Source organism: Metaclostridioides mangenotii, assembly GCF_017873185.1.
In the GTDB taxonomy this organism is placed as follows: domain Bacteria; phylum Bacillota; class Clostridia; order Peptostreptococcales; family Peptostreptococcaceae; genus Metaclostridioides; species Metaclostridioides mangenotii.
This window is the reverse complement of sequence record NZ_JAGGJX010000008.1, coordinates 1-115,343: the sequence shown is the minus strand read 5'-3', so window position 1 is coordinate 115,343 and position 115,343 is coordinate 1. Positions and strand designations below refer to the sequence as shown.

Annotated in this window: 118 protein-coding genes, 1 pseudogene and 1 riboswitch (1 of these 120 running past the window's edge); of the genes and pseudogenes, 102 read left to right on the top strand and 17 right to left on the bottom strand. The window is 31.5% G+C overall.

Translation table 11 applies throughout. The features are described from left to right. The 3 genes from J2Z43_RS13925 to J2Z43_RS13915 all read right to left on the bottom strand — a co-directional run. On the bottom strand, nt 1-839 hold the 5' portion of the coding sequence (locus tag J2Z43_RS13925; RefSeq protein ID WP_209457714.1) for a pirin family protein. Its footprint begins 4 nt before the window's first position; the window shows 839 of its 843 coding nt (coding positions 1-839); the start codon lies at nt 837-839; its stop codon lies off the left edge, out of view. A gap of 115 nt (nt 840-954) precedes the next feature. Next, nucleotides 955-1,554, bottom strand: a complete 600-nt coding sequence (locus tag J2Z43_RS13920; protein WP_209457713.1) for a nitroreductase family protein — start codon at nt 1,552-1,554, stop codon at nt 955-957. Nucleotides 1,555-1,619: 65 nt separating this feature from the next. Continuing rightward, entirely contained in the window at nt 1,620-2,063 is a 444-nt protein-coding gene (locus tag J2Z43_RS13915; RefSeq protein WP_209457712.1) for a MarR family winged helix-turn-helix transcriptional regulator, read from the bottom strand. A gap of 157 nt (nt 2,064-2,220) precedes the next feature. On the opposite strand from J2Z43_RS13915, the gene J2Z43_RS13910 reads away from it, so the two are divergent. From J2Z43_RS13910 to J2Z43_RS13855, 11 genes and pseudogenes are all read left to right on the top strand, one after another. Continuing rightward, nucleotides 2,221-2,946 (top strand): L-2-amino-thiazoline-4-carboxylic acid hydrolase, encoded by a 726-nt coding sequence (locus tag J2Z43_RS13910; protein ID WP_209457711.1) that lies wholly within the window; start codon nt 2,221-2,223, stop codon nt 2,944-2,946. Between the two features lie 2,338 nt (nt 2,947-5,284). Next, complete coding sequence (locus tag J2Z43_RS13905) at nt 5,285-5,548, top strand: hypothetical protein (RefSeq protein WP_209457710.1); 264 nt, start codon at nt 5,285-5,287, stop codon at nt 5,546-5,548. Next, nucleotides 5,548-5,802, top strand: a complete 255-nt coding sequence (locus J2Z43_RS13900; protein ID WP_209457709.1) for a hypothetical protein — start codon at nt 5,548-5,550, stop codon at nt 5,800-5,802. The genes J2Z43_RS13905 and J2Z43_RS13900 overlap by 1 nt, the downstream gene beginning before the upstream one ends. Next, nucleotides 5,802-5,966, top strand: a complete 165-nt coding sequence (locus J2Z43_RS13895) for a hypothetical protein (protein WP_209457708.1) — start codon at nt 5,802-5,804, stop codon at nt 5,964-5,966. The genes J2Z43_RS13900 and J2Z43_RS13895 overlap by 1 nt, the downstream gene beginning before the upstream one ends. A gap of 76 nt (nt 5,967-6,042) precedes the next feature. Beyond that, nucleotides 6,043-6,598, top strand: a pseudogene (mobL, locus tag J2Z43_RS15090) (relaxase MobL). A 5-nt stretch (nt 6,599-6,603) separates the two neighbouring features. After that, nucleotides 6,604-6,879 (top strand): relaxase MobL, encoded by a 276-nt coding sequence (gene mobL / locus J2Z43_RS15085; RefSeq protein ID WP_268828410.1) that lies wholly within the window; start codon nt 6,604-6,606, stop codon nt 6,877-6,879. Nucleotides 6,880-7,797: 918 nt separating this feature from the next. Next, a complete protein-coding gene (locus J2Z43_RS13875; protein ID WP_209457706.1) occupies nt 7,798-7,962 on the top strand; it encodes a hypothetical protein in 165 nt (54 codons plus the stop codon). Nucleotides 7,963-7,965: 3 nt separating this feature from the next. Continuing rightward, a complete protein-coding gene (locus tag J2Z43_RS13870; protein WP_327786976.1) occupies nt 7,966-8,235 on the top strand; it encodes a BCCT family transporter in 270 nt (89 codons plus the stop codon). Nucleotides 8,236-8,672: 437 nt separating this feature from the next. Then, nucleotides 8,673-10,244 carry a BCCT family transporter gene (locus tag J2Z43_RS13865; protein WP_209457704.1) on the top strand — a complete coding sequence of 524 codons (1,572 nt, stop codon included), beginning with the start codon at nt 8,673-8,675 and terminating at the stop codon, nt 10,242-10,244. Nucleotides 10,245-10,286: 42 nt separating this feature from the next. Further along, entirely contained in the window at nt 10,287-11,285 is a 999-nt protein-coding gene (locus J2Z43_RS13860; RefSeq protein WP_209457703.1) for an ornithine cyclodeaminase family protein, read from the top strand. A gap of 162 nt (nt 11,286-11,447) precedes the next feature. Then, nucleotides 11,448-12,122, top strand: coding sequence for a TetR/AcrR family transcriptional regulator (locus J2Z43_RS13855; protein WP_209457702.1), 675 nt, complete (start codon nt 11,448-11,450; stop codon nt 12,120-12,122). Between the two features lie 1,275 nt (nt 12,123-13,397). Here J2Z43_RS13855 and J2Z43_RS13850 read toward each other — a convergent pair. Together J2Z43_RS13850 and J2Z43_RS13845 are read right to left on the bottom strand one after the other, a co-directional pair. Further along, nucleotides 13,398-13,589, bottom strand: coding sequence for a hypothetical protein (locus J2Z43_RS13850; RefSeq protein WP_209457701.1), 192 nt, complete (start codon nt 13,587-13,589; stop codon nt 13,398-13,400). Nucleotides 13,590-13,661: 72 nt separating this feature from the next. After that, nucleotides 13,662-13,880: a hypothetical protein gene (locus tag J2Z43_RS13845; protein ID WP_209457700.1), complete on the bottom strand. Its 219-nt coding sequence runs from the start codon at nt 13,878-13,880 to the stop codon at nt 13,662-13,664. Between the two features lie 363 nt (nt 13,881-14,243). On the opposite strand from J2Z43_RS13845, the gene J2Z43_RS13840 reads away from it, so the two are divergent. The 3 genes from J2Z43_RS13840 (at nt 14,244) to J2Z43_RS13830 (ending at nt 15,668) form a co-directional block, all read left to right on the top strand. After that, the gene (locus J2Z43_RS13840) at nt 14,244-14,849 is read left to right on the top strand and encodes a DUF2599 domain-containing protein (protein ID WP_209457699.1); all 606 of its coding nucleotides are present in this window, start codon (nt 14,244-14,246) and stop codon (nt 14,847-14,849) included. Nucleotides 14,850-14,857: 8 nt separating this feature from the next. Then, on the top strand, nt 14,858-15,151 hold the full coding sequence (locus J2Z43_RS13835; protein ID WP_209457698.1) for a hypothetical protein: 294 nt from the start codon (nt 14,858-14,860) through the stop codon (nt 15,149-15,151). An 82-nt stretch (nt 15,152-15,233) separates the two neighbouring features. After that, entirely contained in the window at nt 15,234-15,668 is a 435-nt protein-coding gene (locus J2Z43_RS13830; protein ID WP_209457697.1) for a thioredoxin family protein, read from the top strand. A gap of 63 nt (nt 15,669-15,731) precedes the next feature. On the opposite strand, the gene J2Z43_RS13825 is transcribed toward J2Z43_RS13830, so the two are convergent. The 3 genes from J2Z43_RS13825 to J2Z43_RS13815 all read right to left on the bottom strand — a co-directional run bounded on the left by J2Z43_RS13825 (nt 15,732) and on the right by J2Z43_RS13815 (nt 17,340). Continuing rightward, a complete protein-coding gene (locus J2Z43_RS13825) occupies nt 15,732-16,235 on the bottom strand; it encodes a zeta toxin family protein (protein WP_209457696.1) in 504 nt (167 codons plus the stop codon). A 161-nt stretch (nt 16,236-16,396) separates the two neighbouring features. Next, entirely contained in the window at nt 16,397-16,588 is a 192-nt protein-coding gene (locus J2Z43_RS13820; RefSeq protein WP_209457695.1) for a hypothetical protein, read from the bottom strand. A 32-nt stretch (nt 16,589-16,620) separates the two neighbouring features. Beyond that, nucleotides 16,621-17,340 carry a recombinase family protein gene (locus tag J2Z43_RS13815; protein ID WP_234926413.1) on the bottom strand — a complete coding sequence of 240 codons (720 nt, stop codon included), beginning with the start codon at nt 17,338-17,340 and terminating at the stop codon, nt 16,621-16,623. A gap of 115 nt (nt 17,341-17,455) precedes the next feature. Between J2Z43_RS13815 and J2Z43_RS13810 the strand changes: the two genes are divergently transcribed. Next, nucleotides 17,456-17,872, top strand: coding sequence for a carcinine hydrolase/isopenicillin-N N-acyltransferase family protein (locus tag J2Z43_RS13810; RefSeq protein WP_234926412.1), 417 nt, complete (start codon nt 17,456-17,458; stop codon nt 17,870-17,872). Nucleotides 17,873-18,093: 221 nt separating this feature from the next. On the opposite strand, the gene J2Z43_RS13805 is transcribed toward J2Z43_RS13810, so the two are convergent. From J2Z43_RS13805 to J2Z43_RS13790, 4 genes are all read right to left on the bottom strand, one after another. After that, a complete protein-coding gene (locus J2Z43_RS13805; RefSeq protein ID WP_209457694.1) occupies nt 18,094-18,969 on the bottom strand; it encodes an S-4TM family putative pore-forming effector in 876 nt (291 codons plus the stop codon). Next, nucleotides 18,962-19,969, bottom strand: a complete 1,008-nt coding sequence (locus J2Z43_RS13800; protein WP_209457693.1) for a nucleotidyltransferase family protein — start codon at nt 19,967-19,969, stop codon at nt 18,962-18,964. Before J2Z43_RS13800 ends, J2Z43_RS13805 begins: the two co-directional genes overlap by 8 nt. A 710-nt stretch (nt 19,970-20,679) precedes the next feature. Further along, nucleotides 20,680-21,351, bottom strand: coding sequence for a hypothetical protein (locus tag J2Z43_RS13795; RefSeq protein ID WP_209457692.1), 672 nt, complete (start codon nt 21,349-21,351; stop codon nt 20,680-20,682). Nucleotides 21,352-21,900: 549 nt separating this feature from the next. Next, nucleotides 21,901-23,304: a metallophosphoesterase gene (locus J2Z43_RS13790; protein WP_209457691.1), complete on the bottom strand. Its 1,404-nt coding sequence runs from the start codon at nt 23,302-23,304 to the stop codon at nt 21,901-21,903. A 334-nt stretch (nt 23,305-23,638) separates the two neighbouring features. Between J2Z43_RS13790 and J2Z43_RS13785 the strand changes: the two genes are divergently transcribed. The 3 genes from J2Z43_RS13785 to rsmA all read left to right on the top strand — a co-directional run bounded on the left by J2Z43_RS13785 (nt 23,639) and on the right by rsmA (nt 27,334). After that, complete coding sequence (locus tag J2Z43_RS13785; RefSeq protein WP_209457690.1) at nt 23,639-25,675, top strand: thioredoxin domain-containing protein; 2,037 nt, start codon at nt 23,639-23,641, stop codon at nt 25,673-25,675. Between the two features lie 221 nt (nt 25,676-25,896). Continuing rightward, on the top strand, nt 25,897-26,433 hold the full coding sequence (gene rnmV, locus J2Z43_RS13780) for a ribonuclease M5 (protein WP_209457689.1): 537 nt from the start codon (nt 25,897-25,899) through the stop codon (nt 26,431-26,433). 31 nt (nt 26,434-26,464) lie between these two features. Continuing rightward, nucleotides 26,465-27,334 (top strand): 16S rRNA (adenine(1518)-N(6)/adenine(1519)-N(6))-dimethyltransferase RsmA, encoded by an 870-nt coding sequence (rsmA, locus tag J2Z43_RS13775; RefSeq protein ID WP_209457688.1) that lies wholly within the window; start codon nt 26,465-26,467, stop codon nt 27,332-27,334. Between the two features lie 174 nt (nt 27,335-27,508). Here rsmA and J2Z43_RS13770 read toward each other — a convergent pair whose 3' ends face one another. After that, entirely contained in the window at nt 27,509-28,147 is a 639-nt protein-coding gene (locus J2Z43_RS13770; RefSeq protein ID WP_209457687.1) for a CatA-like O-acetyltransferase, read from the bottom strand. A 324-nt stretch (nt 28,148-28,471) separates the two neighbouring features. Between J2Z43_RS13770 and J2Z43_RS13765 the strand changes: the two genes are divergently transcribed. From J2Z43_RS13765 to J2Z43_RS13740, 6 genes are all read left to right on the top strand, one after another. Further along, nucleotides 28,472-29,989: a hypothetical protein gene (locus J2Z43_RS13765; RefSeq protein ID WP_209457686.1), complete on the top strand. Its 1,518-nt coding sequence runs from the start codon at nt 28,472-28,474 to the stop codon at nt 29,987-29,989. Between the two features lie 162 nt (nt 29,990-30,151). Next, nucleotides 30,152-31,267: a M20/M25/M40 family metallo-hydrolase gene (locus tag J2Z43_RS13760; protein ID WP_209457685.1), complete on the top strand. Its 1,116-nt coding sequence runs from the start codon at nt 30,152-30,154 to the stop codon at nt 31,265-31,267. A gap of 285 nt (nt 31,268-31,552) precedes the next feature. Next, the gene (locus J2Z43_RS13755; protein WP_209457684.1) at nt 31,553-32,341 is read left to right on the top strand and encodes a hypothetical protein; all 789 of its coding nucleotides are present in this window, start codon (nt 31,553-31,555) and stop codon (nt 32,339-32,341) included. A gap of 286 nt (nt 32,342-32,627) precedes the next feature. Beyond that, complete coding sequence (locus J2Z43_RS13750) at nt 32,628-33,503, top strand: methionyl aminopeptidase (RefSeq protein WP_209457683.1); 876 nt, start codon at nt 32,628-32,630, stop codon at nt 33,501-33,503. A 622-nt stretch (nt 33,504-34,125) separates the two neighbouring features. Next, the gene (locus tag J2Z43_RS13745; protein ID WP_209457682.1) at nt 34,126-34,581 is read left to right on the top strand and encodes a MarR family winged helix-turn-helix transcriptional regulator; all 456 of its coding nucleotides are present in this window, start codon (nt 34,126-34,128) and stop codon (nt 34,579-34,581) included. A 96-nt stretch (nt 34,582-34,677) separates the two neighbouring features. Continuing rightward, a complete protein-coding gene (locus J2Z43_RS13740; protein ID WP_327786975.1) occupies nt 34,678-37,338 on the top strand; it encodes a cation-translocating P-type ATPase in 2,661 nt (886 codons plus the stop codon). 93 nt (nt 37,339-37,431) lie between these two features. Here the strand turns inward: J2Z43_RS13740 and murC are convergent, their stop codons facing one another. Beyond that, the gene (gene murC, locus J2Z43_RS13735) at nt 37,432-38,781 is read right to left on the bottom strand and encodes a UDP-N-acetylmuramate--L-alanine ligase (RefSeq protein WP_209457680.1); all 1,350 of its coding nucleotides are present in this window, start codon (nt 38,779-38,781) and stop codon (nt 37,432-37,434) included. A 254-nt stretch (nt 38,782-39,035) separates the two neighbouring features. Here murC and purR point away from each other — a divergent pair, with 254 nt between their 5' ends. The 53 genes from purR (at nt 39,036) to J2Z43_RS13470 (ending at nt 89,036) form a co-directional block, all read left to right on the top strand. Continuing rightward, entirely contained in the window at nt 39,036-39,968 is a 933-nt protein-coding gene (gene purR / locus J2Z43_RS13730) for a pur operon repressor (RefSeq protein ID WP_209457679.1), read from the top strand. Between the two features lie 139 nt (nt 39,969-40,107). Next, nucleotides 40,108-40,386, top strand: coding sequence for a septation regulator SpoVG (gene spoVG, locus J2Z43_RS13725; protein WP_209457678.1), 279 nt, complete (start codon nt 40,108-40,110; stop codon nt 40,384-40,386). Between the two features lie 276 nt (nt 40,387-40,662). Next, a complete protein-coding gene (glmU, locus tag J2Z43_RS13720) occupies nt 40,663-42,039 on the top strand; it encodes a bifunctional UDP-N-acetylglucosamine diphosphorylase/glucosamine-1-phosphate N-acetyltransferase GlmU (protein WP_209457677.1) in 1,377 nt (458 codons plus the stop codon). Nucleotides 42,040-42,077: 38 nt separating this feature from the next. Next, nucleotides 42,078-43,028, top strand: coding sequence for a ribose-phosphate diphosphokinase (locus J2Z43_RS13715; RefSeq protein ID WP_209457676.1), 951 nt, complete (start codon nt 42,078-42,080; stop codon nt 43,026-43,028). A gap of 429 nt (nt 43,029-43,457) precedes the next feature. Next, nucleotides 43,458-44,537: a type IV pilus twitching motility protein PilT gene (locus J2Z43_RS13710; protein WP_330617508.1), complete on the top strand. Its 1,080-nt coding sequence runs from the start codon at nt 43,458-43,460 to the stop codon at nt 44,535-44,537. A 35-nt stretch (nt 44,538-44,572) separates the two neighbouring features. Beyond that, nucleotides 44,573-45,001, top strand: coding sequence for a prepilin peptidase (locus J2Z43_RS13705; RefSeq protein ID WP_209457675.1), 429 nt, complete (start codon nt 44,573-44,575; stop codon nt 44,999-45,001). Between the two features lie 248 nt (nt 45,002-45,249). Continuing rightward, on the top strand, nt 45,250-45,771 hold the full coding sequence (locus J2Z43_RS13700; protein ID WP_209457674.1) for a prepilin peptidase: 522 nt from the start codon (nt 45,250-45,252) through the stop codon (nt 45,769-45,771). An 11-nt stretch (nt 45,772-45,782) separates the two neighbouring features. Next, nucleotides 45,783-46,343 (top strand): aminoacyl-tRNA hydrolase, encoded by a 561-nt coding sequence (pth, locus tag J2Z43_RS13695; protein ID WP_209457673.1) that lies wholly within the window; start codon nt 45,783-45,785, stop codon nt 46,341-46,343. 16 nt (nt 46,344-46,359) lie between these two features. Further along, nucleotides 46,360-49,758, top strand: a complete 3,399-nt coding sequence (mfd, locus tag J2Z43_RS13690; RefSeq protein ID WP_209457672.1) for a transcription-repair coupling factor — start codon at nt 46,360-46,362, stop codon at nt 49,756-49,758. A gap of 15 nt (nt 49,759-49,773) precedes the next feature. Continuing rightward, nucleotides 49,774-50,766, top strand: a complete 993-nt coding sequence (locus J2Z43_RS13685; protein ID WP_209457671.1) for a peptidylprolyl isomerase — start codon at nt 49,774-49,776, stop codon at nt 50,764-50,766. Nucleotides 50,767-50,924: 158 nt separating this feature from the next. Then, complete coding sequence (locus J2Z43_RS13680; protein ID WP_027700941.1) at nt 50,925-51,464, top strand: stage V sporulation T C-terminal domain-containing protein; 540 nt, start codon at nt 50,925-50,927, stop codon at nt 51,462-51,464. A gap of 117 nt (nt 51,465-51,581) precedes the next feature. Continuing rightward, nucleotides 51,582-53,195 (top strand): putative polysaccharide biosynthesis protein, encoded by a 1,614-nt coding sequence (locus J2Z43_RS13675; RefSeq protein ID WP_209457670.1) that lies wholly within the window; start codon nt 51,582-51,584, stop codon nt 53,193-53,195. A gap of 113 nt (nt 53,196-53,308) precedes the next feature. Next, entirely contained in the window at nt 53,309-54,766 is a 1,458-nt protein-coding gene (yabN, locus tag J2Z43_RS13670) for a bifunctional methyltransferase/pyrophosphohydrolase YabN (protein ID WP_209457669.1), read from the top strand. Nucleotides 54,767-54,859: 93 nt separating this feature from the next. Beyond that, nucleotides 54,860-55,138, top strand: coding sequence for an HU family DNA-binding protein (locus tag J2Z43_RS13665; protein WP_024621161.1), 279 nt, complete (start codon nt 54,860-54,862; stop codon nt 55,136-55,138). Between the two features lie 75 nt (nt 55,139-55,213). Continuing rightward, complete coding sequence (locus J2Z43_RS13660) at nt 55,214-55,456, top strand: RNA-binding S4 domain-containing protein (RefSeq protein ID WP_027700944.1); 243 nt, start codon at nt 55,214-55,216, stop codon at nt 55,454-55,456. A 62-nt stretch (nt 55,457-55,518) separates the two neighbouring features. Continuing rightward, on the top strand, nt 55,519-55,773 hold the full coding sequence (locus J2Z43_RS13655) for a YabP/YqfC family sporulation protein (protein WP_209457668.1): 255 nt from the start codon (nt 55,519-55,521) through the stop codon (nt 55,771-55,773). After that, the gene (gene yabQ / locus J2Z43_RS13650; RefSeq protein ID WP_209457667.1) at nt 55,774-56,415 is read left to right on the top strand and encodes a spore cortex biosynthesis protein YabQ; all 642 of its coding nucleotides are present in this window, start codon (nt 55,774-55,776) and stop codon (nt 56,413-56,415) included. A 60-nt stretch (nt 56,416-56,475) separates the two neighbouring features. After that, nucleotides 56,476-56,760 (top strand): FtsB family cell division protein, encoded by a 285-nt coding sequence (locus J2Z43_RS13645; protein WP_209457666.1) that lies wholly within the window; start codon nt 56,476-56,478, stop codon nt 56,758-56,760. 124 nt (nt 56,761-56,884) lie between these two features. Next, entirely contained in the window at nt 56,885-57,802 is a 918-nt protein-coding gene (locus J2Z43_RS13640) for a Ppx/GppA phosphatase family protein (protein ID WP_209457665.1), read from the top strand. A 92-nt stretch (nt 57,803-57,894) separates the two neighbouring features. After that, nucleotides 57,895-60,267, top strand: a complete 2,373-nt coding sequence (spoIIE, locus tag J2Z43_RS13635; RefSeq protein ID WP_209457664.1) for a stage II sporulation protein E — start codon at nt 57,895-57,897, stop codon at nt 60,265-60,267. A 554-nt stretch (nt 60,268-60,821) separates the two neighbouring features. Then, entirely contained in the window at nt 60,822-62,540 is a 1,719-nt protein-coding gene (gene pepF, locus J2Z43_RS13630; protein WP_408631526.1) for an oligoendopeptidase F, read from the top strand. A gap of 162 nt (nt 62,541-62,702) precedes the next feature. Further along, the gene (gene galU, locus J2Z43_RS13625; RefSeq protein WP_209457736.1) at nt 62,703-63,617 is read left to right on the top strand and encodes a UTP--glucose-1-phosphate uridylyltransferase GalU; all 915 of its coding nucleotides are present in this window, start codon (nt 62,703-62,705) and stop codon (nt 63,615-63,617) included. A 400-nt stretch (nt 63,618-64,017) separates the two neighbouring features. Then, on the top strand, nt 64,018-65,637 hold the full coding sequence (gene rho, locus J2Z43_RS13620; RefSeq protein WP_209457735.1) for a transcription termination factor Rho: 1,620 nt from the start codon (nt 64,018-64,020) through the stop codon (nt 65,635-65,637). Between the two features lie 196 nt (nt 65,638-65,833). Further along, entirely contained in the window at nt 65,834-66,034 is a 201-nt protein-coding gene (gene rpmE, locus J2Z43_RS13615; protein ID WP_027700952.1) for a 50S ribosomal protein L31, read from the top strand. A 114-nt stretch (nt 66,035-66,148) separates the two neighbouring features. Further along, entirely contained in the window at nt 66,149-67,069 is a 921-nt protein-coding gene (locus J2Z43_RS13610) for a DUF1385 domain-containing protein (protein WP_209457662.1), read from the top strand. Beyond that, nucleotides 67,066-68,028 carry a N5-glutamine methyltransferase family protein gene (locus J2Z43_RS13605; RefSeq protein ID WP_209457661.1) on the top strand — a complete coding sequence of 321 codons (963 nt, stop codon included), beginning with the start codon at nt 67,066-67,068 and terminating at the stop codon, nt 68,026-68,028. Before J2Z43_RS13610 ends, J2Z43_RS13605 begins: the two co-directional genes overlap by 4 nt. A 43-nt stretch (nt 68,029-68,071) precedes the next feature. Then, nucleotides 68,072-69,136, top strand: a complete 1,065-nt coding sequence (prfA, locus tag J2Z43_RS13600; RefSeq protein ID WP_027700955.1) for a peptide chain release factor 1 — start codon at nt 68,072-68,074, stop codon at nt 69,134-69,136. Nucleotides 69,137-69,255: 119 nt separating this feature from the next. Next, nucleotides 69,256-69,936 (top strand): ZIP family metal transporter, encoded by a 681-nt coding sequence (locus tag J2Z43_RS13595; protein ID WP_209457660.1) that lies wholly within the window; start codon nt 69,256-69,258, stop codon nt 69,934-69,936. 31 nt (nt 69,937-69,967) lie between these two features. After that, entirely contained in the window at nt 69,968-71,029 is a 1,062-nt protein-coding gene (locus J2Z43_RS13590) for an L-threonylcarbamoyladenylate synthase (RefSeq protein ID WP_209457659.1), read from the top strand. Between the two features lie 2 nt (nt 71,030-71,031). Then, entirely contained in the window at nt 71,032-71,481 is a 450-nt protein-coding gene (locus J2Z43_RS13585) for a low molecular weight protein arginine phosphatase (protein ID WP_209457658.1), read from the top strand. A gap of 17 nt (nt 71,482-71,498) precedes the next feature. Beyond that, the gene (gene rpiB / locus J2Z43_RS13580; RefSeq protein WP_209457657.1) at nt 71,499-71,954 is read left to right on the top strand and encodes a ribose 5-phosphate isomerase B; all 456 of its coding nucleotides are present in this window, start codon (nt 71,499-71,501) and stop codon (nt 71,952-71,954) included. 11 nt (nt 71,955-71,965) lie between these two features. Next, nucleotides 71,966-72,595 (top strand): uracil phosphoribosyltransferase, encoded by a 630-nt coding sequence (upp, locus tag J2Z43_RS13575; RefSeq protein WP_027700960.1) that lies wholly within the window; start codon nt 71,966-71,968, stop codon nt 72,593-72,595. A gap of 567 nt (nt 72,596-73,162) precedes the next feature. Next, nucleotides 73,163-73,978 (top strand): selenium-dependent molybdenum cofactor biosynthesis protein YqeB, encoded by an 816-nt coding sequence (gene yqeB, locus J2Z43_RS13570; protein WP_209457656.1) that lies wholly within the window; start codon nt 73,163-73,165, stop codon nt 73,976-73,978. A gap of 222 nt (nt 73,979-74,200) precedes the next feature. Beyond that, nucleotides 74,201-74,641, top strand: coding sequence for a deoxycytidylate deaminase (locus tag J2Z43_RS13565; RefSeq protein WP_209457655.1), 441 nt, complete (start codon nt 74,201-74,203; stop codon nt 74,639-74,641). Nucleotides 74,642-74,829: 188 nt separating this feature from the next. Further along, nucleotides 74,830-75,054, top strand: a complete 225-nt coding sequence (locus J2Z43_RS13560; RefSeq protein WP_209457654.1) for an AtpZ/AtpI family protein — start codon at nt 74,830-74,832, stop codon at nt 75,052-75,054. 4 nt (nt 75,055-75,058) lie between these two features. After that, nucleotides 75,059-75,457 (top strand): ATP synthase subunit I, encoded by a 399-nt coding sequence (locus tag J2Z43_RS13555; RefSeq protein ID WP_209457653.1) that lies wholly within the window; start codon nt 75,059-75,061, stop codon nt 75,455-75,457. Continuing rightward, on the top strand, nt 75,454-76,164 hold the full coding sequence (locus J2Z43_RS13550; RefSeq protein WP_209457652.1) for a F0F1 ATP synthase subunit A: 711 nt from the start codon (nt 75,454-75,456) through the stop codon (nt 76,162-76,164). The genes J2Z43_RS13555 and J2Z43_RS13550 overlap by 4 nt, the downstream gene beginning before the upstream one ends. 72 nt (nt 76,165-76,236) lie before the next feature. Further along, a complete protein-coding gene (gene atpE, locus J2Z43_RS13545) occupies nt 76,237-76,482 on the top strand; it encodes an ATP synthase F0 subunit C (protein ID WP_209457734.1) in 246 nt (81 codons plus the stop codon). A 95-nt stretch (nt 76,483-76,577) separates the two neighbouring features. Continuing rightward, nucleotides 76,578-77,078, top strand: coding sequence for a F0F1 ATP synthase subunit B (gene atpF, locus J2Z43_RS13540; protein ID WP_209457651.1), 501 nt, complete (start codon nt 76,578-76,580; stop codon nt 77,076-77,078). Then, nucleotides 77,075-77,617: a F0F1 ATP synthase subunit delta gene (locus J2Z43_RS13535; protein WP_209457650.1), complete on the top strand. Its 543-nt coding sequence runs from the start codon at nt 77,075-77,077 to the stop codon at nt 77,615-77,617. The genes atpF and J2Z43_RS13535 overlap by 4 nt, the downstream gene beginning before the upstream one ends. Before the next feature lie 16 nt (nt 77,618-77,633). Then, nucleotides 77,634-79,136, top strand: a complete 1,503-nt coding sequence (atpA, locus tag J2Z43_RS13530; RefSeq protein WP_209457649.1) for a F0F1 ATP synthase subunit alpha — start codon at nt 77,634-77,636, stop codon at nt 79,134-79,136. 27 nt (nt 79,137-79,163) lie between these two features. Then, nucleotides 79,164-80,030, top strand: coding sequence for an ATP synthase F1 subunit gamma (gene atpG, locus J2Z43_RS13525; protein WP_209457648.1), 867 nt, complete (start codon nt 79,164-79,166; stop codon nt 80,028-80,030). A gap of 12 nt (nt 80,031-80,042) precedes the next feature. Continuing rightward, nucleotides 80,043-81,440, top strand: coding sequence for a F0F1 ATP synthase subunit beta (gene atpD / locus J2Z43_RS13520; RefSeq protein ID WP_209457647.1), 1,398 nt, complete (start codon nt 80,043-80,045; stop codon nt 81,438-81,440). A 2-nt stretch (nt 81,441-81,442) separates the two neighbouring features. Beyond that, nucleotides 81,443-81,703 carry an ATP synthase F1 subunit epsilon gene (gene atpC, locus J2Z43_RS13515; protein ID WP_209457646.1) on the top strand — a complete coding sequence of 87 codons (261 nt, stop codon included), beginning with the start codon at nt 81,443-81,445 and terminating at the stop codon, nt 81,701-81,703. 333 nt (nt 81,704-82,036) lie between these two features. Beyond that, complete coding sequence (locus tag J2Z43_RS13510) at nt 82,037-83,449, top strand: peptide MFS transporter (protein WP_209457645.1); 1,413 nt, start codon at nt 82,037-82,039, stop codon at nt 83,447-83,449. Between the two features lie 286 nt (nt 83,450-83,735). Further along, a complete protein-coding gene (acpS, locus tag J2Z43_RS13505) occupies nt 83,736-84,116 on the top strand; it encodes a holo-ACP synthase (protein WP_209457644.1) in 381 nt (126 codons plus the stop codon). 12 nt (nt 84,117-84,128) lie between these two features. After that, nucleotides 84,129-84,587: a CBS domain-containing protein gene (locus J2Z43_RS13500; protein ID WP_209457643.1), complete on the top strand. Its 459-nt coding sequence runs from the start codon at nt 84,129-84,131 to the stop codon at nt 84,585-84,587. 20 nt (nt 84,588-84,607) lie between these two features. Beyond that, complete coding sequence (gerS, locus tag J2Z43_RS13495) at nt 84,608-85,198, top strand: germination lipoprotein GerS (RefSeq protein ID WP_209457642.1); 591 nt, start codon at nt 84,608-84,610, stop codon at nt 85,196-85,198. A 13-nt stretch (nt 85,199-85,211) separates the two neighbouring features. After that, a complete protein-coding gene (alr, locus tag J2Z43_RS13490) occupies nt 85,212-86,369 on the top strand; it encodes an alanine racemase (RefSeq protein WP_209457641.1) in 1,158 nt (385 codons plus the stop codon). Nucleotides 86,370-86,400: 31 nt separating this feature from the next. Continuing rightward, complete coding sequence (locus J2Z43_RS13485; protein WP_024621195.1) at nt 86,401-86,688, top strand: hypothetical protein; 288 nt, start codon at nt 86,401-86,403, stop codon at nt 86,686-86,688. Continuing rightward, on the top strand, nt 86,657-87,043 hold the full coding sequence (locus tag J2Z43_RS13480; RefSeq protein WP_029791588.1) for a type II toxin-antitoxin system PemK/MazF family toxin: 387 nt from the start codon (nt 86,657-86,659) through the stop codon (nt 87,041-87,043). Before J2Z43_RS13485 ends, J2Z43_RS13480 begins: the two co-directional genes overlap by 32 nt. A 234-nt stretch (nt 87,044-87,277) precedes the next feature. Beyond that, a complete protein-coding gene (locus tag J2Z43_RS13475) occupies nt 87,278-88,105 on the top strand; it encodes a transketolase (RefSeq protein WP_027700978.1) in 828 nt (275 codons plus the stop codon). Continuing rightward, on the top strand, nt 88,098-89,036 hold the full coding sequence (locus J2Z43_RS13470) for a transketolase family protein (RefSeq protein ID WP_209457640.1): 939 nt from the start codon (nt 88,098-88,100) through the stop codon (nt 89,034-89,036). The genes J2Z43_RS13475 and J2Z43_RS13470 overlap by 8 nt, the downstream gene beginning before the upstream one ends. A gap of 287 nt (nt 89,037-89,323) precedes the next feature. On the opposite strand, the gene J2Z43_RS13465 is transcribed toward J2Z43_RS13470, so the two are convergent. After that, nucleotides 89,324-89,560: a hypothetical protein gene (locus tag J2Z43_RS13465; protein WP_209457639.1), complete on the bottom strand. Its 237-nt coding sequence runs from the start codon at nt 89,558-89,560 to the stop codon at nt 89,324-89,326. Between the two features lie 577 nt (nt 89,561-90,137). On the opposite strand from J2Z43_RS13465, the gene J2Z43_RS13460 reads away from it, so the two are divergent. Then, complete coding sequence (locus J2Z43_RS13460) at nt 90,138-91,256, top strand: YkvI family membrane protein (RefSeq protein ID WP_209457638.1); 1,119 nt, start codon at nt 90,138-90,140, stop codon at nt 91,254-91,256. A 252-nt stretch (nt 91,257-91,508) separates the two neighbouring features. Beyond that, nucleotides 91,509-91,934: a hypothetical protein gene (locus J2Z43_RS13455; RefSeq protein ID WP_327786974.1), complete on the top strand. Its 426-nt coding sequence runs from the start codon at nt 91,509-91,511 to the stop codon at nt 91,932-91,934. A 137-nt stretch (nt 91,935-92,071) separates the two neighbouring features. Here J2Z43_RS13455 and J2Z43_RS13450 read toward each other — a convergent pair whose 3' ends face one another. Continuing rightward, nucleotides 92,072-92,632, bottom strand: coding sequence for a 5-formyltetrahydrofolate cyclo-ligase (locus J2Z43_RS13450; RefSeq protein ID WP_209457636.1), 561 nt, complete (start codon nt 92,630-92,632; stop codon nt 92,072-92,074). A gap of 159 nt (nt 92,633-92,791) precedes the next feature. On the opposite strand from J2Z43_RS13450, the gene J2Z43_RS13445 reads away from it, so the two are divergent. Continuing rightward, a complete protein-coding gene (locus J2Z43_RS13445; RefSeq protein WP_209457635.1) occupies nt 92,792-93,940 on the top strand; it encodes a S41 family peptidase in 1,149 nt (382 codons plus the stop codon). Nucleotides 93,941-94,348: 408 nt separating this feature from the next. On the opposite strand, the gene J2Z43_RS13440 is transcribed toward J2Z43_RS13445, so the two are convergent. Then, nucleotides 94,349-94,540, bottom strand: a complete 192-nt coding sequence (locus tag J2Z43_RS13440) for a hypothetical protein (RefSeq protein ID WP_027700986.1) — start codon at nt 94,538-94,540, stop codon at nt 94,349-94,351. A gap of 258 nt (nt 94,541-94,798) precedes the next feature. Between J2Z43_RS13440 and cobT the strand changes: the two genes are divergently transcribed. From cobT to J2Z43_RS13330, 22 genes are all read left to right on the top strand, one after another. Further along, complete coding sequence (cobT, locus tag J2Z43_RS13435) at nt 94,799-95,845, top strand: nicotinate-nucleotide--dimethylbenzimidazole phosphoribosyltransferase (RefSeq protein ID WP_209457634.1); 1,047 nt, start codon at nt 94,799-94,801, stop codon at nt 95,843-95,845. Between the two features lie 3 nt (nt 95,846-95,848). Then, nucleotides 95,849-96,409, top strand: a complete 561-nt coding sequence (gene cobU, locus J2Z43_RS13430; RefSeq protein ID WP_209457633.1) for a bifunctional adenosylcobinamide kinase/adenosylcobinamide-phosphate guanylyltransferase — start codon at nt 95,849-95,851, stop codon at nt 96,407-96,409. Nucleotides 96,410-96,411: 2 nt separating this feature from the next. Then, on the top strand, nt 96,412-97,179 hold the full coding sequence (gene cobS, locus J2Z43_RS13425; RefSeq protein ID WP_209457632.1) for an adenosylcobinamide-GDP ribazoletransferase: 768 nt from the start codon (nt 96,412-96,414) through the stop codon (nt 97,177-97,179). Between the two features lie 18 nt (nt 97,180-97,197). Beyond that, on the top strand, nt 97,198-97,812 hold the full coding sequence (locus J2Z43_RS13420) for a histidine phosphatase family protein (RefSeq protein ID WP_209457631.1): 615 nt from the start codon (nt 97,198-97,200) through the stop codon (nt 97,810-97,812). After that, nucleotides 97,813-97,988: riboswitch (cobalamin riboswitch) on the top strand. A gap of 105 nt (nt 97,989-98,093) precedes the next feature. Further along, on the top strand, nt 98,094-99,608 hold the full coding sequence (locus J2Z43_RS13415; protein ID WP_209457630.1) for a cobyric acid synthase: 1,515 nt from the start codon (nt 98,094-98,096) through the stop codon (nt 99,606-99,608). Between the two features lie 48 nt (nt 99,609-99,656). Next, entirely contained in the window at nt 99,657-101,033 is a 1,377-nt protein-coding gene (locus J2Z43_RS13410) for a cobyrinate a,c-diamide synthase (protein ID WP_209457629.1), read from the top strand. A gap of 1 nt (nt 101,034) precedes the next feature. Beyond that, nucleotides 101,035-101,982: an adenosylcobinamide-phosphate synthase CbiB gene (cbiB, locus tag J2Z43_RS13405; RefSeq protein ID WP_209457628.1), complete on the top strand. Its 948-nt coding sequence runs from the start codon at nt 101,035-101,037 to the stop codon at nt 101,980-101,982. 14 nt (nt 101,983-101,996) lie between these two features. Next, complete coding sequence (locus J2Z43_RS13400; protein ID WP_209457627.1) at nt 101,997-103,064, top strand: pyridoxal phosphate-dependent aminotransferase; 1,068 nt, start codon at nt 101,997-101,999, stop codon at nt 103,062-103,064. Between the two features lies 1 nt (nt 103,065). Further along, the gene (locus J2Z43_RS13395) at nt 103,066-103,962 is read left to right on the top strand and encodes a GHMP family kinase ATP-binding protein (protein WP_209457626.1); all 897 of its coding nucleotides are present in this window, start codon (nt 103,066-103,068) and stop codon (nt 103,960-103,962) included. Then, nucleotides 103,949-104,581 (top strand): cobalt-precorrin-8 methylmutase, encoded by a 633-nt coding sequence (locus J2Z43_RS13390; RefSeq protein ID WP_209457625.1) that lies wholly within the window; start codon nt 103,949-103,951, stop codon nt 104,579-104,581. Before J2Z43_RS13395 ends, J2Z43_RS13390 begins: the two co-directional genes overlap by 14 nt. An 8-nt stretch (nt 104,582-104,589) precedes the next feature. After that, nucleotides 104,590-105,747, top strand: coding sequence for a cobalt-precorrin-5B (C(1))-methyltransferase CbiD (gene cbiD, locus J2Z43_RS13385; protein WP_209457624.1), 1,158 nt, complete (start codon nt 104,590-104,592; stop codon nt 105,745-105,747). Continuing rightward, nucleotides 105,744-106,364 carry a cobalt-precorrin-7 (C(5))-methyltransferase gene (locus J2Z43_RS13380; protein WP_209457623.1) on the top strand — a complete coding sequence of 207 codons (621 nt, stop codon included), beginning with the start codon at nt 105,744-105,746 and terminating at the stop codon, nt 106,362-106,364. The genes cbiD and J2Z43_RS13380 overlap by 4 nt, the downstream gene beginning before the upstream one ends. Next, nucleotides 106,354-106,956, top strand: coding sequence for a decarboxylating cobalt-precorrin-6B (C(15))-methyltransferase (locus J2Z43_RS13375; protein ID WP_209457622.1), 603 nt, complete (start codon nt 106,354-106,356; stop codon nt 106,954-106,956). The genes J2Z43_RS13380 and J2Z43_RS13375 overlap by 11 nt, the downstream gene beginning before the upstream one ends. 4 nt (nt 106,957-106,960) lie before the next feature. Further along, entirely contained in the window at nt 106,961-107,713 is a 753-nt protein-coding gene (locus J2Z43_RS13370) for a cobalt-precorrin-4 methyltransferase (RefSeq protein ID WP_209457621.1), read from the top strand. Continuing rightward, nucleotides 107,697-108,938 (top strand): cobalt-precorrin 5A hydrolase, encoded by a 1,242-nt coding sequence (gene cbiG / locus J2Z43_RS13365; protein WP_209457620.1) that lies wholly within the window; start codon nt 107,697-107,699, stop codon nt 108,936-108,938. The genes J2Z43_RS13370 and cbiG overlap by 17 nt, the downstream gene beginning before the upstream one ends. Continuing rightward, the gene (gene cobJ / locus J2Z43_RS13360; RefSeq protein WP_209457619.1) at nt 108,935-109,660 is read left to right on the top strand and encodes a precorrin-3B C(17)-methyltransferase; all 726 of its coding nucleotides are present in this window, start codon (nt 108,935-108,937) and stop codon (nt 109,658-109,660) included. The genes cbiG and cobJ overlap by 4 nt, the downstream gene beginning before the upstream one ends. After that, nucleotides 109,657-110,406, top strand: coding sequence for a precorrin-6A reductase (gene cobK, locus J2Z43_RS13355; protein ID WP_209457618.1), 750 nt, complete (start codon nt 109,657-109,659; stop codon nt 110,404-110,406). Before cobJ ends, cobK begins: the two co-directional genes overlap by 4 nt. Nucleotides 110,407-110,474: 68 nt before the next feature. After that, on the top strand, nt 110,475-111,245 hold the full coding sequence (locus tag J2Z43_RS13350; RefSeq protein WP_209457617.1) for a sirohydrochlorin cobaltochelatase: 771 nt from the start codon (nt 110,475-110,477) through the stop codon (nt 111,243-111,245). Nucleotides 111,246-111,335: 90 nt separating this feature from the next. Next, a complete protein-coding gene (locus tag J2Z43_RS13345) occupies nt 111,336-112,058 on the top strand; it encodes a cobalt-factor II C(20)-methyltransferase (protein WP_209457616.1) in 723 nt (240 codons plus the stop codon). A gap of 21 nt (nt 112,059-112,079) precedes the next feature. Further along, a complete protein-coding gene (gene hemC / locus J2Z43_RS13340; protein ID WP_209457615.1) occupies nt 112,080-112,985 on the top strand; it encodes a hydroxymethylbilane synthase in 906 nt (301 codons plus the stop codon). After that, nucleotides 112,975-114,492 carry a uroporphyrinogen-III C-methyltransferase gene (gene cobA, locus J2Z43_RS13335; protein ID WP_209457614.1) on the top strand — a complete coding sequence of 506 codons (1,518 nt, stop codon included), beginning with the start codon at nt 112,975-112,977 and terminating at the stop codon, nt 114,490-114,492. Before hemC ends, cobA begins: the two co-directional genes overlap by 11 nt. Nucleotides 114,493-114,564: 72 nt before the next feature. Continuing rightward, nucleotides 114,565-115,155 carry a precorrin-2 dehydrogenase/sirohydrochlorin ferrochelatase family protein gene (locus J2Z43_RS13330; protein WP_209457613.1) on the top strand — a complete coding sequence of 197 codons (591 nt, stop codon included), beginning with the start codon at nt 114,565-114,567 and terminating at the stop codon, nt 115,153-115,155. Nucleotides 115,156-115,343 lie beyond the last annotated feature (188 nt).

The window sequence follows — 115,343 nt, the reverse complement described above, 5'->3', positions numbered from 1 at the left end:
ATTTTTGGATTATGTTTTATAAAAGTACCTTCATCAAGTTCTCTAAAAGTCTCTTGAAGTTGATCTCTAGTATTCATAACTACTGGCCCAGCCCAAGCTACAGGTTCATGTAGTGGTTTACCAGCAAACAATATAAATCTAATTCCATTTTCAGAAGCTTTTATACTGAATTCATCGCCTTTATTGAAAAGTACTGCAGATTTACTTTCAACTTTTTTCCCTGCTACAGATCCTTCACCAGTCATCACGTAGATGAACATATTATCTTCTTCGTTTAGATCTATATTGAATTCTTCATTTGGTTTTACATCTATATCTAATAAAGTAACTTTTATAAATTTAGGGTCTACACCTTTTATTTTGTTCATATAATTACCTGCAATTACTTTAACTGTACTTTTTTCATCTTCAAAAGTTTTTATCATATCTTTTGAAATATCGAAGTACTGAGGGTCGGTCATTTTGTCTTCTTTAGGTAGGTTCACCCAAAGTTGCAGACCTAACATTTTATCGGAAGCTTTAGGCATCTCTTGGTGCATAATACCGCTTCCTGCAGTCATCCATTGGCACTCGCCATCTCTTATAACACCTTTGTTTCCTAAGCTGTCTTGATGCTCCATTTCTCCATTTACTAAGTATGTCACTGTTTCAATACCTCTATGTGGATGGAATGGGAACCCTTTGATATAATCATTTGGATCTGTTGAATCAAAAGCATCTAACATAAGGAATGGATCGAACTCATCTACTGTATCATGTCCAAGTACTCTTACTAAATTAACGCCAGCACCGTCTACTGTACGTTGTCCTTTTACTACTTTAAGTATTTCTCTTTTCATAACTTAAACCACCTATCTATATTAATTTTAATTTACTCATTGTAAACTTCATAATTTATTTAATGTTTATTGTTCTATCAATCTTTTTCTTACTAAATTTATCGAAAATTTAAACCTATTTAAAAACCTGCATTCTTTCAGCTGTAGATCCGAATTCTTTTTCTCCTGGTTCTGCTGTTGGAACACCAAATGGCATTTGAGCAATCAACTTCCACTCTTTATTTATTCTCCAAGTTTCCTTTACTTCATCGTCTATTATTGTATTGTAATGTTGTAGAGAAGCTCCAAATCCAGCATCTTCTAACATTGTCCAAACTGCGAGTTGGTGCATTCCTGAAGTGTGGTTTGACCAATCTCCAAACTTATCTGCGTATGATCCAGCACCAGCTTTAGCCGCCTCTAACGGAGCAAAGTCTTCGAAAAATAAAACCGATCCGTATCCATTAGCAAATGAATCAATCTTCACATCTGTAGGGCCAAACTTATCTGCTGGTACTAACTTTCTAAGCGTTTCTCTTACAATTTCCCATAGTTTCAAATGTTCTTTGCCAAGCAGTAGAACGATTCTGCTAGTTCTAGAGTTAAATGCCGATGGTGTATGCAGTATTGCAAAATTCATTATTTCTTGTATTTCTTCATCCGAGATAGGACTTTCATTTGTTATTCCGTAATAACTTCTTCTATGTTTTAATGCCTCTTTAAAATTTCTTTCCATTTTTAGTTCCTCCTCTATAATTTAGTACTAACTAGTAATATATTTGTTTTATTAAAGCGTATATTCTATACGCCTAATTTCTTTAATATGTCTATTAAAATATGTTTTTCTTCAAAAGAAATATCTTTTAAAAACTCATTTAAATCCAGTAAGTGCTCTGGGAATATTTCTTCGATTTTGTCCTTACCCTTGTCCGTTAAGTGTATTATATTAGATCTGCTATCATTTGGATCAGTGCACTTTTCAACCATTCCCTCCTTAACTAAATTATTTATTACTACAGTCATGTTTCCACCAGTCGCTAAAATCTTTTCGATAATTTCGCCAATTCTTAGGTCGCCTTTGTGATACAAAACTTCTAAAACTGCAAATTGCATAGTTGATAACCCATGATTTCTAAAGATAGTATTTGATCTTCTGTTTAACTTGTTTGCGCTTCTAGTAACCGCTATTAATGTCTTTAAATTTAAGTCGTTTTTTTCTCCATAAGAATTATTATTTGTTTTCATGATTTAATTATATTACTAATTAGTAATAAATGCAAGCCTTTTAAAAAATATATATTTTTATATGTCAAAATACTAAATTAATGACTTGCCAGATTAGTTTTAGTATAATCAAATCAAGACTTACAAATAAAATATTACTAACAAGGGGGAGTTTATCTTGAAAACTAGAGAAGAATTGGCAAATGATTTCTATATAGACGATCATGCGGTTTTATTTGGTCTTCTAGCAAAGCATTCTGAAAGGGTAAGTGGAGAAAAAGGAATTAAGGTAGCTGGAGAATCAGTGGTTACTTTTGGAAGAGAAAGAGGTATGCGTTGCGCAATGCGCTGTCTGAAGGATGGCGAGGAACTAACTGTAGAAAATTACACAGTTTATGGTGAATGGGTAGATAGCAAAGGATGGTCAAAAACAGAGTTAGAAAGTATTTCACCATCGTTTAAAACTAAAATGACCTCTTGTGGCTGGAGTGATAGCTGGAAAAAATATGGTCTAGAGAAGTATAGTAAATTATACTGTTCAAATATTGATGTAAGTTTAGCGTATGGATTTAATCCAGAAAATAAATTTAGTTTGGATACATCTATTTCATTTGGAGATTCTCTTTGTACTTTTAATTGGGTTGATTTCTACTTTAAAAGCGAAGAAGATTTAAATAAGATGTTTGAAAAAAGAAAGGATGTACTAGAAAGAGTTGTTAAAGATTTCTTATATCAGTGTGGGCATGTTTTAAACGCTTATAAGAGAGTAGCATTTTATAATTTAGGAGTAGTAGCTGCAAGTGAAATTATAGATAATGCTATGAATGAATACAAAGATATCTTTGGTGAAGAGAAGAAAAATGCAATAATAAATGAATCTGAACAGGATTTTTTAGCAATATGAAATACTATTTAGTGACTTTCCGGAATTTGAATATATAAAGAATATAATAGAGTATCTGAAATTTTAAAGTATTTTAATATAATATAGATAAATAGAAATTTGAAGGAGTAGAAAATATGAAAAATGAAAATATAAGTTATCTAGGCTAAGGATTATGCTTTGGCGTTACTTTCGGTCTACTATTTAAAAATTTAGCTATTTGTTTGTCCTTTGGTTTACTTATTGGAGTAGTACTCGATAGTAATAAAAACAAAAATAAATAAAATTCCTATAGGAGTATATCTAAAAATAAGAATTTGTACTGTGATATTAAATTGAGCTGAAATCTAAATAAAATTATTTAAATTAATATCCAAGCAGTACAAGAAAAAAGACCTTTTTATCTACAATTTATCTGTATTAAAACAACAAGTCTTAAAATTGGCATTTAGAAAATAGTTAACTTATTTTGATTTTTATTATATAAATATCCTTACTTAAAAATCTTTCTCTTACAGTTTTCCTTGTTATTTTTATTTCTTTACATTGTTCTGTTGAACTTTTTCCTCTAACTTTTTTATTTATATATTCTATGTGATCCATTTATACTAACCTATCAAATTTTTCTCTTTTCATAAAAAATATTCATCCTATAAAACAATAAATATTAAAGTATTTATTGTTTTATAGGATGAATATTTTCTTTTTATACAACTGGCACGAGGGAGCTGAAATCGACGCTATTATTTCCTTATGCTCTCAAAATAGCTTGTAAAAAAACAGAACTATTTTTATTCATAAAGAAATAATTATGTACGATAATATACAACTGTATACTCAGTCGTTTCAAGTTTTCGCACCCCTTCTATTATATATAATCACCCACAAACTTTCTAAATTACGGCTCTATCCTAATGCTATAATCTGTTCATGGTTCCCGATACATTAGTCTTTTATTTAAAATCTGCTCAACATTTATTAAATTTTCTTCCATAAAGGAATTAATGACCTTTGTATTTAGATCAATAATACCTAATGTTTTTTTATATGGTTTATATTTTATAAGTAAATTTAATGATGCTAAACGCTTTATGTATCCTTTTTAATATTAGTCTTGCCAAACCCTTTTCTTTAGATTGTGTATCCAACTCTGGCACAATAATTGGGGATAGATTTCTTATTTTAATTCATTATTAAACTCTTTCTGATGATAGTTAGAATATTATCTTCCATATGATCGAATTTAGACTTTATATAGTTTTCATCTAAACAAAGCGATCTTTAATTGTTTCTTAGTGATTTATAAATCTAAGTTGTTATTTAAATGCAATAGATATTAAAGGAAAATCGTATTAAAACTTCTATCTATATAAATCTTGTTTTTTTAATGCAAGAGCATAAGGGGTTTCTGCCCCCCGATAAGCGTGGGTGCTAGGCAAAGCCTAGCGAAATCCAGGGTACTCGAAAAATATAGATAACCATAAAAAAACCATGCCAATAACCATTGTTTGACCATTGATTTTTACTATTATTTTTTCACATATAATCCTCTTTTCTATATTTTAATATTTTAATCTTATTAAGCTAATTGATAACAATTCGTTAATTTCTAATAGTAAATTAAACATATAAAAGAGATGCATATTATGTTACTTATACAAGTAATTCAAAAAAATACAATGAAAAAAGGTTCTGAAATATATAAAAAACATTTCTTCTAAAATCAAATATCTTTATTTACAGTTTTATTTAATTGTCTAAAACATTTCTTCTCACTAGTGATATTTTCGCTGATTGCATCGTAATTTTAGTATAATATCTACTGTAATTAAAGTAGTGTTTTTACAAACTTATTTTCATTTCATATAAAGTCTTCTGCTTACACTTGCCTCTATTTCTAATCGCATATGTTTTTCATATTGATATATGAAAATGAATATTATCTATGTAATAGTACATTAAACAAGTCCTTATTTAACTATTTTTTTTATTATTCTTCAAATAAATAGTTCATTTCATTACACGTAACTTCTCTTATTACCTATTATACAGAGCCATAGTTTCAGTATTTAAAATCCTTATTCCTTCAATTCAAATTGTTTTATTAAAAAAACATCTTGCAATAATACACTATAATTTTTTATAAAAATAATAGTAAAAATATGTGTGTTAACGGTGTGTTATGGCATGTGTTTTTTATGTGTTTTTTGATTTTTATTGTACCCAGGATTTCGCTAGGCTTTGCCTAGCTCCCACGCTTGTCGGGGGACAGAAATCCCTTATGCTCTTGCATTTAAAAAAGGACTTTGAAGTTAAAGTTTAGGTTTTAAAATTTTTATTAGTGAGGTTTATTTAAAATATGGAAATTAAGATCAGAAATTTATCAGCAACGACAGTAAATGAATTAAATTTAATCTCTAAAAAAAAAGGAATAACAAGACAACAACTTTTAAAAAATTATATAGATAAACTGGCTTTGTCTTATGAAGTAATAGAGGTAGAAAGTAAATATGAAACTTTAGTAAAAAAGGTGTTAGGTGTTATCGATCTTAATACAAAAACAATTAATTCATTTATGGAGGAAAATATAATTGATTTAAACAATAGTAAGGAGGAATATTAGTGAGTGAAAACAAAATAAGAAAGCATTATTATATGAGTGATGAAAGTATTAATTATACAAATCGTTTACAAATAGATCATGATGATAAAAACGCTTCAATAACATTAAGAAGAATAAAGGATCATAAAGATAAAATACATTTAAATCAAAAAGATACAATTAATTTGCTTAGTGAAGAAATACATGCAAGTACAATAAATTATCTAGAAGAAGAACTTAAAAAAATAAGGATTGCATTAAATGGAATAGACTAATGATAGAGATTATAAATGGAATATTAATATTAAAAAATATAGGTGGGGATGAAGAACTGGCTGTTACAAATGAGTTGGAATCAGATGTACTTATAAAAGCTAAAAAAGTGGTTAAGGAAAGGATTTTTGATTATAAATATAAAAATGATAGAGCGTTATATTAATGAGCAGTCCTTTTATAATTAATAAAACTAAATTTGTATATTCATCTTCTAAAAATTTTAAACATATGTTGATTACATAGATAGAGAAGAAGCAAAAAGAGATAAAGCATATAATCAATACTCTTTATATAACGATTATATGGAAAATGAAATGAAAAGCACTGGTTTATTTAGTACTGATAAGAGCAACTTAAATGAAGAAAAAAATAAAAGATTTATTTTCAATAGCAAAGAAAAACGAAAGCATCTTATGGCAAGATGTTTTTTCTTTTAATAATAAGAAGCTAGAGGAACAAGGTTTATATAATTCTGAGACACAAGAACTAGATGAAGAATTAATAAGGGAAGCTACATGCAATGCAATGAATTGTTTATTAGAAGAAGAAAAATTAAAAGATAGTGCTATATGGACGGCATCAATACACTATAATACTGATAATATTCATGTACATATTGCTATGTGTGTGCCACATCCAACAAAAGAAAGAGGTAAACGTAAACCAAAAACATTAGATAAAATGAAAAGCAAATTCACTAATACATTGCTTGATTACGATAAGAACTATAAAAAAATTAATCATAAAAAGATACTAGGCAAACAAAAAAAACACTCAATAATGATGTTCAATTAAAGTTATTGTATAAAAAAGCAATTGAAAATCTTCCTAAAGATAAAAAACAATGGGCATATGAATATAATACAATGAAAGAGAGTAGAGTTTATTTAGATAAAATTACGGAGCATTATCTAAAGAACTATAAGAAGGAAGAATACGAAGAATTGATAAAACTATTAGATGAACAACAAGAAAATTTACTATATACGTACGGAGAAGGAAAACACAATTATTATAAAAACTATAAGGAAAATAAAATAAAAGATCTCTATAAAAGAATGGGGAATCTACAATAAAAGAGATAAAAGGTTTATTATATTCAAATGAAAATATAAAAAAATCAACGATAAAAATAAATAATAAGGATATAAACAAACTAAAAAGAGTACTCGGAAATGAAGTAAATAATTATAAAAACCAACGTGAGTTTAACAAATTACAAAACGAAATTGAATATATAAGATAACTATTTGAAGTTTGCAGATTCAAATATTAAATAGATATATTGCACTTATAATGAATAGCAGTTGAAGGTTGCAGACTTCATGGATTTGCTTTAAATAAGTTGTCAATTCCTAGTAGGATTATTTTAAGCTATGATTAGAAATAGAAAAATATAATAAGGCCTAAGAAATTTCTTAGGCCTATTTTGTATTATAAATAAGTTATTATATAATACCTTTTCCTGTTATACACCTACATTTTAAAGACATAAATTTATGTTAAAACAGGTTCACTTTTTTCTTTTAATTCTTCTAGCTTTTTAAGAATGGATTTCTTTTCTTCTTCTAATGCTTTATCTGTAATGTCTACAAAACGCTATCTTATTTTTATATATCGAATCAAAACTCGATATTGGATCATCTATAGGGGTATTAATTTACTGAAAGAATTTTAATAAAAAACAAATTGACAAAAAGTAAACATATGATTATTATATAGACATAGGATTATAATGATAAAAAGTTCACATTCCTTTAGGAGTGATTAAATGAAAAAAGTAATAATATGAAATCCAATGTTGAGTTGGTACGTTTTGGTATCCTCATAGGTTTTTAATCTTATTTATTATGGCTTCTTTAATAAAAGGTAGTGCTACTTACAAAGCGATTATTGTAGGGTAAAGCAGTAGGAATGCTTTTGAGGTAAATGCTTTTAATTGGGGATATTCGGCATGTGGATCAACAGGTTTAAAGAAAGACATTGGCTTTTCGTTGAAGGCAACAGTGTATCTTGGAGTGGTTTTCGCTGCAGGTATCTTGGCTTTAGGATGTGGACTATTTGTATTTGATTTCTATATCAATAGTCTAGGTGTGTTTATCTATAATTTTTTTGCTATGGCATTTTTAAGGGCGGACGCTGCCTGGTTAGGTAACTAGACAATTTTCTATCATATTTCTTTTCTTGAATATGGGCTTTCCATGGTGGTATTAGCATTAAGCTTGTCTAAAGGACGTACATTAGGAGAAGTGGTGATTGGAATTGGTGTAATCTATCCACTGATTGCCGGTATCTGGTTCTCAATTTTTGGTGGAACTGCAAACAGATTTGAGATGCAAAACCCTAGAATATTATCAACTGTTATGAACTCAGTTTGGTTACCGAGTGTTTTATTGCCTTGCTGCAAGAATTATCTCTCTCATATATCATGATTCCTTTAGCCTTGATATTAATTATTTATTTCTTGTCACGAGAGGATATAGAGCAGCATACAGTATGTCTGTTAAGTCACAAATATGTATGTGCCATAAGCATGGATTCGAGCCCTATTGGCTATTTTATTAAGGTACTTCCGCTACAGTTTTAGTGTTGATTGGAGGAAATGATGTAATGAGTGCTATGCAGAGCTTTATAGTGATATGTGGATTACCGCTTATAGTATTTTATATTATATTGATTTCAGGTGCAATTAAGGCGGCTAAGTCATTATATCAAATAAGCAATTGAGAGTTAAAGAAGAGATACCAGGAGTAATTGTTAAGGAAGAAATTAGCAGACCCTATTAACAAATTATAATCAGTTGATTAAAATTAAACATATGGTTATTTTATGAAAGTGTTAACAAATTCATACATTTAAGGAGGTAAAAATGGATAAGAATAGGATGGGAAAAGGAAACATTGAGTGGTTGCGATTTGGAATTTTGGCAGGATTTTTAATTCTATTCGCAATATCCGCCTTGGTTAATAGTGAAGCCACATATGCAGTCATTTCAGGTGGTTTTAATATTATAACTAATTACTTAGGTGGGTTTATACAGCTGATGATGTTAATTTTCTGGTTGATAGCATTATTTGTTGCTATATCAAAATTCGGAAATATTAGAATCGGTGGCAAAGATGCTAAAAAAGAAATGAGTACCTTTAGCTGGTATGCAATCCTCATTACAACCATGCTTGCAGGAGGAGGTGTTTTTTATGCAGCAGCAGAACCCTTCTATCATTTTGTGAATGTACCCCCACATTTTGAAGGTGTTGAAGCAGGGACATTTACAGCAGCCGGCTATGCTTTAGCTCAAGGTGCTTTTAACTGGGGGTATTTGGTCTGGGGGGCAACAGCTTTCTGTATACCACTATTGGCTTATGTAATTTATGAAAAGGGGCTCCCAAATAGACCTAGTTCTATGCTTTATCTAGTTGGCGGTGAAAAAGCATCAAATGGTGTTGCAGGTAAAGCCTTTGATATTTTTGCTTTAATTGGTGTTGCTGCAGGAACAATTGGTCCAACAGGCTTTCTTGGTCTTCAGATAGCATTTGCTTTAAATGCTGTGTGGGGCATTCCTAACACAGTTATGACCCAAGTAGTTGTAATTCTGATTGCAGCAGTAATGTTTATATTTGGTGCAGCTACGGGGCTTAAAAAAGGTATGGATTTTCTTTCTAAAGCGACGATTTATTTAGGAGCGATATTTGCTATATCTATTTTGCTACTTGGTACTGGAATGTTCGTAGTTGACAGTTATGTAAGCAGTCTTGGATTATTTATTCAGAATTTCTTCGTTATGTCCTTATCTAGACTAGATGTAACATGGATGGGTGGATGGACAGTCTTCTATCAGATTTGGTTCATTGCTTATGGACCGTCAATGGCAGTGTTGACCTTAAGTATGTCAAAAGGACGTTCATTACGTCAGATCTTACTTGGTATTACATTTGTATGCCCGCTTATTACAGGCATTTGGTTTGCTATTTTTGGTGGGTCTGCAATTGGCTTTGAAATGATAAACGCAGGGGTTCTAACGGAAGCGCTTGGTTCTGCAGGATTACCCAGCGTGCTGATAAGCTTGATACAGCATCTTCCGGGTTCGTTCTTCATGATGCCGCTTGCTCTAATCTTGATTGTATTATTTCTAATAACAACAGGAGCAGGAGCTGCGTACAGTATGGCGGTCCAGACTACACATATGGAAGTGCCTTATCCGTGGATTCGTGGGTTATTTGCAGCTCTTCTAGGCATTGTAGCAGCTGTTTTGGTAATAATTGGAGGAAATGATGCAATGAGCGCTATGCAGAATTTTATTGTAATCTGCGGGGTTCCTTTAATCTTCTTCTATGTTGTACTAATACCGAGCGTACTTAAAGCCGGGAAACTATTGTATCAGAATAAATCATTAAGAATTGATGATGAATCATTTAAATCGGATAATGAAATCCAGTTATGATATATCAAGAGTGAAATAAATTAATTATACTAGGAGGAAAAAATGGGCAAGATGTTATTTATTACTGAGGAACAAGTTCAAGATGCATTAGATATCGGTCTGACTCTTGAAACGATAAGAGAAGCATACAAGGCTTCTGCAGAAGGGAAAAGATATGCACCGGGCAGGGTTGTTGGACCAATAAGAGGAGAGGAAAACTGTGGTCAATGGCTAGTGGCAAATTGTTTAGATGTTCCCTTTTTTGGATCTAAATTTTCTGCAGTATTTAAGGACAATATTTCTAAGGGACTGCCAAGTGTAATTTCTAAAATTAGTCTTTATTCTGCTGGAACGGGGGAACAAGTTGCTTTAATCAATGCAGATTATCTAACTGCAATTAAGACTGGCGGCAGTGCTGGTGTTGCCACAGATTTGATGGCTAGAAAAGACGCTCATTGTTTGGGTGTAATCGGTACGGGTGTACAAGCCTATACACAGGTTCTCGCCATACAGGAAGTTAGGGAGCTGACAGAGTTAAGAATTTATGACCCAATACCTGATAGGGTGGATAAATTTGCAGAGAGAATCGCAAAGGTCGCAAAGGTTCAAAATAAACCATATAGGATCATAAAATGCAAGTCAGTTAGTGAATTAGTATTTAATTCAGATATTATTTGCACGTGCACACCTTCTCTTACTCCAGTATTTAATGGTTCTGAATTAAAACCCGGTACCCATATCAATGCGATAGGCTCTTTTACACCATTCATGCAGGAAATTGATGAAGAAACAGTTGTAAAAGCAGCACGAATCATTACAGAACATGTGGACGGGCTCTGGGAAGCTGCAGGGGATATCTTAATACCTGTAGAAAAGGGAGTGGTTTCTAAAGATAAAGTCGTTGGATCTGTCGGTGATTGCCTTGTAGGCAATGTTATAGCTCGTGAAAATGATGAAGAAATCACTTTATATGAAAGTGTTGGATCTTGTGTACTGGATGTATCTATGGCTATAGCTACATATGAAGTTTATAAGTTATTTACTTGTAGAAAATTTTTATAAGGACTTTTTTTTTCTCTCTTTCTTTTTCATAAACTTAGATATTCACCTTCAAGGTTAAATGAAAGCCTTGAAGGTGTTTTAAAATTATAAAAGTTTATTATTGTTGAATAAACAAATTAGTGATACGATATTGTTATACAATTATAAAAAGGAAGATTAGTTATGAAAACGAATATTACATTAAAAAAGAAAAGAGTTATGTTATATTTTATCGAGTCAGCAGCTAATATTATGTCAAATGAAGGTGTGGATCATCTGACAATACGTAATGTTTCAGAAGGAGCAGGTTATAACAGTGCCACATTATATAACTACTTTGATAACTTGGATGAGTTGAAAGAATGGGCATCTATATACTGCATAACAGAATACTTCAGTGAATGCTGTGACATTCTTGCGCGTAGAATTGATAGTCTTGATAATCTGATGGAAATTTGGCTGACATACTGCCGGTATGCATTTCAAAACCCCCAATTATATTCATATATATTCTTTTCATCTCAATCGAGTAATATACAAAGAAAATTAAAGACATTTTCAGAAGTATTTCCAGATTGGCTGCATCATGATCTTCGTAATGAACGCATTGCGGAGTTTGTCAATGCTCCAAATACAGAAATTCGTTGCCTTTATCTTGTAGAATTATGTATTCAAGATGGATATTTTAAAGAAGAAGATAAGGTAGATATAAATAATATTGCGGGCATTTTAACAGCAGGTTTCCTCCAGGAATTATATGCTAAAGGAGAATTGGTTAATCAAGAAATGATTGAAGTTTCTTTAGAGAAATTTAAGAAGTATTTTGGCGAATTTATTGCAATTAAAAGAAGTCGATAAAAATCAAGGGATAAATATCAATGCTTGACAAGGATCGCAGTAAGTACAATCAATGCATAATTTGGCTGCGAATATTTTTTTGCGGCTTGTTGGGTAATAAAAAAGCAATGCCAGCCGTTCTCCCGAATATCTGCTCTTTTAATAATTAGTGAAGAAACCAGCAGTGTTTATTGAAACATAACATTGACATCAACCATTATGTTTGCTTTAATTATCTTGCAAATTAGCTGTTATTCAAGTACGCGCATTAATGTTCAATACTAGCATTAAGGTTTACTACTTACTTAAAGGAGAGTATGAAATGGGTTTCCCCCTAAGGGGGAACATTTATTAACTTACTCATCTTTCCATTTCATTATCCAAATTCCTAGCCTTCCTTTTTCCTTTATTTCTGTTTATAGCTTGTTCTTTTCGAGTCTTTAATAAATCAGCTCCTAAAGTATTTTCTAACCAGGAAACATTATTTTTATTTTTATAAAAAACTAAGTTACCATTTTCAAACCAGGTGTCCCAGTTATGCTATTTAAATGCCCAGTTGTGTATTTTTAGTTTAAGTCTCTGCAACAATACCTGCTAATCCTAATAAATGGAGTAATTGGCTGGATACGCAGATATAACCTTTAAAAAAGTTCGAATTGATCATTATCAAGGTGGAAAGAAATATAAAACAACATATAGAGTTGATAAAATTTATCACAATAAATATTTAGATGTAAAGTATAAATAAATTTAGAAAGGAAATTTATTATGAATAATGAAAAACATTTAATTATTGCAATTTATATCTGTGCGGGTTCATTTTTGTTAAATGAGTTTATAAAGTTTTATATGAGTCAAGAAAATATATTTTTAATACAATACATACCGTTATTATTAATAATAGTATCTTTTATTATATATTTGATATCTATGAAAAAAGAATAAGAATAGATTTCTAGAGAACACAACCTAGCAAATAGAACAATTTGCTAGGTTTTTTTATTGAATAACGTAAGCAATGCCCTGTTTAAGCTAATTAAATCTGTTTATTGACATTTTCTTATAGTTACGTAAAAAAGGGCTTGTTAGAGGGTGACTACTTAGACATTAAACATTTTTAAATACAGAAGGGTAAGGATAGTAGAAATACTGCTATTTACAGACGAAAATAAATTTTAATTAGTTTCTAAAATACATTTAAAGAGGTATAGTAAAAATGCCCTTATAGTCCATATAAATGGATTGTAGGGGCATTAATTTTATTCTAAATATCAAAGTTCCTAATAGTAAATTTAGCTATTTTTTATAGAAGTAATTCAGCGTATTAATAACTACAGTAGTAATTACAAGAAAAAAATATCCTTTGACGAAAATATCTAAAACCGGTTGTAATGAAACATTTTTTCCAACAGTGGAAACTAAAATCAAAAGAATTATTGCTAATATATACACAATTGGGTTTATAACTTTTAATATATTTTTTTTCATAAATATCATCCCCTATATACTAATTTTATCTATGTTAGACTTTAAAATTTGTAAAAGTTTACTATATTAATGTCATAATTTATTATAGCATACCCTATTTCTTATCCTTTCTAAATATATATTAGGATCATTTACACCAATATAATACATATTAATTTGATATCCCAGATCTTTTATCTTTTTTAATGAATTTAGAATACCTTTACCTGTTAGTGTTGTCTCCTGGCAAAATGATTCTTCTTCTTTAATTAATCTATTTCTTTCTTTTATAGCCATACGTCCAGACTTCATCTGATTTTCAGCACTTTTCCAATCATCAGTAAATGTTCTTAAAATATTATCTGCGTTGATATATGGAAGTTCTTTTATTCCTTCTAAAAATTATACCAAGTAATAAGTAGTTGAAATATTATTCCTGGTAGACATAAATATTTTTATAATCGTATAGGTAGATAATTTAATTAACATTATTGTCAAATTAAAACTCCTTATCCCACTTATGTAGTTTAAATGACCAGTTTTGACATTTTATAGATTTATAGAAATAAATATAATAATATCAATATATGAGGAATATATTGGATTAAAATATATCTTTCTACGAAAATTAGATCAAGTGGTTAAGTATTCTATTTTATTTTAGGAGGGGTAATAATGAACAGTAAAATAAGAAAGTTTATAGCTACAGTTGCAATTGCAGTTACAGTGGCAACACCTATGACTACAGTTGTTAATGCAGAAATAACTGATGTACAAGAAAATCAAATAAGCATAGAACAAGAGGATAAGATATCAAAGGAAAAAATGGATGAATATAGAGAAACATATATTTTGATGTATGGTTCAGATGAGGGATTTAGTGAAGAAAATATTCAAAATAATGTTGGATTCTTAAAGGAATTGCAGGACGGCCAAGACGGTTCTATGTCAGAAATTCAAGCAAGACAAATAGTAAAGAAGTATTTCAATTATATTAAATGGATCAATAGAAGTGGAGAAATCTCGCTAAGTATTTCTCCAACAAAAGAATTTATTGATACTGCTTTGAAAAAAGATGTCTATTCAGCAGCAGTAACAGAAAGTTGGGGGATAATAAAAAGAAACTACTCTAAAGATAAAAGATGGAAGAATACTGAATCTTTGCGATTACAATATATTTGTCATACACAAAATGCCAAATGGAAGACTCCTTGGAATATCGAACCACATAGAACATCAACAAATTATGGAGTAGTTGTAGCTAAACGCTGCAATCCTTAATAGAAAATATGTTAGGTGGAGGAACTATATCAGAGTTAAATTTTAATATTTATTCATACTTAGCTTTATTAATATCAATTATTAATATGTACTTTTATATTTCAAAAGATTTAAATAAAGTATATTATTACATTAATTCATTTGTTGCAATAATTATTACCATGGTCAATTATTCACAATCAATTGTCTTTGTAGATGATTTAGGTTTGGATGGAGATCCTGTATCAATGATAGTAATTATTACACAAATTGTATTATTAGTAATTGCTAATGTTTGGAATAGTAAAAAAAATAAAAAGTAATCGCAATAAGGCCTAAGGATTATCTTAGGCCTTAATAATTTAATTAATAATAATAATATATAATTCCTTTTATGGAGGTCATATGAAATCTAATAGTAAACTTATTTATATAATTTGCACCATTGCTATTATTGCTTTAATTCCAATTACATCAAAGGGTTTATTTACTTCTCAAGTAGATTTAATACCTATTAGAAACTTATCTTTTTTTGAAAGTGCAAAAGATGAGGTAGTTTACTTTGGAAGAAAAACATGTCCTTATTGTAATAAAGTTTATCCAGTATTATTAGAAGAAATGAAGAAAGAGAATAAAAATGTATACTATTTTAATACTGATGAGTGGAGAGATAATAAAGAATTCAATAAGATATTAAAGAAATATGAGGTAGAAAGTATACCATATGCCGTTCGATTAAAAGATAACAATATTAGTAATACACTATTATTTGAAGAAAAAGATTTTGAGAACAAACACGTTTTATCTGATAAAATAAACAAATTTATAAAGTATAAATAAAAAATGGGACATCATTTGATATCCTATTTTTTATATCTAAGTTGTTAAATTTTATCAACTTAATCATCTTTCTATTTCATTATCCAAATTCCTAGTCTTCATTTTTCTTTTATTTCTGTTTATGGCTTGTTCTTTTTGAGTCTTTAATAAATCAGCTCCTAAAGTTTTTTCTAACCATGAAACATTATTTTTATTTTTATAAAAAACTAAGTCACCTTTTTCAAACCAGGCTATTTTAGTAAAGTTTCTTGTGTTATCATAGATAGTTATATTGTCACATATCTTAAAGGCTTCTTTTAAGTTCTCCAATGAACTTTCATACCTACGCCTTACTACTTCTTCATCAATGCCATGACCGCCTTTACTGACCCTATTCTTTATTCTTTCTAAAGATATATTAGGATCATCTACACCAACATAATACATATTAATTTGATATCCCAGATCTTTTATCTTTTTTAATGAATTTAGAATACCTTTACCTGTTAGTGTTGTCTCCTGGCAAAATGATTCTTCTTCTTTAATTAATCTATTTCTTTCTTTTATAGCCATACGTCCAGACTTCATTTGATTTTCAGAACTTTTCCAATCATCAGTAAAGGTTCTTAAAATATTATCTGCGTTGATATATGGAAGTTATTTTATTCCTTCTGATAGATAATCTGACTTATACAGTGTAGACTTACCCGCACCATTAACACCCGCAAATATATAATATTTTTTACTCATTAGTAAACACCCTTATCTATTAATTCTTTTTGCTTTGTTTGTAATAATAAATCAGATATTAACGCATAAAATTCTTTTTCTTCCTGGCTTTCTGCATATTTAATATATTCAGCCACATCCTTATCATACTTAATATATTCTTTGCTTAGTTGATATATCTTCTTAGCTATCTCATAATTTTCTTTTGACATATTAATCTCTCCCTATACTTTAATATTTTTTACTACTCATATTGTTTTTCCTGTAGTTCATGTGAAAGTTCCTTTTTATACTTATAGTAAGTATTTCTACTAATACCTAATAATTTAATAGTATCTTTATCACTTAAACTTCCCTTGAAGTCCTTAGAATACTTTAATATTTCTTTTTTAAATAAAATACTTTTCTTTGTAATTAACTTAGATCCTTTTGCTTGACCTATTTGTTTACCATTTAATTTAGCTGTTTTAATTCCTTCGGATGTACGTTTTTGAAGGTCTTTAACTTCTTTTTCTGACTGCTTAAAAGCTAATTTTATTTGCTCCCTGGCTAATTCTAACAAGAAGCCGTTTACCCCTTCTAATATTTTATCGATCGAAGTACCAGTCATAGGTATACTTTTTTCTTTTGCTTTTTTATATGTAGATGTATTAATATGTTGTTCTTTCAAAAAGATCAGCTCCACATTACGCTGAAAAAGTTCCTGGTAGAGTTCAAATCCCTTTTCTGCATCTCTACTCATTCTAGATACTGAATCAAAAACAATAGTATCTCCACTCTCAACTTGTTTAACAAGTTGATTCCATTTCTCACGACCAACTATCTTTGTTCCTGTATAAATTTCTTCAACAATAATCGCTTCATCATAAAGTTCCTTAATGTTTCTAATTTGTCTATCTATGTTTTGTGTTGGTCGAGAGATTCTACAATAACCATATATTTTTTTTATATGAATCCCCTCCATTGGTAGTTAAAGTAACGAACGTCATTTTTAATATATAATTTATATACAAATTATATATTAAAAGGTGCTATAAATCAATAGTTTTAATACTAAAATAATTAACCTTAGTTTTGATATGAATTTTAACTCTAATTATCCTGAAATAGTTCAAGAAGTTAAAGGAGTAGCCCATGGAAATGAAACTTCATTTTGTAGAATGTTATTTTCTATGTATTGTTTTGAATTTAATAATAAATGTACTTGTTTTGCAATAAATAACAAAGAAAAAATTTTATTTGGTAGAAACAGTGATTTTTTAGTAAGTATAGAAAAACTATATATGAACTGTCTTTACAACTCAAATAATGTTTACTCATTTAATGGAAATACAACAGCCTTAGTTCAAATGGAAGATGGAGTAAATGAAGAAGGTTTAGCAGTAGGTTTAACATTTGTATATCCAAAATTAAGAAAACCAGGATTTAATTCAGTAATATTAGTTAGATATTTCTTGAAAAATGTAAAACTACGCAAGAGGCAATTACAGCAATAAAAACTCTGATAGCATTAAATATATGGAATACAAAAATAGTTGTATAAAAAAGTTATATGTTGAATGTGGTTTAATAACTAATCCTTAAAAACGCATTTAAGATGTATAGTAAAGAAGCCCTTACTATCCATTTATTTTGATTGTAAGGGCATTAATTTTATATCAGACTAATTACTAAATTGAAATTTAGTTAATAGTTCAGATAAGAATAGATTTAAAAATTAATTATCTCTACTGTATTTTTTATGCAATTTATTTGTATTTAGTTCATGTATAAAAGTAGGAATATTAAATCCAGACTTTCTTCTGGAATAAATTTTTGATTGTAAATCTTTGAGTAACTCTAAACTTGTTTCATTTGAACTACTTGAACGTGCTATAATAGCATCTATTAGATTGCAATTATTTATATATTCATTTGTTTTAAATAGCTCTTTTATAAGAATCTCAAAAATTAAATATGATGAAATAACACCTAATACAACATCTTTTACTTCCTTATTCCAGTATAGAAGTAAAAATATAATTACTATAATTAGATTTAAAATTAGTAATAACTTTTGATAGAATTTGATTAAAGCTTTATCCCAATATATATTTTGACCTTGACACTTTATTATTGCTTTTTCTATTGATAGGTTGGGGGCAATATCAGAATACCAATTTTTTACACCCCTCGGTCTATCATAACCACTATTATTTATATTATCAGAGTATTTTTTAGGCATTTTATCCCTAAGATCTTTTGCTTTAGATTTAAGTTCATCCTTACTATTTCCATCCAAATGTCTACTTTCAATTTCAAAACCAAATAATTTGCGGTCAACCAACTCTTGAGTTGTAGCAGCTAAAGTATTAAATTTACATGCATTTTTATTTAGTGCTTTAGAAACTATTAAAATTATAAATGCAATAATTAAAATTTTGTCTCTATGGTCTGAAAATGTATTAGATGTTATACCTAAGATAAAGTTGAGTAGTCCTAGAAGAATTATTAAGTATTTAGTATTTTTAGCATTTTCATATAACATTTTTTGAGAAAATAAAAGAAGTAAGTTATATTCTTTGTTTTGTTCAATATTTATACTATTATTCATAATCTGGAAAATCATCTCCTAATACATCTGTCCATTTTTTAAAACATTCTTCTATGTTGCTTGATTCATAGTTACTGGCTTCTGAAGATAAAGTGCAGTATTTACTAATATTATTGGAAATATTACATTTATCAGAATAACTGTAAGTATTTAAATTTCCTTGTATGCCCTTTGGGTCATCTACATTGTTATATATAGATAGTTTTAAGGAATTCAGAACTTTTAAAAATTCAATATCAACCCATTTACTACAAGTAACATTAGGTTGATTGTAAATATTAATAATCATAGTTTCAAGTAAATATGAAGAGTTAATACTTATTGATTTTTTTCTATTCCAGTATTTTACTAGTCTTATTACATTAAGAAGATTCCCATCTAAACTTTGGTTTAATGTCGTAATATTATCTCTATCAATTCTAGGATCAGTTTTTTTCCAATAACCTTTTCCATCAGGAATTATATAATAACTTTTTCCTTGTGAATTTTCAGAAGTTAGAAAACATGGAACTATATCAAAGTTCCATTCGTATGAACTAAGCTTTAATGTTAGAGCTTCCATGTTTTTATGTGTTTCAGCACTTGAATATTGAGGTACAGAATCGATATAATCTTTAAAACGATTTATAACTTTTGTTGAATTCAATCTATTACTGTTATTATGACATAATCCTTTTAATATAGTATAAGAATCTGGTACATTAAGTTCAATATTGTCTGTATAAGTAGAATATTCATTATATGTTGTACCATTAGCATTTAAGCAGACCATTAAGTCTATATCATCTAACTCTCTAATTTTTGTATTCCTAGCAAAAGAACCAAAAAATATATTTTTATCTTTATAAAGTACAGGAAAATCATCATTCTTTGATTCTATTAAGTTTATTTGATCTATTAGCCAATTTCTACTTGAACGAGCTATAGACGTTCTACCAGAATCTAAATTAACAAAATCTTTCATAAAAGTTGAAAATGCAGAATTAATATTCTTTGTCATAAATTATAGTATCCCCCTTACTGATTTTAGTAGTTCATTATATTAATAATACTATAATTTGGTAGAATTTGTAAATTTTTAGAAAACATTATCATATATTTAGAAAATAAAATAAGAAAGACTTACAAGTTTCCATTTCGAATTAACTATAATGTTATCTTAATAATAAGAATTAAGTTCTATTTTAATAATTAAAGCAAACTTAAAAATCAATATATAGTATAGTATCAAAAGTATATTTAATTAAAATATCAAAAATAGCAAATTCTGAAAATATCAAGTTATAGCTTAATTTTTAATTCAATATCTAAACCTTTTAATTTCTATTATTTTTTTCTAGGTTTTCTGTTTTAAAAACCACCTTTTATTATATATTTTTAGTGATTCTATCATAAAAAACAACAATTAAAATTTCTTAATTAAAACTTACAAAAAACTTTTTTCTTGTGTTTTTTTATAAAAATTACCTAACCGTTTTGACACCAGAATATGACACCACTGTTTCTATTGATATTGCTATCCCAATCTCTGTGATGTCATTATTAACATTATGGCACTATATTATTGCAAGAGTTGATAAATAAAAAAAGACACACCAAAGTGTGTAGTTTTTTATTTATTGTTTTTATTTGAAATTTCTTATCTTCTGTTATTCCATCATTCCATCTGCAAAATTGATAGTCTAATAAATACCATATGATATGTTTTTATTACTTAATCCATATGTCTTTAAGTAAAACAATGAAAAATACAATGTTGGCTATCCCATATAGCCACCTGCTTACCTTAATAGTTTTTTTACTTATATTATACTTTACTAAATAATTTACAATACTAGGTACAATAAACTTATATAAAATAAATACTGGCAGTGCTATGTACATAATAATAGCAATCCAAAAGTTATAAAATGTATCGAATAAAAATTTAGTTCTAATTTCAACAGGAAAGTCAAGTATAGCTATAGCCCAAAATAGATAAATAAGCATACCAATATATGATTCTACTAGATAACGATATTTATCATATCTTATAATATATTTTACATAATCGTCTTTGCATAAAGATGTTGATAGATTATCTAGAATATCTTCTTTATACAAAAACTTCGAATTATCACTGTACATATAAACCTTAACTAAGTACATAACAATATTTTCAGTATTATTGTATTTGTTTGATAAATCAAGCTTAGGAATTTTTTTAGAAATCTTATCTATCCTAAATGCTTTTTCATCTAGTATTTCACTAAGCTTATCCTCTAGTGTAAATCTTAAATCATCTTTTTTACCAATTTCTATTTTTATAAAAAAGTTATTTTTGTGGTAAAGTAAATCATCATAATCATTTTTAACTATTATTCCTACAGTCTTTTTATCCATAAGCCCCCCATAGTTTTAGATAAAGCATTCGATATTTTTGTATTTGTATATATATTTAATCTATAAAATGTAATTATTCTCCTCCTACTTATCTCTTTTTTGTTTTTTACTTCTACTACATAATTTTAACATAGTTATTTAAATAAAGAGTATACTATCTCTAGAATTTCACTTTAGGGACTAGTTATTACAAATATAAGGCCCTTAAAATCTAATAAATGGATTTTAATGGCTTACTATATATCTTTTAATATCAGTTAGGGGATAGTTAAAGATTATATAAAAGGAAAACTAATGCAATAGATATGAATTAGCATCTGTTTCATTTTCAGCTAATTTTTATAAATGCAGACATAACATTTTACTAAAAAATTAAAATAGATGAAAAGAAATTTTTAATAGAATACATCAGGAAGTAGGATGTAGATAACAATAAACAACATTATGACACTAAAATAAAAGAGTAAACTAAGTGTTTACTCTTTTATTTATTAAATCGTAATAAATATATATTAAAAAACAATTAAATATTTTTAAGTAACATAAAAGTTACTTTATGTATTTTAGTCTTGTATTAAGCCAATTTTCATCAATCTCAAATTTAAATCGGTCATTTTTATTCGGATAAATGGTTAGAACATTATCTTTATAATAAGACTTATTAAATATAAAATCAGTGAATAAATACTTTTCATAACCATATAAATGGCAAACTACTTTATTATTTTTCATAAATATCATTTGTATCATATCTTCACTGTCAGTTTTTTTTATATCATTCCACTTATAACCTATAGTATCATATATTTTTTTAGGTGAAGTATGAGGCTCAAATACATATGCTTTATCCCACTCAAAAGGTGTTATATCTTTCAGGTTAATTTCACCAGTTCTATCATATGATTGACGTTCTAAAGCAAATTCAACAAATTTTTCAACAAGGTCATCAAAATTTTTATCTTCTTTACTTTTCTTAAATTTAATTATTTCACTAGATTTACTTACCACATTCCACTTATTATTATTTTTCTTTATTTTAAAGTTAATTTTCGAGATACATTCGCCATATTTACCTGGCTGAGTAACTATAACTTTTTCCCTAAGTTTATTTTTATAATCATGTTGATATATTTGTTTATGTGTATGGCCTGCTACAATAACATCTATCCCATTAACTTCTTTTGCTAATTCTTGAACTCTATTTCCAGGATATTTATCTGAATCACTCTTTTCACCACTATGAGCAACAGCTACTATAATATCTACATTTTCTTTCTTCATGACATCTACCCATTTCTTAGCATCTTTAACTAAATCACCCATATACAATGAGCCATTGTAACCTTGAAAATCTTTTAATCCCTCAGATGTTGGTTTTATATTTTCATTTCCAACAGTCTCATAGGTTTGACCTACTTCTTGTATAGTAAGTCCCAAAATACCTAATTTTAAATTTCCCTCAGATGTAGAGATATTTTTAATTACATAAGGAGATATATAATTTTCACCACTTACTTCATATGTATTTGCTGATAATAAATCGATATCATATTTTCTGAAATCAGATACCATATGATCTAGTTGAGCTTTATTATTTTCTATAAACTCATGATTTCCAAGTACTATAGCATCATATCCTATTTCCTTCATATCTTTTACTATTGGTGTTTCTAAATACTTTGTATCATATTCGTTGTTACTCCATTTTGTATCAAAATATTTATACATTGATGAACCCGATTTACCCACACTTAAAAAATCTCCAGCATCGACTAAAAGAGTATTTTTAGCTTTAGACTTTTCATTTTTTATATAAGAAGTTAATTCATAAGGCAAATATCCATGTAAATCAGTAGTTGCTAGCATATTTATTTCTATACTTTTTGTTGATTTGCACCCAACTATTAATAATATGAAAGCTCCTAAGAGTGCTATCAATATTCTTTTTTTCATATAAGTACCATAATATCCCTTTTTATAGAAAATAGTAGTATAGAAACCTTTAAAAGTCAAATAAAGTTTAGTTACAAGCTATTAAAATTGATGTATAGACAATACAAAAATATATCTAAAAATTATATTCGTCTAAATAGATATAAGAAATGCCATTTTAAGAATATAGAATTATATTATTGTCTAAAGATTAGTTGTATAAATGTCATATTAAAAAATCAGTCAACAATAACTACTTTTTCATTTAGTTTTGAGTTAACCCCTTTTTATTTTTTTATATACCTAAGTTTTTTGGGTATAATAACTGTAAATAATTCAAAGGATGGGTTAAACTATGAAAAATGAAAATATAAAAAGTCAATCAAATAAATTAGTAGAAGAAAAATCACCATACCTACTTCAACATGCGTATAATCCTGTTTACTGGTACCCGTGGGGTGAAGAAGCTTTTAAAAAGGCTAAAGAAGATGATAAACCTATATTTTTAAGTATAGGTTATTCTACTTGTCACTGGTGTCATGTAATGGAGAAGGAATCATTTGAAGATGAAGAGGTAGCAGATACATTAAATAGAGATTTTGTTTCTATAAAAGTGGATAGAGAGGAAAGGCCAGATGTTGACAGTGTATATATGTCGGTTTGTCAGGCTATGACTGGAAGCGGTGGATGGCCTATGACTATTGTTATGACGCCAGACAAGAAACCTTTTTTTGCAGGTACCTACATTCCAAAAGAAAATATGTACGGAAGATTGGGAATCATAGAATTACTTGGAAAGATCTCATATATGTGGGAAAATGAACATCATAAGTTACTTAAATCAAGTGATGAGATTGTAGAACACTTAAAGGGAGCTACTAGTAAAAGCCTCGGTCATAGTATGCTGTCTAAAAATTTAATAGACAATTCATTTAAAATATTTGAAGAAATATTTGACAGTAAATACGGAGGGTTTGGTGAAGCTCCAAAGTTCCCAAGCCCACAGAACCTAATGTTTTTGTTAAAGTACTACAAACTCGAGGGCAATAATGAAGCACTTGAAATAGCAGAAAAAACTCTTCAAGGTATGTACAGAGGCGGTATGTTTGACCATGTAGGATATGGTTTCTCGAGGTATTCAACTGATGAAAAATGGCTTGCACCTCACTTTGAAAAAATGCTTTACGACAATGCTATGTTAGTTATTGCTTATCTAGAGGCATATCAGATCACTAAAAAGGGGCTTTACAAAGATATTGTGGTTAAGACCTTAAATTACATTGTAAGAGAGATGAGACATAGTGAGGGCGGATTTTATTCGGCTCAGGATGCTGACAGTGAAGGAGAAGAGGGTAAGTTTTATACATTTACTTACCCAGAGATTTTAGAAGTGCTTGGAGATGAAGATGGAAAGTACTTTGCTGAGTACTTTGATATAAGTGTTCAGGGTAACTTCGAAGGCAAAAATATACCAAACCTTATAAAAAATGACAGATTTGAATTTCATGATGATAAAATTGATTATATGATAAAGAAAGTGTTTGAGTACAGACAAGGTAGAATGGAACTCCACAAAGATGATAAAATTTTGACTTCTTGGAGTGCTTTAATGTCCGTTGCTATGACTAGGGCATATAAAATTTTAGGCGATAAAAGCTATTTAAACTATGCGGTTGAAAGTGTTGATTTTATAGAAAAAAATCTATTCAGAGATGGAAGGTTATTAGCTAGATATAGAGACGGACATTCAGACTATATGGCGTATTTAGATGACTACGCATTTTTAATTTGGTCGTATATTGAGTTATATGAGTCAACTTTTGAAAAAAGTTACTTGGATAGGGCAGTGAAGTTAAATAAAGATTGTATTAATTTGTTTTGGGACGATAAAAATAAAGGATTTTTCCTATATGGAAATGACAGTGAAGAGCTGTTTTTAAGACCTAAAGATCTGTACGATGGCGCCATGCCGTCTGGGAATTCCGTAGCATCTCTAAATTTAATTAAATTAAGTAGAATGATCACAGATATAGAATTGGAAGAGCTGTCTAAATCGCTTCTGAATCTATATACAGATAGTTTGAGAAGTTCTCCTACTGGTTATAGTTTTTACCTGTTGTCTCTGATGTACGAGCTTTATCCATCTAGAGAATTGATTGTGGTTCTAAAGGATAGAGACGATATGAAACAGTTACTAGGTGATTTAAGCGAATATTATAGTCCAAACATTACAGTGATGGTTAAGAAGGTATGGGAGGAAGAAACAGGAAATGAAACAGGCTTATTGGAAGAGTACACTCTAAAAAATGATAAATCTACTTACTATATATGTGAAGGTAAGAGCTGTAATCCGCCATTTAATGAGCACGATTTATTAAAAAAATATTTATAGTCACTTCTAAGTTATAGATACTTGTAAAAAATTATAAAGAATTATACAACGTTATTGAAATCATTACTTCTGTAGGATAAAAATAGGAATGACATCTTTTTGATTCATTCCTATTTTAGTATTAAGTATATTTATTTTATCTAAAGCTTGATAAACCAATGTAAAAAACGTAGAATAAATAGATGTAAGAATAGATTATAAAAACTAAAGGTGTGTTAATGATGATAAAGGAAGTAATTGTAGTAGAAGGGCGAGACGACGTTACAGCAGTTAAAAGAGCCTTAGATGCAGAACTTATAACTACAGGTGGGTTTGGATTTCCAAAGGGCGTTATGGAGAGGATTAAAGCTGCCCAAGAGAGAAGGGGTGTAATTATATTTACAGATCCAGATTTTGCGGGAGAAAAAATTAGAAAGAAAATTGCAAATGAAGTACCAGGATGTAAACATGCGTTTTTACCAAGGGAAGAAGCAAAGAAAAATGGAGATATAGGAATTGAGAATGCAACTCCAGAAAGTATAATAGCTGCACTAAAAAAAGTAAGAACGGAAATAGAAGGAAATAGAAGCGAGTTTGATAGAGTTGATTTAGTTAGAAATGGGCTTGTAGGAAATGAAGAAGCTTCTATAAGAAGAGATCAAATAGGCAGGCTACTTGGAATTGGATATGGAAATGCAAAGCAGTTTTTGAATAGACTTAATAACTACGGTGTTTCAAGAGAGGAATTTGTAAATGCTGTTGAAGAGATAGATAATTAATATAAATATAGATATTTTTAGGGAGGCATATATGGATAGACTTTCATCGCATATAGAGACGAAAAAGATAGTAGATAAATATAAATTTAAATTTTCAAAGTCGTTGGGACAAAACTTCTTGATAGATGACAACATAGTTGAAAGCATTGTAGACGGTGCAAATGTAAAGAGCGAAGACTACATCGTAGAAGTTGGGCCTGGAATAGGTACATTAACTCGTGAAATGGGAAAAATAGCTAAAAAGGTAGTAGCCATTGAAATAGACAGGAAATTAATTCCTATACTAAAAGACACTCTTTCAGATTTAGACAATGTAGAGGTTGTAAATCAAGATATACTAAAGGCAGATATTCATAATCTGATCAAAGACAAATTAGATGGAGGACCTATAAAGCTTGTAGCAAACTTACCTTACTACATAACGACTCCAATAGTTATGAAATTTTTAGAAGAGCATGTTCCAGTGACTGATATAGTTGTAATGGTTCAAAAAGAGGTTGCAGATAGAATGAACGCAGTTCCAGGTACTAAAGATTACGGAGCACTTTCTGTAGCAGTTCAGTACTACTGTGATACTGATATAGTTGCAAAAGTTCCTAGACACATGTTTGTGCCTCAACCTAATGTTGATTCAGTAGTTATAGGGCTTAGAGTGAGATCTACTAAAAAGTATATTGTCGACAGTGAAGAAATTTTCTTTAAAACCGTAAAAGCATCATTTGGGCAGAGGAGAAAGACTTTACTAAATTCGCTTAGCGGTCTTGGAATGTTTGACAAAGAGGGGTTAAAAGAAATCTTAAAAGAAGCCAATATAGATGAAAAAAGAAGAGGAGAAACTCTGAGTGTAGACGAGTTTGCAAATCTTTCTAATATAGTAAATGCAAGATGTATGAACAGTTAAATAATGTTTATAAATAGATTTGCCACCATAAGGTATTTATTGGTGGCAAATCTATTTTTACTTAATCACTCTATTGTATAAATCGATAACATCTGTATTCATGATATCTAACCCTCCTATATTTTAGTACATAAAAAAGCAAAAAGGTGTTAGAACCACTTATTTTCAAGTTAATTAAAATACTTTATTCATCTCATCTTGCAATTTATTAAAAAACTGTGATATATGATAACCGTCAACAATTGCATGGTGGGCTTGTACTGTAATAGGCATCAGTAATTTTGAATGGTGCTTCTCATACTTTCCCATTGTTATCATAGTTGTTAGTTGATTTCCAGAGACATTTGTATTTGAAGAAAAATGTTCAAAATGTATCCATGGCATTGAGGAGACGTTGAATACATTTGGTGGTAAATCAAGTTGGGGTAATATCCCTTTAGATTTTGAAAATTTCTTTGTTAATTGTTTATATTTCCTGTCAAACTCAACATAATCACCTTGTGGTTCTTCCCATAATGTAAAAAACGTATCATAACTTTTATTAAAATTTGTAAATGTTGGAATGACTTTCTTCCATTCAACCAGTGACTCATTATATATACCAAATCTGAAATTTCTTATTGAATTTAGTGCTTGGGAGATGTTGAAAATTGAAAACGAATAAAAACTTAACGATTCTAATTTACATTTTTGCACTGCATAAGTTACATCCACTTTAACTGTAATTTCAATAGTGGTACCTACACTCATAAAATATTGAAAATATTCTGACCTGTCAAATTCATTAATATCTATTATTTTGTATTTTTCCATAAGCACTCCTTTTTTACTGCTACGTCACTTGTTGGTTAAACAAGCTCTGATTGCATAATGTTACCATTACGAAGATTTTAGACCTCACCAATTAGTATAACACAATTCTCTGCCTTTATTATGGTGTGAAATCAAACTACTTTAAACGCAAAAAGCTTACTTTAGTAGTCATGAACAAATCAAAAGAGCAGAAAGTGTGAGTGTAGACAAGTTTGCAAATCTTTCTAATATGGTAAATTAAAAAGTATATTCAAAATAGAAGGTACTTTTTTTTTCTTTGCAATCATATATTATTTAGAGAAATTATGTTAAGGGGGGATCGAAGTGAGTTCTAAGAGAAAATTTAAAAGAGACTACATAATTTTAGAGGCTAAGGACATCAACTTCAGAAATAAAGAAAGAGTACTTCCTAAAGCATTTGCGAAAGTGGAAGTAAATGATGGGAAGTCAATTGTTGCATTATATGTTGAAAATCTTAAGTATATTAAAGACGGTTATGATACACTTGCTATTACAACAAAATACGATGTATTGGATTTGGGCAAAATAGTATTAAATGATCAAGGAAGAGGAGAGTTTATCTTGGATTTAGATGATGAAGAAGATGATATTAAAAGTATCGCTATAGTCCACGAAGATAAAGTTCCTCTAATAGGATTTAAAGGCAATAAACTTGATAATTACGAAGATATACTTTTTGCAGTTGATGAAGATGAAGATTATGACGATGACTATGACGAAGAGTACGATGAAGAGTACGACGAAGATGGAGAAGATAACGAAGATGACTACGACGAGAGTTTAGATTCCAGTGAGGGTTACGATGATGATTTAGATCTCGGTGAAGGGAACGACACGGATGAAGACTATGATGAGAACTACAATGGTGATAATCCATCCGATCATGGGAATGCAGAAGATATAGCATCTATTAGAGAAAGTGGCAACTTTTACGAAAATGAAGGATCTGATGAAGTATCTGATGATGATTCTGAATATGAAGTATCTGATGGAGTCTACGATGAAGATGTTAGTGATGAGGAGTACAGTCAAGATAATGATGAAGAAGAATACGACGATCACAACGACAATTTCGATGAATATGATGAATTTTACGATGAAGAGGAGGAAGATTATTTAGATTTCGATGATGATGACGATGATGTATTTGGAAGAGATAATCTAGATTATGAGGAAAATGATGATAGTTTTTCTCAAAACGAAAAAATCAGTAATGATGAAATGGTAGAGCTAAATAACTTCAATAAAATAGAATACAGAGATAAGTATGAAGACAATAGTACAGAAGAAAAAGATGACCCTTTAAAATATGTAAGCAACAGAAAAAAAGTTAAAAATAAATCCTACAAGACTTCTGAAATTGAAGAGGTAAAAGAGGAAATCACTGAGCAAAATAAAACAGTAGGAACTCTTATGATGCCGAGACAGATAAAGAAAGGGCTTAAGTACTTTAAAGAAGTAAAACCTTTTGTAGAGGATAAAACCGAGAGCACTAGATGGTGGAAAATAGATATAAATCCTACAACACTTTGCGGTTATTCTATGCCTAACTTAGGATACGTAAATGCACTAAACTACACTATGTACAGTGATGTTGTTATAAACGCATATAAACACAGACATTATTTATTCGGAGTACAGTACGATGAATACAATAAGAGAAAAAATTACATTTACGCTATACCAGGATTGAAAAATGAAAAGCCAGATAACGGAAATACAGGATTTGTGAGATTTGAAAGTTCAGATAATAGATCTAACAATAGTATGGGTTACTGGATGTGCTTTATAGATGCAAGACTTAGAACTATTGTAAAATGAATAAAAAATAGCTCGATAAGAGACTAGAAAATATTAATATTTATTGTAATAATTAGATTATATTGATAGAAAATTACAAATAATTATAATAGTGTTGATAATAGTTATGAGTTACACTACAATAGATGGTGAAAATCTATTTTAGTTCTGGAGGATATGAGCATGATAAACGAGCAAAGGATTTTAAATGAATTTCTTGAAATGGTACAAATAGACAGTATTTCTTATAAAGAGGCTGATTTTGCTAAAGTTCTAATCAAAAAATTAGAAGACATCGGATGTTCAGTATATGTAGACGATGCAGGCAAAAAAACTGGCGGAGAAACAGGAAATATCATTGCAACTTTAAAAGGAAATAAAGAGGGTAAGAAAATACTTTTTAGTTCCCATATGGACACTGTAACACCTGGACTTGGTATCAAACCAATAGTTGATGAGGCTGAAGGAATTATAAAAAGTGATGGGACTACTATATTAGGTTCTGATGACAAAGCAGGTATTGCAGCAATACTTGAAGCACTTAGATTTATAAAAGAAAATAATATGGACCACACAGATATCCAAGTTGCATTTTCAATGTGTGAAGAATGTGGTTTAGTTGGAGCTAAAAACTTAGATTATTCTAAGATAGATGCTGACTATGCGTTTGTATTAGACAGTGGCGGTTCTCCAGGAGAGATAATAGTTGAGGCACCATCTCAAGATGTTATTAAAGTAAAAATAAAAGGAAAGACAGCTCATGCAGGGATGGAACCAGAAAACGGTATAAGTGCTATAATGGTAGCGGCAAGAGCTATAGATAATATGAACCTACTTAGAATTGATGAAAACACTACAGCTAATATAGGTGTAATAAAAGGTGGTTCTGCTACAAACATAGTAACAGATATAGTAGAGATAGATGCTGAAGCTAGAAGTCTAAGTGAAGAAAAGCTTGATGCACAAACTAAGCATATGGTCGATACATTTGAAAAAGCTGCAGCTGACTACAACGCTGAAGTAGAAATAAATGTAGACAGAGTATATCCTCCACTTAATGTAGATGTGAATTCAGACATAGTTAATCTAGCTAAAAAGGCTTTTGCAAATATGGGAATAGAAGGTTATACAGGAGCTTCAGGTGGTGGAAGTGATACAAATATATTGAATAGAAATGGTATACTTGCGATAAACCTTGGAGTTGGTATGAAAAATGCACATACACTAAATGAGTATATAGCTATAAAAGATTTATATAACTCAGCAAATATGCTAATAGAAATAGTAAAAGAAATATAATTTAAGTTTATATAGAGCTATCTCATGTGTGATTTTCACTAAAGGATAGCTCTTTTTATATTTTAACCTATTTTTAAAAATTCTATTTTAGTAAATATATATATGTAATTTTATTGAGAGACATTTATAATTACCGCTTTTATATTTACTTTTTGAGCTAAATGTATATAATAAGACAGTATACAATTTATTTGATATAATAGTGGTTAAATAAAATAGAGTCTTAAAAAATAAGTTAAAAAGTTATATAATGATTTTATGATAAATTTACTAGGGGGGTTCTAAATGGCTAAAAAAAGAAAATTAAAGAAACCTGTCATGTTGTTAATTGGAATAATTGCATTCTTTATAATATATTTTATTGCTTTTAAATTTGGTACAACTATGGATAAGAAAACAGATAATAGCCCTAAAAAAGTTGTAAGCCAAGAAGAAAGCAATAAATCTCTAATAAATCAATTAAAAGAAAAGGAAAAAATATACATATCAGATGACAAAGTTTCAGATGTAAAAATTGAAGAAGATTCATGGGAAGAGATAGTATATTCATTTGCTGAGTTTAAAAAGGTTAGAAATGCAGAGTCTTATCATCCTGTATACGAGGGGTATTCAGATGACGGTATTAAATTCTCAACAGATTTTGACTACTTTAGAGTGTATACTGTGAGCAAGGAAGAGTACTTCAAAATACCTATAAACTCTAAAAAAGAGTTCAAAGATCTTATTGATAAGAGTTTGTATACATCATTTGACCTTGTGAGCAAGTATAAAAGCTGGGAGACTGCCGAAATAACTTATGGAAAAGAAGTTAACAAAATTCATAAGTGGAAATTTGATGATTTATCTCACAAGATGGTTGCAAAAAGGCTAGTAGGAAAAGTGCAGCCTGAGAAGAGCAAAGGTAGAAGTGACTATAACTTCACTGTAGATATAGAAGGTGAAAATTATAAGATCAAGCTTGAGACTATGGGTCGAGACTATGTAAAAGTTACTTCAAAAGAAACTGTAGCATATTATGAGGTTTATACAGGACTATTCGATTATATTAAAAATGATATATTTAAAATAAAATAGATTTCTTCTTAAAATATCACTTTACCAATCAATGGCGGTAGTGTTAAGAAGATAAAATTTAGCGTATTTTATTAGGCACTGACTTAAAAATTAAATTTTTAAATCAGTGTCTTTTTAGTTTAATTTTTAGACAGAAAATAAGTAGGAATAATTCGATCATTTATTTGTACAAATGCTAATAAGTGATATACTATCAGTAAAATAGTATTTAAGTTAATGGTTTATTAGTACATAAACATTTACAATATATAACTACTTCTAAAAAATTAGTAAAGGGGTTTTATTTATGCATAGAAAATTAGGAAGAAACGATAATTGCTGGTGTGGCAGTGGTAAAAAATACAAAACATGCCACGCTTCATTTGATGAAAAGATTTCACAATATAAATCAAAAGGACATATTGTTCCAAAACATGAAATTATTAAGACACCAGAGGAAATAGAAGCTTTAAGAGCTAGTGCTAAAATCAATATAAGTGTACTTGATTATGTTGCTCAAAATATAAAAGAGGGAGTAACTACTGAGGATATTGATAAGTGGGTTTATCAGAAGACCACTGAACTTGGAGGCATACCTGCTACTCTTGATTATGAGGAATATCCTAAAAGTGTGTGTACCTCTATAAATGATCAAGTATGCCATGGTATTCCATCAGATGAAGTAGTATTGAAGGATGGCGATATTATAAATGTAGACGTATCTACAATTTTTAATGGATACTTCTCCGATTCTTCTAGAATGTTCTGTATTGGAGATGTAAGTGAAGAAAAAAGAAAACTTGTAGATGTAACTAAGGAATGTATCGAGATAGGATTAGAGCAAGTTAAACCATGGGGATTTTTAGGCGACATGGGGCAAGCTGTTCATGAACATGCTATGAAAAACGGCTATACTGTAGTACAGGAAGTGGGAGGCCATGGAATTGGAAATGAATTTCATGAAGATCCATGGGTTAGCTATGTTTCTGAGAAGGGTACAGAAATGTTAATGGTTCCAGGTATGGTATTTACTATAGAACCTATGTTAAACATGGGAGCAGATGAAATCTATCTGGATGAAGAGGATGGCTGGACAATTTATACAGTGGATGGAAAGCCTTCTGCTCAATGGGAAATAATGGTGTTGGTAACCGAAACCGGACATGAGGTTTTAGCTTATTAAACAACATCAATTACTTTATACAATTTGACAAATAATATTACTTAAAAAGTAAACTTTAAGAAGATATATTGTAAACTCAATGTAGATTTTAAGAAGTTATATTATAAAACTTAAAGAAAATTATAAAATTAAAAGGAACTAACCTGAAAACTATTTTTGGTGTTTTATCTACCAAAGGCAGTAGTATAGATTTTTAGGTTAGTTCCTTATTTTAGTTAAACCATTATTTAATAGAGTTTTATTGGAAAAAACTTTATTTTTGTAAGGATTAATGAAGAAATATTGACATATAAAAATAAAAATGTTAAACTAAGTAGGTAATCTACGTAGTGTATCTACCAATTAAACGGACTATAAATATCTATCAATCAGGATAGATTGAATGAAATTAGATAAAAATATATGCACATATAAACAAAAGTATTGAGATTTCTCCGTTTGTATATTAAACTTAAAGATTACTATATCAATGCCATTTCTCTGATTGATTAAACTAAACACATACCAAAATATTAGATTTTTTAAAATTATATTTATGATAAATAATTGCTTATAAATAGAGTATTTGTTTAGTGTATCTATGTAACAAAGATTGGCTGTAAATATCAAGAGGTGAAATAATATGGTTGGAAGAAGTAAAGATGAAACTTTGGGGTATTACATTAGAAATATCTCTCATGAACTTTACTATATGGGTGATCAAACTCTAAAATCGCTTGAAATTACAAATCAGCAGGGACGCCTTCTGAGTGTAATCTATGATAGTATCATGGATGGTACTGAAATAAGTCGACGATTTTTAGAGGATTTTATGCATCTGAAAGGACCGTCTGTTACTAGCATTTTAAGGGGATTAGAGGAAAAAGGTTATATTATCCGCACAACTCGAAAAGATGACGCTAGAGCCATGGTGTTAACTGTGACAGATAAAGGAGAAAGGCTCGTAAAGGAAGTTAGAAGTGTATTTTCTAATGTTGAACAAGCGCTTCAATGTGGTTTGACTCAGGAGGAAAAAGATATGTTGATGAATCTATTGGCAAAAGTATGCCGAAACCTCCCAGAAGAATCGAAGCGATAGAAAGAGCAGGTAATTCCTGCTTTTCTATTAAAGATATAGGTAGAGATTCTATGTAATAAATTTAGATTACAGAAAATTAATTGAAGGGAATGATGTATTATTAGATTTTATGAATTAAGCGCAGAGGAAGTAATAAATAAGTTCGAGGTTAACCTTGAAAGTGGAATGTCTCAAGAGATTGTAGAGAGCAGACAGATTGAATACGGAAAAAATGTGTTTGCAGAGCAAGAAAAAGATGGGCTCGGAAAAACAATTCTCAGGCATTTAAAAGATGTATCAACAATTATATTAATAATGGCCGCTGCCTTATCGTTTATGTTAGCTATAAGAAATGGGCATGGATTTATTGAACCATTAGTTATTGTATCAATTGTAATTATGAACTTGATACTAGCTATAACGCAAGAGGGAAAAGCAGAGAGGGCACTCGAGGCATTGGCGGATTTAAATAGTCCAACATGTATTGTGATACGTGAAGGAATTCAGCAACAAATTGAAGCATCCGAACTTGTACCAGGTGATGTTGTTATACTAGAATCTGGATCGCTTGTTCCAGCTGATGCTAGATTGATAGAAAGCATAGGACTTGAAGTGGATGAATCTTCTCTTACTGGAGAAAGTGATCCATCTGAAAAAGATCCTACAGCTAAATTATCAGGGAAGACTCCTATTGGTGATCAGATAAATATGTTATTTTCAGGTTGCCTTGTAACTGCAGGGCGTGGAACTGCTGTAGTAACATCAACTGGTATGAATACTCAAATTGGACGAATTGCAGGATTTTTGGGCAATACAAAACATGATAAGACACCTTTACAAAAGAGATTAGATAAAGTTGGTAAAACTATTAGCTGTATTGCTATTGTTTCTGCGGTTTTCTTATTCGCTATAGGTATGCGTCAGGGAGAGGATTTTTGGAGTATGGTATTAATGGCAGTTGCCTTGGCAGTTGCTGCAGTTCCAGAGACGTTGAATCTAATAGTAACATTATCTTTATCTCATGGTGTAAAAAACATGGTTGGAAAAAATGCTTTGATTCGAAAATTACCTGCAGTGGAAACATTGGGAAGCACATCAGTTATATGCTCCGACAAAACAGGAACACTTACACAAAATCAAATGAATATTAAACGACTTTGTATGGTAGGAAATGAACCATTTAGTGACTTAGATGAGTTTGATGATACACAGCTCGTATTCTTGAAGATGCTGGCTTTAGCCAGTAATGCAACCGTTGAAATTGGGGAAGATGGTACACCTCAGTTCATAGGTAATCCCACCGAAATCGCAATAATGCGTCTTTTAAATAAAAAAGGAATAAAAAAATCAGAAATAGAGGAAAATTATCATAAGGTAGCAGAGATACCTTTCTCTTCTGAGCGTAAAATGATGACTGTAGTACTAAAGGATCCTAGTGATGGCTATATTGTGCTAACCAAAGGAGCTTTAGACAGAATACCTTTAAACCATTCGAAACCAAATTTAGATATTAAGATTAAGGAAGTACATGATTCATTTGCTGAAGATGCTCTAAGAGTAATAGCTATAGGAATAAAGCATATTGAAAATCTTCCATCAGAAGACAACATAGAGGAGATTGAACAGGATCTTGACCTATTAGGCATGATTGGTTTAATTGATCCGCCGAGACCAGAGGCAGCTAAGGCCATAGAAACTGCAAAAAAGGCCGGTATACGTACTGTTATGATTACAGGAGATCATGCGGCAACAGCTGGGGCAATTGCAAGAGAAATAGGTATATTGCCAGAGGGACAAAAGGTATTGACAGGATCGCAATTATCAGAAATGTCTGATGATGAACTTTTTAATACAGTAAAAGATTATTCTGTCTATGCTAGGGTTTCACCTGAAGACAAAATTAGAATAGTAAAGGCTTGGCAGAAAAATGGAGAAGTAGTTGCAATGACAGGAGATGGAGTAAATGATGCACCTGCTTTAAAAGCTGCTGATGTTGGGGTTGCCATGGGTAATGCTGGAACAGAGGTTGCTAAAAGTGCATCAGATATTGTATTAACTGACGATAATTTTGCTACAATAGTTGAAGCAGTACATGAAGGGCGTAATGTATACTCAAATATACGTAAGACTATATACTTCTTATTAGTATGTAACCTTTCAGAAATCCTTGTTATGCTTTTCGCTCAAATAGTAGGTTGGGGTGTTTTAGTAACACCGGTTATGTTACTGCTAATAAATGTACTTGGAGATGGTATACCTGGACTTCAACTTGCTAAAGAGACATCTGATCCGAGGATTATGACAAATGCTCCTGTAAAGCGAGAAGAGAGTATATTTAGTGGAGGTTTAATGAAAGTAATTGGACGACAAACTATAATATGTTCCATAGTAGTACTTATCGCTTACTATGTTGGGATGTCCACTAGCTTTATAAGTGGAATAGATTCATCGGCTATGATAGGTCAAACTATGGCATTTCTAGTATTAGGATTAACATCTATAATGCATATTTTTACTGTACGAAGTAGAAAATCATTATTTGAACGTACACTTAGCGACAACTGGCCATTAGTAATTAGTGCCGTTGGTATGATGTTTGCACTAGTACTTCTTGTAGTAATTCCACCTATTGGAGGCATATTTGGATTGACAGGAATAGGAATAAGCCACTGGTTTATTGTTATTGCACTATCAGTTATTCCAACTACAGTTGCAGAAATTGGAAAATATATAGATAATTATGGGCTAAAATGTAATCGAATTTGCAATGTGAAGTAAATGCTCTAAACAAAAAAGCTCCCCCTATAGTAAGACATTTTGGTCTTATTAATTACTTGGGGGAGCTTTTATTTATTTTTATGTTAACAACTACTATTTAACTAGCATTTCAGCAACTTTAAATATTGGGCCTGCGCCACAAGTGATGACAAGGTCGTTATCATCTACATTGTCGCGGATATATTGAGCTATGTCTTCAAACTCTTTAATATATATTGCATCAACGTTGTTTTGGTAAAGTTTCTCAACTAGATCGTTAGAGTGTATATCCCCTGGATCTTTTTCCCTAGCAGCGTATATATCAGTTATTATCACTTTATCAGCAGCATAGAATGCCTCTGCAAAGTCGTTTATTAAAGTTTTTGTTCTTGTGTATGTATGTGGTTGGAATATACACCATAGTTTTAATTTTTTAAGCTTTTTAGCAGCAGCTAAAGTAGCTTTTATTTCTGTAGGATGATGAGCGTAATCATCTATTACTAGAGTGTTATAGTATAGTCCTTTTTTTTCAAATCTTCTGCCAACACCTTTGTATTTTTTTATATTTTCTCTACATATTTCTACATCTATACCTGAAATTAATCCTGTTATTATAGCAGCAGTAGCATTGTAGATATTGTGAAGTCCTGGAACAGATAATTCAAACGTACCTAGACTTACGTGGTTGTAAAGTATATCAAATACGCCATACCCATCGTCTGTAAAGTGGATATTTTTGATTATAGCATCATTATCTAAATCTCTTCCATATTTTATTGTTTGTGCTTTTACATCGTATAAAATATCTTTTGTATTTTCGTCGTCGCCATTTATAATAAAGTAGCCATCATTAGGAAGTAATTTACCGAATTTATTGAATGATGCTTTTATTTCGTCTATGCCTGAAAAATAATCTAGGTGATCTTCTTCTATATTTAACACTAATGCTATTTTAGGATTGAAATTTAGGAAACTATCAACGTACTCGCATGCTTCAGTTATGAAGTGATTAGAATTACCAATTCTTACATTTCCGCCTATTGAACTTAAATTTCCTCCAACTAAGATTGTAGGATCTAAATCTGCTAATTCAAACAGTGTAGACAACATTGATGTAGTTGTTGTTTTACCATGTGTTCCAGAAACAGCGATAGAGTTTTTGTACTCTCTCATTATCTGTCCTAAGAATGCTGCTCTATTCATTATTAGTATATTTTTTTCTTTTGCAGCCATTAATTCTTCATTATCTTGATGAATAGCTGCTGTATATACAACCATGTTTATGTCATCGGCTATATTTTCTCTTTTTTGTCCTACAAATATTTTTGCGCCTTGATTTCTAAGTTTTTCTAGTAAATACGATTCTGTCATATCAGATCCTGACACAGTGTAGCCTTTATTAAGACAAATTTCTGCAAGAGCACTCATGCTTATTCCACCGATTCCGATAAAATGTATATTCATATAAAATCACCATCCTTTTTTTATTAAAGTCCTACAAGATGAACTTTTTTTATGGTATAATAATATAATGTTCGATATTAATATAAATCGAGCTTATAATTAACACTAAATTAAACAATAATATAATATAGTATATTTATGTTCTTATGCTAGTTATTACAATAAAAATCATAGACAATATTATACCATATTTGGCATAGATATGCATTATAATTAATACTCACTTGAAAGGGAAGTCGTAGGAGGATATTATTATGAAATTCAAACGAACAGAGAGAATAGGAGCTATTGTAAAGATATTATCCGACAATCCAAATAGAACTTATACACTAGGTTATTTTACAGATAAATTTAATGCAGCCAAATCTACTATAAGTGAAGATTTGTTGGTAGTTAAAAATGTTTTTGAAAAATTACAACTAGGTAAGGTTATAACTATATCTGGAGCTGCTGGTGGAGTCAAGTATATTCCAAAGACATCGGTTGAGGAAAACAACCAAGTGCTTATGGAGCTTTGTAACAAAATAGATGATCAGTCTAGAATCCTTTCAGGAGGTTTTCTTTACTTAGTAGACTTAATCTACGATCCAACTATAGCAGCTAAGGTAGGTAAGATCTTTGCATCAAATATAGATTACGAAGAGGCTAACTATGTAGTCACTATGGAGACAAAGGGAATTCCTATGGCTTCAATGACTGCTAAGGCGATGAATTTACCGCTAGTAATAATTAGAAAGGATACAAAAGTATCTGAAGGACCAACTCTTAGTACTACTTATGTAAGTGGAAACAGCTCGCAAGTCGAGAGCATGAGTCTTCCGAGAAGAGCTCTAAAGCCGAACAGTAAAGTTATCATCATAGACGACTTTATGAGGGGTGGAGGAACTATCAGAGGAATGATAGACCTAATGAATGAATTTGGAGCAGAGGTTATAGGTACAGGAGTATTTATATCAAAAGCTACACCAAAGGATAAACTTGTAGACGATTATATATCACTTATCCAACTAAATGTAGAAGATGATGTAATAACTGTTGAGCCAAATTTAAAGACATTTAAAGATGAATACAAAGCAGATGAGAATGGTAAATTCAATTCTCAAGAAATAGACGATTTAGAAGAAATAGCCGAAATAGTTGAAAATCGACCTGAAAACTCTATCGAAAATGGAGATTTTGAAGAATAATAAAAAAAATTAAATAAATTTCCCAAAATAAAAAGGATATCCCAAGTTTTTATAGAATCTTTTAAAAAACGGTTTATATTATCTAATTCGCATTAATATAAATTAAATTTCTGTCAAAATTGAAGGGGGATATTTTAGTATGAAAATAACTGACGTAAGAGTAAGGAAAGTAACAGATGAAGGCAAGATGAAATGCATAGTTTCTATCACTTTTGATAATTTATTTGTAGTGCATGACATCAAGGTTATAGAAGGCCACAACGGTCTTTTTATAGCAATGCCAAGTAGAAAAGTAGGCGAAGGTAATTTTAGAGATATTGCGCATCCGATAAATGCAGAAATGAGACAAATATTAGAAGATGCCGTTTTAGAAGCTTACCAAGAATCAATAGCTCAATTAGAAGTAGCTGCTGAATAATAATACAATTATTAATCACTAGAATATCTAGAGGACCTGTATGATAAGGTCCTTTTTTCTATTTCCATGTGTACTTTTAATTAAAAAAATGCTATATTATTAATGAATATACCGAAGAAGGACGTTTAATAAATGAACTAACATGATAAGATATAAGGTTAAAAAGCTTATTAAATGCCCTAAAATAAATCAGTTTATATAAATATAATCTATCAAATACATAGGAGAATAATCTATCAAATAAAAAAGTAAAATTTGATTGAATGGAGTGAACAAATGAACTTTAAAGCTATTATCCTTGCTGCAGGCAAAGGAACGAGAATGAAGTCAAAACATCCAAAGGTGATACATAAAGTATGTGGTAAAGAGATGGTAAACCACGTTATCGGTGTTTCTAAAAATTCTGGGGTAAAAGATGTTGTAGTTATTTTAGGTCATGAAGCAGATCGTGTAAACGAACAACTTGGCAGTGACTGCACTACGATCAAACAAGAAGAACAACTTGGAACAGGTCATGCAGTTTTGCAAGCTAAAGACTATATAAAAAATGAAGACATTATAGTAGTACTTTGTGGAGATACTCCTCTTATAAAAGAAGATACTCTAAAGGATCTATTTGCATATCACATAGATAACGAATATCATGCAACAGTTCTTACAACAAGTGTGGACAATCCACAGGGTTATGGTAGAATAATTAGAGACGTAAATGGAGATTTGCTTAAAATAGTAGAGCAAAAAGATGCAAGTGAAGACGAGAAATTGGTGAAAGAGATAAACTCGGGTATATACTGTTTCAAGGGAGCGAGTTTAAGAGAAGCTTTGGACTTAATCGACAATAACAATGCCCAAGGTGAATACTACTTAACTGATACAATAAAAATAATGAGAGATAAACAACATAAAGTAGGTGCATTTAATGGATCTACAATTGAAGAGCTTATGGGAGTTAACTCGAGAGTAGAGCTTTCAAAAGCTGAAGAGTTAATGAGAAGAAGAATAAATGAAAAGCACATGGTAAATGGAGTAACAATAATAGACGTAAATTCTACTTATATAGAATCAGATGTAGAGATAGGAAATGATTCTATAATCTATCCAGGTGCAATGATTATGGGAAGTACAAAAATAGGTTCAGAGTGTATAATAGGTATGAATTCAAGTATAACAAACTCTGTGATTGGAAATCATACAGAAGTGATTAATTCTACTGTAGTCGACAGTGTTGTTGGAGAAAACACTAATGTTGGACCTTACGCATATCTAAGACCAAAATCAGATATAGGAAATAACGTTAAAATAGGAGACTTCGTAGAAATTAAAAATGCTAAGATAGGCGATGGATCTAAAGCTTCACACTTATCTTACATAGGCGATGCTGAAGTAGGAAAAGATGTAAATATAGGTTGTGGAGTAGTATTCGTAAACTATGATGGCAAAAATAAATTTAAATCGGTAGTAAAAGATGGAGCATTTGTAGGTTCAAACTGTAACCTAGTTGCGCCAGTTACAATAGAGGAAAAAGGCTATATTGCAACAGGTTCTACAATAACTGACGATGTACCAAATGGAGCACTAGCTATAGCTAGACAGAGACAAGTGGTAAAAGAAGGTTGGGTAGAAAAAAAGAATAAAAGAGATAGCAATAAATAATATAGTTGTTTTAAAATTTTTCAGGAGGAGTTAAATACATGAATACTAGTGGAAGTGAAATTAAAATCATAGCTGGGAATTCATCTAAGGAATTAGCCGGTAAGATAGCTAAGTACATGGATGTTGAATTGTTAGATTGTGAGGTTGGAAAGTTCAGCGATGGTGAAATATGTTTAAACATGAACGAAACTGTAAGAGGTTGCGACATGTTCGTAGTTCAATCAACTAATAGCCCAGTAAATGACAACCTAATGGAGTTATTAATTATAATAGACGCACTTAAAAGGGCTTCAGCAGGAAGAATTACAGCAGTTATTCCATACTATGGATATGCAAGACAAGACAGAAAAGCTAAGGCAAGAGATCCTATCACTGCTAAGCTAGTTGCTAACCTAATCACAGCGGCTGGAGCAGATAGAGTTCTTACTATGGACTTACATGCTGCTCAAATTCAAGGATATTTCGATATTCCACTTGATCACTTACTTGGTGGTAAAATACTAGCAGATCATTTCAATCAAATGGATATAGAAGATCTAGTAGTAGTTTCACCGGACTTAGGAAGTGTAACCAGATCTAGACAGTTTGCTAATTCTCTAAAAGGAGAAGTTCCAATAGCTATAATAGATAAGAGAAGACCAAAGGCAAATGTAAGTGAAGTTATGAACATAATAGGCGAAGTTGAAGGTAAAAATGTAATACTTATGGACGATATGATAGATACAGCTGGGACTATAGTAAACGCAGCTCAAGCTCTTAAAAAATTTGGAGCTAAAGACGTTTACGCATGTTGTACTCACGGTGTATTGTCAGGACCTGCTATAGACAGAATTTCTGAATCAGACATAAAAGAGCTTATAGTACTTGATACTATACAATTACCTGAAGAGAAGAGAATCGAAAAGATCAAGATAAAAACTGTTGCTAATCTATTTGGAGATGCTATTCAAAAGATATTCTCAAATGAATCAGTAAGTAAATTATTTTAATAAATTTTTATAAATAAAAACCGGCGGTTATAGGATTATCTATAACTGCCGGTTTTTTATTTTATAATTACATATGTTTAAAAAAATTGAAGTTAGATGACCAGATTTATTAATATAGACTTCATCTGCTGTACTTTAGTATTTTAGAAAAGTACGGTTTAATATAATTCTTATTTGATTTCGTATAGATATTTGCTCCGATACTAAATTCTGAGTTTATAATCGATCATTTTTAATATAGAATCGTTATCTAATTTAACAACAATAATAATATATTGAGTATAGAATTTCTAAAAAATTTAGATGAAAAATTTAAAAGGGTTGCGGGTAGAGTTAATATTTAATAAATAATAAATATAAAATTTTAGTATTTTTATAGATTCAACATGTCAATAATCTTAATAGTAAAAATCTCTGTGAGGTGAGATAGTGGATATAAATTATATGCTAAAAAAATCAATAGCTATTGGCGCATCTGATTTGTACATATCAGTAGGTGCGAGGCCAACAGTAAGAATAGGAGAGAAATTTGAATATATTGAGGATGTAAAAATAACAGCAGGATTATCCAAAAAAATGCTAATTGAAATTTCTTCGGAGAGTACATACCAGAAAATGGTAAAAATAGGGGAAGTGGATTTCACTATAGAAATAGGTGAATACCAAAGGTTCAGGGTTAATTCATACAAACAGATGGGAAATATAGCTATTTCATTCAGGATAATCCCTAATAAAATACCTACTTTAGATGAATTGTTTCTACCGCAAATATTAAAAACTCTTATTCAAAAACATTCAGGGCTAATTTTGATAACGGGTTCTACTGGTAGTGGAAAGAGTACAACATTGGCGAGTTTAGTGGATTTAATAAATAGCATTCAAGAAAAGAACATCATAACCTTAGAAGATCCGATTGAATATGTACATAAACACAAAAAAAGCATAGTAAATCAAAGGGAAATTGGAACTGATACTTCAAGTTTTAATTCTGGACTTGTATCATCCTTAAGACAAAGTCCAGACATAATACTAATAGGTGAAATACGTGACAGGGAAAGTATGTCTACAACACTTAGGGCAGCCGAGACAGGTCATCTTGTATTTTCAACACTTCACACTATGGGAGCGGCAAAGTCTTTAGATAGGATTGTAGACATGTTTAGCCCTTCAGAACACTATCAAATCAGGGCACAGTTGTCATCAGTATGTAAGGGAATAGTATCTCAGCAGTTAGTCCCAAGAGAAAATAAACTAAATGCTTGTAACAAAAGAATTTATTCGCAATCTATGGTAGTGGCCACGGAAGTAATGGTTACGACTCAGGCTATAAGAAATCTAATAAGAGAGGGTAAAACACATCAAATATCGAATTTAATTCAGACGGGATCAAAGTATGGTATGAATACTATGGACCAAAGTCTTGTAAAATTATTTTTGGAAGGAGAAATATCAGAGGAAAACTTACTGTTAAGATGTGTAAATAGAGAGTTTGTAGAAAAAATTTTGTAAATGGGGGTGGTAAAATTTATATATATTATATTATTTTGATTTTACTACTTATATACATCTCAACGGTTGACTTTTTTGAGCTAATGATACCAAATTCAATTTTACTTTCTGGTGCTATTGTATCTCTTGCATTTAATACGACTGGAAATGGAGTTGGATTTTTAAAAAGTATTACGGGATGTATAACAATGGTAGTATTTACATACATAATTGCATTGATAATGAAAAAAATATTTAAAGAAGAATGTATTGGTTATGGCGATGTGAAATTATTTGGAATGATCGGTTTATTTTTGGGATTTGACATTACTTTTATAATTTTTATTGCGAGTATTTACTTAGCTAGCTTTATAGGAACTTCGTATATACTTTACAGTAAATTCAAATTTGGGGAGTACAATAAACTCATACCTTTCGCGCCTGTGATTTCATTGGCTACGTTATTTGTATTACTGATTAAATAGAATTTAAGTGTTTCAAAGTTTGCATATTACAAGATCAATACCGTTTTATTTTAAGTACGATATTTGATGAAAGTATTGAGAAATTAAGGATTAACAGTGATTCTACTATTACAAAATTATTTATGATAAAAATAATATCTATTTTTATACTGTGTTTAATATTATCGTTTCTGTCCAACAAGATAATCTATTTTTTATGCAATGAAATAGAAAAAGACTTTAAGAGAACATTGATAGTAAATATATGTATGTTAGCACTCAATTTTGCAGTATATATAAAGTATGGAAGAACTCTCGATACGATTAGGTATATACTGCTTATTCCGTTTATATTAATCATCTCCATTATAGACTTTTACAGCAGAAATGTATATGACTTAACTGTAGTTAGTGGTATAATGGTTCAAGGAATTATTTTTGTAATTTCTTATAAATTTGGTTGTGTAGAATGGAGTTATTTATTTGATTTAATAATAGGAGTGGCTATTTCATATATATTGGCTGTAACGACAAAATCTCTTGGTTACGGGGATGTTGGTCTTTACGGCTTATGTTGCTTTGCGATAGGGAATGGATATGCTCTTTATTTGATAGGACTGTCATTTTTGGCAGCATTTTTCTACTACATAGTAATTTTTATTATAAAAAGAGATATGCTAAAAAGAGTGATACCATTTACACCATTTATATCGCTTTCAGCAGTAATTATAATATTGACAGAAAGTAGATTGCTAGAGATGTACTTTAGATTTCTATACAAAATAACATAAGGAGGTATCAGATGTTTGTAATAGTAGGATTGGGAAATCCAGGTAAACAATATGAACATACAAGACATAATGTCGGGTTCGATGTTATTGATATATTGGCTAAAGAATATGGAGCCAGCGTTACAAAGATGAAGCACAAGGCTTTAATAGGCGAGTGTAGAGTGGGAAGTGAAAAAGTCCTGCTTGTTAAACCTCAAACTTATATGAATTTAAGTGGAGAGACTTTAATAGATATATATCAATACTACAAAGTTGAGTTAGAGGATATAATTGTAGTTTACGATGATATAGACTTAGATGTTGGAAAGATTAGAATTAGGAAAAAGGGTAGTGCAGGAAGCCACAACGGTATGAAATCGATAATTAAATGCTTGGGATCAGGGGATTTTCCTAGAGTTAGAGTTGGGGTATCAAAGCCAGAGCCAGGAGCAGATTTAGCAAATTTTGTGCTTTCTAGATTTAGAAAAGAAGAGCAACTAGATATTGAAAACGGTCTTGAAAAGGCTTGTAAAGCAGTTGATTCAATGATTAGAGAAAATATAGATTTAGCGATGAATAAATACAATATATAGCGAGAGGGAGAGTAGCATGAATGATGTTTTTGTATATCCTTTACGAAACTCAGAGGAATATAAAGATGCACTAAATTATGTAAAAGCAGGGCAAGGATCACTACTAGTAAATGGTCTATTGCAAGTACAAAAACCTCATATTACGTATTCGTTATTTAAGGACACATCAAAACAGACCTTGTTTATAGCGAGCAGTGAATTGGAAGCAAAAAAAGTGTATGAGGACTTATGTTTTTATGCTAAAGATAAAGTGGAGATTTTGGGCTTTGAAGATATATATTTTTACTATCTTGAGGCAAAGGACAGATCAGAAGAAGCAAAAAAATTAAAAGTATTGACTAGGTTAGCTAAAGGTGAAGAAATAATACTTGTAACTTCTATTGAAGCAATTTTAAAAAAATACACTCCAAAAGAGATGTTGATAGACAATATATTCTCTTATAAAGTGGGAGATACAATAGATTTAGAAGGTCTAACTGATAGATTGGTCAACTTAGGTTATGAAAGAGTATCTAGAATAGAGGGATTTGGACAGTTTAGCGTGAGGGGCGGTATAATAGATATATTTTCCTTAGAATATTCAAACCCAATTCGTATGGAATTATTCGATGACGAAATTGATTCTATACGAACTTTTGACGTTCTATCACAAAAATCAATCGATAAGATAAATAGTTTCAGTGTAACACCTTCAAGAGAGTTTATATATCCTGAAAAGATCGATACAGCTGTTACTAGACTTAAAAAGGATACTACAGACAATACAGATGAAGATACGTTTATGAATATAGACAACATCTCAAATAAAATATACTTTGAGGGTGTTGAAAACTATATTGATTATATATACGATACAGGCGAGAAAAGTTTGTTTTCGTATCTAAACGACGATGCAGTTATATTTCTAAGTGATATAACTAGATTTAAAGAGAAGTGTGAAAATCTTCATAATACATTTAAAGAAAACTACAAAGTGAATCTAGAGCGGGGACTTGCAATTAAAAAACAAGCCGAACTTCTTTACAGTTATCACGATATTGAGCACCTATTAAAAAATAAAAAACTTATATTGAATACTCTTCTACCAAAGGCTGTAAGTCATTTCTCAGTAGAAAAGATAATTAATTTTGAGTGTAGAGAGATACCTACTTTTAATGCGAAAATTGAATCTTTAGTCGAAGAATTAAACAATTTAAAGTACAACGGACATAAGATAATTTTGGCTACAAATACTTTTGATAGAGCAGAAAAATTAAGAGAAAATCTATTTGAAAGAGGAATAGAGGCAAATATATCCAATAATAGAGATGTGGAGATAAAATCGTCACAAATAATAATTACTCAGGGAAATATAAGTCGTGGTTTTCAGTACAAGTCTATAAAATTTACTATTATAACTGACAATGAGATGATCGGAGTTCACAGAAGATCATCAGAGTCAAAACGTAAGAAGAAGAATAAAAAAGGTAAGACAATAGAATCGTTCTTAGATTTAAATAAGGGTGATTATGTAGTTCACGAAAACAATGGTATAGGAAGATACGCCGGTATAGAGCAAATTGTAGTCAATGCTATCAAAAAAGACTATATGAAAATCGTATACAGAGGTGGAGATAATTTATACGTTCCGATAGACCAGATGGACAAAGTTCAAAAGTATATCGGTGCAGAAGTGGAAAAGGTTAAGCTTAATAAGCTTGGCGCCAGTGAGTGGGTGAAGGCAAAATCAAAGGTTAAAAAAGAAATTGAAGATATGACTAAAGAACTTGTCGAGCTGTATGCTAAACGTGAAAAAATTAAAGGCTATGGTTTCTCTAAGGATACTCCGTGGCAATCTGAGTTTGAATCACTATTCCCATATCAAGAGACAGATGACCAACTTAAGGCGATAGAAGATACTAAAAAAGATATGGAATCTATTAAGGTAATGGATAGGCTGATCTGCGGTGATGTTGGTTACGGAAAAACAGAGATAGCAATAAGGGCAATTTTTAAAGCCTGTATGGATCAAAAGCAAGTTGCAGTATTAGTTCCGACCACTATACTTGCACAACAGCACTACAATACTTTTAAAGAGAGATTTTCTTCATATCCACTTAGAGTGGAAGTTTTAAGTAGATTTAAAACTCCAAAAGAACAAAAACAGATAGTTGAAGATGCAAAGAAGGGTCTTGTAGATATTTTAATAGGTACTCATAGAATTATTTCTAGTGACATAGATTTACCGAATCTAGGTCTAGTTGTTGTAGATGAAGAGCAGAGATTTGGAGTTAAACATAAAGAATCACTTAAAAAGATTAAATCTACAGTAGATGTTATCACGTTATCAGCAACACCTATACCTAGAACTCTCCATATGTCACTAAGTGGTATTAGAGATATGAGCGTTATTGAAGAGCCACCTCAAGAGAGACATCCTGTTATAACGTATGTAACTGAGAATAAAGAGAGCATCATTCAGGATGAAATTGAAAGAGAGCTGGGAAGAGGAGGCCAAGTGTTCTTTGTGTACAACAGGGTTGAACATATAGAAGAGATGGCTAGTATGATAAAAAGGTTAGTTCCAGATGCAAAGGTTGCAGTTGCTCATGGTCAGATGACTTCAAAAGCTCTAGAAAATATAATTTTAGGATTTTTGGATAAAGAATTTGATGTATTAGTATGTACTACTATTATAGAAACAGGCATGGATATATCAAATGCTAATACTATGATAATATACGATGCTGATAAGATGGGGCTTGCTCAACTTTATCAGTTGAGAGGAAGAGTAGGAAGAAGTACTAGGCAGGGTTATGCTTATCTTATGTACGAAAAAGATAAATCTTTGAGTGAAGTAGCAGAAAAAAGGTTAAAAGCTATAAGAGAATTTACTGAATTTGGATCAGGATTTAAGATAGCTATGAGAGACCTTGAGATTAGAGGGGCTGGAAATATATTAGGATCTCAACAGCATGGACATATGGCTGTAATAGGTTATGATCTTTATGTTAAGATGTTAAATAACGCTATTAAAAAAGTTAAGGGTGAGGATATCCAAGAAGAAGTCGATGTAGAAATAGAGTTAAATGTGAATGCCTTTATTCCAGATTCTTATATTGACGGAGAACTTACTAAGATAGAGATGTATAAAAAAATAGCAGCCATCGAATCAAAGCAAGATATGTTTGATGTGCAAGAGGAGATGGAAGATAGATTTTCGGATATACCGAATTCTGTAAATTGCTTACTCAAGATAGCCTATATAAAAACTTTATGTAAACAGCTGAATATAGAGAAAATAAGACACATCAAAGATGAAATTATGCTTGAACCTATAACTAAGTACAAAACAAAGGAAAAAATAGGCTATAATATAGTGAATGAGCTAGAAGAACTATTAGAAAAAATGTGTGGAGTTAAAAAACAAAAATAGAAGGAGTGTTTAGATTTGAAGAAATTAATAACATTAGCCATATCAATATTGATGATGATATCAGTAACTGCTTGTAGTGGAAGTTCAAATGTAGTTGCGACAGTAGATAAAACCGAGATAACAAAAGATGAATACCAAAAAATGTTGAATATTAGTAAGATAACTGCTGAATCTCAATATGGAAAAGAGATATGGGACCAAGAAGTTTCTGAAGGTGTTAAATTTAGAGATCAAATGAAAGACAGTATTCTTGAACAGCTTGTTGGCACTGAAGTAATCTACAGTCAAGCCAAAAAAGATAATTTAGTTCCTACTGAAAAAGAGGTTAAAAAGAGTGTAGATGAAATAAAGAAAAATATTGAGTCGAATAAAGATTACAAAAAACAACTTGATGAAATTGGAATAGATGACACTTTCTTGTCTGATCAAGAGAAAAAGAGTATAGCTTTACAAAGATATCAAGAAGCGTTTTATAAAAATACTAAAGTAACAGAGAGCGATCTGAAAAAATACTACGACTCTCACAAAGAAGAGTTTAACAAAGATCAAGTTGAAGCATCTCACATCCTTATAAAGACAGTTGATGATGCAAACAAAGAATTGACAAAAGCAAAAAAAGAAGCAGCTAAGAAAAAGGCTGAGGAAGTTCTTAAAAAAGTTAAAGATGGAGGAGATTTCGCTAAATTGGCAAAAGAGTACTCACAAGATAGTTCAGCTGAAAGCGGTGGATCACTAGGCTTCTTTAGCAAAGGTGATATGGTTGAGCCTTTTGAAAAATCAGCATTTTCACTAAAAGTAGGAGAGATTTCTGATATAGTTGAAACTCAATATGGTTACCATATAATCAAAGTAACAAACAAGAAAAAGGATGTAACTTCTTTCGAGGATGCAAAAGATACAATGAAACAAAGTATACTTGAAGAGAAGTACTCACAAGAAATTGAGAAACTTACTAAAGCAGCAAAAATTGAAAAAAACGAAAAAGTTATAAAGAAAGTTACTTTCTAGAATAAATAAAATTTACTCGAGAGAGCCAAATATACACAAAGTAGATACGTGAAAACAAAAATAAAAAGCTATATCAAAATTGATGTAGCTTTTTTTGCATATAATTCTTTTTCTTGGTAAAAATATACTTAAAGTTTTATATGGAGGTATTATACAATATGAAAGCAACAGGAATAGTTAGACGAATAGATGATCTTGGTAGAGTAGTTGTTCCTAAAGAAATAAGAAAAACTCTAAGAATTAAAGAAGGAGATCCACTAGAGATTTTTACAGCGAGGGATGGAGAAGTTATATTGAAGAAATACTCTCCTATGGGAGAACTAAACGAGTTTGCCCAAACTTACGCTGAATCACTAGGAGAGGTATATGGATACGGCGTGGTTATAACAGATTCAGATTCTATAATAGCTGTATCTAAAATATCAAAAAAAGATTACAAAGAAAAAAATATAAGCAGTGATTTAGAAGAGTTTATCTCTAATAGAAATACTAAGTATCTTGAAGGAAATGAAATGATTTCTCTTCATAGAGATGACCCTGGAGAGTACTCTGCACAATATATAGTTCCGATTATAAGCGATTCAGGTGATTGCATAGGTGCTATAGTATTGCTATCTAAAGATGAAGACGCATCGCTTGTAAATGAAGAAAAAAGCCTTAAGATCGCTGCAAACTTTTTAGGGAAACAAGTTCAATAATTATAAAGGCCTCTTATATAGGAGGTCTTTTGAAGTTTTTGTGTAAAATATTGTATATGATATTAAAAATATGGTATATTAATGTTTGTTGTTATATAAACGATTTGGAGGTTCGCTATGGCTAATAACAAAAATAAGGACTCTTTTTTAAAGGGTGCGCTTATACTTGGAGCGGCAGGTATACTGATAAAAATAATAGGTGCATTTTTTAGAATTCCACTTGGCAATATGATTGGATCTGAAGGTATGGGATACTATCAGGCTGCATATCCTGTTTATACACTTTTTTTAACTCTGGCAACAGCTGGTTTTCCAACCGCAGTAGCTAAGTTGGTATCTGAGAAAGTTGCTGTAAATGATAATAAAGGTGCATATAGAATATTTAAAGTATCTCGTACTATACTTTTAATAACTGGTGTAGTTGTCTTCTGTATCCTATTTTTTGGATCTGAATATATAGTTACAAAGATTATGAAAAATCCAAACGCATTGTACGCTATGAAGGCTATAGCACCGGCGCTACTTTTTGTGCCAGTTATGTCTGCGTATAGAGGATATTTCCAAGGTAGAAGTGAAATGACAAAGATAGCTTTCTCACAAATTATAGAGCAGTTAATAAGAGTTGGCTTAGGTCTTTACCTTGCATACGTTTTAAACAGTTTATACGGTGTTAAATTAGGGGCTGCAGGAGCTATATCAGGTGCGACGCTTGGTTCTATAGGTTCTGTTATATTCTTAATAATTGTTTATCTAATAGGTAGAAAAGAACGCAGATTAGAAATCGAGTCTAGCCCGAACTTCAAAGTAGAGAGTTTTTCTAGAATACTTAAAAACTTGCTTGTAGTCACAATTCCGATAACAATTGGCGCTTGTGTTATGCCGCTTGTAAATATGATAGATAACGTAATAGTAATAGATAGGTTGATGAGTGCCGGATTTACATATAAAATGGCAAACTCTATGTTTGGTCAACTTACAGGGATGGCAATGGTTATAGTAAATTTACCTATGGTAATTACTACAGCGCTTAGTATGAGCTTGGTTCCTTCTATATCTGCTTCATATGCTGTAGGAAACAAATTTAAAGCTAGAAAAGATACAAAAAGTGCAATAAAGGTTACATTACTTATAGTTTTACCATGTGCATTTGGTCTTGCATCATTGGCTAATCCAATAATGCACCTACTTTTCCCTAAAGAACCTGCAAGCATCGGAGTTATACTGTTTACACTTGCTCCTTGTGCTATATTTTTGGGGATTATACAGACTACAAATGGTATACTACAAGGTATGGGAAAACCGATGGTTCCAGTTATTGCACTGGTAACAGGTATGGTATTTAAAATAATTATAAGCTATACATTGACTGGAATTCATGATATAAATATATTAGGTTCAGCTCTTGGTACAGTTACAGCATATTTTGTGGCTGCATTTATCAACATAATGTACATTAGGAGATCTATGGGATTAAAGCTATCTACTAGAGAGTTTATTATTAAACCTTTAATAACTGTTATGACTATGTACGTAGTAGTAAAGATCAGTTACGGTTTCTTAGTAGGAATGTTGGGAAGTAACTTAACTACAGTTGTAGCTATTTGCATAGGTGGGCTTGTATATGTTTTAGTTGTTCTTGGTATAGGAGCAATTACAAAAGAAGAGATACTTACTATGCCTAAAGGCGATAAGATATACGGATCATTAAAGAAAATTAAACTTATAAGATAAAATTGGAATATTTTTGAAAAATTTTGAAATAATATCGAAGAAAACAAAAAAATGTATTATTTTAACTATCAATTTTATTCAAACAATTGCAATATGCTGATAGAGGTGATATTATGGGTAAGATAAGCATTGTAGGTCTTGGACCTGGAGATAGATCTCTAATAAGTCAAGGAGCTATTAAAGCTTTAAAGTCAAACTCAAGGATTTTTTTTAGAACTGAAAAACACCCTATAGTTGATGAGTTAAACTCAGAAATAGATTATACTTCACTGGATTACTTTTATGAAAGTGAAGATAGCTTTGAAAATGTATACACTAAAATATCTGAGTTCATAGTAGATGAATCTTGTAAAGGTGATTTAGTTTATGCAGTACCGGGTCATCCAAGGGTTGCAGAGAAGACAGTTGGCATAATTGAAGATATAGCATGTGAAAATCAAATAGAAGTCGATATAATACCATCAATGAGCTTTGTAGATGCAATATTTAACTACTTATCAGTAGATCCATCTGAAGGATTTCAGCTTCTCGATGCCTTTGAGCTCGAGGACGTATATATAGACACTAATAAAAGTATGATAATAACTCAAATTTACGACAATTTTACGGCTTCTAATGTAAAATTGAGATTAAGTGAATATTATGAGTATGATCAGGAGATATATATAGTTAAGGCAGCTGGAATCAAAGGATTGGAGAATAAGAAAGCGGTTAAGCTATACGAACTAGATAGAAAAGACAATCTATTTGATTACCTTACAAGCTTGTATATACCTAAAAGTTCAAATAAAATGTATAATACAGTGCATGATTTGGAAATGATAGTAAAGAAACTTAGAGGACCTAATGGCTGTGAATGGGATAAAAAGCAGACACATGAATCTTTGAAAAAGTTTCTTATAGAAGAATCTTACGAACTTATTAATGCCATAGACAACAATGATGACGATGAGATAGTTGAAGAACTAGGGGATGTGCTTTTACAAGTTGCCCTTCATTGTCAGATAGGTAAAGAGGAAGGGTATTTTGACTTAGCAGAAGTAGTGAGTGGTATATGCAAAAAACTGATTAACAGACATCCTCACGTGTTTAATGCTGGTGATAATAGAAATTTCTCAGAAAAGACTTGGGAAGAGCTGAAAAAGGAAGAAAAAGGTGAAGAGGCCATAACAGACAGTATGGTTAGAATACCCGAGAGTCTTCCAGCTCTAATGAAGGCTACAAAAGTTCAAAAAAAAGCGGCACTTGTAGGATTTGACTGGGACAATATAGAAGATGTATTTAAGAAGATTGAGGAAGAATATCATGAATTACTTGACGAATGCAGAGTTAAGAATATAAAATACATAAAGGAAGAGTTAGGTGATTTGATATTCTCAATTGTAAATTTGGCGAGGTTTTTAGGTATAGATTCAGAGGAGGCTCTGAATAGTACAACGGCTAAATTTATATATAGATTCCAATTTATTGAACAGAAGTCAGTAGAGATAGGTAAAAAACTTGAAGATATGACATTAGAAGAGATGGATAATTATTGGAATCAGGCAAAAATACAAAAAGAAGATAAATAAAAAGGTATTTTGTCAAAAATCTAGAACTTTTATCTTTATAGCGGATGAAGGTCTATATTATAAACATAAACAATTTTTTAGGAGGTAAATATCGTGAATAAAGCTGAATTAGTATCAAAAATGGCAGAAAAGAGTGGATTAACTAAGAAAGAGGCAGAGGTTGCATTAAACGCATTTATGAACTCTGTACAAGATGCTCTTGTAAATAACGAAAAAGTTCAATTAGTAGGATTTGGTACTTTTGAAACTAGAGAGAGAGCTGCTAGACAAGGAAGAAACCCAAGAGATCCTGAGCAAGTAATAGACATACCAGCTTCTAAAGCACCTGTTTTCAAAGCAGGAAAAGGTCTTAAAGATATAATAAACAAATAATATATATTATTTTAATTCAAAGGAAGTGTGGACGAACTCCGCACTTCCTTTAAATAGTTTTAAGGAGGATACTGTATGAGATTAGACAAGTACTTAAAGGTATCTAGAATAATCAAAAGAAGAACTGTAGCAAAAGACGCATGTGAAAAAGGCATAGTTACTTTAAACGGCAAAGTTGCAAAATCATCTTCGGTTGTCGGAATTGGAGACGTTATGGAAATACAGTTTGGAGAGAAAAAAATGAAGTTCGAAGTTCTTGAGATAAAAGAACACGTACTTAAGAATGATGCAAAAGAAATGTACAAAATTTTAGAATAAAATCAAATTCACTCCAGTATATTTAATAGTAGTATTAATGAAATATGTACTGGAGGGATATTATGGAACAAAATATAACTTTGAAAGATAGATCTAGCTTAGTTATTTCCGGCGTAGAGCATATTTACTCTTTTAATGATAAAAGGGTAGAAGTTAAGACATCAGTTGGAGAGATGGTTATTGAGGGCGAAAATATGGATATGAGTAAACTTAGCATTGATGAAAATATAATCAGTATTGAAGGAACTATTAACTCAATCGTATATGCAAAACCTAGAAAACCTCAGGAAAGTTTCTTCAAGAAGGTGTTTAAGTAAATGATACCTTTTACACAAGATGTGGGAGTATTTTATGCGACTATTTACGGTGGGATAATAATTGGAGTCTTGTTTGATTTTTACAGGGCATTAAAAATCAATTTTAAGTTTATGAGTTATTTTTCAGTTTTCTTTGATATTGTGTTTTGGCTATTTACTACATTAGTAATATTTCTGACTATTAATCTAACTGAGTTTTTTGATTTAAGATATTATCACTTCGTCGCCTTAATAGTAGGTTTTCTTATTTATTACAACACCATAAGTAAATACATATTGTCATTTATTAGTAAAATAATCTGCTTTACAGCAAATTTATTTAAAAAAGTGGTGTTGAGCTTAGTCGCTTTTATAAACAATTTGTATTACGTTATAATCTATTCACTGCACTTACTATTTGATATCATATTTTATATACCGAATATAATCGTCGGTGTTAAAAAGGGAATAGGTAAAAAATATAAAAAACAGAAAAAGGTAAAGAATAAAAAACCTAAAAAATCTGAAAAGTTGGATAAACCCAAAAAGATAAAGAAATCTGAAAAGATGAAAAAATCTAAGACGATGGATAAATCCAAAAAGGCGAAGAAAAAAGATAAGCAACATAAACAAAAGAAATTAAAGAAATCAAAAAAGATTTAAAGTATCAAATATGAAAATTACAATTAGTAAAAGATTAATATCGAGGAGATGGATTAGTAAATGAACGTAAGAAAAAAATTTTCAGGTCAGTTTATTGCTATAAGTTTATTTCTTGTGGTGACTGTTTTTGGTATGATAAGCGGATTTGGATTCGAGTTCACGAAATACTACGAATACAAAGCTGAAATAGCCAAATTAAACGATCAGATAGAAAATAAAGATGCAAAGATCAAAAACTTGAGATCAACTAAGTCTTACAGTAATGAAAACCTCGAGAAGACTGCTAGGAAACGACTGAATATGGTTAAGCCAAATGAAACGGTGTACATAGATATAAATCGCTAAATAAGCGAAAACTGTAATATGAAAATGTAAAAATAGCAATGTATCTATAATTTGTAGGCTTTTTGTCTTCAACTTGGATACATTGCTATTTTTATATTAAAATAGTAAATAAAGGAGTGATTTTATGAAATTAGCGGCAATAGATATAGGTACGAACTCGATGAGACTGTTAGTAGCAGAGGTTGTAGATGGAGATCTAATAAATAGAAAAAAATTCGTTGATACTACTAGAATTGGTGAAGGTGTAGATAGGACTGGATTTATATTGGAAGAAGCTATAGTAAGAAACATAGAAGCCCTAGGTAAATTTAAAAAGATTTGTATGAATGAAGAGTGTAAAGAAATATTTTGTATGGGTACATCTGCTCTTAGAGATAGCAAAAACAGTGAAGACTTTATAAGTAGAGCGAAACAAGAAACGGGAATAGAGGTAGAAATATTAAGTGGAAATGAAGAGGCTAATCTAGGATTAGTTGGTGTTATTGAGGGTCTTGAAGATAAAGCAGGTGTATTAGTAGTAGATATAGGAGGAGGCTCCACTGAATTTACAGTAGGAGATAAATTTGGAATTAAATACAATAAGAGTGAAAATGTAGGTGCACTCAGAATGACTGAAAAATTTTTGAAAAAAGATCCTATAGATGCATCTGAATACGAAAAACTAGAAAAATTTGTGGAAGATGAGATATCTAATACTGTAGATGATATTGAAAGTATGGGTATTAAGAAGCTAGTTGGCATTGGAGGTACAATAACATCTCTATCTGCGATTAATCAAAAACTTGAAGTTTACTCTATGGAAAAAGTGCACAATAGTAAAATATTCATAAAAGATGTTGAGCTAATTCTACAAATGCTCAAAGAATCAACATTTAGTGACAAGAAAAAACTAGAGGGATTGCAGAAAAAACGAGCAGATATTATTACAGCTGGTGTAGGAATACTAAATATAATAATGGAAAAACTAGAAATAAAGGAAATAACAGTGAGCGAGTACGATAATTTAGAGGGATTAATATGTCAAAAGTCAAAAAAAATGTAAGAATCTTTTTTGAATTATGGAACTGATTTTGACAAAAAAACTTCTTTCATTTTGGTAAACTCTTGATATAAACAAATGAGGGGGTTTTAGAAATGCAAAGAAGTGCTGCGGTTCTAGAAAAAAATTATTTAAAAACTAGTAATTATAAGATTGTGGGGAAATATATTAATTTAACAACGATATCATTTATGATAATGGGATTTTTACTTAGTAGATCGATACTTGTGGAGTCGATAGCTCCACTCGGGATAGCTTTTTTTGTTTGCATGGTCAAATGGGATAGATATAAGGTTCCAGTTTTTGCTTCAACCATTTTTGGGACAATCCTTTCGGCAAATAGTACATTGTTTATTGCTAAATATTGTGTATGCTTAACTTTATTTATGTTATTAAGCAGTAGACTTAAAAAGATTGAGAGCACCCCGTTGCTTGCTCTCGTGGGTGCCGGGATGGTTTTACCCATCTCGGTTGGACAAGGACTGTTTTCTGGCAATACAACTTTTCAAATTCTAATGGCTTTTACTGAAAGTATAGTTTTATTTATATCTATATATACATTTTCATATGGGGTGGACTTGATAACAAATATAAAGAATCGGCTTTCGGTGCGTCCTGAAGAGGCTATATCCATAAGTTTATTATCAACTTTTACTATAATGGGGCTAGGAGAAGTCGCGATTTTTGGTATTTCAATGAGGATTGTTTTATCTACTATAGTAGTGCTTATGACAGCTATTATCGGCGGAGCAACTATGGGAGCTAGTTGTGGTGTAGTTGTAGGTATCGCATTTATGATAAATAATCTAACGTCTGCAGTATATATGGGGATATATTCTTTTGCAGGGCTTATTAGTGGAGCTTTTAATAAGATAAATAGATTTTTGTGTATATTAGGATATATTCTAAGTTGGATGATAATATACACCTACAGCACAGGAATTTCTTCGAATCTAACGCAGCTCAGAGATATTTTGATTGCATGTTTAGTGGTTATACTCATACCTGATAAAGTCTTTACAAAGGTTGAAAAACTAATTAAAAGCAATGTAGCTTCAAATGATGTAGTAAATGACTACATTATGAGGAGCAAAGATCTAACTAAAAACAGACTAAATAATATTTATAAAACATACAGCGACCTTGCGAATACTTTTGATAGAATTAGAGAAAAAGACAGAGTGCTCGATCAAAGGGATATAGCGAGTGTAATAGATATGATACATAATGATGAATGTAGAGTGTGTAGTATGAAGAGGATGTGTTGGGAGACCAGATTTAATCATACTTACACTATGATATACAATATACTCGAAGAAATTGAAGATATAGGGGAGTTGTCAATTAAAGAAATACCAGAGAATTTTAGGAAGGAGTGTATGAAACCAGAATCTATAGTAAAAATGGCAAATTACTACTATAGACTATTTGTATTAGATTACGAATGGAGTACTAAATTTTCGGAAAATAGAAGATTAATAGCAAATCAAATCAGAAGTATATCTAAGTCGATAGAATCTCTTTCTCTGGACTTAGAAAATAATATAATGCTTGATCTGGAGAAGGAAAAGAGTATTTACGATAATTTACAGAGATATGGGGTGGATGTAGAAAAAGTAAACTACATAACTAAATCAAATAATGAGTTTGAAATCGAGGTAGAGAAAGTTACATGTGCGAATGGAAGGATGTGTGAAGAGAAGATTAAAAGCGCTCTTACAGATATTGTAGGGGAAGAATTATCCGCTAGAAAGGTGGGTTGTAACTCTATTGGGGATAAATGTAAGGCTACATTTGTAAAAGCACAAAAATTTAAAGCTATGACTGAAGTATCTGCGATGTCTAGAGATGGACATATTCTTTGTGGTGACAATTATACATTTATGGAAATTAATGATGGCAAGTATATGATGGCGATAAGTGATGGAATGGGAAAGGGGAAAAAAGCCTATGAAGAATCATCAGCTACAATAGACATTTTAGAAAAAATGATAGATGCAAAAATTGAAGATGAGATAGTTATAGACACGATTAATAATATGTTGATGCTAAAATCATCTGATGAAATGTTTTCGACCTTAGATCTGGGCATAGTTGACCTTAGACGTGGGTCTCTAGATACAATAAAAATGGGAGCTTGTTCAACTTATATTAAGAGGAGCAATGGAGACATTGACCTTATATCTTCCTCATCGCTACCTGTCGGAATACTTTCAGATGTAAAATTGGATAGAAAAAATGCAAAGGTGAATGATGGAGACTTTGTTATTATGGTATCAGATGGAATAGTTGACTCTGGAATAAATAAAGATCTTGGAGACAATTGGATGATATATTTCTTAGACAGTATAAAATCAACAAATACTAAAAAAATTTCCAATATGATTTTAGATAGAGCTCTAGAACTTCAGCCAAATCAAATTGAAGACGATATGACTGTTTTAGTTACAAAAATATGCTTAAAATAATTTGTTTTATTGATGTTGATAAAATGTGGATAAAAAAATCCTGTCTTATTAAGTGTTTCGCGAGTTATGCACAGAAAATGGTTGATAACTACGAAAAAATGTGGATAAGTTGTATATATATGTTAATAAAGTATATTAATTCGAAAAAAATATTTAAAAATAGCGAAAATTATACTGAAGAAAGCGTATTCCTAACTGTTGATAATATATAGATGCTGTGGATAATTGGAAAAATATCTATGTATTATATAGATTTATTGTATAAATAATATGTACTAAATATACTTACATAATTGAATAATTTATCAAAAAAAAGCCATCCTAAGTATTAACTAGACAGATTGAAAGGATGGCTTATTATGAGTAAAAGTTTGTTTAAAAAAATGATACCTTTAGTTATATGTGTTTTTTGTATGGCATTATTTAGTATTGAAAATAGTTTTAAGCATAATCAGAAAACTGAAAATAGAATAGAAGCTATGAAAAACAATGAAGATGAAACCAAAAATGATAATAAAAATGCTTCTGATAAAGTAGAAGATAATACTAACAGTATGAGAGTCAGTTGGAATCTAAATTCATTGTATAAAAGTGATGAACAATGGAAAAAAGAACTGAATAGTTTTAAAAAGGATACTAAGGAGCTTAAAAATTACATAGGAAAAGCTGCTAAGTCCCAAACGCATTTATCATTTGCTTTAGGAATAAAAGAAAAGCTAGATATGAGGTTTGACAAGCTCTGTGCGTATCCAAAACTAAAACAAGATATAAATAAAAATGATTATAAGTACATTGATATGAATGAAGAATTAAATAAAGTGGCGAGTGATTACTCTGGTATATGTTCAAAATTGGAACTTGAAATATTAAAAATACCAAATAAAGACTATAAGAAAATAATATCAAATAAGAAAATAAATAAAAAGTACGGAACTTACTTGAAGGAAGTAAGAAGAAATAAATTTTATTATTTAGATGATAAGTCGGAGAGTATTTTAAACAAAGCGTCGTTTATCACAAGTCTCCCAGGAAATGTTTACGAGCTTTTTAATAATATGGATAAGAAAACGGATATGACTCCCGCCGAATATGCAACTAAAATGGAGTCAAATGATAGAGAAGTCAGAAAAAAGGCTTATCAAAAAGAATTTAATTCATACAATGAAAATTTAAATACCCTTTCAGGATTATTAACGGGTCAAGTTAAGAAAAATATATTTTATGCGGATGCCAGGGGATACGATTCATCTCTAGAGATGTATTTAAAATCGGATGATATAGATGAAAAGGTATACAACAATTTAATAACAGTGGTAAATAATAATATGGAAGGTCTTCATAAATATACATCACTTAGAAAAAAAGCTTTAAAAGTGGATAAAGTGCATACTTACGATATGAATGTGCCAATGGCTAAGGGTCTAAATGAAGACATAGCCTACGATAAGGCTCAAGGTATAGTTTACTCTACTTTAGCTCCTCTAGGTAAAGAGTATAGTGATATTTTATACAAGGCTTTTAATGAAAATTGGATAGATGTTTATTCTGGAAAAAATAAAGTCAGTGGTGGATACTGTCTATCAGTTTACGGAAACCACCCTTATATACTATTAAATTACAACAACTCGATAAATGCTGTTTCAACGTTAACACACGAATTGGGACATGCAGTGTACGAGTTCATGGCGTCACAAAACCAAAGTTACTACAACTCTAGTCCGTCTATATTTACTCATGAGGTAGCTTCGACAACCAATGAAGCATTACTTTATGAGAAGTATATTCGAAATGCTAAAAATAACGAAGAAAAGGCGTACTATATAACTCAGTACTTGGATCTTATAAAAAGTACATTGTATACACAAACAATGTACGCAGAATTTGAAAAAGAAATACATGTAATGATGGAGAAAGGAAAAAATGTAAATACTGCAGTACTAAATGATTTATGGGGAGGTCTGCTACAAAAATACTACGGAAAAGATTATGAGTTAGACCAATTATCAAAAGTTGGTTGGGCTAGAATACCGCACTTTTACAACAGTTTCTATGTGTATAAATATGCAACTGGATGTAGTGCAGGCGTTACATTTGCACAAGATATACTAAAAAACGGTCCAGATAATTACGTTAGCTTCTTAAAAGAGGGAGGATCTGATTATCCTATAAATTTATTAAAAAAACATGGAGTTAACTTATCGAATACTAAACCAATAGAGAACACCATTAATAAATTCAATAGTTTGGTGGATGAACTCGAAAAAATAATTTAATATTAAATAGAAAATAGATCAAATTAGTGTTACAATATATTAAAAGTGCAATAGGCAATTACTGCAAATAGTCTATTGCACTTTTAGTTTTTTAATAGTTGCAGTATATTGATCGATAGTTTAATAAATTAAATTACTACGAATTAGGAGAGGACTGAATTGATGAAAATGAAAGTTAAAAAGGCGGTAATTCCTGCTGCTGGACTTGGGACAAGGTTCTTACCAGCGACAAAAGCGCAACCAAAAGAGATGTTACCAATAGTTGATAAGCCAACTTTACAATATATAATAGAAGAAGCTGTAGCATCAGGCATAGAAGAAATTCTTATAATTACAGGTAGAAATAAGAAATCTATAGAAGATCATTTCGACAAATCTGTAGAGCTAGAGCTAGAATTAGAGCAAAAGGGTAAGACAGAGCTATTGGAAGTTGTTCAAAATATTTCTAATATGATAGATATACATTACATAAGACAGAAAGAACCAAATGGGCTTGGAGATGCAATTTACTGTGCAAGACACTTTATAGGAAATGAACCATTTGCTGTTATGCTTGGAGATGATATCGTTGACAATGATGTTCCTTGTCTAGAACAGCTTATGTGTGCATATGAAGAGTATAGAACAACTATACTCGGTGTACAGCAAGTAAAACACGAAGATACAAATAAATACGGTATAATATCAGCAAAACATATAGAAGACAGAGTTTACAAGGTTAGGGATTTAGTTGAAAAACCAAACCCAGACAAAGCTCCTTCTGATATAGCAATTCTTGGAAGATATATAATCACTCCTGAGATATTTGGAATACTTAAAGACTTACCACCAGGTAAGGGTGGTGAGATTCAACTTACAGATGCTTTAAAAGTATTATCTCAAAAGGAAGCTATGTACGCATATAATTTTGAAGGTAGAAGATACGATGTTGGAGATAAATTAGGATTTTTACAAGCTACAGTAGATTTTGCTTTAAAGAAAGATGATCTTAAAGAAGACTTCATAGACTACTTAAAATTAGTTTGCAAAAATCACGAGCAGAACGATAAAATAGAGAATGTTAAAAACGGAAAATAATTTAACATAATTTTAGCAAAATAGAGGGTGAGTAAAAATGACTACAAAAAAACAAAAAAAGACGAACAAAATAATAGCTCTTGGAATTGTAGGCGTATTAGTACTTTCTAGTATAACGGCTGTACTAAGTATGGTAGCTGGCATATTGTAAAAAAGCAAAACAAGTTTATTTAATAGATAAATACAAAAATTGTATTTATCTATTTTTTTTATCTATAGTTCCAATGATTGGTATTAAATCTTGCTTATTGACCATAATATATAAATAGTGATATTATAGGAGTTAATCATCTAAACACAACTTTTCTTTTTCATGCCTGAAATTTCTAATAAAATTTTCAAACTTAAAGTTTATAAATAAAAAAAGATAGGGAGGATTATCTTGAGTATAGATATTGAAATGCAACCTAAGCTAGATACTAAAACACTGTCTGAGCTTAGATTAGTTGCAAAAGAACTTAATATAAAATCTGTTAGTAAGTACAAAAAGGGAGAGCTAATCGATCTTATACAGAAAACAATGCAAGAAAAAGAAGAAGATAATAATGCAAAATCGGAAGCGAATATAAATGTTTCAGTGGAAAAGAAAGAAGCTAAAATAGTAAAGAACACTATAAAGGAAACAAACAATAAGTCTGTTAGTGTTGAAAGAGATAACTCAAATGGGAACGTAAACAAAAATAGGAATGAAGTAAACAATAAAGAAGTTGTTAATAGGGTTATAGTAAATAAAGACATAAATGGGAAGAATGAGAATACAAGTAGAAATGATGTAAATAATAGAAACGATTCAAATAGTAGAGTTGAAAAATGTGTACCGAGATCAAATCGATCAAATTTCAACAACGGAAAGGTAAATTACATGCCTAAACAAGTTGAGGAATCAAAAATAGTAGATGAATTTAATACATCCAAAGAAGATGAAGTAGTAGGCGTATTAGAGATACTACAAGATGGATTTGGATTTTTAAGGGGTTCAAATTACTTATCAACTGAAGGTGATGTCTACGTATCTCCGTCTCAAATTAGAAGATTTAATATGAAGACAGGCGATAAGGTAAAGGGTATCACAAGACATCCTAAGAGTGGAGAGAAATTTAGAGCACTTTTATATGTACAAAAAATAAATGATGAAAATCCAGATACTGCAATAAAGAGAGTAAACTTCGAGCTGTTAACACCAATATACCCAGAAGAGAGATTATCGCTTGAAAAGAATCAAAGTGAAATAGCCACAAGAATGATAGATTTAATATCTCCAATAGGTAAAGGACAGAGAGGACTTATTGTTGCACCTCCAAAAGCCGGTAAAACCGTACTTCTAAAGAGCGTTGCTAATAGCATATCAAGAAACTATCCAGATGTAGATCTAATTGTTTTGTTAATAGACGAAAGACCTGAGGAAGTTACAGACATGAAGGAATCAATAGATGGAGAGGTAATTTACTCTACGTTTGATCAGGCATCAAGCCATCATGTTAAAGTTGCTGAGATGGTATTGAATAGAGCTCAGAGATTGGTCGAGCACGGAAAAGATGTAGTTATTCTTTTGGATAGTATAACTAGACTTGCTAGAGCTTATAATCTAACCATATCTCCAACTGGAAGAACACTATCTGGAGGTTTAGATCCAGGGGCGCTTTACGGTCCTAAAAAGTTCTTTGGAGCAGCAAGAAATATAAGACAAGGTGGTTCTCTTACTATCTTAGGAACAGCTCTAGTTGAGACTGGATCTAGAATGGATGACCTTATATTTGAGGAATTTAAGGGAACTGGTAATATGGAGCTTCACTTAGATAGAAAGCTAGCTGAGAAGAGAATATTCCCAGCAGTAGATATATATAAATCAGGTACAAGAAGAGAAGACTTACTTCTTTCTGAGGAAGAAAAGTCTGTTCTGTGGAAGCTTAGAAGAGAGATGAGCAACAATTCTATTCTTGAAATTACAGATAAAATGATTGAGTTGTTGAAGAGAACTAAAAACAATGATGAGTTTATAAAATCAAGTAAGTCAATATAACTGATAAATTTACAAAATCAAATAAGCATTCAATAGTCTTATATTAATTATGATAAATATTAGACATAAGTTAGAATTATTGGAACAAAATGTTCTTGAATGCCATAATAACTTGTGCTATAATGGTGTAGTTGTTAATGTAGAAAAAAACTAAAAAGTTAAATTTAATGTTTAAATAAAGAGAGAGGTGATTCTAGTGCAAAAAGAAATACAACCAAATTACAATCCAGTTGAAGTACACTGTGCTTGTGGAAACACTTTTATTGCTGGTTCAACTAAGGACGAAATAAAAGTTGAAATTTGTTCAGAGTGCCATCCATTCTACACAGGTAAGCAAAAGAATGTGGAAAAAGGTGGAAGAATCGACAAGTTCAAAAAGAGATTCAATATGGACTAAATGTTATAAAAGTGGAGTTGGAACGTACCAACTCCTATTTTATTACCCAAAATCGGTTAAATATGTTAAAATTCATATAAGTTATTTATTTAAGATGTATTTAAGGGGTGGAATATGAAAAAACAATCAGTTGGTGGTCAAGCTGTCATCGAAGGTGTCATGATGCAATCTAAAGAACATAGAGCGATTGCAGTAAGGAAGACAGATGGAAATATCGCCATAAAAAAAGAAGATATTGAAAGCTGGGTAAGAGATAGAAAATTAGACAAAGTACCTTTTTTAAGAGGTGGTTTGATTATGATAGAGACAATGATAGAAGGCGTAAAGAGCTTGAACTATTCTTCAGAAGTATTTTTAGGAGAAGAAGGAGAGGAAGAGGATAAGTTTGATATTTTTATAAAGAAAATATTTAAAGATAAAGCAAATGAAGTGATAATATTTTTATCAATGGCGATCGCTATGGTATTGTCAGTTGGTTTATTTGTGCTTATACCAACGCTTACAGGTGGACTTTTCGCAAGTTTTATAAAAAATAATATTATATTAAACCTTATTGAGGGAATGATAAGAATATGTATTTTATTTACATATATAGTATTGGTTTCTAAAAGCGAGGATATTGAGAGGGTGTTCCAGTATCATGGTGCAGAACACAAATCAATTCACTGCTATGAAAATGACGAAGAATTGACTGTAGAAAATGCTAGAAAGTACAAAAGATTGCATCCAAGATGTGGAACCAACTTTCTATTTATAGTTATGGCTACATCTATAATACTTTTTTCTTTCTTTGGTTGGCCAAATCCTCTTGTGAGAATAGGCGTGAGAATTATATGTATTCCGGTAGTTTCGGGTATAGCATATGAGATTATTAGGATGCTTGGTAAGTACGACAACAAGATTACAAGAATAGTTGCGTATCCAGGAATGATGCTTCAATACTTTACGACAAAAGATCCTGACGACGATCAGCTTGAGGTTGCTTTAGAGTCTTTAAAAACTGTATTGAATGATGAAAAAAGGGAGATATTATGATTATAAGGGATTTAATTAAAATATACTCAGATAAATTAGTAGATATAAGTGATACACCTAGATTAGATGTAGATATGATGCTCTGTAAAGCATTGAGTGATGTAGATCGAATATACATACACATGAATATAGATCGAGAATTAGATAAGGATAAACAGGAGTATTTTGAAAAAATGTTTGAAGATAGGTTGAAGGGTAGACCTATAGCCTACATTTTAAACAACAGAGAGTTTATGGGACTGGATTTTCACGTTGAAGAAGGTGTGTTAATCCCAAGACCAGATACAGAAATTTTAGTTGAAGAGATAATAAATGTATACAACAAACAAGGAAGTGTACCAGTATTTGTAGAAGATAGCAAGGACAATGAAGATAGTAAAGATGCTTCAATAGTACAAGAGAAAGAAAGATTAAGTAGTAATTTTAAAAAAGATATAAATGAAGAATTAAAAATAGTAGAGATAGGTACTGGATCAGGAGCTATAACTGTAAGCCTAGCCAAGTATTTAGAAAGTAGTACAGTATTATCACTTGATATATCGGACACTGCACTTAAAATAGGAGAAATAAATGCTGTAAACAACGGCGTTATAGATAGAGTTAGTTTTAAAAAGTCAAATATGTTCTCAGCTATAGAAAAAGAGGAGTTAAAGTTTGACATTGTAGTTTCAAATCCACCATATATTAGAAGGGCCGATATGGATACTCTGCAAAAGCAGGTAAAGGACTTTGAACCACATTTAGCATTAGATGGGGGATTGGATGGATTAAACTTTTATAGAGATATAACTAGAGAGTCTAAAAAATATCTTAAACATGGTGGTATGTTAGCTTATGAAGTCGGTTATGATCAAGCTGAAGAAGTGTCAAACATACTTAAAGATGAAGGATTTAAAAAAATATACATAAAGAAAGATCTACAATCAATCGATAGAGTTGTTATAGGATTTAATTTATGATAAAATAAAAGACTGAGAAGTTACGATTAAAGAGGTGAGGATTATGCTAAAAAAATTAGAAGTATTAGAAGATACGTATAGGGATTTGAGCGAAAAAATTGGAGATCCTGATATAATAAACGATCAAAAAACTTGGCAGAAATACGTAAAAGAGCACTCGGATTTAGAACCAATAATAATGAAATATAGAGAGTACAAAGATGTTTTAAATAATATAAATGAATCAAAAGAAATTTTACAAGAAGAATCGGATGAAGAAATGAGAGAATTGGCTAAGATGGAACTTTCAGAAAATGAAGAAAAAGTTGAGCCAATTGAGAATGAAATAAAAATCCTGCTACTTCCAAAAGATCCTAACGACGATAAAAACGTTATTGTCGAGGTAAGAGGTGGAGCTGGTGGAGATGAAGCAGCTTTATTTGCAGGAGATCTTTTCAGAATGTATTCTAGATATGCAGAGAGAAGAAGATGGAAGATGGAGTTACTTAGTTCGAACGATACTGGTGTCGGTGGATACAAGGAAGTTTCATTTATGATAAAAGGGAAGGGTGCATATTCAAGACTTAAATACGAGTCTGGAGTTCACAGAGTTCAAAGAATACCTTCTACAGAATCAGGCGGAAGAATCCATACATCAACAGCTACGGTTGCGGTTTTACCAGAAGTTGGTGATGTTGAAGTAGATATCAACCCAAATGACATAAGAGTAGACGTTTTCCGTTCATCAGGAAATGGTGGACAGAGTGTCAACACTACGGATTCAGCTGTTAGGGTTACACATATACCAACAGGTGAAGTTGTTTCATGTCAAGATGGAAAATCACAATTAAAAAATAAAGAGCAAGCATTAAAGATATTAAAAGCTAGACTTTACGACAAAGCTTTAGCAGAGCAGAACAAAGATATAGCAGCAGAGAGAAAGAGTCAAGTTGGTACTGGAGATAGATCTGAGAGAATCAGAACTTACAACTTCCCTCAAGGAAGAATAAGTGATCACAGAATAAACTTAACTTTATACAAGCTGGATTCATTTTTAGATGGCGATATAGATGAAATGATAGATGCTTTAATTACTGTTGATCAAACAGAAAAAATGACGGCAATATAATAGAAATTAAAGAGTTGTCTCAATCTAAGAATTAATTCGGATTTTGAGACAACTTTTTTTGTAGAAAGGCATGTTATCTCTTTTTTAGGTATATACTTTTTATATACAGGGGGGATAACATGATACTAAAGGTGACTATGATCGGTTTGATCGCCGGTGTTGTAGGAACAGGAATGGGTGGATTAATTTCCGTCTTATTTAGAAAAAAAGTAGACAAATATATAAATTTCTTCATGGGCCTATCTGGCGGGATAATGTTGGCAGTAGTGGTTTTCGATTTAATGAGAGAATCGATGGATGCTATGGGAATCTTGGGTACTGTTGTATTCACATTCATAGGTGCTATTATAACTATGTACATAAAAACAAAGCTTCATTTTTCTGGAGATATGAGGTCGGGCTACTTGATTTTTATAAGTATACTCATGCACAACCTTCCAGAGGGACTTGCAATAGGCTCTTCATTTGTGTCAACAGAGAAGTTGGGTATAACGCTTGCAATAGTAATAGGACTACACAATATTCCAGAGGGATTAGCTATGGCTCTGGGGCTTATTGGAAGTAAAATGAAGATCAGCAAGGTAATACTTTTTACATTGATAGCAGGTATACCTATGGGGATAGGAAGTTTTCTAGGAGTATACTTTGCCGGAATATTTAGCTCTCTTTTAGGCGTATTTTTAGCATTGGCAGCCGGAACGATGATATATGTAGTATTAGAGGAAATATTTCCAAAGTCGCGAAGTATGTACTGTGTAGTAGGCTTTTTAATTGGAACATTGATCGTAGGTTATATCTAAAACTATAATTGATAAGGTAGGTATGCAAAAGATGAAGACGACTATATATGAAATAAATATAGACAATATAGATGAAATAGATAAACAAAAGATAAAAGAGTTTGCAGAGCTCTTAAGGGAAGGAGAAACGGTAATATTTCCTACAGAGACTGTTTACGGCCTAGGGGCAAATGCACTTGATGAAAATGCAGTGTCAAAGATATATGAGGCAAAGGGTAGACCGAGTGATAACCCTCTTATAGTTCATATATACGATAAGCGCGAAATCTACGATCTTGCATCAGAAGTTACCGAAAATGCAAAGATTGTGATGGAAAAATTTTGGCCTGGTCCAATAACTATGATACTAAAAAAGAAGGATATAGTACCAAGTAGGACTAGCGGAGGTCTAGATACTGTAGCGATTAGAATGCCATCACATAAAATAGCACGAGAGATAATAAAAGAGGCTGGAGTGCCTATAGCAGCTCCTTCTGCAAATATATCAGGTAGACCGTCTCCGACAAAGGCTAAGCACGTAATTGATGAGATGACTGGTAGAGTTTCTGGGATACTTGCTGCGGACGATTGTAACTTTGGGCTGGAGTCAACAGTGATAGATTTAACTTCTGACATACCGATGATCCTTAGACCTGGTAGTATTACTAAAGAAGATCTAGAAAAAGAACTTGGACAAGTTGAAATCGATCCATCGTTAAATAAAAAGTCAGATAATATAAAAGCAAAAGCACCGGGTATGAAGTATACACATTATTCTCCGAATGCAGAAGTATTTATTGTGTCTGGAGATAAAAAAGATGTGGTTAATAAGATAAATAATATGGTAAAATTGAATAAGGAAGCTGGTTTAACTTCAGGGGTAATGTGTGTAAATTATAGAAAAGAATACTACGATGGTGTAGTTATCGGACTTGGAGACACTCTTGAAGAGGTTGCTAGCCATTTATTTGATTCACTTATAGAGATGGACAAGCTAAAAGTAGATAAAATATATTCAGAGAATTTTCCTACAGACGGAGTTGGAAGAGCTATAATGAATAGACTTCTAAAATCTGCAGGATACAAAATAATAGATGCTAAAAAGGAGTGTTAAATTTGAATATATTAGTAGTATGTACAGGTAACACATGCAGAAGCCCTATGGCAGAGAGACTATTAAAAGAAGCGATCAAAGATTCTGGCAAAAATATAAAATGTTACAATGTATACTCTGCAGGGTTGTCTACAGCAAATGGAATGAAGGCTTCAGGAAACTCGATACAGATTTTAAAAGAAAACAATATTGATTTATCAGATCACAACAGCATTGAATTGACAGAGGAACTTTTAAATAAATCAGATCTGGTTTTAACTATGACTAGGACTCATAAGAATTTTTTAGTACAAGCCGTTCCTAATTGTGCAAATAAAGTTTATACTTTTAGAGAATTTGCAGATCTTGGAGAAAGAGATATTTCAGACCCATTTGGTGGAGATTTAGAAACATACAGAAATACATACAATGAAATTAAAGAATCAGTAGATAAAATAGTAGAAAAAATATAATTTATGGAGGTCGAAAAGTGAAAATTGGAATTGGAAGTGATCATGGTGGCTATAATTTAAAAAAAGATATAATAGCTCACTTAGAGAAAAAAGGAATAGAATGTGTAGATTTTGGAACAAAAAATGATGTTGATTCAGTAGATTACCCTATTTATGGAGAAAAAGTTGCTGAAGCAGTAGTTTCAAAAGACATAGATTATGGTATACTATGCTGTGGTACTGGTATAGGGATATCTCTTGCTGCGAATAAAGTTCCTGGAATTAGATGTGCAGTAGTATCAGATACATTCTCAGCAAAGATGTCAAAAGCTCACAATGACGCTAATATGCTGTCATTAGGAGAAAGAGTACTTGGTAGAGGACTAGCTCTTGAAATAGTAGACGCTTGGATAGAAACAGAATTTGAAGGCGGAAGACATGATAAGAGAGTCAATATAATCAAATCAATAGAAGAAAAATATAACAAAAAATAGGAGGAATAAAGATGGGAAAAGTAACAGAAACGAATCATCCATTAATTCAACACAAATTAACGTTTATGAGAGAAAAAGACACAGGATCAAAAGATTTCAGAGAGCTATTAACAGAGATAACAATGTTAATGGGATATGAAATAACAAAGGACATGCAGTTAAGTGAAGTTGAAATTGAGACTCCTATGGGAAGAACAAAGTCAAAAGTATTATCAGGAAAAAAATTAGCAATAATACCAATACTTAGAGCAGGTCTTGGAATGGTAGATGGACTAGTAAACCTAATCCCAGCAGCAAAAGTTGGACATGTTGGTCTTTACAGAGACCCAGAGACTTTAAAGCCAGTTGAGTACTACTGCAAGTTACCAGAAGATATAGGTTCAAGAGAATTGCTAGTAGTAGATCCAATGTTAGCTACAGGTGGTTCAGCAGTTGCAGCAATAGATGTACTTAAAGGTTACGGAGCTAAGACTATAAAATTAGTAAACTTAGTTGCTGCACCAGAGGGAATTGCAGAAGTTCATAAATATCATCCAGATGTTGATATATATATAGCTTCAATTGATGAAAAGTTAAATGACCACGGTTATATAGTTCCTGGTTTAGGTGATGCTGGGGATAGATTATTTGGTACTAAGTAAACAGATCATTGGGTAAGCCCTTGAGGTGTTGTAAGTAACAAATATTATTATTTTTATAAAAGCTATATTAAATTGAGTTTAAACTCATTTAATACAGCTTTTTTATTGTTTGGAAGAGAAATTTTGTTGTTTGAGTATACCTTAAATCAATTTAAATATACCTCTGTATTATGCTTATATTTAACTAAAAAACCACTTTTTTATCAATATATCTAAATTTATTGTTTTTAGAAATATTTGGGCGAAAAATTAATATATTTTTAACACAAATTTAGTTGATTTATATAAGAGTAAAGAATATAATATTTGAAATAAATGTATAAAAAGAACGAATAATTCTCAAAAAAAATTTATCAAAACGATAAAATTCTTGATATGAGAAATTATTCGACAGCAATCCTTATGAAGTGTCAATGAAAGCAAGTATTTGTCGGGTATTTTTTAGATACGATAAGTAGAAAAAGTTGGCATATTATTTGCTTGTATAATAAGAAGATAAATAATATATTAACAAAAGTAAACTTTAAGTTTTGATACTTGATGAATTGAATTAATAGAGGTGAATAGATGAGCCGTATAGTAGTAAGAGGTGCAGGAGATTTATCAACTGCAGTTATTCATAAGTTACACAAAAGTGGCTATAAAGTAATTGCTTTAGAAATTGAGAAACCACTGGCAATACGTAGGCAAGTTTCTTTTTGTGAGGCTGTATATGAAGGCGAAGTAGAGGTTGAAGGTGTTAAATGTAAGCTATGTAATGATTTAGATGAGATTGAAAGTGTGTTAGATGATGATAAAGTTCCACTTATAATCGACCCAAATTGTCAAACATTAGCGAAAATTCAACCAGATGTACTTGTAGATGCGATCATTGCAAAGTATAATGTAGGTACTGACAAATCGATGGCGCCTACTACAATAGCACTTGGACCAGGATTTTGTGCAGGAAAAGATGTTGATATGGTAGTAGAAACTATGAGGGGTCATAACTTAGGTAGAATAATAACCGATGGATATGCAATGCCGAATACAGGGGCTCCTGGTTCGATTGCAGGAATCACAAAGGAAAGAGTTGTGTACGCTGGCTGCGAAGGCAGAATTGAAAACGTTTCCAAAATTGGAGATGTTGTAGAAAAAGACCAAATCATTTGTTATATTAGAGATGAAGAGACTGGTGAGAAGCACGAAATTAGAGCGACGATAAGCGGAGTTTTAAGAGGTCTATTAAAAGATGGGTTATACGCGAAGAATAAACTGAAAATTTTGGATATAGATCCAAGAATAGAAGAAGTAAATAATTCATTTACTATTTCTGATAAAGGAAGATGTATAGCAGGAGGAGTTTTAGAGGCTGTTCTAAGAAGTAAAGTGCTGCCGTATTAAGGGTATTAAGGCTATCTTATTTAGTTAAAGCATGTCAAAAAATATCAATTATTAGATAATATTAAAATAAATTATCAAAATATCAATTAATTAGATATAAAAAGTATACTCAAATTCTTTGAAGGTGTTATAATATTTATTATTAGTTTAAATGAATATGAATAAAAAGATATTAGTTAGAATGTTCATAACATAATAAATCAATAAGGGAGTTGAATATACGTGAGGCCATCATGGGACGAATATTTTATGGAGATAGCAGAAGTAGTTAAGACAAGATCTACTTGTACGAGAAGGCAGGTAGGGGCTGTAATAGTTAAAGAAAAACAAATACTAACTACAGGATACAATGGTGCTCCAAAGGGGATAGGGCATTGTGATACAAGAGGTTGTCCCAAAGCACAAATGAATATACCCTCTGGTCAAGGTCATGAACTGTGCATAGCACTTCACGCAGAACAAAATGCTATAGTGCAAGCTTCATATCATGGAATAAGTATTAAAGATTCTATAATGTACGTAACTACTAAACCGTGTATTCTATGTGCTAAGATGTGCATAAATGCAGGTGTGAGAAAGATTATATACAAAGGTGATTACCCGGATGATCTATCCACAGAATTACTAGAAGAAGCAGGCGTAGAGCTTATCAAGTTTAACTAAATTTAGTTTTTTAACTATATAGCTTTAAATATTGTATTAACTTACAGGATTAAATTTTAAAGTTTTTAAAATAGTCTACAATTATTTTTAAACTTGAAAAAAACTAAATTATGTTCTATAATAAGATAATTTATTTGGGTATTTATATTAGTTTTAGATACTCCCTATAGTGGAAAGGTAGCATTACTATGGATGGAAAAAAACGTAGAGAAATTTTAAGAGCTTTATCTTTAATTAGTCAGCTTGGCTTGACTATTGTGGTATGTATAGTAGGATGTACTTTAGTAGGTAGATATTTAGATGCTAAGTTTAATACTAGCCCAATACTTACAATAATATTTTTATTGTTAGGTATTGGAGGAGCATTTAGTAGCTCATATAAAACTTTAATAGTATTCACAAAAAGGAAGTGATATTTTGGACGTCAAGTTACTTGAAAAAGTTAGAGAAATAACCAAAGGCATAGTAATCTATGATATCGTAATAACTGTGCTTTCAGTGGTTGTATCCTTGTTTAGTAAGCAGCTATTTTTAGGTTTGATATTTGGTAGCCTCATAGCAATATTAAGTTTTAGATTATCTGCAATAAAGATTGATAGAACTTTTGGAGGGGGCTCATCAAAAAAACCCCAACTTCTAATCTTATCAGGGTTTGGGACTAGGATGGCTATATACGCAATAGTACTTGTAGCCTCAGCTAGAGCTCCTCATTTAAATGTATTTGGGACAGCGCTTGGGTTAACTAGCACTCAATTTGTTATACTAACTAAGAACTTATTTATAGATAAAATTAAAGAAAGGAGGAGCAAAGCGTGAATATTCAAGCAAGATATATTTTGCAGATAGGTGATTTTAGATTAAGCGAGACTGTAATTGCCAGTTGGGTAATAATAGCATTTATTGCAGTTATCTCTTATCTACTTACAAGAAATCTTAAAGAAGTACCAACAAGCAAAACTCAAATATTTTTGGAGTTTGTTGTAACAAAATTTGATGCATTTGTAAGAACTACAATGGGAGAGAAATCTTTAAAATTACTACCGGATATGGTTCCATATTTAGGCGGATTGTTTTTATTCTTTATACTCTCAAACTTTGCGGGACTTGCAGGTCTCAGATCACCAACAATAGATCTGGACACAACTTTAGCGTGGACATCAATAACAATATTTATGTTGTACTACGTAGCATTCAAAAGCCAAGGGCCATCTTACCTTAAAGGTTTTTTGGATCCATTCCCAGTATTTTTACCTATAAACTTAGTTGGAGAAATAGCAAGACCAATATCATTGAGTTTCCGTCCATTTGGTAATATAATGGGAGGAACTATTATAATGGGATTAGTTATGAAATTATTAGCATATATTTCAGAATTGATACCTGGGGTTACAATTCCATTTGCACAATTAATAATACCAGTGCCGCTAAATTTATATTTTGATATATTTGCAGGTGCTTTACAGGCATTTATATTCTTAATGTTAACAATGATATTTGTGAGTATCCAAACGGATGCAGACTAAGAAGAAATACTATTTAAATAAAATTATAAAATGTACAAATTTAAGGAGGAAATTATCATGGAAAAATTAGAAATGGCAAGAGCGATAGCAATAGCAGGAACATCTATAGGAGCAGGTTTAGCGGTTTTAACTGGTATAGGAGCAGGTATAGGTCAAGGTTTTGCAGCTGGTAAAGCAGCAGAGGCAATTGCAAATCAACCAGAAGCAAAAGGTGACATAATGTCAGGTCTATTACTTGGAGATGCTATAGCAGAGTCTTCAGCTATCTATGGTCTAGTTATAGCTATAATCCTTATATTTGCTAACCCATGGTTATAAAAAAAATATATTAATTATGATTAGTAAATGACAATTTGATCAATTATATTTAATTAAATACAATTGAGAATAAAATTGAAGGAAGGAGGCTTATAATGGAACTTAAGCCATTAGTATCTATAACATATGAGCTTGCATTCCAGATTGCGAATACAATCCTCATATTTTGGATAATTAAAAAGCTTTTATACAAACCAGTTATGAAAATAGTAAACGCGAGAGAAAGTGAAATCAAGGCCGATATGGAAGAAGGCGAAAGAAATAAAGCTGAAGGTTTAGCACTTAAAAAAGCGTATGAAGAAAAAGTTGGACTTGCTAAAAGAGAAGGTCAAGAAATCATCAAACAAGCTAAACTTAGAGCTGAAAGTAAGTCTGAAGAATTGGTAAATGAAGCAAAACAAGAAGCAGCACATATAAAAGAAAAAGCTAATGAAGAAATAGTAAAAGAAAAACAAAAAGCTATGAATGATATTAAGTCAAGTGTATCTGACATAGCATTACTTGCGGCGGCTAAAGTTATCAAACAAGATATAGATAAAGCGAAACATGAAGAGCTTATAAATAACTTTATTAATGAGGTAGGGGAAGCTAAATGATAAATGTAGTAGCTAGTAGATATGCTGAAGCCCTATTTCAAATAGGTGAAGAAGAAAACTCATCTAATATATTGTACAAGGAACTTAACGAAGTTCTAGAAGCGATTAATTCTAGTGATGAGTTAAAAAAAGCTTTGAGATCGCCTTTAGTAGCTAAGCAAGAAAAAAAGAATTTACTAAACATAGTTTTTTCTGAACAAATAAGCAACAATGTAAAAAACTTTTTAAAGATTGTCGTAGATAAAGATAGAGTAGTCTGTTTGGATGAAATAAGGGATTCTTATAAAGAGTTAATGAATGAAAAAAATAATATACTTGAAGGTAAAGCAATTAGTGCTATCGCAATGAGCGAGACTGAATTAAATGAACTTCAAACTAAACTTTCAAGTAAATACAATAAAAATGTTGTATTAGAGAATATAGTTGATGAGACTATACTAGGAGGAGTTCTAGTTAGACTTGGAAATGAAGAGATAGATGGAACAGTAAAAACTCGTTTGAGTAATCTAAGAGATCAGCTATCTCAAGTTATATCTTAAGAATGGCGGTGAACCCATGAACTTAAAACCTGAAGAGATAAGTTCTATAATAAAGCAACAGATAAAGGACTATGAAAATAAAATTGAATTAACAGACACAGGGAGTGTTCTAACAGTTGGTGACGGTATTGCTAGTGTTTATGGATTAGAGAAAGCAATGTCTGGAGAGCTATTAGAATTCCCAGGAGAAGTATATGGTATGGCACTAAACCTTGAAGAAGAGGTTGTAGGTGCAGTTATACTAGGTGATGATGATGGGATCAAAGAAGGTGACATTGTCAAAAGAACAGGTAAAGTAGTTGAGGTTCCTGTTGGAAACGGACTAATAGGTCGAGTTGTTAACTCACTAGGTCAACCTATAGATGGTAAAGGACATATTGAGTACGAAAAAACTAGACCAGTTGAATCTGATGCACCAGGTATAATAGATAGAAAATCAGTATTTGAGCCACTTCAAACTGGTATCAAATCTATAGACTCTATGATTCCTATAGGAAAGGGACAAAGAGAGCTTATAATCGGGGATAGACAAACGGGTAAATCTTCGATAGTTATAGATACTATACTTAACCAAAAGAACAAAGATGTTATATGTATCTATGTTGCAATAGGACAAAAACGTTCTACAGTTGCACAACTTGTTAGTACTCTAGAAAAAGGTGGAGCAATGGATTACACGATAGTTGTATCAGCTACAGCTTCTGAATCTGCACCACTGCAATATATAGCACCTTATGCTGGAGCAGCAATGGGTGAAGAATTTATGTACAATGGTAAACATGTACTTATAGTATATGATGACTTAAGTAAGCAAGCAGTTGCATATAGAGAAATGTCTTTATTACTTAGAAGACCACCAGGTCGTGAAGCTTATCCAGGAGACGTATTCTACTTACACTCTAGACTTCTAGAGAGAGCTGCTAAGTTATCTGATGAATTAGGTGGAGGGTCAATGACTGCACTGCCAGTCATAGAAACTCAAGCAGGCGACGTAGCAGCTTATATCCCTACTAACGTTATATCTATAACAGATGGTCAGATATACTTACAGCCTGAATTATTCTACGCAGGAGTTAGACCAGCAGTTGATCCTGGTATATCAGTATCAAGGGTTGGAGGAGCTGCGCAGATTAAAGCAATGAAAAAAGTTTCAGGTACATTAAAACTTGCATACTCACAATATAGAGAGCTTGCAGCATTCTCTCAGTTTGGATCTGATCTTGATGAAGATACGAAAAAGAGACTTGCTCAAGGGGAAAGAATTGTTGAAATCTTAAAACAAGATGAGCATAAACCAATCAGTGTTGAAAACCAAGTTATGATAATTTATGCAGTAATCAACAATTTCCTAGAAAATATAGAAATAAAAGAGATACCTAGATTTGAGTCTGAATTATATAGATTCGTAAACGACAATTATCCAGAGATATCAGCACAAATATTAGCAGGAGAAGACTTCGCTTCTAAATTAACAGATGCAATAAATGAATTCAAAGGAAAATTTGTTGTTGAAGCGTAATCCTTTTTAAAAAAGGAGGTAAAGTAATTGGCAGGAGCAGGAATTAAAGCAATTAAGACTCGTATGGTCAGCGTTGAGAGTACTAAGCAGATCACAAAAGCAATGGAACTTGTTGCTTCTTCAAAGCTTAGAAAAGCAAAAGAAAAAGCAGAAAGTACAGAACCATATTTTGATGCTTTATACGATACTGTTAAGGATATCGCAAGTTCGACTAGAGTAAATAATGTTTTTATGAAACAAAGAGAAGTTAAGAATAGATGCTATATAGTTGTTGCTGGTGATAGAGGTCTTGCTGGAGGGTATAACTCAAATGTACTTAAAGAGACTGTAAACCATATGGATGGTAAAAAAGAAACTGTAATGACTATAGGTAAAAAAGCATATGAGTTCTTCTCTAAGAGAGATTATAATGTAGCTGGATATATAGAGGCTGTAGAAGCTTGCACTTATGCAGATACATCTGAAATATCGAATAAAATGATGGATTTATATAAAAATGGAGAAGTAGATGAGGTTTACTTTGTATATACGAAGTTTAAATCAGCGCTTGTTCAGGAAGTTAAACTTATAAAATTACTTCCACTTGTATTCGAAGACGAGACATTAGAAGGAACTAAAGAAGTGAAAAAAATTAGATCAAAGGTACAATACTTACCATCGCCAGGAAGTGTACTGAATTATATAATTCCAAACTATGTTACAGGTGTAGTTTATGGAGGGATTATAGAATCTTTCGCATCAGAACAAGGTGCAAGAAGAACTGCGATGGAATCTGCGACAGACAACGCAAATGATATGTTATCAGATCTTGAATTGAGCTACAATAGAGCGAGACAATCAGCTGTAACTCAAGAGATAACTGAGATAGTTGGCGGAGTTAACGCTCTAAAATAGGGAGGTTAGGAAATGGCGGCAAATGTAGGTAAAATAGTACAGATAGTCGGAGCCGTACTGGATGTTAAATTTGAAGATGAGAAAAGCCTACCTAACTTATTAAATGCATTAGTAATTAAGTTAGGAGAAAGAGAAATAGTTGCCGAGGTTGCACAACATATAGGCGATGATACAGTTAGATGTATTGCCATGAGTGCTACTGATGGAGTTGTAAGAGGAATGGAAGTACAAGATACAGGTGGGCCTATAAGTGTTCCTGTTGGTAATGCTACATTAGGTAGAATATTTAACCTTTTAGGTAATCCAATAGATGGAAAACCAGCGCCTGAGTCTGCTCCAAGGCTACCTATACATAGGTCAGCGCCTGAATATGATGAACTTGAGACAACAGCTGAAATACTTGAAACAGGTATCAAAGTAGTTGACTTACTTGCACCATACCTAAAAGGTGGAAAAATAGGTCTATTCGGTGGAGCTGGAGTTGGTAAGACAGTTCTTATACAAGAGTTGATAAATAATATAGCTAAACAACATGGTGGTATCTCTGTTTTCGCTGGAGTTGGAGAGAGAACAAGAGAAGGTAATGACCTTTACGGTGAGATGACTGAGTCTGGAGTTATAGACAAGACTGCACTAGTATTTGGTCAAATGAATGAACCACCTGGTGCCAGAATGAGGGTTGCCCTTACTGGACTTACAATAGCGGAAAACTTCAGGGATGAGCAAGGACAAGACGTACTTCTTTTCGTTGATAATATATTCCGTTTCACACAAGCTGGTTCTGAGGTTTCTGCGCTTCTAGGTCGTATGCCATCAGCGGTTGGATACCAACCAACACTAGCTACAGAGATGGGTACTCTACAAGAGAGAATCACATCTACTAAAAAAGGATCGATAACATCTGTTCAAGCAGTTTATGTACCGGCGGATGACTTAACTGACCCTGCACCAGCTACTACATTCTCGCATCTTGATGCAAAAACAGTTTTATCTAGACAAATATCATCTCTTGGGATATACCCAGCAGTTGATCCTCTAGAATCTACTTCAAGAGTTCTTGACCCAGCTATTGTTGGTAAAGAGCATTACGGAGTTGCCAGAGGGGTACAATCTATACTTCAAAGATACAAAGAACTACAAGATATCATAGCGATACTTGGTATGGATGAGTTATCTGATGATGACAAGATTATAGTTGCTCGTGCTAGAAAGATACAAAGATTCCTATCTCAACCATTTACAGTTGGTGAGCAATTTACTGGTCTACCTGGTAAATATGTTCCAGTAAAAGAAACTATAAGAGGATTTAAAGAGATACTTGAAGGAAAACACGATGATTTACCTGAGTCAGCATTCTTATTCGCAGGAGCTATAGAAGAAGTTAGAGAAAAAGCTAAGGGGCGTGCATAGGTATGGCTAGTAAATTTTCGCTAGAAGTAGTTACTCCTGATGAAATTTTTTATAAGGATGACGTGGAAATGGTTATATTTAGAACTACTGAAGGCGATAGAGCTGTTCTTAAAAATCATATTCCGTTTGTGTCAGGTTTAAAAAAGGGGAAACTACGTATAAAGTTAGATGGAAATTTTAAGGAGGCAAGTATCCTTGAGGGATTCGTCAACGTTCAAAAAGAAAAGACAGTTATATTAACACAATCTGCAGAGTGGAAATAATAAATTGATAAATATAAAATAAAACCATCTTCCTTAAAGATAAGCTAGGGAAGATGGTTTTATTTTCTAAAAATATAGTTAAAAATATAACTAAATTTTATATATTTCATAATGATAATCTCAAACAAAAAACTAAAATAAAAAATAGATATTAAAAGAGTAGATTTAGAATAGAAAAATATAATGGTGTTGAAAATAGAAGCTTTATGTGGCAAAATGACAAACGAAAAATTCCTAGATTTGTTGAAAATATTTTATGTGAGTGCTACGATTAAATAGAAAGTGTGCAATAATAAATGATAAAACAATAACAAGAAAAAAGGGGGTTTTTTTATGAGCACAAATGCTAGTGTATCAAACAAACATCCAAAGGGGTTGTATATTTGTAGTTTAGCATTTACTTTTGAAAGATTTGCTTACTATGGATGTAAGACATTATTATTGCTATTTTTAGCTGAGACAGTTGCTAAAGGTGGCCTAGGATTAGACAATGCCGATGCAGCTGTTATAGCGGCAAACTTAATTTCGTTTACTTATTTAGCTCCTATATTTGGTGGAATGATTTGTGACAGATGGATTGGTGCTAAATACTGTATAATGATTGGTTCTCTAATTATGGGAATAGGTTATATAGTTGGTTATTTTGCAACTAGCGTTATATGGGTTCATGCAATGATTATTTTAATATCTATCGGTACCGGATTTTTTAAAGGAAACCTTAGTGCACTCATAGGTGAGTTATACGATGATCCAAGTAGAAAGGACTCAGCATTTTCAATATCTTATACTTTTGTAAATATTGGAGCTTTGGCTGGTTCAATGAGTATAGGTATTCTATACACATCAACATTTGCAACTGTTATAGGTGGAGTAACTGTTTTAGGATTTAGACAATGTTTCTTGCTAGCGGGTATTGTCACTTTACTAGGTGGGGCTATATTTACAGTATTATCTCGTTATTTAGGTGATGCAGGTAAGTATCCACAAAAAGTTCTTGATAAATCAGGTAAGGTAGATTCTTCTAAATCTGGTACTACTAAACCTTTAACTAAGAAAGAAAAAAATAGAGTTATAGGTATATTCTTGTTGTCTTTTTTCTCAATACTTTTTTGGGTTTTCTACAATCAAGCTGGATCATCTCTAGCTCTATACATGAAAGATTATGTAAATATGAAAGTTGGTAGTTTTGAAATACCGATTATGTGGGTTGAGACTACATTTAATAGTGTAATGTGTATAGCTTTAGGCCCTGTTATGGCGCTTATCTGGACTAAATTATCAATGAGGAAAAAAGGTGACCTAACAATGGCTAAAAAAATGGCTTTAAGCTTCTTCTTCTTGGCTATAGGTTTTGTGTTTGTAATACTAGCGGAAGTCACAAGAGGTGTTGGAGCTCCAGCTACTGTTAAGACAAGTGTAATATGGTTGATATTATTTATAATCTTCCAGTCAACAGGAGAGATGTGTTTTTCACCATTAGGAAACTCACTTGTAAGTAAATACGCACCACCTAAATATCTATCTCTATTAATGGGCGTATGGACAGCGGCTACGTTTGTTGCAAATAAAACATCTGGTTATGTTCAAGGTATTATTGAAAAGATGGGACTAATGCAAGTTTTTATTGCTATACCTATTATGTTAGTTGTAGGTGTAGTAGTAATACTTATATTCAATAAAAAAATTACAGCACTTCTTACAGGAGATGATACAGATACTGAAATAGAAAATCTTAATGTAAATTAATTAATATTTAATATAAAATGTATTAATATCGATGAAAAATATATGAAATTATACCTATGAATAGGATGTCATAAAGTAATTAAAACTACTTATGACATCCTTTGTATTTTTGCACCAACATATATGGTATGTGTACACAAATTTAAGGTATAATTTAAATGTAAATGTGGAGTATCATTATTATTGCAAAATGATAGAAAAATAAATATTTGAAATCTTTAGAGTAATTAGTTTATTTTGTAGTATAATGTTATAAAGCAAATAAAATCATATGGAGCAATAATAGATGAATATACTTGATATAGGGATAGATATTGTTGAGATCGACAGGATAGCCATGGCAAGTAAAAAAAATGAGGGGTTCTTAAAGAGAATATTTACAGAAAATGAGATAGCACTTTTTAAGTCAAATGGATATAAACCTCATAGTATAGCTGGAAATTTTGCGGCTAAAGAGGCTATAAGCAAAGCACTTGGGACCGGAATTAGAGGATATAACTTTAAAGATATAGAAGTACTTAGAAATGAAGTCGGAAAACCAATAGTCAAAACATATAATAATCTTAATAAAATTTGCATAGATTATAATGTTTTAGAAATAAAAGTTTCGATTTCACACTGTAAAGAATACGCTGTAGCCAATGCAATGGTAATTATAAATAACTAGGGGTGATTTCATATGAATAAAACAGCTAAAGAAGTAATGACTACTGACGTGATAGTAGCTAAAGAAGAAGATAGTGTTGCAGATGTTGCAAAACTACTTATAGAGGAAAGAATTGGTGGACTTCCTGTAGTAAACTCTGAAAATAAAGTAGTAGGTATAATCTCTGAGACAGATATTATAAAAAAGGAAAAGTATATCGAACCTCCAATGTTTGTAAATCTGCTTGAAGGAATAATATTTTTAGATGATATAAGAAAGATGGAAGATGATATCAAAAAAGTCGCGGCATATAAAGTTGAAGACTTGATGTCAAAAGACATTGTAATGGTAAACATAAATGATTCTTTTGACCATGTAGCAAATATAATGATTAAAAAATCTATAAACCGAGTACCCGTGGTAGATGACGACAGCAAGCTAAAAGGCATAATTTGTAGATACGATATAATAAAGGCATTATACAATGAATAAACTTTATTAGGAGGAATTATGTGAAAAAAAAGTGGACTATTTTAGGTATTATGTTTTTGGCAATGGTTATAATCCTTATAGGTTGTCAAAAGAGAGCGTCCACAAAAGAAGAAGTGTATAAAGATTTTCAAAATAAGATTTATACAATGAAAGAATATACTTGCAAAGCAAAAGTAAAGGTGATAGGAAATAAGAGTCCGTACGAGTATGAATATATACATACGTACAAAAAAACGGATAATTATAGACTTGAAGTCATAGCACCAGAACATGTTAAGGGCAAAACCATAGAGTACAAAGGCGATAAAATCTTTGTAAAGAACCCAGAGATCGACGACTTAGTAGAGCTTCCAAACTCCGGTAAAAATAATCAATATCTTTTTATTGGAGATTTTATAAAGAATTATATAAAAAATGAGGAAGTAAATATGAAGTTAAAAAATGGAAATTTAGTTATTGAGACAGATATACCAGGAGATATTAAGTATTTTAAAAAACAAGTCCTGTATATCGATGCAGATACTAAATCTCCCAATAAAATGGAAATCTTAGACGACGAGGGGACTCCTAGGTTTATAGTTAACTATAAAGAATTCAAATACAAACGATGATGGGGGGTTGATTATGAAAAAGACAATAGCACCTACTTGGGTGGAAGTAAACCTAGATAACTTAAGATTCAACTTAGCAGGGGTAAGGAAACTTATTAAAAAGGATGTTAAAGTGTGTTGTGTGTTGAAAGCTGACTCTTATTCATGTGGATCAGTCGAAGTAGCTGAGGCGTTGGAAAAAGAGAATGTGGACTACTTCGCTGTCGCTAAACCTGAAGAGGGATTAGAATTAAGACATAGCGGAGTTGCAACACCGATACTAGTATTAGGTTATATTACTGAAGGGAGTGTTAGAGAGGCTATTTCATTGAATTTAACTTTTACTGTATATAGTTATGATACAGCTGTTAAGATAGATGAAGTTGCTTCTAGCTTAGGGTTGAGGGCAAAGGTTCATGTTAAGATAGATTCTGGTATGAATAGAATAGGATTTAAGCCGACTGAAGAATCGATTGAAGATATAGTGAAGATAAGTAAATTAAAAAATATAGAACTAGAAGGACTGTATACACACTTTGCAACTGCAGATGAAACTGATAAGACCAAATCTAAGATGCAACTTAAAAACTACTTGTTTGTAGTAGATGGGTTAAAGGCTAGAGGGGTAAGTGCTCCTATTGAGCACGTATCAAACAGCGCTGCTACTATAGATTTACCTGAAGCTAACTTCAATATGGTTAGACCGGGAATTATGCTTTACGGACACTATCCATCAGAAGAGGTATTTAAAGATAAAGTAGAACTTAAACCTGTTCTAAAATTTAAATCTACAATCACAAATATCAAGACTATAGAAAAAGGTGACGGAATAAGTTATGGATTTACTTATACAGCCGAAAAAACAGAAACAATAGCGACTGTAGCTGTAGGATATGCAGATGGATTTACTAGAATACAAAAAAATCCCAAGATCTTAATCAAAGGTGAAATGTGTGATGTAGTTGGTAGAATTTGCATGGATCAACTTATGGTAAGAATAGACAAAGATCTAGACATAAAAGTTGGAGATGAGGTTATACTATTTGGAGAAGGTGAAGCAACAGCAGAGAGAATAGCTAAAGATTTGGGTACAATAAACTACGAAGTTCTATGTATGATATCAAGAAGAGTTGATAGAGTATACATGGAAAATAATAGAATTGCCAAAGTGACTAGTTATTTGTTAAAATAAAGTTATAAAGTATACTCTGGGAGGCGATTTTGTGCAAGATAACTGTAATGAAAAAATTGAATTTACTCTACCTGATTCTCTAATTACCGAAGTAGATACAATAGTTCAAATGGAGAACAGTAATAGGGAAGATTTTGCAAAAGCAGCTTTTCAGTTCTATATAACTCAGAAAAAAAGAATATTTTCAAAGGAATCGATGAAAGCGGGTTATACAGAAATGGGCCAAATTAATTTATCTTTAGCAGAACTTGGGATGACAATAGAAGTTTTATCTTCCGACGAAAAAGATGAGGGGGAGATTGCTAAAGGTGAGTACTAATAATAGTGATATAAAGCGTGGGGATTTGTACTACGCTGATTTGAGTCCAGTAATTGGATCAGAACAAGGTGGAGTAAGACCCGTTTTAATTGTGCAAAATGATGTCGGCAATAAATACAGTCCTACTGTTATAATATCTGCGATAACTTCGCAGATCAACAAGGCTAAATTACCTACACATGTTGAAATTAGTTCCAATGAATATGGGCTGAACAAGGATTCTGTAATTTTGTTGGAGCAAATAAGGACAATAGACAAAAAAAGATTGAGAGAAAAAATAGGTTGCCTAGATGAAGATATGATGATGAAGGTTGAAGCTGGTCTTCAGATCAGTCTAGGGCTGTTTGTTTTATAAAACTAGAATCTATGTAGAGTCTTAACAGTGTTGAGGCTCTTTTTATTTGAAAATTTAATACTTATAAGTAAAGATACATCATTTGAAATTTAGATATATAATTTTTTAAATTAAGCAGATAATACTAGAATGTTAAGATATGTTACAAATTAAAAAAAACATAAAAAAAACAATTCAAAAGTGATATAATAGTAAGGAATTGACAAACACTAATTATTTAAGGGAGGTAATCGAATGAGAGACCATAAAGGATTAAATGAGCGCGCATGTACTATCAGAAAAGATATACTTACGATGATTCATGACGCTAAATCAGGACATCCAGGGGGGTCGCTATCAGCAGTTGAAATTCTTACTGCTCTATATTTTGATGAAATGAATATAGATTCCTCAAAGCCTAAGATGGAAGATAGAGATAGATTTGTACTATCAAAAGGACATGCAGCCCCAGCTCTTTACGCAGTTTTAGCTGAGAAGGGCTATTTTGATAAAGAAGAGTTAAAGGGACTAAGAAAGATAGGCAGAATGTTACAGGGGCATCCTGATATGAAAGGAACACCTGGAGTTGAGATATCTACAGGATCATTAGGACAAGGATTTTCAGCAGCTTGTGGTATGGCTATGGCCTCAAAATTAGATAATGCACCGTGGAATGTATATGCTTTACTTGGAGATGGAGAAATACAAGAGGGCATAGTTTGGGAAGCAGCCATGAGTGCAGCTCACTATAAACTTGATAATATAGTTGCATTTTTAGATAATAATGGACTTCAAATAGATGGAAATGTTGAAGATGTAATGGATGTAGGGTCGATTGTAAATAAATTTAAGGCATTTGGATGGAATGTTATAGAAATAGATGGTCATGATTTTGACCAAATATTTGCAGCTCTAGACATGTCGAGATCTACAGTTGACAAGCCTACTATGATAGTTGCCAAAACTATAAAAGGTAAAGGTGTATCTTTTATGGAAGATCAAGCTGGATGGCATGGTAAAGCACCGAGCGATGAAGAGCTTGAAAGAGCACTAGCCGAGTTAGGAGGTAACGACAATGAGTAAAATAGCTACTAGAGAAGCGTACGGAAAAGCATTAGTAAAATTAGGTCAAAAAAATGATAAAGTAGTTGTTTTAGATGCAGACTTATCGAAGTCGACTAAAACTCACGATTTTAAAATAGAGTTCCCAGATAGATTTTTCAACATGGGGATAGCAGAACAAAACTTGATTGGAGCTGCTTGTGGTCTTTCTACAGCTGGTAAAATACCATTTGCCAGTACATTTGCTATGTTTGCAACAGGAAGAGCATATGAAGTGATCAGAAACTCAGTATGTTATCCAAAATTAAATGTAAAAGTTTGTGCAACACATGCTGGACTTACTGTAGGAGAAGACGGTGCTTCTCATCAAAGTGTTGAGGATATATCGCTAATGAGAACAATACCAAACATGACTGTATTAGTACCTGCAGATGCTGAAGAAACAGACCAGATGATATTTGCAGCAGCTGAGTACAATGGACCGGTATATGTTAGATTAGGTAGAAGTGGAGTTCCGACTATATTTGATGAAGATTACAAATTCGAAATAGGTAAAGGAACAGTTATAAAAGACGGTAGTGATGTTACTATAATCGCCTGTGGAATCATGGTAAGTGAAGCTATGGAAGCAGAGAAAAAATTGTCTGAAGAGGGAATAAGCGCTAGAGTAATAAACATGTCTACTATCAAGCCTATTGATAAGGATTTAATAATAGAATCAGCTAGGAATACTAGGTTAATAGTGACAGCAGAAGAGCACAGTATTATAGGTGGGCTTGGGTCTGCTGTTAGCGAAGTTGTTTCAGAAGAAGCGCCAGTTCTTGTTAAAAAAGTTGGGGTTAAAGACACTTTTGGAGAGTCTGGAACACCTGGAGAACTTCTTAAGAAATACGGATTAACTTGTGATAATATAGTAGAAACTGTTAAAAGTTCATTAAATATGTTAAAATAATTTTTAAATAAATAAAGTATTATCCCTATATTTCGTTGAAATATAGGGATTTTTTAGTGTAATAGAACAGGTCAAATCCATTTGCAGTTAAATAATTGCTTTCCATTTTTATTTTGTAACTGCACGTGCAGAAGGATTTAGCATTAAATCACTACTATGTTCCATAATGACGTTAGAAGTATCCATAAATTTGCAGGATAACCAATTAACTATTTCTTGAAATAAATGCTCTTCTTTATCAGAAAAAGAAGCTATCAGCACTTTTCCTATAATGCTACGCTATGTCTTTATAATCCAAGAGTGTAACTTGTTTCTAAATCTAAAGTTACAGTTACCTCTTTTACCTCTATTTCGTATAACTCTAAGTATTTACCTGCATTATCTATAGTGGATTTATAGTCAGGTATACGATTAATAAATCCGTCTTTCACATCATAGACTGTAAGAGAACTTTTTTTAACAATCTCTTGCTTTGTTATATACTTTTTTACAAATGGAGTTGCCTGTGATTCTGCTGATAACAATTTTCGCTTTAATTGGAGAATCTTTACCATTTAATAAATTAGTTGGTATTTTGTATCCTTATACTGGCTATATGGGTGTGATGATATTAGTTTGTACATTGTTTAGGCAAGTTACAAAAAGATGGGGAAAAGTAAATTAGATAATAAATATGTTGATTAATTGGGATAGAAATAGACAGGAATGGCATTGTATAGGGCAATGCCATTTTTATTTATGTAAAAATATATATTGTATTGAAAAAGGTTTATAGTTTTAAATGAAAAAAAATTCAAAACTGAATAATTTAAGTCATTGATATGTTCAGCTTTATATAATGTAAAATTTGGGTTATATTTATTAAAATTAGGCAAAATAATACCGATAATTGTTAAAAATAAATTAAAAGATATAACAATTCGCGCTTGCCTCTAAAATGAAATTATTATATAATAAGAAAAACATATTGAAGTCAGAAAATTAATAATCTTTCAATCTTTCTGAAATGTATAATATGAAGGCAACTCATATAAGATATTTAATAGAGAAAAACTTTGCAAAAAAACAGTAGAGCAGAAAGTTATCAGAAGGAGGTATAATATGAACGAGAATAAAGCCAGTTTTGGAACGATAGTAAGTTTCGCTGGGGCATACGTCGCAACGGTAATAGGTTCAGGATTTGCAACAGGGCAAGAGATAATGCAGTTCTTCACGTACTATGGTTACGGGGGAGTTACAGCGGGAATTATATCAATGATTGTATTTATGTGGATAGGTTCATTACTTATGATGAAAGGTAAAGAGCTACAACTAAAAGATGATAACAAGATTTACCATGTTTTCTGTGGTAAAGTGCTAGGAACATTCTTTGAATGGTTTGGGCCAGCATTCTTGTTTGGAGTATTTGTCGTAATGATATCTGGGGCAGGAGCTACTCTTACTGAATACTATGGACTACATCCAATGGTAGGTAGAGTTGGTATGGCTTTAGTCTCATTTTTAACAGTTTCTCTTGGGCTTGATAAGTTATCTAAAATACTAGGTGGAATAGGGCCTATAATAATTGTATTTACAATTTTAGTTGGAGCTATAAGCCTATACAGAAATTTTGGTAATTTAGCAGCAAGTGCTGAGTTAGTTAAATCTTTAAATGTTGCAAAGCCAACGCCAAATGAGTATTTATCAGGAATTATTTATGCAAGTTATAATGTTATTATAGTTATGGCATTCTTAACGGGTCTAGGAGCAACAGCAAAGAGTAAAAAAGAAGGTATGTGGGGTGGTATACTTGGAGCAGTTGCACTTATGTCAGCAGCGATAGTAATGCATTTGGCAATTCTTTCAGATGTAGGAAATCTATATACAAAGGCGATACCGGCGTTATTCTTAGCGGATAAGATATCTCCGTTAGTAGGTATAGCTTTCTCTGTTATACTTATACTGGGTATCTATACAACAGCATCACCTCTTCTATGGTCGGTAGCAAATAGAGTAGTCCCACAGGAGTCTCCAAAGTTTAAAATTACTGTATTTATAGTAACTATACTTGGTCTAGTAGGTGGATTCTTACCATTTGACAAACTTGTTGGTATACTGTATCCATATACTGGTTACATGGGAGTACTTATACTTGTATGTGCACTTGTAAGACAAATTACAGGTAAGTGGGGAGATGTATCACAGTACCAAAAAACTAAATCACACATGAAGTATAAATAAAAACTAATAAAAATAATATATCAATGTTTATAGAGAGAGCTATCTTAATAGATAGCTCTCTTTTTGTTTTAAGGTTAGTTAAAATATAAATGTATCTTTAGTATCCTAATATCAATCAAACATATATATAGATCATTAGAGAAATTAATATTATATAAAACACTTGGAGAAATCGCTTAGAGAAATAATTTTTGATCGAAATAAGCAAAGGTCTAATTAATCATAAAAAAGCATATTATTAATTAGATAGGAGTGATAAATTTGAATATTAGGTTTAATATGAAGGGCTTAGTATACGGAATTATTATTTTAGCACTTATTTTAGGCGGTTTCTTAGTTATACCTGGAATGTTTGTAGAGAAGACAAAATCTATTGACTATACAGTGCTTCAAAGAGAAGCTGTTCCAGAAAAAATACTAGATATGATGGATAAGTACACAAATGAAGAGAGAGCATTGGTTGCTAAAATGGGGAGTAAAATATACATAATGGTTACTAGAGGGGAAAAGAAGTTTGGTATCGAAATGGACAGTATAGAAAAATTTGATGAAGAGGGCAAAGAAGTGGTAAGGGTAAAGGCGAAGTATAAAAATAAGGAAGACTCTATGCCGTACTTAATAGTAGAAACAAATTTAGAAAATTTACCTGACAGAGTAGAGCTTGAAATTTCTAAATAGAATGGAGTAAATTCAAAAAGTGAGTATCATAGAGCAAATCCAAAAAACGATTGAAATAAGATTGTGAAATAGAGTAAAATAAGACCTAAATTGTAAAAGTTATATTTACAGTCTAGGTCTTATTTTATCTATGTTTTCTATAATATATTTCGAATTTCTGTCACTATCATATCTAGCTGTTTGTCGTGAGGCTCGGTTGGAACTGTATCTAAAATCTGAAAATCGAAAGCGACTCCAATAGTTTTAGCATCGGTTCTTATGTTTTCTAAAAAGCGATCGTAAAGTCCTGCTCCATATCCCAACCTAAAGCAATTTAAATCAAAAGCTACTCCTGGAACGATAACTACATCAATTGATTTAAGATCGATGTGAGAATTTGTATTTAAGGGTTCTCGAATACCGTAAGTACTTATAGAGATCCCTTCTTCTAAATCTGTTATCTCAGCAGGTATCAATTTTTTTTGATCTAGTACAGTAATTGGGCTACAGACCATTTTTCCTAGCGATTTTAATTTGTTAACTAGTCTATCCATTTGTACTTCATTTTTGAAGTCTAAATACAACATTATATTATCTGCTTTTTTTATTTCATCTAAACTTATGATTTTGTCTACTATTGTATTTGAGGCATTATTTACAAAGTCGGAGCTCTTATTTTTTCTGATCTCTAAAATTCCTTTTCTTATAGATTTTTTCATATCAAATTCCTTTCCTTGTGATATAATGTGAAGATGATTTACAACTATATTATAATAATTAATTTTTATTTGCAATTAAATAATAAATTTAGTTAAATGTATTAAAAAAAAGGTAAAACATATAATATATAAGAGTTTATTTAAAAGGAGATGCACTGAATGATTTCAAAGAAAAAAGCTTTACTTATTTCGATTGTATTGGTCGTTTTAACGGCTTTAACTACATCGACTGTTACACTTGCGTTAGGCGACAAAGTTATGATAGCAAGAGATACATATGAACAGTACAAAAAATATAACAAGCTTATAGCACTTGAATCGCTTATAAAAGAAGACTACTATAAAAAGCCAAAGGATGAAAAATTGGTAGAAGGAGCGATGAAAGGGTTGTTTGCCGGAACAGAAGATAGATACTCAACTTACTATACAAAATCTGAGATGGATAGATTAATTGAAGAAAATAAAGGATCTTATGTAGGTGTTGGAATGTACATCGGATCAACTGAAGAAGGAGAATTAACTGTTATACCTATGGATGGATCTCCAGCTAAAAAGAGTGGAATAAAGGAAGGTGACATTCTAGTTAAAGTTAGTGGAAAACTAGTTTCTGCAAAAAATTCGGACGAAGCTGTTAGCCTAATAAAAGGTAAAGAAGGAACTACGGTAGATTTGGTAGTAAAAAGAGATGGTAAAGAGAGAAAAATTAATATTGAGAGAAAAGAAATTGTCGAACATACTATTGAAAGTAAGGTTGTAGGTGACAATTTAGGTTACATCAAAATAAAGCAGTTTATAGATACTACTTATGATGATTTCGAGAAGGATTTAAAAAAATTAAAAGAAAAAAATATAAAGGGATTGGTTATTGACGTTAGAAGTAATCCAGGTGGAAACTTAGCAATAGTTAGTGAAGTTGCAGATTCTCTTATCGGTGAAGGAACTATAGTTTACACTAAAGATAATAAAGGAAATACAGAATACCTTAAATCTGACAAAAGAAAACTTGATCTTCCTATAGTAGTTTTAACGAATGGAGAGAGTGCTTCGGCATCTGAGATATTGACTGCCGCTATTATAGATAATAAAGCGGGAATATCCGTTGGGACTAAGACATTTGGGAAAGGTTTAGTGCAATCAGTTAAAACTTTGAAGGACGGCTCAGGATACAAACTTACGACTGCTCAATACTTTACACCAAATGGAGAATATATTAATGAAAAGGGTATAAAACCTACGATAGAGGAAAAGGATGAAAAGAAACAATTGGATGTTGCGATAAAATGGATTCAGGAAGAAATAAGCAAGTAGTGGTATAAAAATCTATCGACATGACTATATTATTATATGAGTATCTTTAAACTTGGAATAAATTAACAAAATAAAGTTATAAAAAATATTTGATTTTAAAAATGATTAGTGTTATTTTAAATATTGTAGAATAATACATAATAATGAAAAATAAGTTTTATTTTAGTGTCTTTTTAAATATTTTGTATTTTTCTAGAAGGAGATACGGCTATTTATATTGAATATAAATAAGTAAGTTAATAATGAAATAGGAAGTGAGATTATGAAAAAATCTAAATTGCAAATTGTTAACTTTCAAGAGTATAAAGACAGAAAAAAACAATTGGAAGTAGATAGAGAAGAATTACTTAAGTTAATAACTAAAGCTGTGATAACAAAATAGGGAGTATATACTCCCTATTTTGTTTGCTAGTAAAATTTTTGAGATGTAATATAATCTTTGAAATCATTGAAATCAGTGTCATTAGAAAACTCTACCGTTTCTGATTTTTCGCTTTCAAAGTTTTTTAAATAAACAGTGTGCTTGCTGTTTATTTTATTGTAGTATATACATTTATAACCATTGTTGTAAAGATCCTTAGGTTTTGAAAGGTTATTCATATAATCAACTCCTTATATTTAGTACGATTTTTTTATTGGATATCTATATTCTTACTAAATAGAGAAAATATATACAATATTATTTTGTGTAAAAAAAATCAATAATTTCCTGGGAAATTATTGATAAAAGGAGTAATATATTGAATATAAGTGTAAAATGTATAATAAAGATGTTGTAAATTTAAAGTTTGCTTTATATGATGTAAAAACTAATCAAAAGTTAAAAATAAAAGTATAAGAAATAGGAAGGGGATTAAAGTGAGTTTACTACAAAGTATTTCGAGAAATATATATTCTCTAAACGAAAAAGCAATGGATAAAACTAAAGTGAGGCTGGACAGACTTATACATCCAACTGAAAGTTTAGGAAAACTAGAGGATATTTGTATAAAATTAGCAGGTATATACGAAAATGACAACTTCGATATACAAAAAAAGGCTATCATAGCATTTGGATCCGATCACGGCGTTTATGAAGAAGGGGTTGCACCAGATCCACAAGATATAACTAGACTTCAATTTCCGAACTTTGTGAAAGGAATTTGTGGAGTGGGAGCACTTAGCAAATTTGTCGGTGCAGATGTGATAGCCGTGGATGTTGGAATCAACTCTGATGAAAAACTTGAAGGTGTTTTGGATTGCAAAATTAGAAAAGCTACATCTAATATGGCAAAAGGACCTGCGATGACTAGAGAGGAAGCTATTAGATCCCTAGAAATAGGAATTGAAATGGCAGAGAGCTGTATTGTTAAGGATTATAAAATTATAGGTGTTGGTGAAATGGGAATTGCAAATACTACTCCAACTACAGCTATAATATCTGTGATGTCTGGATGTGATCCAGAAGAAATAACTGATAAAGGTTCTGGGCTAAAGGCAGAGAGATTAAAACACAAGGCTCAAGTTATCAGAGACTCTATAGAAATAAACAACCCGAATCCTACTGATGGGATAGATGTTCTGCATAAAGTTGGAGGATTTGAAATTGGAGCTATGGCAGGTGTTATTTTAGGATGTAGTGCAAATAGAATACCGGTTGTCTTAGACGGATATATATCATATGCAGCTGCATTGATAGCCTATAGAATAAATCCAAAGGTATTAGAATATACACTGGCATCGCACTTATCTTCTGAAGTAGGAGCAAAGAAAGCATTAGAACTTTTAAAACTAAGTCCATTCTTAGATATGAATATGAGACTTGGTGAAGGAAGTGGTGCGGCTCTAGGCTTTAGTATAATAGATGCAGCAGTATATACATATAAAAACATGGCTACTTTTGATGAAATAGATATGGGGAGATAGCATATGAGTAATATAGTTGTTATAACTGGAGGATCTAGATCAGGAAAAAGCTGTTTTGCAGAATCTCTCTGTTTGAATCAAAACAACAGCACAGCGTATATAGCTACTTCAATACCATTTGATGAAGAAATGTTGGACAGGGTAAATAAACACAGAGAGCAAAGAAGTGATGAATGGGAAACATATGAAATATATAAAGATGTACATAAAGAGATAAATAAAATAGATAAAAGGCACAACACAGTTATACTAGATTGTGTGACGCTTTTGGTAAACAACCTAATGTTTGATTATAATCAAGATGTAGATAACATGAGTAGAGAAGAAATAGATAGAATGAAAGAACATGTCTACGATCAAATAGAAAAATTGATATTAGAAATAAAAAAGACGGACTTGTACTTTGTATTTGTAACAAATGAACTTGGAATGGGAGTAATGCCAGACAACAAACTTAGCAGGATTTACACAGATATTGCTGGAAAGGTAAATCAGTATATATCCAAAATGAGTGATGAAGTATATTTTGTTGTTAGTGGAATTCCTATGAAGATAAAGGGGTAAATATGAAAAGATTTATACTTACGTTGCAGTTTTTAACAAAAATACCAATTAAATACAATTCAGGCTTCGATGAAGAATTTCATAAAGGTATAGTTTATTTTCCACTAGTTGGATTTGTAGTAGGGGTTATTACATTCCTTGTAGGTATGCTTTCGCAAAATATATTTCCAGGGCTAGTTACATCTGTGCTGATAGTATTGGCAGAAGTATTGCTTACAGGAGGACTTCATATTGATGGATTGGGCGATACTTTCGATGCGCTCTACAGCTACAGAGACAAGGAAAAGATGCTTGAGATAATGAAAGATTCAAGGCTTGGAACGAACTCATTGCTTGCTATAGTATTCTTAGTAATATTAAAGATAGGATTTATATATAGTTTCATAGAAGCAAATATGATGTGGATAGTACTATTTATGCCAATGGCTTCTAGATTTGCTGTTATATGGATTACATATAAAACAGAGTCCCCAAGAGAAAAAGGAATGGGAAATGTATTTATTGGTAAAGCAACATTGTCTATGATTATAACTGCTTTACTGTATAGCACAGTTATAATTTTTGTTTTAGGAAGATGGACATTGATGCTGAATAATTTCGAAATTGTTGGAGCTCTAACATCTCTAGCTGTTTTAATAATCTTTGTAGAATTATTTAAAAGGCATGTCTATTCAAAAATAGATGGAATAACAGGCGATATACTCGGATGTACAATTGAACTATCAGAAGTAGTCTATATAATATTTTTGTATGTTTTTTTATTTTTATAATATATATAGGGTGATAATATGATAAAATTAATATTGGTAAGGCATGCTGTTACGAGTGCCAATGAAAAAGGAAGGTTGTCTGGATTTGCAGACAGTACTTTAAGTCAATTAGGAGAAGGACAAGTTCATAAGCTTGTAGATTATCTCAAAGATATCCCTATAGATAAGATATATACATCCAGTTCGATAAGGACTCAGAAAACAATTGATTTGATATCTAAGTCGAAGGGTATAGATATAGAGATTATTGAGAATCTCAATGAACTAAATTTTGGAGATTTTGATGGATACACATTTAAAGAGATTGAAAAAAAGTTTCCTAAAGAATATTTAGATCTATTAAATGATGGGGATAATTATAGATTTCCAAATGGGGAATCTCTAGTAGAATCATATAATAGAGTTTCAAAAGAGATAGAGCTTATATTAAAAAATGCTAATAGCAAAGATATTGAGAATATTCTAGTCTGTTCACATGCTGGATCGATTAGAAATATAGTTTCATATCTGATCTCTAGAGACTATAAAAATCACTGGAATTACAAAATTGACAATTCATCTGTTTCAATTGTAGAGATTGACAACGGATTTTCGGTTTTAACAATGCTAAATAACACAGAGTTCTTAAAATAGAATAATTTTACTAAAGAAGGTTATAAAATATTAAAAGGGAAAAAGGTTAAATGCCTTTGCAGCCCCCGCTACTGTATGACTGACGAAACTATAATTAATCCACTATCTTATGATGGGAAGGGTATAGAAGTAGGTCGAAGTCGAGCCAGGATACCTGCCTTATTTAGTTGTTACAGAATCTTCGGGGTGAAAGATTTTACTTATATAGCCAATGATAGTATAAGTCCTAATTTCCGTAATTAGGGCTTTTTTTATTATAACTAATAAATCGAGGTGATAAAATGGGTAGGAAAGTGATGTTACAGGGAACGGCTTCAAATGTAGGAAAGAGTATAATTGCAGCGGGATTGTGTAGAATTTTTTACCAAGATGGGTTTGCGGTTTCGCCGTTTAAATCACAGAATATGGCCCTTAATTCGTTTATAACTGAAGAGGGATTAGAGATTGGAAGAGCACAGGCTTTTCAAGCAGAAGCAGCAAATATAAAGCCAAAGGCAGATATGAATCCTATTTTGTTAAAACCCACGGGCAATAATTCTTCTCAAGTTGTAGTTCTTGGTAAGCCTGTTGGAGATATGAATTCTAACCAATACCATGACTACAAGTTAGATTTGATAGAAGTTTTAAAAAATAGTTTTGAAGGACTACAAAATGAACACGATATAGTTGTTATGGAAGGCGCTGGAAGTGCGGCTGAAATTAATTTGATGGATAGAGATATTTCAAATATGAAGATGGCTGAAATCGCAGATGCTCCAGTGATATTAATCTCTGATATCGACAGAGGTGGTGTATTTGCTTCTATAGTTGGGACTTTAAATCTGATGGATGTAGTAGATAGAAGTAGAGTAAAGGGAGTTATAATAAATAAATTTAGAGGAAGAAAAGAGCTTATTACAAGTGGAGTAGAAATGCTAGAAAAAATTATAGAGATACCTGTTTTAGGAGTTGTACCATATAGCGATATAAAAATTGAAGATGAAGATAGTGTTACCAATAAATTTCAACATAAGCCTACGAGAAACGACGTACACATTGAAGTCATAAGAACTCCGTATATGTCTAATTTTACTGATTTTGATATATTAGAGACTCAGGAAGATGTTAGTTTGAGATATGTTGAACATGGGGAATTTTTAAGCAATCCTGATATTGTGATAATACCGGGAACAAAGAATACAATCAGAGATCTTAAGTATATAAAATCAAATGGTTATGATGAACAAATAAAATCATTTGAGAGAAAAGGTGGGTTAGTAATCGGTATTTGCGGAGGCTATCAGATGTTAGGTAAAAGTCTAAAAGATCCTGATTTAATTGAATCAGACACTTTAGAAATTGACGGATTGGGTCTATTAGATATTGAGACTATATTCAATAAAGATAAGACTACTACCCAAGTTAAAGCCGAGATAAATACAGATACAGGAGTATATCTTAATGGTCTAAAAAATCAAAGCATAAGTGGATACGAAATACATATGGGAACTTCTGTTTTGGGAAGTGGTTCCAAGAGTTTCGATACTATTGTAAACAAACTTGGTAAAGAAGTCTGTTATGCAGAAGGAAGCGTAAATGATAAAGGAAATGTAGTGGGAACTTACATACATGGAGTATTTGACGACATAGACTTTACGAGAGCTCTGCTAAATAATATAAGGGAACTAAAAGGTTTAGAAAAATTAAAAAGCAATATAAAATCTTATAGTGATTATAAAAATAGAGAGTACGATAGATTGGCAGAATTCCTAAGGGAACATTTAGATATAGAAAAAATTTATGAAATTATGAAATAGTAGAGATTAAAAGAGTAGTATCTACTTTGATAGAAACGGGGTTAGAAAGTGAAAAAGTTAGTAATTGCAGGAACTAGCAGTGGAGTTGGAAAGACCACAATATCGCTTGGCATAATGAAGGCGCTTAAAAATAGAGGTTTAAAGGTTCAACCGTACAAAGTAGGCCCAGACTATATCGATCCATCTTACCACACTTTTATTACAGGTAAACATTCAAGAAATCTCGATTCATATATGTTAGATGATGAAAAGATAAAGTATATAGTTGAGGAATCTTCAAAGGATGCTGATATTTCAATAATTGAAGGAGTTATGGGACTTTACGATGGATTTGGTACTGATATTGACAACTGTACAACTTCATACACATCAAAAATATTAAAATCCCCGGTTATACTGGTTATCAATGGAAAAGCAATGGGAGCTTCAAGTGCTGCAACTGTTATGGGTTATCAACAAATAGATAAAAGTGTTGATATTAAAGGTGTTATAGTAAATAACGTAAAAACAGAGAGCCACTTCAGTATAGTAAAAGAATCAATAGAGAAATACTGTAATGTAGAGGTTCTTGGATATTTACCTCCAAATAATGCACTTTCATTAGAGAGCAGACATTTAGGGTTGATACCTAGTATGGAGATAGAGTCTCTAGAGAAAAAATTAGATATACTATCAGATGAGATAGAAAAATATGTAGACGTTAACAGATTACTAGAGATTTCAGAAAGCAAATCTATTACAAGTGGATATGATTTGGAAAAAGTTGTTGATTCATATGGATTGAGAGAATGTGCAAAAGGAAAAACTATAGCAGTTGCTTTTGATAAGGCGTTTAACTTTTACTACAGAGAAAATATAGATCTTCTTGAAAAAATAGGTCTCTATGTGGTATTTTTCAGTCCGCTAAATGATGAAGTGGTTCCAAAAGCGGATTATATTTACATCGGTGGAGGTTTTCCTGAGATTTATGCAAAAGAGATATATTTAAATGAAAGCATGAGAAAATCAATACGAGATTCACACAAGAAAGGAACTCCGATATACGCTGAATGTGGGGGTCTTATGTATCTAGGTGGAAGTCTGACAGATTTAGATGGTACAAACTACGAGATGGTAGGAATTTTCGAAGGAACTAGTGAAATGACTAACTCCTTAAAGCGATTTGGGTACTGCTATGGAATAGCAAAATTAGATACTGCCTTGTCTAAAAAGGGAGAAGTGATAAAAGGGCATGAATTTCATCACTCGACATTTGAAAGTGAAGAAAAATGTGCTTATACCATGATAAAGGAAAGAGATGGCAAAAAGATATCAGAGTGGAATGGTGGATACAGCAAGGGCAATACCTTGGCTACATATTTACATACACACTTTTACGACAATATAGATTGCTTAAAGAATTTTTTACAAAGAGGAAAAATATAAAATGAATTTAATATATATTTACTTAGGATATATAGTTGATTTAATTGTAGGGGATCCTTACTCTTTTCCCCATCCTGTGAAGTATATAGGGAAACTTATAAAAGTCTTAGAGAATTTTGTAAGAAGGGTTTTTAAAACAGATGAAGACCTTAAAAAAGGAGGATTTATACTATGTATTGTCACAGTTCTTACAACTTACGTCGTAACTTATTTGATAGTTAGGTTATTTAAATTTAATTCTGTATCGTATATTCTGATAAACGGAATTATTATTTACACTACATTTGCTACAAAGTGCCTTAAAGATGAAGCTGTAAAAGTCTACGATGTACTTAAAACTGGAGATATTGAAAAGTCTAGAATTCAATTATCATATATAGTTGGCAGAGATACAACCAATCTAAGTGAAAAAGAAATCATAAGGGCTACTGTCGAAACTGTTGCAGAGAACACAGTCGACGGAATAATGTCTCCTATGTTCTACGCATTTATAGGTGGAGCTCCACTTGCAATGGCGTATAAAGCTGTAAATACTCTGGACTCTACTGTAGGATATAAAAACGAAAAGTACATAAACTTAGGATTTGCATCTGCTAAACTTGATGATATCGCAAACTATATTCCTGCCAGATTATCGGTATTATTTATTCCAATCGCAAGCTTTATTTTAGGTTATAACCTAAAGGATAGCTTTAAGATAGGCATTAGGGATAGAAAAAATCATAAGAGTCCGAACTGTGCATTTTCAGAAGGTGCAGTTGCTGGGGCTTTGGGGGTTCAATTAGGTGGAACTAATGTGTACTTTGGAAAAGAAGTGTATAAGCCAACAATTGGAGATAAATTATACGAAATTGAAGAAAAGAATATAGTCGATACTAACAAAATTATGTACATGTCATCTTTTGTATCGTTGTTGGCATTTACAGGAATATATATTTTAATAAATTAATTAGAGGTGTTCAGATGAAAGATTTAGGGCATGGAGCTGACATAAACAGTTTGGCAAGATTTTATAACAAGGACCCAAGAGAGATAATAGATTTTAGTTCAAATATAAATCCAAATATTATCAAGGATTTAGAAAAACATGTATATGAAGGGTTTAAACTTTGTAAGAGCTATCCAGATATAGATTATCAAAACCTGAGAAATAATTTATCCGATTATCTGGACGTAGATTCTAAATACATAATTCCCGGCAATGGTGCGACTGAAATTATATATTTACTAATGAAATCTATAGGTAAACGACTTGCGGTTCTAAATCCGACATTCTCTGAATACGGAAGATCTGCATATCTTAATGGTCTTGATGTATTGGATTTGTATTTAGATAAGGACCAGGGATTTAGAGTTGATATAAACCAAATAGTAGAAAATCTAGACAGATTTGACAGCCTATTTATATGCAATCCAAATAATCCAAGTGGAAATGTTCAGGATATATTGAAACTAATGGATTTATTGCATAAGAACAATAAACTTCTTATAGTAGACGAGACTTTTATGGAGTTTGTAGGAGATGAACAAGATTATTCGCTTTTAAAATATGTGGAAAACAATAAAAATTTATTTATAATTAAGGCGGCTACAAAATTCTTTGGCCTGCCTGGTCTTAGATTAGGCTATGGAATAACTAGCAATAAAGAAATTTTAGAAAGAATATACAAATTCAAAGAACCTTGGACTATAAACACAATCGCAGATCATTTGTCAAATTATATATTCAGTGACAAAGGCTACATACAACAGAGCAAGATAGGTGGTAGACTTGAAAGAGAGTTTTTATTAGAAAGGTTAAAAGGTATCGAAAATTTAGAAGTATACGATTCTGATACAAACTTTATACTAATAGAATTAATAAATAAAAAGTCATATCAAGTAAAAGTAGAAATGTTTAAAGACCACAGCATTTTAATTAGAGATGCGTCAAACTTTAAAGGTTTAGACGACTCGTATATAAGGATAGCTGTAAAATCTCGTGAAGACAATTTGCGAATTATAAAATCATTAGAAAGAGTTGTGGGTTAATATGAAATCTAATGGAATGTATCCAGCTTCATGTGGGGAATTAGTACAGGGACTATTGGGAAATACAGAGTTTTTATGTTCGTATGCTGTAGATTTGTTCTCTCATGTAGTTATTGAAGAAAAACTTGAAGATATTAATACTATTAGCCTAAATACACAAAAATCTAGAGCAGCTCTTGAGAAAGTATTTGATAGATTTTCTCTACCATTAAAAGAAACCGAAAATATATCAATAGACATATTTAGCAGTATTCCAACAGCAAAGGGAATGGCTAGTTCCACTGCAGATATTGGCGCCACAATAATGGCGACGCTTTCACTTATAAATAAAGCAATGAGTGATGAGGAGATATCTAAGTTGGCGGCGGAGATAGAACCTACAGATTCTACGCTTATCAAGTCAAATTGTATATTCGATCCACTTACTGGAGAGGTAGAGGAAAATTTAGGATTTTTGGAAAATTGTAAGGTAGTTGTTCTAGAACCAGACGAGATACTTTTAACATCGAATACTAGAGGGCTTAAAGATTACTATTCTAAGAAAGAATCGAATAGAAAGACTACTGAAAAGGCATTTTCATTGTTACAACAAGGATTTAAAGACAGCGACTTGAAACTTATAGGTCAAGCTTGTAATATGAGCAGTTTGGCAAATGAAAATATACATAAGAAAGCTCATCTCGAAAAGATAATGGAGATTTCAAATAGATATGAGGGTTACGGTGTAAATGTAGCTCACAGCGGTACTGTAGTTGGAATCTTGCTGGATGAAGATATGGATGAAAGTGTAATTATCGACAGAATAGTGAGAGAAAATATCAACTCGGTATATAAAAATATATACACATTAAAAGTAATAGCAGGTGGCGCAAAGGGGGACAAAAATGAACTATATTAAAAATCCAATGAAAATAGAAGATAGAAGTTTCGAGATTATACAGGAGATAATCGATGAGATAAGACCTGATTATAAGTTTGAAAATGAACTTGAAGAAAAGATAATAAAGCGTGCAATTCATACTACAGCTGATTTTGATTATTTGGATATACTGGAAATTTCGCAAACTGCAGTAGATAAGATAGTCGACTCTTTAAAAAATCAGGCGACAGTTTACACAGATACAAATATGGCGCTAAGTGGAATAAACAAGCGAAGACTAAATGCGCTAGGGTGCGAATATAGATGCCTAGTTGCTGAAGAGGAAACTCACAAAATAGCTAAAGAAAAGGGTATAACTCGTTCGATGGCTGCAATTGAAATAGCTGCAAAAGACACAGGTAGAAAGATATTTGTACTTGGAAATGCTCCAACAGCTCTATTTAAAATAATTGAAATGAACAATGAAGGCAACCTTGGATTTGATGCAGTTGTGGGAGTGCCAGTTGGATTTGTAGGAGCGGCAGAGTCTAAAGACGAGCTTGCTAAAACTGATATTCCATACATTATATCTAGAGGAAAAAAAGGTGGAAGTAACTTAGCAGCAGCAATTGTAAATGCGATACTATACAATATTTAGGTGATTATATGGAAGAGTTTGTATACATTGATGGCAAGAAATACAGAAGAGGATATACCACTGGTTCAACAGCCACTGGAGCATCAAAAGCTGCGACTTATATGCTTTTAACTAGAAGCAAAATAGATTCTATCAAAATTGATACTCCAAAGGGAATTGAACTAGATTTAGTTGTAGAAAATGCAAATATTGAAGAAAATTTCGCCGAATGTTCAATAAAAAAAGACGGTGGAGATGATATAGATGCAACACATACTATGGATATATTTTCGAAAGCTGAAATAGTAGATAAAGGTTGTGAAGAAGAATCTGTTATTATCTGTGGAGGCAAGGGGATAGGTGTAGTAACTAAAAAAGGACTTAGTGTAGGAGTTGGAAAACCTGCAATAAACCCTATTCCATTAAAGATGATAAGAAGTGAAGTAGAAAAAGTTATTTCTGAATTTGAGGAAGGTATTTTGCCAAAATCTAAGGGGGTTAGGTTGACTATATCAGCTCCAAAAGGTGAAGAGGTAGCAAAGAAAACTTTTAACCCCAGATTGGGCATTGTCGGAGGCATATCAATACTAGGTACAACTGGAATAGTAGAACCGATGAGTGATGAAGGTTGGAAAAAATCTCTATCTATAGAACTTCAAATGAAGAAAGAGCAGGGAATAGATAAAGTTATATTTGTTCCAGGGAATCACGGAGAACAGTTTATTTCAGAGCATTATTCTCTAAACCCACATTATATTATTAGGACAAGTAACTTTATTGGATATATGCTTAAAGAAGCTCAACGCATGGGCTTTAAAAAGATATTTATGGCAGGTCACATTGGAAAGTTTATAAAGCTATCTGCAGGGATTTTTAATACGCACAGCAAAATTGCGGATGCTAGAAACGAGATATTGATATCTAACTTAGCACTTATGAAGGCACCGTATTCTTTATTAGAAGAAATCGATAAGTGCGTTACATCAGAGGAAGCTATAGACATAATAAACGAAGCTAATCTTTCAGAAGTATTCGATATTATATGTAATAAGTGCAAGAATAGGGTCTTAGAATACTTAAATGACGATGAAGACAGCATAGATGTAGAAGTTGTTATCTTTTCCATGGACAAGACTCTTTTAGGTAAATCAAGTGAAGTTGAAAAATTAGCGGAGGTGTTTAGATGATAAATATCATCGGTCTAGGGCCTGGAAAATTCGACTATATAACTAAAATTGGAGAAAATCTAATTAAAAACTCCGATATAATAATCGGGGGAAAGAGAAATCTAGAATCTATAGAGGATTATATTGGAGAAAAATTAGAGATAACAGACAATCTTAAAGATATAGTAGAGCACATAAATAAGAATAAAAATAAAGAAATCTCTATAATAGCATCTGGGGATCCTTCAATCTACGGCATAGCCAGATATATAGTAAAAAATGTAGACAGTGAAAACATATCAGATGATGTAAATATTATATCTGGAATCAGCTCTATGCAGTATATTTTTTCTAAGATATACATCGATATGAACGATCTATATATAACTAGCAGTCACGGAAAAGAACCGAATTTTGACTATATATTATCTCACAAGAAGGCCTGTATGGTAACTGATAAAAACATAGGGCCTAGAGAGATAAGTAAAGAAATAATGACAAGGGGACTTAAGAAAACTGTAGTAGTAGGTGAAAATATGTCCTATGACAACGAACGTATAACAGTTGGAAGTCCAGAAGACATATTAAAGAAAGAAAATTATGATATGAATGTAGTGGTGATATTAGATGAAGAATAGCGAATTTATAACGGGTAGAGTACCCATAACAAAAGAAGAAGTAAGGGCAATATCTATTAGTAAACTGGATTTAGCTCAGGCAAAAGTATTTTTGGATATAGGAGCTGGAACAGGTAGTGTTTGCGTTGAGGCAGCAGTAAATTATCCTAATTTACAGGTGCTAGCTATTGAGAGAGATGAAGATGCAGTAGATCTTATAAATAAAAATATAGGGAAGTTTGAACTAAAAAATACGACACTTATTAAAGGATATGCGCCTTTGAAGGCAGATGAGATAAATGATGATTTAGGTGTTACAAAGTATTTCGAAACAGATGGAACAATAGATTCCATATTTTTAGGAGGAACTGGTGGAAATTTAGAAGACATAATTTTATGGTCTAAAAATCTGCTTAAAGAAGGTGGTAAAATTGTTGCCAACTTTATCATAGTTGATACTTTTAATTCAGCGCTTAATTTGTTTAGAAAGCATGGGTTCAGAAATATAGATGTTAGTGTTTTAAATGTTTCTAAACTAGAGAAACTCGGAAGAGGAGAGTATTTCAAACCTCTAAATCCTATATATATAATTTCTTGTGAAAAAGGAGAGTAGTAATATGTCAAAAGTACATTTCGTAGGGGCAGGGCCTGGAGATAAAGAGCTAATAACTCTGAAAGGATATAAACTTCTTAGCACTGCAGATATAGTTATTTACGCTGGATCTCTTGTTAATCCAGAGTTACTAGACTACTGTAAAGGAGGTTGTGAAATTCACAACAGCGCATCGATGGATCTTCAGGAGATAATAGATGTAATGAAATACGGAACTGACAATAATAAATCTGTAGTTAGACTTCAGACTGGAGATTTTTCTATATACGGTTCAATAAGAGAGCAAGTTGAGGAATTAAATAAATTTTCAATAGAATTTGACTGCACGCCAGGTGTAAGTTCTTTCTTGGGAGCAGCATCTGCTATTGGAGTGGAATACACAGTACCCGAAGTTTCTCAAAGTGTTGTAATAACGAGAATGGAAGGAAGAACTCCAGTACCAGATAAAGAGTCTTTAGAGTCGTTTGCAAAACACCAAACCTCTATGGTTATCTTCTTGTCTGTTCAAGAAATTGAAAAGGTAGTTACTAAATTAGTAAATGGTGGATATCCAGTAGAAACGCCAGTAGCGGTCGTATACAAAGCTACATGGGCTGATGAAAAAGTTGTAAAAGGGACATTAGAAAACATAGCTGAATTAGTTAGAGAAAATGGTATAAACAAAACTGCTCTAATAATGGTTGGAAACTTCTTAGGAGATCACTACTATAACTCTAAATTATATGCTAAGGATTTTAAGCATGAATACAGAAAATAAAACTGTGATCTTAGCTATAACCGAAAATGGTAGAAATCTAGCAATAAAAGTTTCTGATTTATTAGGCGGTTGTGATATTTACTTTAAAAAGAGCAAAAGCAGCATATCTAAAGAATTTTTTACAGAGAATGTAAAAGATTTAAAATGCGAAAAAGATTCTAATAGTAAAAATAATTTTTTTATCATAGAAAAAAGCTTTAAAGAGTTTGTAGGAGATGTATTTGCAAAGTATGAGAATATAGTGTTTATCATGGCAACAGGTATTGTTGTTAGAAGTATAGCTCCCTACATTGAAAGTAAGTTTTACGATCCTGCAGTCCTGGTAATGGATGAACATGGAAAAAATGTAATAAGCTTGCTGAGTGGTCATATAGGCGGTGCAAATGAACTTACACATAAAATATGTGAACTAATAGAAGCTAACCCTGTAATTACAACAGCCACAGATGTAAATAGAAAATCATCACTTGATATGATAGCTAAAAAGTTAAATGCTCACGTAGATAACTTTAGAGACAATGTAAAAGATGTAAATTCGCTTTTAGTAAATAACAAGACTGTTGGAATATATGTAGATGGCGAATACAATATTGATTTAAGAGGTTTTGAAATTTTGAATACAAGTAAACAAAATGATGAAAATAATACTGAATTTAAATTGGTTCCACGTGGAGTTTTAAAAAATGAACTGAGTTTAAAACCAGATATAATTAGAAAAATTGTAGTTGTAACAGATAAAAAAACTATAGATATTGAAAAAGATATAAGAGAAGAAACAAAGATAAAAATTAAAAATAAAAATAATGATGAAAGCAATTTATCAGAAGCCGATTTTATAAAAGTTGTACCAAGGGATATTGTAGTTGGAATTGGCTGTAGAAGGGATACTTCATCAAAATTTATGTACGAGTCGTTTGTAAAGTTTTTAGACTTGAACAATATAGATATAAATTCAATAGCTAAAGTGGGAAGTATAGAGCTTAAAAAAGATGAAAAGGCAATAAATGATTTGGCTAAACATCTAGAAGTTCCATTTGATACATTTTCAGCAGAGGATATATCGAAGGTTGACGAGCTATATGAAAGGTCGGAATTTGTAAAAAAGAACGTTGGAGTTCACTCAGTATCTGAGCCAGTGGCACATATTATGAGCAATGGAAATTTAATAATAAATAAACATAAGTACAGCGGAATAACTTTCGCGTTAGGGAGAATAAAATTATGATATATGTAATAGGAATAGGACCAGGGAATAAAGAGTGGATGACACTTGAAGCGTTAGAAGCAATTGAAAAATCAAATGCTATAGTTGGATATAAAACTTATATAAATTTGATAGAAGATCTTATTGAAGGCAAAGAAGTAATTGAAAATGGAATGAGACAAGAGATAGATAGATGTAAAAGAGCTATTGAAGAAGCTAAAGATGGAAAAACAGTAGCCGTTATAAGTAGTGGAGATGCAGGAATATATGGAATGGCAGGGCTTATACTTGAGCTTGTATCTAATGAAGAAGCTGATATAGAAGTGAAAGTAGTTCCGGGAATAACTGCAAGTATTGGTGCAGCAGCTTTACTCGGAGCCCCTATAATGCACGATTTCTGCCATATAAGTCTAAGTGATTTACTAACTCCGTGGGATGTTATAGAAAAAAGACTTAAGTTAGCCGCAGATGCTGACTTTGTTATATGTCTGTACAATGCTAGAAGCAAGGGAAGAAGTGAACATCTTAAAAAAGCATTCGACCTTATGAGTGAATTTAAGGGTAAAGACATTCCTGTAGGTATAGTTAAAGATGTAGGTAGAGAAAAACAAGATATACACATTTGTACTTTTGAAACTATGGACTTTGAGCGAGTTGATATGACGACTATGGTAATAATAGGTAACAAATCTACGTTTATAGATGACGATAAAATTATAACTCCAAGAGGTTATGTACTATGAACTTAGTGCTTGGAGGAACATCAGACAGTTTAGAGATATGTGACAAACTTAAATCTATAGATAAAGAGTACACTCTATCGGTTACAACTGAGTACGGTAGAGACCTTGCAGTATCACATGCTGAAAATATAATTCTAGGAAAGCTAGATATTGAATCTATGCAGAATTTTATAAAAACAAATAAAGTCGATCAGATAATAGATGCAACACATCCTTATGCTGTAGAAGTTTCAAAGAACGCAATAGAGTGCGCAAAAGCACTTAGTGTAAACTATTTAAGATACGAGAGAAAATCTTTGATAGAGCAAATTAAATATAAAAATATACACATAGTGGATACTCTTGAAGACGCTTGTGATGTTGCAGATAGATTGGGAAAAAATATCTTTATTGGAACAGGTAGCAAAAATTTAGATGTTTATGTAAAACGACTTAAAGATAAGAACCTGATAGCCAGAGTTTTGCCGACAAGCGAGGTTATAATCAGCTGTGAAGAGTTGGGATTGAATGCAGATAATATAATTGCTATGAAGGGTCCTTTCAGCAAGAGTATAAACGAAGAGACTTATAAACATTACAATATAGATTTGTTGATTACCAAAGAGAGTGGAATCGCCGGTGGATTTTTGGAAAAAATAGATGCGTGCGAAACTCTTGGTATACCAGCTGTGATAATAAGAAGATCTACAGTAAATTATCCAAACGTAATAAACGATATAGACGAAATAACAGAATCAATAATGTAATAAATGTTATTGTTCAAATAAGAGAAGCACTATAGATGAGATAAAAAATAAAACTTCGGAGGTAATGTATGAAAAAAGCCGTTTTAGTAGTTAGTTTTGGGACAAGTTACCATGAGACTAGAGAAAAAACTATAGATGTATGCGAAAATAAGATAAAAAATTCATTGAGTGGTTACGATTTCTTTAGAGCATATACTTCTAATATGATAATTAGAAAACTTAAAAAAAGAGATGGTATCCTTATAGAAAATCCTATCGAAGCTCTTACAAGACTAAGCGATGAGGGATATGAAGAAGTATTAGTTCAGACACTACATATAATATGCGGTGAGGAGTATAATAAGTTAAAAGATCAGATAGAAAAATTATCTTATAAATTTAAGAAAATAACACTTGGAAGACCTCTACTTACAACAATCGATGACTATAAAGAGACATCAAATGCGATAAAATGGCAGATTCCAGAAATGGGGGATGATGAAGCAGTAGTATTTATGGGTCATGGGACAGATCACGAATCTCATTCAGCTTATCCCGCGATAGAATACGCTATGAGAGATGACGAAATAAACACTTATGTTGGGACAGTTGAAGGATATCCAGAACTTGAACACGTTATTAAGAAGCTTAAAAAAGATAAAATAAAAAAAGTACATCTAATGCCGTTTATGGTGGTAGCAGGGGATCATGCTATCAACGATATGGCCAGCGATGAAGATGATTCATGGAAGACTATTTTAGAAGAAAATGGATATGACGTTAAGGTGTATTTACAGGGATTAGGAGAAAATCCTGAAATTCAAAATATATTTGAAAAACATGCACAGGACTGCCTGTAAATAGCAGTTGTGCATTAAACTACAATTACAAAAAATATAATACAGTTAGAACTTAACTATAGCCGATATATTTTCGAAGGGAGCAAGTTAATGACAAAGAAAGCTAAGTTTTATGGTATAGGTACTGGACCAGGGGATAGTTCTCTGGTTACAGTAAAGGCAGTGGATACTCTAAAAAATTTGGATATACTATACACTCCAGAATCAAAAAAGGGTGGAGATAGTTTAGCTTATTCTATAGTAAAAGGGTACCTACCAGAAGATCTAGAGATAAAATCTAGACATTTCCCTATGAACTTCAATGAGGATGAAAAAGAAGAAGTATGGAGCAGTGTCGCAGATGAGATAGTCTCAGATGTGAAGTCAGGAAAAAATGTTGGGTTTGTAACACTTGGAGATCCAATGATATACAGCACTTATGTGTATGTTATGGAAAGATTAATACACAGGGTTGAAGTTGAGACAATTCCGGGAATATCATCTTTCTCAAATATCGCTTCAAATCAAAACTTTCCACTAGTAATGGATAGAGACGCACTTATTGTAATTCCGTGTACTTTAGACGAAAAAAAGATAGACTATGCTTTGAAAAGCTATAATTCTATAGTACTTATGAAGGTATATAAAAATTTTAAAGAAATAATTAAAAAACTTGAAGAATTTAAACTTATAGATCACGCTATATTAGTAAGCAATTCATCACAGAGTGGTGAAATAGTATATACAGATTTAAGAGATGTACATTTGGAAGATAAAATTTCGTATTTCTCAACTATATTAATAAATACAAATAACGATTGGACAAGACAATAGTTAGTATCAAAGGAGATCAGAATGAATATAAAAGTTGGAACTAGGGGGAGTAAGCTAGCTCTCATCCAAACGTATTGGATAATTGATAATCTTAACGAAAAGTACCCGGAAGTTAACTTTGAAGTTAAAGAAATAAAAACAACTGGAGATAGAATCCAACATTTATCACTTGATAAAATAGGAGACAAAGGTCTATTTGTAAAAGAGATCGAGCAACAGTTATTGGATGGAGAAATTGATATAGCTGTGCACAGTATGAAGGATATGCCATCATCGCTGCCAGAAGGGTTAAAATTTACAAGAACACCGAAAAGAGAAGATCCGAGAGATGTACTTATATTAAAAGAAGGATTTAAAAGTTTAGATGAACTTCCAATAGGGGCTAAGATTGGTACAGGAAGTAAGAGAAGAAAATACCAGTTGCTTAATGAAAGACCTGACTTAGAGATAGTGTCCGTAAGAGGAAACATTGAGACTAGAATTAAAAAGATAGAAAGTGAAAACCTGCATGGTGTAGTATTAGCTGCTGCAGGTATTATCAGAGCTGGATTAGATGATGTGATAAGTGAATTTTTTTCGATTGATACAATGGTTCCAGCACCAGCTCAAGGAGCACTTGCTATTGAAATCAGGGATAATGACAGTGAAATTGAAGAAATATTAAATACACTAAGTGATGATGTTACAGATATTCAAATATCGGCTGAAAGAGGCTTTTTAGATGGAGTTAATGGAAGTTGTCATATACCAATTGGTGCTTTTTGTGAAGTAGAAGGTTCTAAATTGAAGCTCACTGGAATATACGGAGATGAGGAAGGTCAATGTCTAATAAAACACAGTATGACTGGAGTTTCATCAAGTCCGAGAGAATTGGGACTTAATTTAGCTAAAAAGGTATTAGAGGAGTATAAAAAATATGAAGGGTAAAGTATACTTAGTTGGTGCCGGCCCTGGTGATCATAAGCTTATGACAATCAAAGGGTTGGAATGTATAAGAAAATCTGACGTAATTGTTTACGATAGACTTGCTAATAGCAGTTTTTTGAAAGAAGCCAAATCTGACTGCGAATTTATATATGTAGGAAAAGCTTCTAGCAACCATATATTGCCACAGGAAGATATAAACAAGGTTATTTCAGAAAAGGCTATTGAAGGTAAGATAGTTACTAGACTTAAAGGTGGAGATCCATATGTATTTGGAAGAGGTGGAGAAGAAGCCGAGGAATTAGTAAATAGAGGAATAGAATTTGAAGTAGTACCGGGAATAACTTCTGCAATAGGTGGACTATGTTATGCAGGAATTCCTATAACTCACAGGGACCACGCATCTTCATTTCACGTAATAACTGGTCATCATAGAGATGACGATACAAAAGAGATAAATTGGCATGCACTTGCGAACAATAAAGGGACACTTGTATTTTTAATGGGTGTTTCCAATTTAAAGAGGATAAGTGAGAACCTTATTAAAGAAGGAAAAGACAGAAATACTCCAGTTGCATTTATAAGCTGGGCAACTAGGTATAATCAGAGGGTAGTAACTTCTACTTTAGAAAATTTATATAAAGATGCTATTGAGCAAAATGTTAAGCCTCCTACATTAATCGTAGTAGGAAGTGTTGTAGAGCTTAGAGATAAGTTGAATTTCTTTGAAAATAAAAAACTGTTTGGAAGTAATGTAGCAGTTACAAGATCAAGACTACAAAATAGTACCCTAGTTGAGAAAATTTCTGATTTAGGGGGTAATCCCATAGAGATTCCTACTATAAAGATAGAAAAAATAGAGGATAATTTTGATTTAGAAAAAGAAATAAAGGATATACAAAAGTATACATATATAGCATTCACAAGTAAAAACTCTGTAGATATATTTTTCGACAAATTAGAAGAAATGAATTCAGATTCTAGAGCACTTGCTGGTTTAAAAGTGTGTTCAATAGGTTCCGCAACTTCTGATTCATTAAATAAAAGAGGTATAAAAGCAGATATCTGTCCTAAAAAGTTTGTAGCTGAGTACCTATTTGAGGAATTAAAAGAAGATTTAACATCAGAAGACAATGTACTTATACCTAGATCAGAAAATGCTAGGGATTACTTAGTAGAGAATATATCGAAGTTATGTCCGGTTAAAGAAGTTCATATATACAGGACTGTTATAGATAGTGATAAGAAAGATGAAGTTATAGATGTTCTTAATTCAGAAGACTTAGACTACATTACATTTACAAGTTCATCTACAATTAAAAACCTTGTAGAGATAATCGGTGAAGATAAATTAAGTCTTCTAAAAAGAATAAAGGTAGTATCGATAGGTCCTATAACTTCTAAAACTGCAAGAGATTTCGGTATTGAAATCTATAAAGAAGCAGATGTAAGCACAATAGATGGAATTGTAGATGTTATAATAGAAGATAAATATAAGGTCCATATATAAAGATATAAAAAACTTTATGAAGATATACAGATGAAAGAAAAGTGGAAATTATAAAATAAAGGGGGTATTAATATGTTTTATCCAATAGTTTTAAATATCAGTGATAGCAAAATAACTGTTGTGGGAGCAGGTAAGGTTGCATTTAGAAAATGTAAATCTCTTGTTGAGCTCGGAAAATCTGTAACAGTAGTTGGCAAAAATATACTGGATAATTTTTATGATTTAGGAAATAGTGTAAACGTAATTGAAGCAGAATTTAATACCTCATTTATTGAAGATAGTTCAATTGTAATTGCTGCCACTAATAATAAGGATCTAAATAGGTCTATAGGATTGTATTGTAGAGACAATAATAAATTAGTAAATGTAGTGGACGATATTGAACTATCTAATTTTACTGTTCCGTCATTTTTTAAAAAGGGTGATTTAATGATCAGTATATCCACTGGAGGGAAGAGTCCTGCACTTTCAGCAAAGATTAGAAAAGACTTAGAAAAAAAATATGATGATGAATTTATTGAATTTTTAGATCTACTTGGTAGACTAAGAGTTAAAATAATTGAGTCTGAAAAAAATATTCAAAAAAGAAATAACATTCTCAAAAGGTTGGTAAACCTAAGTTTAGAAGAATTAAAAGAGATAAGTGTGAAATTTAATTTATAAAAAGTGTTGACTTAGATTTTAGATTTTGATATAGTAATACTTGTCCTCGAGAGAGCGGCAAACGAAATAAACAAAGCAAGAAGAGAAAAAAACAAAAGAACATTGAAAATTAAACAGTAGGTTAATTTATAAGAAAACAAGAAACAAACCATATAAAGCCAGATATTAAAGATAACGATAGTATCTGA

What these genes read in the sequence shown, in the direction of transcription:
- cbiB (WP_209457628.1), top strand. Translation starts at nt 101,035, where the DNA reads ATGAATTTAATATATATTTACTTAGGATATATAGTTGATTTAATTGTA.
- atpA (WP_209457649.1), top strand. Translation starts at nt 77,634, where the DNA reads ATGAACTTAAAACCTGAAGAGATAAGTTCTATAATAAAGCAACAGATA.
- J2Z43_RS13845 (WP_209457700.1), bottom strand. Translation starts at nt 13,880, where the DNA reads ATGAAGTCTGGACGTATGGCTATAAAAGAAAGAAATAGATTAATTAAA.
- J2Z43_RS13655 (WP_209457668.1), top strand. Translation starts at nt 55,519, where the DNA reads ATGGAACAAAATATAACTTTGAAAGATAGATCTAGCTTAGTTATTTCC.
- glmU (WP_209457677.1), top strand. Translation starts at nt 40,663, where the DNA reads ATGAACTTTAAAGCTATTATCCTTGCTGCAGGCAAAGGAACGAGAATG.
- J2Z43_RS13560 (WP_209457654.1), top strand. Translation starts at nt 74,830, where the DNA reads ATGGATGGAAAAAAACGTAGAGAAATTTTAAGAGCTTTATCTTTAATT.
- J2Z43_RS13800 (WP_209457693.1), bottom strand. Translation starts at nt 19,969, where the DNA reads ATGACAAAGAATATTAATTCTGCATTTTCAACTTTTATGAAAGATTTT.
- atpC (WP_209457646.1), top strand. Translation starts at nt 81,443, where the DNA reads ATGGCTAGTAAATTTTCGCTAGAAGTAGTTACTCCTGATGAAATTTTT.
- mfd (WP_209457672.1), top strand. Translation starts at nt 46,360, where the DNA reads ATGAATGATGTTTTTGTATATCCTTTACGAAACTCAGAGGAATATAAA.
- galU (WP_209457736.1), top strand. Translation starts at nt 62,703, where the DNA reads ATGAAAATGAAAGTTAAAAAGGCGGTAATTCCTGCTGCTGGACTTGGG.
- cbiG (WP_209457620.1), top strand. Translation starts at nt 107,697, where the DNA reads ATGAATACAGAAAATAAAACTGTGATCTTAGCTATAACCGAAAATGGT.
- purR (WP_209457679.1), top strand. Translation starts at nt 39,036, where the DNA reads ATGAAATTCAAACGAACAGAGAGAATAGGAGCTATTGTAAAGATATTA.
- J2Z43_RS13395 (WP_209457626.1), top strand. Translation starts at nt 103,066, where the DNA reads ATGAAATCTAATGGAATGTATCCAGCTTCATGTGGGGAATTAGTACAG.
- J2Z43_RS13440 (WP_027700986.1), bottom strand. Translation starts at nt 94,540, where the DNA reads ATGAATAACCTTTCAAAACCTAAGGATCTTTACAACAATGGTTATAAA.
- atpF (WP_209457651.1), top strand. Translation starts at nt 76,578, where the DNA reads ATGGAACTTAAGCCATTAGTATCTATAACATATGAGCTTGCATTCCAG.
- J2Z43_RS13595 (WP_209457660.1), top strand. Translation starts at nt 69,256, where the DNA reads ATGATACTAAAGGTGACTATGATCGGTTTGATCGCCGGTGTTGTAGGA.
- J2Z43_RS13785 (WP_209457690.1), top strand. Translation starts at nt 23,639, where the DNA reads ATGAAAAATGAAAATATAAAAAGTCAATCAAATAAATTAGTAGAAGAA.
- J2Z43_RS13865 (WP_209457704.1), top strand. Translation starts at nt 8,673, where the DNA reads ATGGATAAGAATAGGATGGGAAAAGGAAACATTGAGTGGTTGCGATTT.
- J2Z43_RS13795 (WP_209457692.1), bottom strand. Translation starts at nt 21,351, where the DNA reads ATGGATAAAAAGACTGTAGGAATAATAGTTAAAAATGATTATGATGAT.
- J2Z43_RS13830 (WP_209457697.1), top strand. Translation starts at nt 15,234, where the DNA reads ATGAAATCTAATAGTAAACTTATTTATATAATTTGCACCATTGCTATT.
- J2Z43_RS13760 (WP_209457685.1), top strand. Translation starts at nt 30,152, where the DNA reads ATGATAAACGAGCAAAGGATTTTAAATGAATTTCTTGAAATGGTACAA.
- J2Z43_RS13610 (WP_209457662.1), top strand. Translation starts at nt 66,149, where the DNA reads ATGAAAAAACAATCAGTTGGTGGTCAAGCTGTCATCGAAGGTGTCATG.
- J2Z43_RS13820 (WP_209457695.1), bottom strand. Translation starts at nt 16,588, where the DNA reads ATGTCAAAAGAAAATTATGAGATAGCTAAGAAGATATATCAACTAAGC.
- cobS (WP_209457632.1), top strand. Translation starts at nt 96,412, where the DNA reads ATGAAAAGATTTATACTTACGTTGCAGTTTTTAACAAAAATACCAATT.
- atpD (WP_209457647.1), top strand. Translation starts at nt 80,043, where the DNA reads ATGGCGGCAAATGTAGGTAAAATAGTACAGATAGTCGGAGCCGTACTG.
- J2Z43_RS13850 (WP_209457701.1), bottom strand. Translation starts at nt 13,589, where the DNA reads ATGAAAAAAAATATATTAAAAGTTATAAACCCAATTGTGTATATATTA.
- J2Z43_RS13835 (WP_209457698.1), top strand. Translation starts at nt 14,858, where the DNA reads ATGTTAGGTGGAGGAACTATATCAGAGTTAAATTTTAATATTTATTCA.
- J2Z43_RS13345 (WP_209457616.1), top strand. Translation starts at nt 111,336, where the DNA reads ATGACAAAGAAAGCTAAGTTTTATGGTATAGGTACTGGACCAGGGGAT.
- J2Z43_RS13745 (WP_209457682.1), top strand. Translation starts at nt 34,126, where the DNA reads ATGGTTGGAAGAAGTAAAGATGAAACTTTGGGGTATTACATTAGAAAT.
- J2Z43_RS13330 (WP_209457613.1), top strand. Translation starts at nt 114,565, where the DNA reads ATGTTTTATCCAATAGTTTTAAATATCAGTGATAGCAAAATAACTGTT.
- J2Z43_RS13450 (WP_209457636.1), bottom strand. Translation starts at nt 92,632, where the DNA reads ATGAAAAAATCTATAAGAAAAGGAATTTTAGAGATCAGAAAAAATAAG.
- spoVG (WP_209457678.1), top strand. Translation starts at nt 40,108, where the DNA reads ATGAAAATAACTGACGTAAGAGTAAGGAAAGTAACAGATGAAGGCAAG.
- J2Z43_RS13790 (WP_209457691.1), bottom strand. Translation starts at nt 23,304, where the DNA reads ATGAAAAAAAGAATATTGATAGCACTCTTAGGAGCTTTCATATTATTA.
- J2Z43_RS13815 (WP_234926413.1), bottom strand. Translation starts at nt 17,340, where the DNA reads ATGGAGGGGATTCATATAAAAAAAATATATGGTTATTGTAGAATCTCT.
- yqeB (WP_209457656.1), top strand. Translation starts at nt 73,163, where the DNA reads ATGAGCCGTATAGTAGTAAGAGGTGCAGGAGATTTATCAACTGCAGTT.
- J2Z43_RS13700 (WP_209457674.1), top strand. Translation starts at nt 45,250, where the DNA reads ATGTTAGCACTCAATTTTGCAGTATATATAAAGTATGGAAGAACTCTC.
- yabQ (WP_209457667.1), top strand. Translation starts at nt 55,774, where the DNA reads ATGATACCTTTTACACAAGATGTGGGAGTATTTTATGCGACTATTTAC.
- J2Z43_RS13895 (WP_209457708.1), top strand. Translation starts at nt 5,802, where the DNA reads ATGATAGAGATTATAAATGGAATATTAATATTAAAAAATATAGGTGGG.
- alr (WP_209457641.1), top strand. Translation starts at nt 85,212, where the DNA reads ATGAAAAAGACAATAGCACCTACTTGGGTGGAAGTAAACCTAGATAAC.
- J2Z43_RS13535 (WP_209457650.1), top strand. Translation starts at nt 77,075, where the DNA reads ATGATAAATGTAGTAGCTAGTAGATATGCTGAAGCCCTATTTCAAATA.
- J2Z43_RS13675 (WP_209457670.1), top strand. Translation starts at nt 51,582, where the DNA reads ATGGCTAATAACAAAAATAAGGACTCTTTTTTAAAGGGTGCGCTTATA.
- prfA (WP_027700955.1), top strand. Translation starts at nt 68,072, where the DNA reads ATGCTAAAAAAATTAGAAGTATTAGAAGATACGTATAGGGATTTGAGC.
- J2Z43_RS13590 (WP_209457659.1), top strand. Translation starts at nt 69,968, where the DNA reads ATGAAGACGACTATATATGAAATAAATATAGACAATATAGATGAAATA.
- J2Z43_RS13475 (WP_027700978.1), top strand. Translation starts at nt 87,278, where the DNA reads ATGAGAGACCATAAAGGATTAAATGAGCGCGCATGTACTATCAGAAAA.
- J2Z43_RS13905 (WP_209457710.1), top strand. Translation starts at nt 5,285, where the DNA reads ATGGAAATTAAGATCAGAAATTTATCAGCAACGACAGTAAATGAATTA.
- J2Z43_RS13810 (WP_234926412.1), top strand. Translation starts at nt 17,456, where the DNA reads ATGAATTTTAACTCTAATTATCCTGAAATAGTTCAAGAAGTTAAAGGA.
- J2Z43_RS13390 (WP_209457625.1), top strand. Translation starts at nt 103,949, where the DNA reads ATGAACTATATTAAAAATCCAATGAAAATAGAAGATAGAAGTTTCGAG.
- J2Z43_RS13660 (WP_027700944.1), top strand. Translation starts at nt 55,214, where the DNA reads ATGAGATTAGACAAGTACTTAAAGGTATCTAGAATAATCAAAAGAAGA.
- atpE (WP_209457734.1), top strand. Translation starts at nt 76,237, where the DNA reads ATGGCAAGAGCGATAGCAATAGCAGGAACATCTATAGGAGCAGGTTTA.
- pepF (WP_408631526.1), top strand. Translation starts at nt 60,822, where the DNA reads ATGAGAGTCAGTTGGAATCTAAATTCATTGTATAAAAGTGATGAACAA.
- cobU (WP_209457633.1), top strand. Translation starts at nt 95,849, where the DNA reads ATGAGTAATATAGTTGTTATAACTGGAGGATCTAGATCAGGAAAAAGC.
- J2Z43_RS13375 (WP_209457622.1), top strand. Translation starts at nt 106,354, where the DNA reads ATGAAGAATAGCGAATTTATAACGGGTAGAGTACCCATAACAAAAGAA.
- rsmA (WP_209457688.1), top strand. Translation starts at nt 26,465, where the DNA reads ATGGATAGACTTTCATCGCATATAGAGACGAAAAAGATAGTAGATAAA.
- pth (WP_209457673.1), top strand. Translation starts at nt 45,783, where the DNA reads ATGTTTGTAATAGTAGGATTGGGAAATCCAGGTAAACAATATGAACAT.
- J2Z43_RS13460 (WP_209457638.1), top strand. Translation starts at nt 90,138, where the DNA reads ATGAACGAGAATAAAGCCAGTTTTGGAACGATAGTAAGTTTCGCTGGG.
- J2Z43_RS13470 (WP_209457640.1), top strand. Translation starts at nt 88,098, where the DNA reads ATGAGTAAAATAGCTACTAGAGAAGCGTACGGAAAAGCATTAGTAAAA.
- J2Z43_RS13920 (WP_209457713.1), bottom strand. Translation starts at nt 1,554, where the DNA reads ATGGAAAGAAATTTTAAAGAGGCATTAAAACATAGAAGAAGTTATTAC.
- yabN (WP_209457669.1), top strand. Translation starts at nt 53,309, where the DNA reads ATGGGTAAGATAAGCATTGTAGGTCTTGGACCTGGAGATAGATCTCTA.
- J2Z43_RS13400 (WP_209457627.1), top strand. Translation starts at nt 101,997, where the DNA reads ATGAAAGATTTAGGGCATGGAGCTGACATAAACAGTTTGGCAAGATTT.
- cbiD (WP_209457624.1), top strand. Translation starts at nt 104,590, where the DNA reads ATGGAAGAGTTTGTATACATTGATGGCAAGAAATACAGAAGAGGATAT.
- J2Z43_RS13605 (WP_209457661.1), top strand. Translation starts at nt 67,066, where the DNA reads ATGATTATAAGGGATTTAATTAAAATATACTCAGATAAATTAGTAGAT.
- J2Z43_RS13855 (WP_209457702.1), top strand. Translation starts at nt 11,448, where the DNA reads ATGAAAACGAATATTACATTAAAAAAGAAAAGAGTTATGTTATATTTT.
- J2Z43_RS13680 (WP_027700941.1), top strand. Translation starts at nt 50,925, where the DNA reads ATGAAAGCAACAGGAATAGTTAGACGAATAGATGATCTTGGTAGAGTA.
- spoIIE (WP_209457664.1), top strand. Translation starts at nt 57,895, where the DNA reads ATGCAAAGAAGTGCTGCGGTTCTAGAAAAAAATTATTTAAAAACTAGT.
- J2Z43_RS13805 (WP_209457694.1), bottom strand. Translation starts at nt 18,969, where the DNA reads ATGAATAATAGTATAAATATTGAACAAAACAAAGAATATAACTTACTT.
- J2Z43_RS13645 (WP_209457666.1), top strand. Translation starts at nt 56,476, where the DNA reads ATGAACGTAAGAAAAAAATTTTCAGGTCAGTTTATTGCTATAAGTTTA.
- cobK (WP_209457618.1), top strand. Translation starts at nt 109,657, where the DNA reads ATGAACTTAGTGCTTGGAGGAACATCAGACAGTTTAGAGATATGTGAC.
- J2Z43_RS13500 (WP_209457643.1), top strand. Translation starts at nt 84,129, where the DNA reads ATGAATAAAACAGCTAAAGAAGTAATGACTACTGACGTGATAGTAGCT.
- J2Z43_RS13825 (WP_209457696.1), bottom strand. Translation starts at nt 16,235, where the DNA reads ATGAAGTCTGGACGTATGGCTATAAAAGAAAGAAATAGATTAATTAAA.
- murC (WP_209457680.1), bottom strand. Translation starts at nt 38,781, where the DNA reads ATGAATATACATTTTATCGGAATCGGTGGAATAAGCATGAGTGCTCTT.
- J2Z43_RS13840 (WP_209457699.1), top strand. Translation starts at nt 14,244, where the DNA reads ATGAACAGTAAAATAAGAAAGTTTATAGCTACAGTTGCAATTGCAGTT.
- J2Z43_RS13755 (WP_209457684.1), top strand. Translation starts at nt 31,553, where the DNA reads ATGGCTAAAAAAAGAAAATTAAAGAAACCTGTCATGTTGTTAATTGGA.
- J2Z43_RS13350 (WP_209457617.1), top strand. Translation starts at nt 110,475, where the DNA reads ATGAAAAAAGCCGTTTTAGTAGTTAGTTTTGGGACAAGTTACCATGAG.
- J2Z43_RS13480 (WP_029791588.1), top strand. Translation starts at nt 86,657, where the DNA reads ATGAGGGGGAGATTGCTAAAGGTGAGTACTAATAATAGTGATATAAAG.
- J2Z43_RS13770 (WP_209457687.1), bottom strand. Translation starts at nt 28,147, where the DNA reads ATGGAAAAATACAAAATAATAGATATTAATGAATTTGACAGGTCAGAA.
- J2Z43_RS13370 (WP_209457621.1), top strand. Translation starts at nt 106,961, where the DNA reads ATGTCAAAAGTACATTTCGTAGGGGCAGGGCCTGGAGATAAAGAGCTA.
- J2Z43_RS13915 (WP_209457712.1), bottom strand. Translation starts at nt 2,063, where the DNA reads ATGAAAACAAATAATAATTCTTATGGAGAAAAAAACGACTTAAATTTA.
- rnmV (WP_209457689.1), top strand. Translation starts at nt 25,897, where the DNA reads ATGATAAAGGAAGTAATTGTAGTAGAAGGGCGAGACGACGTTACAGCA.
- cobA (WP_209457614.1), top strand. Translation starts at nt 112,975, where the DNA reads ATGAAGGGTAAAGTATACTTAGTTGGTGCCGGCCCTGGTGATCATAAG.
- J2Z43_RS13715 (WP_209457676.1), top strand. Translation starts at nt 42,078, where the DNA reads ATGAATACTAGTGGAAGTGAAATTAAAATCATAGCTGGGAATTCATCT.
- J2Z43_RS13445 (WP_209457635.1), top strand. Translation starts at nt 92,792, where the DNA reads ATGATTTCAAAGAAAAAAGCTTTACTTATTTCGATTGTATTGGTCGTT.
- J2Z43_RS13860 (WP_209457703.1), top strand. Translation starts at nt 10,287, where the DNA reads ATGGGCAAGATGTTATTTATTACTGAGGAACAAGTTCAAGATGCATTA.
- hemC (WP_209457615.1), top strand. Translation starts at nt 112,080, where the DNA reads ATGAATATAAAAGTTGGAACTAGGGGGAGTAAGCTAGCTCTCATCCAA.
- upp (WP_027700960.1), top strand. Translation starts at nt 71,966, where the DNA reads ATGGGAAAAGTAACAGAAACGAATCATCCATTAATTCAACACAAATTA.
- J2Z43_RS13640 (WP_209457665.1), top strand. Translation starts at nt 56,885, where the DNA reads ATGAAATTAGCGGCAATAGATATAGGTACGAACTCGATGAGACTGTTA.
- rho (WP_209457735.1), top strand. Translation starts at nt 64,018, where the DNA reads ATGCAACCTAAGCTAGATACTAAAACACTGTCTGAGCTTAGATTAGTT.
- J2Z43_RS13380 (WP_209457623.1), top strand. Translation starts at nt 105,744, where the DNA reads ATGATAAATATCATCGGTCTAGGGCCTGGAAAATTCGACTATATAACT.
- J2Z43_RS13415 (WP_209457630.1), top strand. Translation starts at nt 98,094, where the DNA reads ATGGGTAGGAAAGTGATGTTACAGGGAACGGCTTCAAATGTAGGAAAG.
- cobJ (WP_209457619.1), top strand. Translation starts at nt 108,935, where the DNA reads ATGATATATGTAATAGGAATAGGACCAGGGAATAAAGAGTGGATGACA.
- J2Z43_RS13510 (WP_209457645.1), top strand. Translation starts at nt 82,037, where the DNA reads ATGAGCACAAATGCTAGTGTATCAAACAAACATCCAAAGGGGTTGTAT.
- J2Z43_RS13750 (WP_209457683.1), top strand. Translation starts at nt 32,628, where the DNA reads ATGCATAGAAAATTAGGAAGAAACGATAATTGCTGGTGTGGCAGTGGT.
- acpS (WP_209457644.1), top strand. Translation starts at nt 83,736, where the DNA reads ATGAATATACTTGATATAGGGATAGATATTGTTGAGATCGACAGGATA.
- J2Z43_RS13420 (WP_209457631.1), top strand. Translation starts at nt 97,198, where the DNA reads ATGATAAAATTAATATTGGTAAGGCATGCTGTTACGAGTGCCAATGAA.